Below are 94610 nucleotides of genomic sequence, written 5' to 3'. Positions count from 1 at the left end.
AAAAAAATCATCCTAAAAAAATAATATGGGTAGTTTATAAACAAAAACCGCCTCAAGGAAAATGAGACGGCTTCTTTGTTTTTTTATCAGTGATAAATGATAATTGATCATTGATCATGTGTAGCTCATCATTTATCATTCATCATTTATAATTCTATTACGTCATCATACAATCTCCGTCTCCATCCTGATAATTTGGTTCAAAATGATCAGGAAGTAATTCCAGCAGGTTTTTGTGAAACAGATATTCCCGTTTGAAATCACGTTCGTAGATAGGCGAAAATACTTTTGACTGTTGTATTTCTTTGTTCAATAGGGTTTGATAAGAAGTAAAACCTTTTACTTTATGGCTTACAATGAAGTCCTGTAAAAACCGAACAACCTCATCTAAATTACCATCTGCAAAAAGGTAAGGGATTTTAAGATAGCCATCACGGAGCTGTAACAGAAAACAGGAGGTGAGCTTATTATTTTGATCGAAAATTTTGATCCAGAAATATTTAAAGATCTCAGCAAAACTTGAAAAGAAGTATTTTTCATCTTTTTTTCCTTCCAAAACCCAAGGATGATTGATAAAAGTGTTGATTTCATCTGCATCACGTCTCCCAGAAAATCCATTAATAAAATCTACACTTTCTTTGTCGATCTGATCCAGAACTTCATATTTGAAATCCGGTTTTGATGCTGTAAGATTCTTTATTGAAATCAATCCATTGGCGGCAACATCCAGAATTTGAAAAAGAGGTCTCAACGGTTTTGTTCCCGGTTTCTTTTCAGGAATCATTTTGGCTGCATCGGTTCTGAAGTAATAGCGTTTCCCTTCTTTAGGAAAGACATATTCAAAAACACCCATAATATTGTAGAGTGCTTCGGCTTCTTTAGTAAATTCTGTAATAGCGATTCTGCCCTCGTACTCTTCAAAAACTCTTTTCAGTAATGCTTTTGCCGGTCTTTTTTTTCTGTATTCAGGGTTTACATATAAAGTGCTCAGCCATGCGTAACGGATTCCTTTTCCATCAATGGTAAAATTATCCGGAAAACATCCTACGTAACCTACCAGTTTTTCTTCATAGAAAGCCAGAATAAGAAGAACATCTTTATCTGATGCTTTTGGATTTTGAATATGAGACAGTGCACGGTGCCTTGTAATGGGAAGAAAATCATATTGCTGAAAATCTCCGGAGGATATAAAATCTTCCAGTTCCCTTCTATTGAATGTTTTCAGCGTTATCATTCTCTAATAATCGTATTTTTATGGATGAGTTTTTTCAGTCTGAAGTAAGCGATTTCCTTTTTTAAGGTCTCTACTCCGCTCTCTCCCATTTCCATTGGAATTCGTTGAAAGTTTCTTTGTATACTGTCCAGTTTGACACCAGCACAACCAAAACTGCAGTAGATTTCTTCATTTTTATAGAGTTCATCAAAAAAATCTTTCTTTACTTCAAAATCGGTAAACGGAAAGGCGAAACTTTCATACAGGAAATCATTTTCTTTTAAATAATCAAAAGTCATATCTGTTGTTTCCATTTGTTCTTTCAAAGATAAATCTCCATATTTCGGATGATCCCAGCTGTGCGAAGAAATTCCGAAACCTTTGTTGGTAAGTTCTTTTAATTCTTCTGTTGTTAAATAAGGTTTAAATTCCTTTGAATAAGCCTTAAAATCAATTTCAAATTTTTCTGCAAGCTGATCCAGAATATCTTTTTCCTGATAATTTATGGATAAGATTTTCTTTTGTAAAACACGTCTGTCTACATTTTTCAACGACAGGATAAAATAAATTTCAGGATCTATGGTTTTTATTTTTTCAGCAGCATCGGCAAGAAGGCTTGCTTTACATCTGAACATCATATCTTCATTGTCTATGAAAGCGGGATTGATAAAATTACAGGCATAAATTCCTTTTCGTTCCAGAATGGGAGCTACAACATCATAGAATTCTCTGAAGCCGTCATCAAAAGTGAGCATGGCAATCTTTTTCTGAGGTTTGAAATTCCCGGACGTATATTCTTTAAACTCCTGCCAGTTTACAAACTGAAAATGTTTTGCGATATAATCCAGATCATTTTCAAACTGTTGAGTCGTCTTATAACGGATCACATGTTTTAAATGAGGAAGTTCTTTATCGGAAACACTATGATAAAGCGGCAGACAATAGTCCAGCGGAAATGATTTCCCGATATTCTCAGATTCAAAAGCTGCCAAAACATTGATGATCCTGTCTTTCATCCTATTTTAAATAAAAAAGAATCTATTCAAAATTAAATTCAAATAGATTCTTAAAGGTATAACTTTTAAAATTATTTTATAATTTTCATTTCATCAACAAGCCACCTTGAATCAGCGAACTTATCGATGATGAAAAGGATATATTTTGTATCTACCATGATGTTTCTGCTGAAACGTGGATCATAATTGATATCACTCATTGTTCCTTCCCACTGTCTGTCGAAGTTCAATCCAACAAGGTTTCCGTTGGCATCAAGAGCAGGGCTTCCTGAGTTTCCTCCGGTTGTGTGGTTGGTAGCAGTGAATCCTACAGGAACGTCACCTGTTTTATCTTTATAGATTCCGAAATCCTTTTTGTTGTAAAGATCAATCAGTTTCTTTGGAACATCAAATTCGTAATCTCCAGGAACATATTTTTCCATTACCCCTGCAAGGTGAGTCTGATATCCGTAAGAAACAGCGTCTCTAGGAGTAGAACCTTTTACTTTTCCATACGTTACACGAAGTGTTGAGTTGGCATCCGGGAAGAATTTTCTGTCTTTATCCGTCTGCATCTGCTGTGCCATAAACTTTTTCTGTAAGGCATCAATTTTTGCCTGCATAGAAGTATATTGTGGGTCTGCAGTTTTCATATACGTTTCTTTCATGGAAACATATAATTGATAAATTGGATCTTTCTTTAAAGTCTTGATTAATTTATCCTGATTAGAAAACGCTTTATCAATATCTGTAGTCAATGCTCCTCCGTTTACAGCAGTTCTTCCTGTGATGATAGAGTTTTTAGACATATCTTCTACTACAGGAATATTAGCATTCTCGTCTTTATACTTGTTGAATCCTGCCGGTAAAAACTGTGTTGCCGTTTTATTCACGTATAAAGCCAATAGTTTTGCAGTTACTTTTGCATCAAGTTCAGCACTGTAATCCTTATAAAAAGAAGTTAATTTTGATTTTAATTTTGAAAGTTCCTTTTCATCCATTCTTCCAGCTTCTACAGAAGCTACGAAATCATAATAATCACCAGCAAGCTTCAAAGTCTCTGCATTTCTGATTACTTCTGTATAGTAAGCATTGTTTAATGCATAAGGAGCCTGATCATTGTACAGTTTATTCAACTGATCCAGAGTAGTCTTGATCTCCGGATTTTTAGCAACCAAAGAACCTTCATACATTACTTTCTTTTCTACGGCATTGGATTTTTTCAATCCTTCTACTTCACCGATCCATTTTTTCCAATAGTTCGCTACTGAAGCATATTTGGATGCATATTTGATACGCGTTTCATTGTCAACACGCATTTTTTCGTCCAACGTTTTTAAAGCTACATCACGTACCGCAATTCTTGCAGGATCAATATCTTTCATGATCTTTTCTACCCCAATTGCAGGAAGATATTCTGTAGTTCTTCCCGGGAATCCGAATACAAAAGTAAAATCGTTCTCGTTTTTATCTTTGATAGAAACCGGTAAATAGTGTTTTGGAACGTAAGGTACATTGTCTTTTGAGTATTCTGCAGGTTTGTTGTTCTTGTCTGCATAAATTCTGAACATAGAGAAATCTCCGGTATGTCTAGGCCAAACCCAGTTGTCCGTATCGCTTCCGAATTTCCCGATGCTTTGAGGAGGTGCTCCTACAAGACGGATATCTTTATACGTTTCGATGGTGTAAGCATAGTATTTGTTTCCATAATACATTGGCTTTACCATGATCGACTGGTAAGATTCAATTTTCTGAGAGTTTTTATACACCTCAATATTGTTGTTGATCCTTTTAGTAAGCTCAGGCTCTGTAAGATTGTCTGTACCATCTAATATTGGATCAGTAACTTCTTTTATATCTACAATAAAATCTACTTTTACTCCCGGGTTAGGAAGTTCACCTTCTGTATTTTTTGCCCAGAATCCGTTTGAAAGAAGATCATTCTGAACGGTAGAATGTGCCTGAATCTGACCAAAACCACAGTGATGGTTCGTTAAAAGCAATCCTTTAGGCGAAATAATTTCTGCAGTACATCCGCCATTAAACTGTACTACCGCATCTTTAATGCTTGGTTTCTGAGGATTGAAAATATCTTTTGCAGAAATCTTCATTCCTAAATCCTTCATTTCCTTTTCATTCAGCTCCGTAGGAATCCACATTCCTCCATATTGTTGCGCAAATGCCATTGCAGCTGGCAAAAGAAATACAGATAAAAGTATCTTTTTTGTCATAATCAAAATTTTGCCCAATTTACAAAGAAAAATAGGAACAGGCTTTATAAAACACGTAGAAAAGTTATTAAGAGTTCGTTTTTGAAAATATGGGTAGGCAATGGTCAGTTTTGCTTCATAAGTGAATGGTGAATTTTTATAATTAAAAATAAGTAAATTCATCAAAAATTGACAAGCGAAGTGAATTGACTATTCACTATTCACGACTCATTCAAAAATTGGATCGTCAATGGTCAATTTTGCTTCGCAAGTGAATAGTGAATTTTTATAATTAAAAATAAGTAAATTCATTAAAAATTGAAAAGCGAAGCAAATTCACCATTCACCATTCACTATTCACCATTCACTACTTATTCACTCATCCTATCCCTTCCCTATGGCTCAGTTTTTGTTGATTGGAAGTAACTTTATTATTAAAAACATCCTTAAATTAATTATTATGATGAAAAGTAAAATGCTCATGTTGGGAATGACATCTGTTCTATTCCTTGCTTCATGTTCTAAAAAGGAAACCACTGAAACAACCGCTACTACAGATTCTGCAACGGCAGTACAGCCTGCTGCTACCGACAGTATTACAAAAGCAACTCCTACAGCAGCCGGAGATACTTCTGAAAATGCTTTAGACTGGGCAGGTACTTATGAAGCAACTGTTCCGTGTGCTGATTGTCCGGGAATCAAGACTTCATTGACATTGAATGATGATAAAACATTCAGCATTACAGAAGAATATCTTGACAGAAATTCAAAGAACCAGGATAAAGGATCTTTCATCTGGGATGCTACAGGAAGCATGATTACTTTAAAGGGAAAATCTGCCAGCTATAAATATAAAGTGGGTGAGAATATGCTGATTCAGCTGGATATGGAAGGAAAAGAGATCGATGGTCCGAATAAGGATCATTATGTATTTAAGAAAAAATAAAAATAAAGGCTCAGGCCTTTATTTTTTTGCTTTTATATCGTCTAAAACTGGTAAGCTGTAATCTTCGGATCATCTATGAGCCTTCTGATCACTTCTTCATGATGACTGTTTTTACCTGTCAGCCTCCAGATAACTGTTAAACTCTCCGGTGAATATTGCTGTTTGAGCATCTGATATCTTAAATGATGTTCTTTGAAAAGCGTCTCACAATATTGGATATCTGAAGCATGCGTCAAAGCAATTTTATATTCTCTTACTTTATTATAATTATCAATAAAATTCTGAAGATAGGTTAAAGCACTCAAAACAATCAAAACTAACGCTGTTCCCAGAAGTGCAATATAAATATAGCCGGAACCTACCGCCATTCCTATAGAAGCCGTGGCCCAAATAGTAGTTGCTGTAGTAATTCCTTCAATTTTATTATCTCCTTTGAAAATGACGCCTGCTCCCAGAAATCCGATTCCTGTAATGATATTAGCTGCCAGACGATCCGGATTCGCAACACCTATTTTTATGGAAAGTATGGTAAACAGACAGGCTCCGAAACACACCAGGATAAATGTTCTGAGACCTGCAGACTTATTACGGTATTCTCTTTCCGCACCAATGAACAGTCCTAGAATAACTGAAATAAGAATCAGCAGCAATTCATTTTTAATAGCGTAATGGTCCTGAAGAAAATCCATTTTTTTACATTTAAACTGAGAATAAATTTACAATAAAATACCATTAAGGAACTATCTTTGCTGCAGAGATTTTGTGTTGTTACTCCAAAAAATTTATTTCACGAAAAACTTTTGTAATATTACATTTTAATCGTAACAATTCTCTTGTATAAAAGCAGTACTGAAAGTATTGCTCATCAACAGGAAAGATCTTGCTTATAAAAAATCAAAAAATAATACTTATATACAATTATGGACAAAGAAATTTCACACTTCTGGTTAGGATATTTCAAGAATGAAGAAGACTTTTATAGCTTTATAGAAGAGGATGAAAACTACTATATAGAGGAAGAAACTGATGATCAGTATGTTTCCAAGTTTGCAGAATCACAGAACATTAAGTGGTTTGACGATGACTTTATAGAATATGGTTTTGAGGATGAAAACCTTAGTCTTTATGACAAGTTTGCAGAATATTCCTATGCAGACCAATGGATTCCAATCTTAGAGAAAAAATTGAATGAACTAAGTCTGGATACGCCTGTGAATGCTATCATTTTTGCAACAAGATTTGTGATTCCTAATCCTGTTTCTGTAGAAAATGATGATTTTTCACTGCATTATGTGGGAGAAATAGAATACGATATTTAATACTATCATTAATAACAAGTAACTTCATCAGAAATGCAGTTACTTGTTATGGATAAGATTCTGAAATGGCATAATAAGTGATAATTTAATCCGTAAACTATCATCATGACCAGAAATCTTATTATCATTAATCTTACTATCATCCTGCTGCTGGCAGTAGGCTATATTTCCGGATATTATTTCATTAATTATCCTTTGGAATTCAATTTCTGGTATTCCTTTAAAGAATCCGGTTTTGAATATTTCCCTTTTATATTAGCTGTTACCGCTCTTATCACCTATCTTCTGAGTAATGTATCAATTAAAAATTTAAGCTTCAAGGCTAAGTTTTTAAGGATTTACCCTGTTCTCAATTCTATGATTCTTCTTTTCTTCATCATTTCATCTGGAAGTGAACTGATAAAAAAACAAAAAGAACTTTCAGAAAAAGAGACTGAATATATTCTGCAAGCCCAAAAAGATATACAGAATGATCAGGTTACGCTATCATATGCCGGAGGCTTTTCAATTCCTGCTTATAATGAATCAACACTAAGCAAAATCCGGGACATCCGAAAGAAATATGGTATAACTTATGTGAATACGGGCTGCATTATTGAGCCTATAGATCTAAAAGCACAAAAGAAATACACAGAAACAGTGAATCCTTATCTTGAAAAAAGAAATGGAAAGGACTGGGAAGATAAGATGCAAAAGGAGATTGATGATTTGGAATAAACTTACGACTATCCATCAAAAAAATAGAAGTATTTTTGCAGCTGATGAATTTATATTCTACCCTACAAATCGGAGATTATCATATTAATCATTGTGAAGATGATCTTCTCATCAAAAAAATCAGTTCGGATAAAATTGTATGTGCTGTGATGGATGGCTGTTCTACCGCTATGGACAGTCATTTTGCTTCAACACTTATTGGAAAAATTTTGCGTAAAACCATTGTTGAATCCGGTTACAAACTATTATATGAAAAAGATAGCCAGCACAGTCCGGAAGAAGAGCTCAAAGAAATCATCAAAGGCTTATTCAATGAACTTCAATTTATTAAAAAGCATCTGATGCTGGATGAAAAAGAGCTGTTATCTACTCTTATAATCCTGATTTATGACATCAAAAAGGACAAAGGATTCATCCTAGCCATTGGTGACGGAATTATTTGTATCAATGGAAATATCACAGAATTTGACCGTAATAATAAACCTGATTATTTGGCGTATCATCTTCATGAAGATTTTGAAACATGGTATTCCTGTCTATCTCAGAAAATATCTTTTAATCACTTGGATGATGTTTCCATTGCTACTGATGGTATTTCCAGTTTTTCAAAAATAAAAAAGACCGATCCTGATGAAGTCATCAATTTTATGGAATACTTGATGATTGATCAGAAAAACAACGATACGGAAGATATGCTCAACAAAAAACTTAAACAGCTGGAACATCAATATGGTATAAAACCTACGGATGATTTAGCGATTATAAGGATGATAAAATAATTCAGGTATTAGTTGAATACGGTTTTCCGTAAGTCTATCCTAAAAATCTCTCATAGATTTGAAGAATAAAATAATATCATGAAACATATTTTAAACCTATTTTGCTTTTTCGCAATTTGCATGACAGCATTATCATGTTCAACAAATTATTACACAGTTTTGTTATCTGAGGATGCTAAAATTTATAACTCTACAGATTCTATAAATATAATTACAACTATTCCAAAAAATACTGAGGTATTTTTGTCTTCAAAATCAAAAAAGAGCTATAAAAAAATAAAATGGGGGAATTATTCAGGATGGGCATATAATCCAATTTATACTGCTTACAGTAATTATGTATCATCCACAACACCTTCCTCAAAGACATCCTCATATAATTATAAATCAGGTAATACTTCTTCAGGAGGAAGTGTAAGTGTGAAAGGATATTATAGAAAAAATGGGACTTATGTTAGACCACATACTAGAAGTGCACCTTCAAGACGACGATAATAAAAAAACAAAAACTTCCGCCCAAAAGACGGAAGTTTTTTATTTAAGGTCTGATTTACAGTATTTATTAATGCGCTTCCAGCCAGTTATCTCCTACTCCAATTTCTACCAATAGTGGAACCTGTGTTTTTAAGGCGCTTTCCATTTCAGTTTTGATCAATTTTGAAGCGGTATCAATCTCGTCTACCGGAGATTCAAATACCAATTCGTCATGTACCTGAAGCAGCATTTTTGTTTTAAGTTGCTGCTCTTCAAGTTCTCTGTCTATTTTAATCATAGCAAGCTTTACAACATCTGCTGCACTTCCCTGAACAGGCGCATTCACCGCATTTCTTTCTGCATGTCCTCTTACCACAAAATTATTGGAATTAATATCTTTCAAATGACGTTTTCTTCCTAAAATGGTTTCTACATATCCTACCTGGCGTGCTTTGTTCACCTGTTCTGCCATGTATTCCTTCAATTTCGGATAGGTTTCGAAGTAAGCTTCGATCATTTGTTTAGCTTCTGTACGGGATAATCCGGTCTGTTCTGCCAAAGCGAAAGCTCCCTGTCCATAGATAATTCCGAAGTTTACGGTTTTAGCCTGACTTCTCTGGGTTTTTGAAACCTCAGCCAAAGGAATTTTAAAGAGTTTTGCAGCTGTAGAAGCGTGGATATCTTCTCCATCCTGGAAAGCTTTAATCATATTATCCTCTCCGGAAATTTCAGCAATCAAACGAAGTTCAATCTGTGAATAATCGGCAGAAATAATCTTCTTTCCTTCTCCGGAAACAAATGCTCCACGAATCTGCTGTCCTCTCACCGTTCGGATAGGAATATTCTGCAGGTTCGGGTTTACACTCGCCAAACGGCCTGTAGCGGCTGTAGTCTGTGAAAAGTTGGTATGTACTCTGTTATCTTTTTTCTCAATCTGTGAAGGCAAAGCGTCTACATAGGTTGATTTTAATTTCTGATAGGTTCTGTATTCCAGAATATGCTTGATGATCTCATGTTTTGAACTCAATTTTTGAAGAACATCTTCTGAGGTTGCATATTGTCCTGTCTTTGTTTTTTTAGCTTTTGGATCCAGCTGCATTTTTTCAAACAGAATTTCTCCTAGCTGTTTCGGGGAATTCATATTGAATTCTTCTTCTGAAAGTTCAAAAATCTTCGTTTCCAGCTGTTTCAGATCATTTTCAAGGTCAACACTTTCCTGTGCCAGCCATTTTTCATCCAGGGAAATCCCCGAAAGCTCCATTTTTGCCAATACTTCCATCAGAGGCATTTCGATATTGTAGAAAAGCTCTTCCAGATTTTCCTTTTTCAATTGAGGAGCAAAAAGCTCGTACAACTGGAAAGTTACATCTGCATCTTCTGCCGCATAATCTGTCTGTGTTCTTACATCTGCATCTCTGAAGCTGCCCTGTTTTTTCCCTTTCTTTCCAATAATGGTTTCAATAGATACCGGTTTGTAGTTCAGATACACTTCTGAAAGGTAATCCATCCCGTGCCTTCCATCCGGATTCAGCAGGTAGTGGGCAATCATGGTATCGAACATTGCCCCTTTAACGGTGATGTCGTATTGTTTTAAAACCTTATAATCGTATTTAAGATTGTGAGCAACTTTCAGCAGGTCTTCTTTTTCGAAAAACGGTCTGAAAATCTCCAGGGTCTGCAATACTTCTTCTCTGTTTTCAGAAAGCGGAATATAATAGGCCAATCCTTTCTTGTAAGAGAAGCTCATTCCTACCAGTTCTGCTTCCAGCTCATTCAATGAAGTGGTTTCCGTATCAAAACAAACTACTTTTTGCTGTAATAAGTTGTCAACCAGTTTTTTCTGAGCCTTTGAATTGTCTATATACTGATAAAGGTGATCATTATCCTCAATGGTAGACTTTGTAGAAGTAGCCTGTTCCAGTTCTTCAAAATTGGCAAAAAGATCAAGTTGCATCACCTGCCCTTTTACTTCTGTTCCGGCCGGAGTCTGCTTTACTTCTACTTCGCTTACAACCACTGTTTCTACAGCCGCAGGAGCAAAAGCTCTGTATAGATTTTCGTATAACCTTCTGAATTCTATTTCATCAAAAACCTCTTTTACTTTTTCAAAATCCGGAGTTTCAAGGTCATATTGTTCCTGATGGAATTCTATCGGAGCATCACAGATGATAGTCGCTAATTTTTTAGACAAAATACCACGTTCTGCAGAAGCTTCTACTTTTTCCTTTAGCTTTCCTTTCAGTTTATCCGTGTTGGCAAGCAAAGTTTCGATGTTTCCGAATTCTTTCAGGAATTTCATAGCCGTTTTCTCTCCTACTCCTTCTAATCCAGGAATATTATCTACTGCATCTCCCATCATAGCAAGGAAATCTATCACCTGTTTAGGGTCTTCAATCTCATATTTTGCCTTTACTTCTTCAACTCCGAGAATTTCGATATCGCCACCTTTTAAACCTGGCTTATAAATTTTAATTTTATCGGTAACCAGCTGTGCAAAATCCTTATCCGGCGTCACCATGAAAGTGGTATATCCTTCTTTTTCTGCTTTGCATGCAATAGTTCCAATAACATCATCGGCTTCATATCCTTCTACTCCAAGAATCGGAATATGCATTGCTTCCAGAATTTTGTGGATGTATGGAACCGCAATTTTGATCGCTTCAGGAGTTTCACTTCTATTGGCTTTGTAATCTGAATAGTCATCAGTTCTTACACTGGCCTGTCCTACATCAAAAACAACTGCCAGGTGAGTAGGTTTTTCTCTTCTGATCAATTCGATCAAAGAATTGGTAAACCCAAAGATAGCAGAAGTATCCAGTCCTTTGCTGGTAAGTCTCGGATTCCTGATTAGTGCGTAATATCCTCTGAAAATCATCGCATAAGCATCGATGAGAAACAGCCTTTTATCGTGTGTTGCGTCCATATTTTGAATAATGAACAAATATAAGAAAATAGGAGTAAAAATTGGTAGCCCGTTGAAGGGTTTTGGGAATGGAGATTCGGGGTTCGGGGGTTCGAGATGGGGTTAAAAAAACAAAACAGCATACCCGAAGGCATACTGTTTCTTTTTTATTTAAGTTTATGGGATTATTTACCTGAAGAAGGCCATAGTCCAGCGTACTGAGAAGTACCGTAGTCAATAGTCTCAGCACTGATTACGAAGCTGATCAGCATACTGTTGCTGTCTACTGCGTCGAAATCTACTTCGTGTTGGATCACATATCCGTTCTCCCATTTCAAAGTGATTAATGTTCCTTCTTCGTGAGATTTGTTGAAAGTGATTTCTCCTACTGTTGGCTTGTATTTACCATTTAATAAACTTTCAAGGATGTCTGACTTTTCAGTAGCTTCTACTGTAACCTTGATTAATGCGTTAGAAGGATCTGATGCTACACGTCCTGAAACGTCTGTAGATCTTGATACACTGTAATTCATTTTTAACAGTTTCTGTCCTTCACCGTTGTTGAATTTTAAGATTCCTCTTGAATTTCTTTCTGCCATGATTGTAAATTTTAATCGTTAGTAATAAATTGTAATTCAATAATTATATAACAAAGATAGCCTCCTTGGTTTTGAAAAAAAAGCAATTGAAGGGAAATCTGAAAAAGTGTCGTAATTGTACGATTTCATGTAGTAGTTCTACGATTTCATGTCGTAATTCTACGACATTAGATTTAAAAACAAAACACAACATACTATAAATAAATATCTTAAATACAAATAAAAATTGCTTTCAAATCACAATTTATTACACCATTAAGAGAAATAAAATACATAAAATTCACTTATATACATAAAAAAAGACCTTATTCAGGTCTGGTTATTTTATCTTTTTTGAATCAAAAAATGGGTTGTGTTTAGGCATCATTTGCTATTACATGTATTCCGTTTCCGGCATCTTCTGCCATTGCATTGGCTAATATTCTTCTTGAGTCTTCAGAAAAATACGTAGCAATAAATGGGAAAAAGAAACCTATGAATCCACCACCTTTTACTCCAAGCTTACCAATATTTTTGATATTCTGCATTTTTATGCTGGGAAGTTCTTTGGCTAAATTCGGTAAGTTTCGGGGACGTACTCTTCCTAAGCCGTCTTTTGCTGTGGCAACCAGAGATTCTGAATATTTACCGTTACGGATATTTTCTACAATGGCTTTTCCTTCAGGTGTCTTCCATACTTCACGGGAGTCTACTCCTTCTAAAGCAGTTAAATCTTTTGATAAAGCTGTACCCTGTTTTATTTCAATCAGATTTTTCTGCCAATCCTGAACGTACCATTTTCCGTTAAAGAAAATAGGGGTTTTACCATCTCTGCTTGCCAATCCACCTTTTTCATTAAGTTCAAGAATATCCGGACTGGCAAGGTCTGAAGGAGTTATACCTGTCACATTTTTCGGAAAATCTTTTAAATATCCGGGAATTCGGCTGTTTTCATCTGCTTCATTATTCATATCCTGATAATGGCTATTATCTTCCAATGAGTTGCTTCTGATTATTTCTCTTTCCCAATAACTTCCTTCGTTCATTACTGCCATGGTTCCACCCATCCACAATAGGGTCTTACCGATTCCCATTTCTACTCCTGCAATCACGATCCCAGCTCCTCCGAAGAAAGAGGCAGCGGCATTGAGAACAATTTCTTTTCCATTATTGCTATCGATTTGCTGTGCATATTTTTTGGCCACAGAATAGCTGAAAATCGGGCTTAATAATCCTCCGGTATCACAAACCAAAATAGAATTCTGGGTGATAGCCCTAAACTTATCGAATGTCACTTTTTCATGTTCAATTTTCCAGCTTCCTTTTCCTAAAGATTCGGTACATAAATGGCTAATTTTTGTAGCATGATAGGCTGCTGCTCCTGCACATGCAAGAACTCCTACTCCCACAGCTAATGCCGCCCAGCCAATAGGACCGGATAACACAAGAAGTGCGCCTACAATAAGCCCCGCTCCAAAACAGAGAAATCCCCACATTGCATTTTTAGGGCTTTTACAGGGAAATTCCTTATTGATATTACGATCTTCTATGGTTAATAAAGGACGTGTTTTATCTGATCCGTAGAAAACAGTAATAGGTTCTCTTGTAGGAATTAATTGTCTTGGTTCTGAATCGGTTTGAAATGTACACACTGTGTAAACATCTTTGGGTATATAGGAAGCACTCATAATGTTACATTTTATTGATTAAAACATCCTGTAAATAGTGAATTTGTCTTTTAAATTTTCAGAGTTTATATGCCTTAATTGTATTGTGAATACCAATAAACATTCTGAAGACTTTTCTTTTCTGTTTTGGAAAAATGGAGTTCTTTCTGAGCCGATATCAGAAATTTTTTAAGTTCGTTCCCTTTTTCTTCTTCATATTTGTTTTTGTATTCAACATCATTTAAGTAAATGTCTGTCTTATTTTTCAAGCGGAATCTGAAGTATATTTTTGAGCTTTGTAATGAGGGTGCTTTGGTTTCATAATCATAAGCGTAAAATCCTTCAATATCTGTCTTGGAATATTTCTCAGGAGTCTGGTTTCCCTTCTGGATATAAAAATAGTTTTCATCAAACCAGATCTTCAACTTCACAGAAATAGCTTTCAGGATCAGATAACAGGTTCCAAAATAAAAGAGGAAAAAAAACATAACGAATGAAAGTCTGAATACTCCTTTAAAGAGAAAATAATACAATGCTCCATAGAAAACCAGACACGGTATAATAACCAGAAGTGTCCTGGCAATATGATAAGGCAAAACGTTATTGAATGTAAACACTTTATTTTCGGCCATACTTAAAAATTACTTTTAATATTCAATTTGTTTTAGATCAAACTGGGTGACAAACTGATAATTATTTTTCACTTCTTCTTTCATTAATGCCGAAGCATTCACAATAGTTCCTGTTTTTTTATCGACCATTCTTCTGATTCTGTAATCATAATTATATTCACTGAAACCATATTCGATAATAGGTTTGTAGAACTTGTTGTATTGTTCTTCCAGCACAGAATTATCTATTTTATCTTTTACAAGTGTTCCCACTGTTCTGAATTCTATAAAATAATCATCTTCTTTTATAATGGTATGCTGCAATTCCAGTTCTATGGGGATATTGACAAATATCTGTGAAATAAACTTCAAAACATCATTTTGTTCCTTTTTTTTACGGGCATCATAATCATTGAACAATACATGATACAAAAGAGACTTGTCATAGGTCTTTCTCAGATTGGCTTCACTCTCAAATTCCAATCCGCCTCCTTTAATAATATCTTCCGCTGCTTTTGCATTGATTTTTTCGACTTGTCTGTAAAATTCCGAAGCTTTTAATTTAGGCTTAAAAAGTTCCCATTTTTCTTTTATCTGAGGAAAATTCTCTACTCCTTTTATGGTATGGTCATGATTTAAATCGAAAATTACGTTTTCTTTATCAAACTCCAGTTCTTTAACGGCTTCTATAGCAAGAGCCATATTCTCGGGATTTATTTTATACAGATATTCTTTAAGCTTAACTTTAGCTTTTGTGTTGGCTGCATCTTTTTCAACAATGTATTCCTTTTTTGTATTGCAATGGAATGTGATTCTGTCTTCAACCTTTGTAGTATTGAACTGTTCGCATCTGTATCTTGCTTTTTGGGGAAATTTTCTGTCTTCTATTGCCTTATTGATTTCTTCACCCGTTTTCTTTTCTAAAAAAAGATATTGCAGATGAATAGGCAGTTTTTCTCCAATAATAAAATTTGTTGTTCCACAATACAGGTTATGGAAATTGATAAGTTCTTTAACCGATGTCCCTTGCTTCTCTGCAAGAGATTCTAAGGTATCACCTTTTTTAATCTCGTATTTTATAAAATCCATCCTGTTAATTGATATCTACCTGTGATCCCGTTATTTTTGTCAAACCTTTAAAATTAGCTGTTGCACCGCCTCCGCTGATGTCGATTTCATCACTTTTAATAGATACTTTTGTTCCGGTAATGATAATCTCGCTGTTTCCTACTTTAATGGTAATTTTCTGAGCTCCGGTTAAATCAATCACTCCGGCATTATCCATCGTAAATACACTCTGGTCTTTACCTACTGAGACTTTATGGGTATTGCCTACGTCTGAAATATGATCACAGCCTACTTCCAGTTTTTTATTGTTTCCAATCTTATCGGTTTTATCATTACCAACGGTTTTAGTACTATTGTTATTGGCATTATGTATTACATTTCCAGATCCGTCAAAGAACATATTGGCACCGCCCTGATCTTTAAGATTCATCGATCCGGCTCCGTTATCATACTTTAATTCTGCACCACTTCTACCGCTAAAGCTCATAACATTATTTCCGGCTCCACCTCCGGCTCCGATACTACCATGAAACATTCCTCCCATTACGAAAGGACGGTCAGGATGCTGATGTACAAAATTGACTATAACCTGATCTCCAACTTCGGGAACTGACATAAAGCCTCTATTTTTATTGACTTTATCACTGCTTCCTGCATCCGGAGACATTACACGGATAAATTCTGTACTGTCCGGCCCGTTTTGCCAGTCAAACTGTACCTGAACTCTTCCCTGATTCATAGGATCTGTATTGGAAATAACTTTTGCAAACTGAGCCTCAGCTCTTGGAGTTTCAAATTCAGGACGTGGTATGAAACCTGTGTCTGCCGCAATCGCTTCAAATTTACCATCATAGTAACCTCTTGCATCTACTTCATGGGTAACTTCTACAATCATCAGCTTGGTAAAATAGGACGTTTCATTTGTTGAAGATTTCCGCATTTCAATATCTGCTGTACATCCCGGATATAAAAACGGAACAGTAGTTGTCCCCGAAGTAATAAATACTTCCGAGGCCTTACTTCCTGCAGTTCCTTTCTGTGAGGCATCAATGTCCATAAAAGAAGTTGCTTTTATTGGGGCTACTCTCAAAGAAGGTGTGGTGAAGGTTTTTTCTGATATTTCGTAAGCTCGTCTTGCAATATCTGAGGTATGGCTGATCTTCGAACTTCCGGTGGTCAGTTTTTCATTTTTACTGCTGTTATAGCCATAAAATGTAGGATTCACGTGTTGTGCCTTCATTTTAACAGCAATATCGCTTACGCTGCTTCCATAGGTAAGCTTAACAGGTTTTTCCTGTGGCGGAAGTTTTCCAAAATGTAATACTTCACCATCATAATAAAACTGCTCACCATAGGCCTCAGCCATTCTTGCCAGATAATTATAATGGGTTTCTTCATACTGTGAACTGTAGGCCACATTTCCATGCTGGGCATCAATTCTGAAGTCGAATTTATTTTGTCCCAGTCCTTCACGGATCACCTGATCGGCAATACTGTTCAGACTAACCGGCTGCCCACCTCCAAAACTCTGAATATGCGGAGCGGCATCCAAAAGTACTGTCGGGCTAAAACCTTTAAGAACGATATTTCCAAGGCTTCCCTTTTCCTGACTAAAGCCTACTTCTGTAATGACTCCCACAAAATTACGTTCAGCACCTTTTTCTACATCTTTATATTTAAATACAACAGTAATTCTTTTTCCTAAAAAGCTTTGGGCTTCTTCAAGATTGTGATTTTCTGCATTGCCCAGAGTATCGTGAGCCAGCATCAGATTGAATTCATGATGTTTTGCTGCACTCTGGATAAGTTTGAAATGTTTAAAATGTTTGATAATTTGTCCTTCAATAACAACCTCCAGCTTTACTACACGATTGATTCCTGCAATAACACTTTGAGCAATAGCTTCAGCATTGTGTATTTTTGAAGTTGGCTGTTTCGCCCACACTTTATTATCAACAATAGAAGGATTGTTGGGTACAAAAGTCTGGTTCATAAACATATCTGCACCTTGAACAGCATTTAAACTTTGTTGTCCTGCTTTTGCTACCTTTTTTACTTTTTCATCTGCCTTATTTAATTTTCCTTCTGCTTTTTTGGTAACATTCTCAGGTAATGTATTTTTCAACTGTTGTTTGCCCGTCTTTATCTCGTTTTTCGGGTTTGCTACTTTAATTTTTTTATCATCCTGAAACATAGCGTTTTGTATTTATGTTAAATCGTAAATAAACTGCTGATACTTACAGCATAGAAAATATGAGATTGATGAATCACTTGTGCTTCTATCATTTTCTTTTGAAAAATGATTTTTGAAATTCTTTTAAACGGAAAAACAGAACAGTATACCCGAATGAGCGTACTGTTCTGTACCAATTTTATTTTTACTAAGATGATGAATAGGCTTATTTACCTGCTGAAGGCCATAGCCCAGCGAATTGAGCAGTACCGTAGTCAATGGTTTCAGCGCTGATTACGAAGCTGATCAGCATACTGTTGCTGTCTATTGCGTCGAAATCTACTTCGTGTTGGATTACGTATCCGTTCTCCCATTTCAAAGTAATCAGTGTTCCCTCTTCGTGAGATTTGTTGAAAGTAACTTCCCCTACTGTTGGCTTGTACTTACCGTTTAACAAGCTTTCAAGGATGTCTGATTTTTCAGTAGCTTCTACTGTTACTTTGATCAATGCATTAGAAGGATCTGATGCTACACGTCCTGAAACGTCTGTAGATCTGGAAACGCTGTAATTCATTTTTAACAGCTTCTGTCCTTCTCCGTTGTTGAATTTTAAGATTCCTCTTGAATTTCTTTCGGCCATGATTAGTAAATTTAATCGTTATTAATATTTTGTGATGTGGTGATTGTGTTAGCAAATATAGAGGCTCTTTTTCGCTAAAAAAAACTTTTGAATATAAATCTGAAAATTTGTAGTAGTTCTACGATTTCTTGTAGTAATTCTACGACAATTGATTTAACAACTTCATTCAAAACACCATCAATAAAGGGTTTTAATTGACTGAAAATTAACAACAAAAACAATAATTATCCACATCAGTGAGAAATATTAAGATTTTATTAATAAAACATTGGCATGTTTTTAACAGATTATTCAATAAAAAAAGCAACCGTTTTATGGTTACTTTTTTATTTTTTATTGGATATTATATTTTATTGTTGGGTCTTTCCGCCTTCTTTGATGGAACGAACCAATATTTTATTTTTCCTCAGAAGAAAATCGGGCATCAGATCTACAGGAAGATAGAAAGGGCTTTCTCCTTTTTTCTGGAGTTCTTCCACAATTCCCGGATTCCAGGCAAGGATTTTATCTACTTCTACGTTCAATTCAGCAGCAACAATGTTCAGATTGAATCCGGCATTGATTTCTGTTTCTGAAAGCGCTGCAGCAGTTTCTTTACGATCTCCCTCAAAGAAAATCTTGTTGAGCCTTGCAGAATTATAATTGTTCAATACACTCTGAAGTTCTCCTGTGGCATAGCATGCATTAAGATATTTCTTTACATGATTAATGGTTTCTCCCGGAAGGTATTTATAAAACACATGGTATTGAGTAGAACCAGCAGCTTCCATTGCTTTGGCAATATTTCCTTCACCACAGTTATAGGCTGCTACCACAGTCACCCAATTATTATACTTTTTATAAAGATTACTTAAGGAGATAGTAGCGGTTTTAGTACTTTTATAAATGTCTGTACGTCCCTGTTCTGTAAGGCCGTACTGGTTGGCATGTGCAGTCATAAACTGCCAGATCCCTACTGCTCCGGCGCCTGATGTAATATTTCTGTCAAAATGGGACTCAATCAGGGCGAGATTTCTCAAATGCTTGGGAAGACCTTTCTGAAGGAGTAATTGTTCAATAAATTCTACAAGATCCTTATTGGCATTAATAATACCTTTATACTTTTTCACACTGCTTTCCGAGGTATCGGAAGCGGCAAGAAACTGTCCGTTGATCATGATAACGGATCCTAATAATAGAAAACCTGTAAAGATATTTCTGACAATTGTTTTCATTTTAATTTTATTTATAAGCTAAAAGGCAAAAGTGGATAGCAAATCTGCCTTTTTACTTTATATTTAATCTACTTTCCAGCTTAATTTTTCTTCTTCTTTATTCCAATCTACATGAATCGTCTGGCCGGATTTCACTTCTTCTCTCACAATCATTTTGGAAATTGGTCTTGCAAGCTGAGCGCGGATGACTCCGGAGATCTGTCTTGCACCATATTTACTGCTAAATCCTCCTAATGCAAGGTTTTTCACAGCCTCGTCAGTAATTTTTAAAGCAATTCCCAATCTTGTTAATGAAGTATGAAGTGATTTCAGCTGAATATTAAAGATTCTTTCTGCAATGGATTCTGTGATTGGTGCAAAAGGAATAATCTCTGTAATTCTTGCCAGGAACTCAGGTCTGAATCGTCCGGAGTTTGACATAATCTGCATGAGTGAAGATGATTCAGGAATTTTTCCTTCTTCAAACTGTTTTACAATTTCTTCACTTCCGATATTGGAGGTAAACAGGATCAATGCATTACTGAAATCACCTTCTTTACCTAATTTATCATGAACTTTTCCTTCGTCCATAATCTGAAGGAATACATCAAAAACGGAATGGTGGGCCTTTTCAATCTCGTCAAATAACACAACGGTATAAGGCTGTTGTCTGATTTTATTAACAAGCATCCCTCCTTCTTCATATCCTACGTATCCCGGAGGCGCTCCGTATAGCAATGCTGCGGAATGTTCTTCTTTAAATTCTGACATATCAAACCGTACCATTGCTTTTTCATCGTTGAAAAGTAATTCTGCCATTGACTTAGCCAGCTCTGTTTTACCGGTTCCTGTAGGCCCCAGAAGGAAGAAGGATCCGATTGGCTGTCCTGGTTTATTCAATCCGCTTCGGTTTTCAACAATAGCATCGGAAAGGATTTTTAGTGCATGATCCTGTCCTACGACTCTGTTCAATAGAAGAGATTCCATATTAAGGAGTTTTTCTTTTTCCTGAGCCTGGATTTTACCGATTGGAATATTGGTTTTGGCGGCCATTACGGCAGCCAGTTCGAGCCTGTCTACTTTTTCTCTTTTCTTGGCTGCATGCTGTAAAAGCTCTGCATAAGTATCTTCAATAATCTTCTGAATCTGATCTACAGGCATAGAGTTATCAATTGATGGCTGTTCGCTCAGTGAGCCCCATAAAATCGGGCTTATTTTATCTCTCAAAAGATTATAAGTCCAGATCAGTTCGTCTGCTTTATCTTTGCTGTCTGCATATTCTTCTGTTAAAATCGCATCGTAGCTTTCTTTCCAGCTATCCAGTTCTTTTTCTGATAATTCATCCAGCATTTTGATGGCAGCCATTGTCCTGTCTAATAAATCAATAGCGGCATCCGGTAATTTTTTACCTTTTGCATATCTTTTTGCCAGGCGAACACATTCCGGAAGAGCTGTTTTTTCAACTTCAATTCCGTGATGTTTTTTGTACCCTTCAAGGAGTACATCGATCATTTTAACACAGGTTTTCTCGTCCGGTTCATTCACCGTTAACACTTCAAAACGACGGTTGAAAGCCTGTTCCGGCTCTATAATTTTTCTGTATTCTTCCTGAGTGGTAGCTCCGATTACGGTAATTTCGCCTCTGGCAAGCTCAGGTTTCAGAAGGTTGGCAACGTTGCCGATACTTCCTTTAGGATCTAAAAGGGTATGAATTTCATCAATGAAAAGAATAGCTTTTTCAATTTTCTTACATTCATTGATTACTTTTTTCAGGCGGTCTTCAATTTCTCCTTTATAAGAAGTTCCGGCTAATAATGCTCCGGTGTCCAGTTCCAAAAGAGTACCGTTTTTAAGCATTTCAGGAACATTTCCTTTAATAATTTCTGTAGCGAAACCTTCTACCAATGCTGTTTTCCCTACTCCCGGTTCTCCAATGATGATCACATTCGGTTTGCTTCTTCGGCAAAGAATTTCCACCAACATTCTCAGTTCTTTATCTCTACCAATAATATTTTCGATTTCTCCTTTTCTTGCCTGTGCGGTTCTATCCACACAATAGCTTTTGATGGAAGGAAAGGAAGAGTCTGAATACTCTGCACCATTTGAAAATAATGATGAGAAATTTCCGTCTTCTGCAACGGTAAACGGAGTATCTTTTCTATACAGGTTAAAGATCTCATGTTCTCTCAACGGAAGGGATTTTAATTGCTGAAGGGAGAACACCACCTGTGGTTTTACAATTGCGGTAAGAATACAGATGGGAGTAATCTCATCCAATCCTAATTTTAAACGGATATCATCAGCTTCTTCAATAAGGGTATCTATGGCGTCATCCTGCCCAACCTCATCGGGAAGGTGGTTCGTTTTTGGATATTCTTCAATACGGACATCTGCCCATTCGTAGAAATAACCGGGATCTTTATCTATACTTTTCAGGAATTCATTAAGTCCGATATCTTTATGCATAAGAGCCTGCAGAATATGCGGGCCTCCATAGGTTCCATTATAATTTTCCTTCGCTATCGACTGAGCAATGTGAAATAGCTGCTTTACGGTTTCGTTGGTTACTAGTACTCCCATTTATAATTTTCTTATATTAATATATTTGCGTTCTGTTGTGCTTACGATTTGATGATTTTAAAGTATGTTTTTCATCTCTTTTTTCAAAGAATCAAAACTTATTCTTTTTGTGCAGCTAAAATTAGCTATTTTATTCTAAATGATATAAAGATAGTTAATTCTTCAATTAGAGAAGTAGCTACTGTATTTTTTTTGTTATAAAGCATGATTACGTGACTATCATTTAATACCCAATTGTTGTTCTCTACTCTGTTTTCTTTTAAATATTCAAAAAATATAATAAAATCAAGCTGAACCATTGAAGTCCTATATAGATATAGAATAGCATGGCTGAAGGTTCTGCCAGTTCATATAGTTTTTCAATCAATGTGGTTTTGATAATTTCGGAAAAGTCTGCATTATCCTGACTTAAGTTCAGTTCATCAAATTTGATCTTATTTAAGGCATAACCTAATATTTTTTTCAATATTCTGTTTTCAGAGCTGCTTCTGAATTCATTTAACAGTTTAACTTTGGCAATAGCAAAATCTGCACTGGATCGGATTACTGTAGGCTGTTTTGCTTTAAATGTACTGATGACCTTATCTATAAACGGAACGACAATGGTTTTGGAATGGTCCTGCAGCAATTTACTGATCACTACAGACATTGCATATTTTGTGGCAAAAACTACTGTAAAAACCGGAGCTATGATAATCAGCAGATAGAAAATACTCGCTGAAACAGGTTGGGCAGTAATAGTGGTTATCAAAAATCCTCCAGCACCACTGTGCCCTAAAGACGGCCCTAGCTTTTCAGATAAGATATAGATTCCCAGGACGAGTACAATAATGGTTGAAATGGCTCCAATTGCGTAAATTTTCAACACGTTGAGTATGAATACTGCAGATAGTTTGGACAAATATTTCAGGTGATCTGTGATTTTGTTCATTGACAAATTGTTTAATTGAATAATATGGTCTAGTTTTAGTTAAAAAGGAAAGGTATCATCATTTTCAAGGTAAGGTTTATAGGCTCTTAACCATATTCCAGTTTCCATGTATTTTGCATTACCCGTTTTAGCATCTATCCATATTCCACTTGTTGAAGCTTCTGGAACTTTAGGATGAAAATAAGAGGTAAAAACATAATTATTGTCTATTATAAATAAGTTATAAGATTCAGGTTTCTTATTATTTTTTATAGCAAAAGCTGCTTGAATCTGTTTTGCTTCATCAGGTTTTATGTTTGCAGTATTAATAAAATCTCCTGCTTCCTTAGTCTCATAGAGAATTACTTTATGATTATCCAAAAATTTTTGTTCTTTACTTTTGCATCCTAACAATGAAAATAAACTACATATCGATACGATGTAAATTAATTCTTTCATAATTATTAACACTACATATGAAATATTCTATTTCTGAAACTCTCCTACAATAATGTGGCTATTATCATTCTTATCATAAAATGCTACATCCAAAACAATAAGCTGATCTTTATAGAAGCCTTTAGGAATAGTAGTAGTAAAAAAATCTTTTGCATGATATTCATTCCACGTTCTACCATAATCATAAGAATAATAGAATGTAACATAAGGACGGGTTTCTTTGAAATAGCAAGCGAAGTTTCTGTAGCGGTAATACTCTATTGTTTTTTCATTCTCCACAAATAGCTCGCCTTCATTCTGATTATAAATTGTCATTTCAGTTTTAAATCTGCCAGACTTTCCTAATAAATATTCCTCATTTTCATAATACAGAACATCATAATTACTTTTTAATTTTTTGATGACTTTTTGTTGTTTGGTTCTTAAATTATATTCTTGTATTTCATCTTTTAATAAAGAAGCGACTGTATTATCTTTTTTCAGAATAAAAGGTGTTTTTTTCAAATATTCCGGTAATTCGATTTCTTCTTTTGTCAGAAGATTTAATATTTTTTGATTATCATTTTCTGAATAAACAACATTTTCACCATTAAACTGCGAATACATAATTTTAGATTTAGAAGAATATTCATCTATTTTTTTATATTCTAACGTATGATTATTCATGAGATAAAGCACCACTTTCCCAGATTGGCTATTACCACCGCTACCTGTCTCAATTAGAGTATATTTTTCTGAAGGAGTAATAAATGTTACATTTTCTTCTGGAAAAGTAATTTCTTGGTAACTCTTTCCTTTATCTTTTGAAACAAACAATACTGCTGAGTATCCAGGTTTATTGTAAAAACTATGTAAATCTTTACTTCCGGCTAAAAAAATAGTGTTTTCATTTAAAAACTTTAAAGTTGTTAATTTCAGGCCAGTCTCAGGACCAAAATTTCCATTATTTATATTTTTCTTATATAAATCAAAAAAGTCATATTTTGAGATCCATTTCATTTGCCCTAGCTTTGTGTTTTGTGAACATCCATAATTAATACTGATTAAAAGTATAATACAAATTATCTTTCTTATATTATTTAAATTCATCATTTCCTAATACGTATTTTTTGAAAAATCGTTCTAAAGTCACTTCAGTTATTTCACGATAATCTAAATTTCTTGCCATAATTAATGCTTGTTTCCATGTAGCAGCTCCCAACCATTCTTTTATATCTGGTGTAGACATTACCTTTAATAAATCATCCGCTGGCAAATATCTCATTTTTAGTGGATCATAAGCATCCGGATGGGTAGCAAATGCAAACTCCTGAAAACGTTCATTATCTATTTCTATATCAGTATAATATTTTTCTATATTATTCTTTTTAATTTCTTCTAACTTTCGGGGATCATTCCTATATTGAATTCTTTCAAATAAAGTGGGTTTAAAATGATCGTTGAAATTATCTTCTAATCCTTCAGGCAAAACTGTATCGTATGTTGCGATATAATTTTTGTCAATGACACCTTTTTCCATATATTCCTGCAGCTTATATCTGGCTTCTGTAAGCCATGCTTTACCGCGTGAAGTTAGCTTGGGCATAAGAATTCTAGAAAAACGAGTGCAATATTTAAATCCATAACTGCTTGAAGGAACAGGTTTATACTTATTCCCCTGTTTTTCTACCTCATTTACTGAAATACTTACTTGTTTCATTTCTTCAGTGAGACTTGGGGTCCACCATTCTTTGATATCATCTATTGCACTCCAGAAACTGAGTTCTCTCATCTCTCCAAAATAATATACAGGAGGAGTGTGTCCACAATGTTTATGACGACGCATGAAATCATCATACCTGAAACGATAAAAATCACAACTTCCATATTGTCTATTATTGAAACTTTGCACTACATTTTTATCGCAGATTTCAACATTAAGATAAAAATCAGGTGTTAATGGAAGCTTAACATTTAAATCTTCTTTATAGTTGCATTCAAAATAAAGCTCAATATTATCTCCAAAATCATTTTCAATAAAACTTGCCAAGCCATCACTTAAAGTGAGATTATAGACAATTTTATTATTGATAACCCGTTTCTCAGTAACCAGAGCACCAGAACTTCCATCTTCTTTAACTTCTCTTACATCTATTGGATCAGGTTCTCCTCCAAGCCCTCCATCGTCATCATATAATTGTAAGGTTACTTTTGCATCAGGATCTGTAATATTTTGCATTTTTATATGAAAATATACAACCTGGCCTATAGCTGCCTCGGTTATTAGATTTTTACCTTCAGCATCTGAATACCATTTCCCTTCCACAAAATATTTTTTTTCTTCTGACTTATCTTTTTTAGGTTCACCGATAAATGTACCATTCTTAGCTGTAAAATGGCTATTATTTCCAGCATACGCTTCAAAATGATCAGTAAAAACTGTCCAATTTTTTTCTATTGCTGTTATATTCTCTCCTTCAGTAACTCTTATAATAGACATGATTTAATGCATTTTTGAATTTTCACCACTATTATTATTAAACTGATTCTGTGCATGAATATCATTATTCTCCAGAGAAATAATTTCTCTTCTTTTAGAATTTTCTTTTACTTCTTTTGCTTTGGATTCTCTATTTCCTTTAACAAATTCCATTAAACTACCCACAACATTGGTCATGAAATTAGTACCTACAGAAAGGTTTTTCATCATTCCCACACTTTCCGTATGATTCATTGAAATACTATCAGACTTATTCATTCCCACCGTCGTCGTCATATTCTCCCCAACATTAATATTCATATTCTTACAGTTCAAGGTCATGGATTCCGGTGCCGTGATATTAATATTGCTTCCCGTGGTATCCAGATGAATTTCATTACCGCTTTTATCTGTAATAATAATACTTTCATCTTCTGTAAAAACGATTCTGTGGCCGCTTCTTGTCTGAATAGACTTCACACGGTTGTCTGCACCTCCTCCAAGGCCAATTCCTCCGTGGAACATTCCTCCCATAACAAAAGGTCTGTCGGGATGACTGTGTACGAAATTAACCATCACCTGATCGCCTACCTCGGGAATAGCTACATAACCACGATTTTGAGTAATCTGATCTGTTCCTCCTGCATCCGGGCTCATTACTCTTACAAAGTGAGTATTATCATTCATCTGCCAGTCGAATCTTACCTGAACTCTTCCCTGGCCTTCCGGATCTGTGTTGGAGATAACGGTTGCGATCTGTGGCTGAGCAGCCGGTACAGTAAACTCCGGTTTGGGCAGAAATCCCGTGTCTGCAGCAATAGATTCGAAAGTTCCGGTGTAATGACCAATTGTATCAATTTCATGAACAGCTTCTGTCACCATTACTTTTGTAAAATAGGAAGTTTCATTACTATCCGGTTTTCTCATATGAATATCAACCATACATCCCGGATGCAAAAACGGAACAGTTGTAGATCCGGAAACTGAAAATACATTGACAGCCTCGCTTCCTGATGTACTTCTTTGAGAATGTTCCACATCCAGATGAGTTGTTGCTTTGATAGGTGCCACCTGTAGTGCAGGAGTTTTGTATATTTTATCGTTATGACTGTATGCGGTACGGGCTAAATCACCTAAATGACCAACCGGAGTTTCTCCTGAGGTTAGTTTTTCATTTTTACTACTATTATAGCCATAATACTGAGGTTTTGTATGAACCGCTTTTAGCTCTACTTTAATATGATCAGCATTGCTTCCATATAAAAGTTTTATAGGTTTATTCTGAGGTGGAAGCTTTCCAAAATGTAATACTTCGCCATCGTAATAGAACTGTTCGCCATAAGCTTCGGCCATTCTCGCCAGATAATTGTAATGGGTTTCGTTATACTGGCTGCTGTAAATGATCTGAGAGTAATCATGGGTATCTATTCTGATATCAAAACGTTCTTTATCTATTCCCTGTCTGATCACTTCTTTGGCGATGATCCCCATATTAACGGGCTGTCCACCGCCAAAGCTCTGAATATGCGGAGCGCCATCCAGCAAGATCGTAGGACTGTATCCGGAAAGTACAATATTTCCCAGGCTCATTTTTTCCTGGCTGAATCCGACTTTGGTAATAATCCCAACGAAATTTCTTTCCGGGCTCTTTTCAATATCTTTGTAGGAAATAACAGCAGTAAGACGTTTTCCCAAAAATTTATTGGCTTCTTCAAGGGTATGGCTCTGCCTGCCTCCCAATGCATCGTGAGCAAGAGTAAGATTGAATTCGTGGTGGTGACCCGCTTTTTGTTTAAGAGTGAAATGTTTATAGTACTTAATAATTTTACCTTCTACAACCAGTGATAATTTAACCAGCCGGTTGATCCCTGCGTGATGATTCTCGGATATCCCATCTGCATTCTGTGACGGACGGAAAGAAGATCCTTTGGTCTTTGATTCGGTTTTCATATGCTTTGTGTTTGTGTTGGGTATTAAAGATAACAAATTTATATAACAGACACTATATAAATTTGTTATAGAATGAAATTCCAGGTATAGTTTTTTTTATTCAGGCAAAAAAAGACCGTCTTAAATAGGGACAGTCTTTTTTCTTATGAATGTTGATAATGTGTGTCAGTATTTAGCTGGATGGCCATAGCCCAGCATATTGAGAAGTACCGTAATCAATCGTCTCCGCACTGATTACGAAGCTGATCAGCATACTGTTACTGTCAATAGCATCGAAATCTACCTGATGCTGGATAACATATCCGTTTTGCCAGTTTAGGGTAATCAATGTCCCTTCTTCGTGAGATTTATTGAAAGTAATCTCTCCTACTGTTGGCTTATATTTACCGTTTAGTAAGCTTTCAAGGATATCTGACTTTTCAGTAGCTTCTACTGTAACCTTGATTAATGCGTTAGAAGGATCTGATGCTACACGTCCTGAAACGTCTGTAGATCTGGAAACGCTGTAATTCATTTTTAACAGCTTCTGTCCTTCTCCATTATTGAATTTTAAGATTCCTCTTGAATTTCTTTCGGCCATGATTAGTAAATTTAATCGTTAGTAATATTTTGTGATGTGGTGATTGTGTTAGCAAATATAGAGGCTCTTTTCCGCTAAAAAAAACTTTTGAATATAAATCTGAGAATTTGTAGTAGTTCTACGATTTCTTGTAGTAATTCTACGATAATGGATTTACACACCACAGTATAACACCCATTGAAACAGTGTTTTAAATTATATCTCTATTTTTAGATAAAAAATATTTTTACACCTTAAAGAGAAATAAACAGGCTTTAGGGGTTAGAAGTTCAAAGTTTAAGGTTTAAGGTTTAAGGTTTAAGGTTTAAGGTTTAAAAAGTAATCAATATATTGCTTCGCTCTACAGCAGAAAAAAAGCAGAAGTAGATACTCCTGCTTTTGATATTATAAAAAAATGTTTTTTAATGCTTTGTGTATTCCGGTTGTTCGCTCGGAATTCTTGATGGAGTAAAGTACTCATTAAGCCAGTAGAAAGTCTGTCCGTTCTGCTGAATCTTTACAGCCGGATTGTTTCTGTTGGCAAGCATTCTGTCCGCTAAGTTTTTGTAGTGCTGGAAATAATTTTTTACCGTCTCACTAGGAACGACTTTTGATTTTTTCCAACCTTTCAACTTATATTTAGCCATCAGTTCTTCTTCAGTAAGATCAAATCCTGTACTCATTCCGATTGCGTAAGACATTGGCAGCTCATAAAGTGCTCCTTTATCTAAGAATTTTATTGTAGGATTATATTTCTTCAACAGCTTTACATATTCTTTCACCGCTCTTGCCTGATTAAAGTCTGCACGGTCCGCCTGAGTATTTCTGTAAACTTCGGTATAGAAAGCTTTTAAGTTATCATATTCCGATTCAGAAATAAGGATTCCCTTTTCTATTCCTGGTGTAAAATCTTTCAGTTCTTTTGGAATATATCCTTTCACAAGGAATGGGCTTCCGTAGTTAATCAGCTGTGCTGCAATTCCGGCAGAAACCGGATTGGTAAGCCCCGGATACAGATATTTATATTTCAGGTCTACATCTGTTCTTCCTGCTCCTACAGAAGAATGGAAATATTCATTCAGAGATTTATCAACAGTCTGATTGTCTAAAGTAACCTGTGCAATAAGACTGTCAACAGATTTTTTCAGGAATCCCGGAGTTGTAATGTCTCCTTTTTTAGGGAAAATAACGAATCCCTGAGACATACTCTGCTTAGGATAAGCTAAAGAGAAGAATCCCTCATCACCTTCCACAAGGCTGAAATTATTCTTGGTAAGCACATCATATTGGTTGATGATCTTCTGCTTTTTAAGTTCAGCAATATTTTTAGCTGTATTGGTTACCACGTTTTCTGCCATCAATACAAAGTCATTGTAAGTATCAGATGATCTTGCACTGGTCTGGAACATGATTAACCTTGCCTGAGCCTGCGTCAAAGAGCTGATTACACTGTACATATTTCCACTTTGGTTGGCAGAAGTACCTACAGTCACTACAATATTGGTTTCATCAGGAACATTTGAAAGAAGATTTCCAGCTGCTGTAAGAGCTTCTCCTACCGGCTGATAACCATTATTGCTTGCGCAGTTCATTTCATTTGTTTTCTGATCAATAAACGAGGAAATCTTGCTGTAATCTGTACTTAAATTGGATACAGAAATATTCTCTCCGCAAGGATTATTTTTATATAAAACCACTCCATATTTAACATTACTGAAGTAAGATGGTTTTTCAAATCTAAGCTGAAGATCCTGTAATAATGATTTTACAATAGGAGCATAAGGTGCGTTGGCAGCACTTACGTCTAATGCGAAAACAATATTGATATTTTTATCTCTTTCCGTAATCTCTCTGTAACGGTCAAAATAGATGGGTTCTCCCAGTACATTGGATACAAAGTTTTTGCTGTAATCTAAAATATTGGTGAAATATTTTGTCTTTGAATCCGGGGTTGGAGCTTCTTCTAAAGGAAGATTTACCGGGAAGATATTTTCAAGAGGTGTTCTCTTGTTTACATCAGTAAGAAGAACTGCTGTTTTATTATCCGCATCTGAAGCAGATCCACCAGGATGTCCTTCATGAATTCCCAATGTTGTATCATTAATTCCTGTGGTATTTTTTAGTTTGATAGCAGAACGCTCTCCCCAGCTGGAAATTACATTTGAGCTTACCCATCCGTAAAGTCCTTTATTGATACTGTCCATATCAACAGATGGTTTTTTACCTACTAAAAAACGTTTATTATTTTCAGCCATCTTGTATACGTAAACGATCTGTCCGTTAGGTATTTTCACGTTGGCTGTTTCAATAAGACTTGGTGAATTAAACACCATAATAGAGTCATTTTTGTAGTATCTTTCAGCATTTCTGATAACTTCGCTGTTGTTAGGAACTACTGCAACTCTTACAGGATAACCTGTTTTTTCGCTTTTTAAAGCGTTATTCCAAAGAAGGAGGTCAGATTCCTGAATCCAGCCGTAGGTTTTGACTGATTTCGAGGAAACTTTTTTCATTAAAGCATCCGGAACATATTCCGCTACTTTTACCATTCCGTCTCTATGTTTTAAAACCATTAAAGGTTCAAGGAATTTTACTTCTTTGTAAGACTTCTCATTATCTTTATCCAAATAAGCCGTATTTCTGGATCTGTCTGAAATAACAATCCATGGAACTGACTTTTTTGGATATCCGTTAACGACAGGTGAAGCATCCACCTGCCCATACTGTGAAGGCTCCGGGGTTTTCTTTGACGGCAGTTTTACCTGGCAACTCGTCAATAATACTGATAACCCTATATAATATGCTGCTAGAGGAAATTTATTTTTCATCCTATTTAATCTTTTTATGATTGGCACATCCGTAAGACCGGACGAAATTATTTGCTTTGATTAATATCTACTTTAGTTACACAGTTCTGCGTATCATCCAGGTTTACTTTTACTGTCTGGATTACCGTATTTTTGTCAAACTGAAGGCCTGCACAATACATGTAGAAGTTATTGACTTTGCTGTCGTTTACTTTTACCACTGTATTTTCATTGTTACACAGATACGTTTTCAACAGGTAATTGTAATGCATGTTGAAGCTGTTTCCGTTAGCAATCTGCTGCAGGTGATATTTAAAATCGTTATCTACTTTTGCATAAGAGTCTTCTACTGAAACTTCATCTTCTGCAAGAGCGTCATAAGCCGGAAGAATTTTGATACGGTGATAGATAGGATCCTGGCTTTGTTCTGTGTAAAGAGTCACCAGATACTCTCCAGGTTTTTTATAGGAATAGATGGTAAATTTATCCTTAGCATCTGTATTTCCAGACTCGCCGAATTTCCATGCAAACTGTTTTGCATCAGAAACAGCACGGAAAGTCACATTTTCATTTTGCATCGCCTGAGTAACCGCTTCAATAGTTGTTTTAGACTGTGCAGTATCTTTTGGTTTCTGAACGCTTCTTGCGCCTACCATTACAGGGAAAGATTTCGTGTACTTGTTGTCAACGATCAAACTTACCTGATAGTACCCTGGTTTATTATAGAAGTGAATACCACTGTTTTTATCTGAAGTTGTCCCATCCCCGAAATTCCATCTTTTGGTTTTCGCAAACTGGGTTTTATCTTCGAATAAAAGTGTGTCTCCTACCGCCAATGAAGACGGATAAACCACCCCAACAATATCATCGGCTGAGTGTATTACCTTTTTCTGCAGCCACAGAGCAACCAATGCTGCGATCAGCAAAGTTGCAATAACACCGATAATAATGTTTTTCTTGTTCTTTTGAAAATAATTCATAGTTAGTAATTGTGATGTGTTTTATTTAAAATTCCTAGTATTTATTTGCTTACTGCATTCTTGCTTTCAGATCCTGCTCGCGCTGATAGAGCTTATTCTGCTTATCTTTAAATCCGATTCTGCATTCATCTACCTGTTTCTGGAAAATTTTAATGTCTTCAGAGGTTGTTGAAATGACTTTTTTGTCATCAAAATACATTTTGTAAAATTTTGCGATCTGTGGATAGGCATCTTTGCGGATATCCACAACGTCAGTACTATTGAAATAACTGTTAAGGTCGTTTACTCCCAACTGGATATTGTTTTCGATGAAAGGCTGTGGCCCGTCGTCCGTAAGTTTGGTAATCATGGTATACGTACTGTCCATGATAGGAAGAACAACTTTCTGGTGTTGTTCAAATTCTGCTTTCTGCTCAAGATTCTGAATTCCTCTTACATCTTCATCAGAAAAAGGAGATACAAATCCTTTTAAAAAGATCACTCCCAAAAATAACATTGCAGTCACCAGCATCAGTATTAAATAAAAAAACTGATAATGCCTTTCTTTCTTAGATAATGTGATTTGTCCTTGCATATCTTTTCTTTTTATCTTCTTCTTTTACTTCCTGTGAAATTTCTTGTAGGGTCTTTTCTCAGTTCATTATTGGTTACTTTGATCTTACCCATACATTCATCAAGATCTCTTAAAACTGTTTTCTTCTGATACTCTACTTCAATAATCTTGGCTTTTAAAGTCATCATCGGTACAATCTGTTTCATCAGCACAGCATAATGTTTAAAGCTCTGCACACTGTCTTTACCCATAATGTTTTTAGCATCTCTCACATTATCCATAATACTGGTTCTGAGAAACACTTCATTCTCCACCTTATTAATGCTAAGCTGGTTCATTTTGTCGTAAATATCATCAATGTGATCCTTTAGCACGTCACTTCGAAGCATCAATTCTTTATAGGCTTCAGCTTCACGGCTAATCCCTTCGCGCTGTATATCATAACTCTTAAAGAAGAGAAATAAGCACGTAAAAGATACAACCGACAAAACGACAAATGACAGAATAAACTTCCAAATGCCCGTTCTGACGTCAGATTTGTTTAATTTTTTTTCCCTGTTAGAAGACATAATTTGCGATTTGTTTGGCCTGTGAAAATATAAAAAAAAAATTTTATGCACAATACGTAATTTCCCCAACCCTGTTTCGTGAAAACCCTGATTAAATTAATATTAATTTTCACTTTGATAAGTTTTTCATAAATTAGACCTCTAAATTTTAAATATCATTCGCCAAATCGATATTAAGAATGAGTAAAATATTATCTAATACCGTACGTTTTTCCATTGCAGACAGTGATTTTTATTTTAAAAAAATAATGATCAAAACCCTTATGGAAAATCCTTTCTATATGCTTCTGAATGATTGTAACAATGGGCATGAACTGGTAAACAGAATCTACAGAAGACAGGAAGATGTGTTCATTATTGAACTCTTCATGCCGGTATTAAGTGGAATTGAAGCCATTAAGTACATCAGAAAAAACAATACAGAAACTCCCATCATCACTTATTCCGGCACTTACCAGGAAGATATGGCCGAAATCCTTTCAAAGATTCCCAATATCTATTACTGTCAGAAAAAAAGTACCATCATAAAAGATATTATTAAAGGAAGCATTGCCTCTGAAGACTTTGATTATCAAGCATATTCTAAAGAATGGGAACAGCAACCTCTTGCCGTACAGGAATATATGGACAGGCAGAAGAAAGGACAGGAAGAGCTTTCACCAGCAGAAATACAGCTTATGAGATTCTGTTATGAAGGATTCAGTAATAAAGAAATTGCAGAAAAACTTAATCTGAGTACCAGGACTATAGACACTTACATCAACAGGCTGACAGAAAAACTGGGGTTAAAAACCAAACTTCACCTTATACGCTTCTGTGTAGAAAACGGATATTATAATTCCAGTTTATAAAAAATTTTGATTTCACTAAAAAACAATCAATTCCTCGTGATGTATGAGGACAGAGAAGAGGATCTCAAAATATCATATTCAAGATAAGAAAGTACTGTAAAGCCTGCTATAACCAGCATTTATTAAATTTTGTTCATCAAATTTTGTACCTTTATCCGGCTGTATTATTTTATTGTTAAATAATCTTCACTGCACCTTAATATAGTGTATACATAAAAAGTCCAACTCTTTGAATAAAAATATTTTGCCACTAATTTGCTAGTATTCAATTTTTTTAACTAAATTTGCACACCTAAAATTTAAAATTAAAATAAGGAAATGACAAAGGCAGAATTGGTAAACACCATCTCAAATAAGTTGGGAACAGAAAAGAATGAAACACAGAAAGTTGTAGAAGCTTTTATGCAGGAGATCAGAACTTCTATGTATAATGGGGATAACGTTTATCTAAGAGGTTTTGGATCTTTTATCATTAAAACAAGAGCTGCTAAAACAGGAAGAAATATTTCTAAAAACACTGCAATTGAGATTCCTGCTCATAACATTCCTGCTTTCAAACCTTCAAAATCTTTTGTTGAGAAAGTAAAAACTAAAGTTGCAGTAAAATAAGAACATTAACTGAATATTAACTAGTTACTAAAAAATTAAAATTATGCCAAGCGGAAAGAAAAGAAAAAGACACAAGGTTGCTACTCACAAAAGAAAGAAAAGAAGAAGAGCAAACAGACATAAGAAAAAATAATCTCTTTTTCTCGAGATTTACAATATAATAATATAGTTGGTGGATTTAAATTTCTAAAGTTCACTAACTATATTTTTGTTTGCAACTATAAGATTCCGCGGAAAACGGAGGGTTTCAAATATTATTTTAATAAACATATAATGGTTTTCATTCAAAATCCTTATATTTAATAGATGAATTAATCCATAAAAAACATCTGCGTCTATAATCTTAACAATTTTATCTTATTAAAAAATGAAGAAAGAACTAATAGTTTCGCATGAAGATGATCTTACAAAGATTGCGCTGCTGGAAGACGGAAGACTATGTGAACTTCATGAGCAAGAAGACAAAAGCGATTTTATAGTTGGAGATCTGTTTATAGGAAAAGTAAAAAAACTAGCCCCAAACCTGAATGCTGCATTCGTCAACATCGGATATGACAAGGATGCATTTCTGCATTATCAGGATCTGGGCCCTCAGTATCTTACATACAGAAAGTTTTTAAAAGATACTATTTCCAAAAAACAAAGCACTTCGAGCTTAAAGAATTTCGAGATACAACCCGAAATAGACAAAAACGGAACGGTAGACAAAGTAATTGCCAAGGACGATCTGGTTCTTTTACAAATTACCAAAGAACCTATTTCTACCAAAGGACCAAGAATTTCTACCCAGATTTCATTAACAGGACGCTTTCTGGTTTTAATTCCTTTCGACAATAAAGTTTCTATTTCCAAAAAAATCAGAAGCTTTGAGGAAAAAGAAAGACTAAGAACCCTTATTGACAGCATTAAGCCTGAAGGATTCGGGGTCATTATCAGAACTGTAGCGGAGGGCAAAAAAGTTGCCGACCTGCATAATGATATGAATCAGCTGGTTCAGAAGTGGGAAAGCACTTTCAAAAACATTCAGAGAAATAAAGTTCCGTCTAAAGTTTTAAGCGAAGAAGACAAAGCTTCAGCTATTCTAAGAGACAATTTTAACCAGGACTTCGTAAATATTATCTGCGACGATGAACAGATGGTGAACGAAATGAAAAATTACATTGAAGTAATTGCTCCTGAAAAGAAAAATATTGTCCAGTTTTATGATTCCCATATTCCTCTTCTGGAATATTACAATGTTGAAAAACAACTTAAACAGAGCTTTGGAAAACACGTAAACATTCCAAGTTCTAAAGGGGCCTATCTTGTTATTGAACACACAGAAGCACTTCACGTAGTAGACGTCAACTCCGGAAACAATATTACTACCGGAACTGCTGTCAACAAAGAGCACGCACTGAAAGTGAACAAAATGGCCGCTACAGAAATCGCAAGACAACTTCGCCTCCGCGATATGGGAGGTATCATCGTTATCGATTTCATAGATATGCCGAATTCTGATCACAGAAGAGATCTTTACGAGCATCTGAAAGAGGAAATGAAGCGCGACAAGGCTCGCCACAAAATCCTTCCTCCTAGTAAATTTGGTTTGATTCAGATCACCAGACAAAGAAACCGTCCGGAAAAACAGATCGATACCAAAGAAGAAAACCCGAACAAAGACGGAGAAATTGTAGCTCCTATTGTTATCGTGGAAAGAATGGGTGAAACTTTAAGAAATATCCTGCAGAAAGAAAAAGGAAAAATCTACCTGCATGTACACCCATTTGTGGAAGCCTACCTTACAAAAGGCATTAAAAGTATCCAGATGAAATGGTTTATCAAATACAAAAAGTGGGTAACCATTGTTCCAAGGGATTCTTTTAAATATTTAGAATACAAAATCTACAATGCCAAAAAAGAAGAATTGATAGAATTCTCTAATTAAAAAATTTAAAACCTTCAGTTTTCTGGAGGTTTTTTTGTTATCTTTCCTTACTTTGGTAAGCAAAAAATAAGATTTTTTAAAGTTTTGGCTGAAGCCAATGGATCGACATCTTATTGTTAGGCGGGCTAAAGCCCACCCCTATTGAATTTTAATAACAACATCTTTTATCTTTTATCTTTTATCTTTTATCTTTTATCTTTTATCTTTTATCTTTTATCTTTTATCTTTTATCTTTAAAATATGAAAAACCACCATTACAAAATCACCATTCAGTGGACAGGAAACCAGGGAACGGGAACAAGCAGTTATAGAGATTATGAAAGAAGTCATACTATTTCAGCAGAAAACAAAACTATTATTGAAGGTTCATCTGATCCGGCGTTCCGAGGTGATAAAACAAAACACAATCCGGAAGACATGCTGTTATCTTCACTTTCCTCCTGTCATATGCTATGGTATCTTCATTTCTGTTCTGAAGCTGGGATCATTGTTACAGACTACACTGATGAAGCCACAGGCATCATGACAGAAACAGCCAGTGGAAGCGGTCATTTTACAGAAGTAACTTTACACCCTACCGTAACGGTTGCAGAAGAATCTATGATAGAAAAAGCGGAGCAACTTCATCATAAGGCCAACGAATTCTGCTTCATTGCCAATTCTGTTAATTTTCCGGTAAAGCATATCCCTACCACGTTAGTTAAATAGTACCACACTTCGAAATAACCTTTGAAAATAACGATGAATAATAGATTTTAACAGCAATAACTCCCAAAAACTCCACAAAAAGAGAATTATTTAATGAAAAATCAATAAAAATAACGTTTTACTACTAATAAAAACATAATAATTTTAAAATATTTAACAATTTCATTCAAAATGTGAAGTTTTTTTCCTATTTTTATATAAACAAAACAAACCATGATGAAACCAAGATTGACCATTTTTGATGAGCCCATGCTCTACACAGAGGGATTATCAAGACTGCTTACCCAAAGCAAAATTTTCAGTACCATTGATATTTGTAATTCTTTAGAAAACCTTTCCAAACATTTAAAAGAAGAACCTCCAGAAATGCTTGTAATGAGTTCCAACATGCTCATGCTTTCGGAAATCTGCAAGCTGGTGGAAAGTATTATTTCAGAACATAAAAATACCAAAATCATCATCATTGGGAGTTCATATGATGTGATTGACATCCGAAAACTCTTCAATAAAGGTATTAAAGCTTATCTGGATAAAAACTGTTCCTATGACGAGTTTGTTAAATCCATCAATGTTTTACTTCTTAATGAGATCTACATCTGTGATCATGCCAAGGAAAGAATGATCAATTTTATTAGTAGTGAACAGGGAAAACCCAATCCTCATATCAAAGAACCTCTCACCCGTCGCGAAATGGAAATCCTCAAACTCATATGTGACGGCTGCAGCAGTAAAGATATCTCTGAAAAATTATTTATCAGTATCAATACGGTAGAAACACACAGAAAAAGAATTCTTTTGAAACTCAATGCCAAAAACTCAGTCGGAATTGTAAAATATGCGATAGAGAATCATATCATCGACTGAAAGACTTCCATGAATCACTCAAAAATTCCAGGCTTATACAAAGTCTGGAATTTTTTTTACCCCTGATTTTAATGTTAGCATTTCTTCAGGGAGAATTTTTATTGTCAAATATAATCAAAGTCTATAGCATAAAAAGTGAGGCAGAGAAATCAGAGACTTAACAATGAAAAACTTATTTAATTAATTCTAAATTTATCTCTAATGGGTACAGATATGATCTCATACCTCACTTTAAAACTAAAACCTTGGACTTTAAACATTAAACATTGAACTTTAAACATTAAACATTGAACATTAAACGTTATACCTTACTCATAATCCGGCATTTCTCCATTACTGAACAGAGTTGTTCTTGTCATATCGGTCAGCGTACTACTAAGGTCAATCACCATTACATTCCTTTGAGAAATATTGTCGTTGGAGGTATTCATGAAGATAATCTGAGCATTATTTGGTGAGAACCTAGGATCGAGATCATTCGTTCCCAGTACTTTTTCGCTTTCTGCAGAAATATCACTCACAGCATCTGTAACAAGGTTATAGATAAAGATATGTGAATCCAGCTGACGGTAATTCCCACTTCCATCCAAATATCCGGACATATCACGGGTAAAGAGAAGAAGCTGTCCGTCTACAGAGAAGTTCAAACCTCCGCTGGCACCTGCAGTACCTGACAATACCGTTTTAAGAACAGCACCATTGATGTCTATTACATAAATTTTAGTATTATATCCGTTATAATCATTGGTTTTCAATGCTATTTTACTGCCATCATAGCTCCAGTCACATTCGGAGATCAGGCTTCCGTCCGGAGTTGTATACACTAAGCTCAGCCCGCTTCCATCTTTATTAATCCTGTATAACTTATTAAAGTTGGAATAAATAAGTTCTTTACCATTTGTGCTCCATGCAAAGTCCATTTCATAGTTATTAAAACCTGCAACAGCCACTGTTGTTACTTTAAATGGATTGGAGCCATCCGGATTGGCAGTATAAAGATGGGTACTTCCACCTTCCGTACGAAGGAATGCAATAAGACCTGCATTATTATTTTTGCGCGGTCGCCAGCTGTTGTAGGAAGAACTGGTAAACTGGAAGTTATTTCCCTGGTCATCACTGGAAATAATCACAAAGTTTCCATTCTGTTTCTGAACGTAATGATACCTGTTGGCCGGAACTGTATTGGTGGTAAATTTACTGATAGAACTTAAAACTGGCTGGTGAATGCCGTCCGAAACAGACACCTGCCAGAAGTAACTTACACCAAACTTCAGATTTGAAAGCGTATAGTGGTTTGCTGTCAAATCATTAACCTGAATCACATTAGTGTCAAGATTATTTTTAATGGTCAGACTGTATCTTAATACATCTGCTGTATCGGGATCTGTTGCGCTCCAGGTTAATTCGACGCTCAAAGGTTGATTTACTGCGTTATCTATCGGACTTAGCAACTGTGGTGTAGCGGGAGGAGAATTCAATGAAGTATCATCATCCATCTCAAAAACTACCGTTACCACCTGATTTTGATTTTGTATATTGACTGACTGAAAGCTTGTGATATATCCTGAAAGTTCTGCTTTTACAGAATAATTACCTATCGGCATGGCAGCGATTTCAAATGAACCGTCTGTACCACTGAAAACCGTTTGTGTCGTAGGATTGGTAAATATCTTCACATTAGAAAGCAGCACATTGCTACCTCTTTTTACGACTTTTCCTTTTAACATTCCTGTTTGAGCCTGTTCTACAAGGTCTTCATTGCATGAAAACAGACAAAAAGCAAAGATGAATATGCTGAATATTTTAATTATAGTTTTCATAGTTCGTGTTTTTATTTGTTTCCGAAGTAAAAGTTGATTCCTATTCCAAAGCGCAAAGCCTGATCTTTTCTTTTTCCGTTTACAAGGCCTTCCCAGTCGTCTTTGAAGCCAAGGTCATATTGGGCGGAGGCTCTCAGCGAAAAATTCTTGCTGATCATATATTCCAGCCCGCCACCGAACTGTGCTTTATATTGGGGTTTATATTTTGAATACAACGCTCCTGCTCCACCATAAACAAATGGACTGAATCTGTATTTTGGAAAAAGGATGTATTCCAGATTCACTTCAGGACCATAGTAGTTTCTTTTCACAATATTTGAATTTTCAAGCGTAAAATAGCTTGCGTTCAGTTCCATATTCAGATAAGGAGTAAGGAAATATTTAAGTCCTATTTTTCCACCAACATTCATTTTAGGACCTACATAGTCATCTTTAACTTTCTGTCCTTCAACATTGGCAAATATGGATACTTTCTGTCTGTAATCCTGCGGATATCTGCCTCCAACAGCTCTGTCATTATTTTGCTCCTGCTCTCTGTTGTATTCGTTGATTAAGCTTTGATATCCTCCATTCTCATCTATTGCCTTCCCCCATATTTTATCTCTGATTCCTTCAACAATCAGGGCTTTCACAGCTTTTTCTATTGCTTCTGTTACGGCGAGCTGAACAGGTTCGTTTTGAGTCAGACCTACCTCAGCTTCCAGTAATCTTTCAGTATCAATATATCTGAAAAAGCTTCCGTTAACACTGGTTGAAAGAATGGTTTTAGAAGTATAAACCGTTTTAAGAATTTCTCCGTTAAGTGTAGAGACAGCGCGGAGATAGATGGTAATTCTGTCCTGACGGTACTGTGTGGAAGCTCCGATTCCGAAATATCTTGCTCCAAGTCCTCCGGTCAGAATATTGCTGTCATATGAGATAACGCCGCCTTCGAGAAGAATCCCGGCGTATAAAAGAGGTGGAAGTGATTGATTGTTTTTGTCTGCATCCTTGATGTATTCCTGTCTGGTGGAACGGATGATCTGTCTTTCATTGAGAAGATTGGCTATATTTTCCCTTTCAATAGGGACAAACCAGCGGCTGTCTTCTAATGCTTTGATAAGAATGGTTGTAGTTCCCTGAGGGACTGCCGTACTCCAGTTGTTTCCATTTTCGGAAGGTTTATACTGGCCGGTCTGGTCTCTGAATTTGTAGACTCCTATTACAATCTTCTCTTTGGGAAGCGGAAGATTTTTTAATTCTGCGGTGGAAGATGTAACCTCTCCCATTGTTGGTTTTTCGGGATCCGAAGGTAAACCAAATATTGAACTACAGGCCTGCAAAATGCATAGCAGGAAGGTGCAGAAAAAGATTCTGGTATAAGTGTAGGTTGTCATGGTAAGTTTATTTTTAGTGATTACCTATTTTGGAATTACGATCTCGGACTGATCGCCATTGCTGGTATCCAAAATATTGATTAAAAGTCCCTGATTAGTATTGGTAATTTGTAGATAAAGGGAACCGAAAAGATAATTTCCGGGTTTTATGTTTCCATCACCAAACTGTTCTTCAAACAGTTTTCGTGAAAGCTCACTGAGGATCTGCCTGTTAAGACTTTCAGTAAAACTATCAAGAGAGTTCACTCGATCCAGCAAATCGCTGAAATCATTTTTTTCATCAAATGGGTTTTGTGCATTAGCAGAGCTTAAAAGCCACTGATAATTAAATGTATCTCCTCCAAAGGCTGGATTTACCGGCTTATAGACGAGCTGCTGAGCTTTTCCGTAGAAAATACCCGCAATACATGTCAAAATAATGATAAACGTTTTCATGGCGGACATTTTTAATAGATGAATTCATTTTTTATAAGATTTTTCTTGGCATTAAATTCTTTGATATATTTTAAGCTATAGCCTAGTTGTTCTTTTAAATAATCCTCTGCCGGATTGGTCATAAAACTGTAAATAATTTTATCTTCCATCTGAATATTAATCTGACCACTTGTTCCGCGGAGAGGAAGTTCTGTAATAGTTATTACGCTACTGCTTTTATCAGGAAGCTGACTGTACTGCATGTAAAACATATCATAAAAGTCTTTTCCTACTTTGGTTTTTGTCTCATCGATGGTAAGTCCTCTGAGCTCATAAGCAGCATCTTCTTCTATCTTAGCTGTTTTTTTTTTGAAAAGGTCGCTGTTCAGTTCCAGACTGTCTTTGGCAATCAGCTTCTGGGTTTCTTCATCCCTGATGTAAAGGAAAGCTTTGAGAGCATCTTTTGATTCGAGATTCACACTGATTTCTGATAATACTTTTACTTCATTGGGATTGACGGAAAATTTACCGTTCTGCTGATTGTTGGAGAGATTTCCACTATTTCCTTTTTTAATAGAAATCAAAAGGTAATTCAGTTCTTTATATACAGCGGTGTTATTGATTACCACTGCTTTTAATCTGACCTGGTTTTCAAGAACACTACTCTCTATCCTTGCATTTACTTTCTTATCTTCCTGCCCATAAACCCATACAGACAGGAAGGTAAAAAATGTACCCAAGCTAAGGGAATATAAAAGTTTCATCATTTGTGTTTTAATAGTTTCTCATGAAAACTGTCCTATTATCTCCCTTTACATTAATCTGAATTCCATCCGAAATACTGTTGCTTCCTGTAACATCAATAATATTATTGTTTCCCTGTGCAGTAATGGCAGCTTTTGTTTCTTTATCTGTGAATGAATTGATAAAATACAGGGTATTAAAATCTCCCAGCTGTCTTACTATAATATTGGTTCGGGCGTTAAGGGAAAGTTCGGCATTATTATAGTCTCCTATCTGAATGATATCGGATCCATAAGAACTCTGATCTGTCTGTTGTCTGGCTATAAGATTAAAGATTGTATTGCTGTTGACCTTATCCCAGTCTATTTCCTGTGCATGTAGTGGCAACATTGTGAAAAGAGCCAAAACACTCCATTTCAAGTTAAACATAGCCTTAGTATTAAAATTACATGATAACAAAACGGAGAAAATCGAAGGGGTTAAAAAAGGAGAAACACTGCAGTTTCTCCTTTACAATTTCTAAGATTTACAGTATGTTGTTATAGGGCTTAATTCGACTGATTTACAATCATTGAGTTTCCATTACCCATCTGAGTTCCTACATGAACATGGCCAAGACCGCTCTGAGCTACCCAGGTAAAGTTACCATTACCCATTTGAAGGTCTATAGCTGTGTTGGAATCTCCTATCTGGAACTGATAAAGTTGGTTACCATTACCTACCTGTAATCCTGCAGTGGTGTTGTCATCTCCAATTTGAAGTGAGGCGGCAATATTACCAGACCCTACTTGAGCATGGCTGGCACTGTTATCATCACCATCCTGGTACTGAACAAGAACATTATTAGCTCCTAACTGAAGGGCACTTGCATCATTTCTTCTTCCTAACTGAATTTGATAAGCATCATTACCAAGACCTATCTGAACAGCAGAAGCATCATTTCTTCTTCCATCCTGATATTGGAAAACATAGTTTCCTAATCCAATCTGTACTGAAGAAGCATCATTTCTTCTTCCGATCTGAGTTTGTTCTGTAGAGTTAAGTACTCCTAACTGCCAAGTTGAAGCAGAGTTTCTGTTTCCCATCTGCAACACTTCATTTGAGTTTGCAATTCCCATCTGATCTACATCTACAGAGTTTCTGTTTCCGATACTTTGTGCATTATTGACATTAAAAATTCCTACCTGGTCAATATCTGCAGTATTACGATTCCCTGTCTGTGTAAGAGAATTGATGTTCAAAAGACCAGTCTGGTCTACTGTAGCAACATTTAAGTTTCCTGTTTGAGTAGTCACATCAATATTGAATTGTGCGAATCCGAAACTCATTGCGAATAGTGTAAGTACACCTGTAAGTAAATTTTTCATCTTAGTAAAAATTAATTGGTTAATAGTAAGGCAAAGGTAGCTTCCCCGTCAAAATGAAAAACCACCATCAAAGTGTAAATTTTGAAAATCACGGTTTCCAGTTGGACAAGTCATTATTTACCGTTACGGAAAAACACTATCACAACATGTTGATTTACAAGCAAATCCATCGTCAGTGAATATTAACCTTTCTTCAATCATGATTTACTCTGAATAAACCCGATCTTTTATATTTTTAAAACATCACAATTCAGAGTTTTACGCTTTTTCTTACAAACTCCTGTCAAATTTATTATCTCAACCTAAAATCAATTTTATATTAAAAATTCAAGACTGAAAGTGAAATAGATTGTATTTTATCATTCATGATATCTCATTGGATTTAAGAAGTAAATATTTCCGGCTACAATGCGGTCTTTCTCATAGGTTAATTAATGTTAAGGCACTTATTTCTTCAAGATATATTGCTAAATTTGAGCTATGGAAAATTTTGGAAAAGATTTATTGAGAAAAATAAAAAGCGTGGAACTTCCCGGTGAACACGCCCATGGAGTATTCTCGCCTCCCTACCGTCCCGTTTTTACTTATGATGAAGTATTGTCAAAGAATCCCAAATTTGCGGCTGTCAATATTGTTCTCTATCTAAAGGACAACGAGTGGTATTTTCCATTGATTCAAAGAACGATTAATGAGCACGACAGGCACAGCGGGCAGATCTCACTGCCTGGAGGAAAGCGTGAGGAAATGGACAGAGATTTTGCTGAAACAGCAGTTCGTGAAACTTCTGAAGAAATCGGAATAGATAAACATTATGTAAGGATCATCAGAGAAATGTCTCCTATCTATATTCCGCCAAGCAATTTTTATGTATATCCCTATATCTCTTATACCAAAAAGAATCCGGCCTTTGTTCTTCAGCAGACAGAAGCTGTGGAAACCATAGAATTTCCCATCACTTCCTTTTTAAACCTGTCGGATACCCCGGAAATTATGGCTCTGCCAAGTGCAGCCGGACATGATGTTCCGGTTATTAATTTCAACGGATACATCATCTGGGGTGCTACAGCAATGATATTAAGTGAATTCAGTCAGTTGCTGAAAAAAATGTAACTTTGCACTACCGTGTTTAATTGAGAGATGGCGAAGAAAAATATTTTCACCGATGCATTCGGAACTCCTTATTTTTTGAAAAGGTTTATTATTTTTATTTTAGGTATTGTGTCTTACAGAAGATTCAATGGCTTTAATAAGTTAAAAATAACCGGTACAGAACACCTTGTGGATCTCCCGGATTCTAATGTCCTTTTTGTATCCAATCATCAGACGTATTTTGCAGATGTGGCGGCAATGTACCATGCCTTCTGTGCTGTAAACAACGGATATTTAAATACGATAAAAAACCCGATCTATCTGCTGAACCCAAAGATCGATTTTTATTATGTAGCAGCTGAAGAAACCATGAACAAAGGTATTCTTCCCAAAATTTTCAAAATTGCAGGTGCTGTAACCGTAAAAAGAACATGGAGAGCTGAAGGGAAAAATGTCAACAGAATGGTAGACATGAGTGAGGTGGATAATATTATGAAAGCATTGGACAATGGCTGGGTAGCTACTTTCCCTCAAGGAACTACTTCCGCTTTTGCACAGGGACGAAGAGGAACGGCCAAATTGGTAAAAAACCAGCGTCCTATAGTAATTCCAATCAAAATAAACGGATTCAGAAGAGCTTTTGATAAAAAAGGACTCCGCGTAAAGGTAACCGGTGTAAAACCTACGATGGAATTCAAAGCTCCTTTGGATATTGATTATGATAATGAAAAAGCACCGGAAATTTTATTGAAAATTATGACTGCTATTGAGCAGACAGAAGATTTCAATGTATTACACAGTTATGATGAAGAACTTAAAGCTAAAAAATTAGAACAAAAGGACTCAAATAATTAAAGTAAATTAAAAATTATGAACAAAATACTTGGAATCTTATTCGCAATCATAGTATTAGTTTCATGCAACAGCCAAAAGGTATATTCGGATTTTGACATCAGCTATTCGAAAAGCGGAGGTGTTGCTCCTATTTATGAAAATCTTCTTATCAAAGGAAATAATGTACACTACTCTTTTGAAGGACAGGGAAAAAAATACAAACAGGATTTTAAAATTTCTGATGAAGATTTAAAGAAACTGGATCAGGTTCTTTCTCAGAATAATTTCAGAAGAATACAGGAAGACCGTAAAAAATTGTACGACAATATTTCAACTTCCATCAATGTCAAGAAAGGTCCTAATGAAGGCAGTAAAACGGATGCAAGTATGATTATTCCGAATTACAACACCAACTGGAACAATATTCTTGAAGCTTTCCAGCAGATCATTAATACTAATGTTAAAAAACAGTAAATACAATTGAAAACCCACTTCATTGCCATTGGCGGAAGCGCCATGCATAATCTTGCAATCGCATTAAAAGACAAAGGATATCAGGTGACAGGTTCTGATGACGCTATTTTTGAGCCTTCAAAATCCCGATTGGAAAAGAAAGGAATTCTTCCTCAGGAAATGGGCTGGTTCCCGGAAAAGATCACTTCGGATATTGATGCTGTCATTCTTGGAATGCACGCACATCAGGATAACCCTGAGCTGGCAAGAGCAAAAGAACTGGGCTTGAAAATATATTCTTATCCTGAATTCCTGTACGAACAGTCTAAAAACAAGACAAGAGTTGTTATTGCCGGATCACATGGTAAAACGACTATTACTTCAATGATCCTTCACGTTTTGAATTTCCATCAGAAAGATGTGGATTTCATGGTAGGCGCTCAGCTTGAAGGTTTCGACTGTATGGTAAAGCTGACTCAGGATAATGATTTCATGGTGTTGGAAGGTGATGAATACCTTTCTTCTCCTATTGATCTTCGCTCAAAATTTTTACTGTATCAGCCTAATATTGCTTTGATGAGCGGTATTGCATGGGATCATATCAATGTATTCAAAACATTTGATGATTATATTGAGCAGTTCAGAAAGTTTGTGGCAAGTATTACAGCAGGCGGAGTTCTTGTATATAATGAAGAAGATCCGGAAGTAGTGAAAGTAGTGGAAAATGCAGAGAACTATTTCAGAAAGATTCCTTATAAAACGCCTGAATACGAAATCAATAATGGTAAAGTGTATTTAAAAACCGAAATGGGAGATGTTCCTCTTTCTGTTTTTGGAGCACACAATCTACTGAATCTTGAAGGTGCAAGACATATCTGCCAACAACTTGGGATTATGGATGAAGATTTCTATGAGGCGATCATGAGCTTCAAAGGAGCATCCAAGCGTCTTGAAAAAGTAGAAAGAGAAGATAAAGGGACGCTTTACAAAGATTTTGCCCATGCACCAAGTAAGGTGAAAGCAGCTGTAAAAGCCTTCGCTGAACAATTTAAAAAGGATAAGAAATACGGATTCCTGGAACTTCATACCTATTCAAGCTTAAACCCTGCTTTCCTTGAGCAGTATGACCACGCCATGGATGGTCTGGAGGAAGCCATTGTTTTCTATTCTGAAGACGCATTGAAGATCAAGAGAATGGAACCTATTTCTCCTGAGTTTATTAAAGAAAAATTCAAGAATGAAAAGCTGAAGGTTTTCACGAATGCTGAAGATCTACATGCCTACTGGAATACATTAGATAAAACAGATGGTGTTTATCTCATGATGAGTTCCGGAAATTTTGGCGGATTAGACTTAACAAAATAAATAAAAAGCTTCAGAGTATATTCTGAAGCTTTTTTTATGGTAGTTTATTTTTAATCGATCAACTTTTTATTGTTGGTCAGTTCCATACTTTTTATGGAACCTACCGGTGCTATTTTTATCGTTTTATTTCCTTTAGCCAGATAAATATAATACATACTGTTGGATCCTATCAGATGTACCTGCTCAGAGCTTTCATCACCATAGTTTAATTTATAGTCATATTTAAGCTTGTTTTCCTTTATCTTCCTGGTGAGCCCAAGGCCTTCTCCCCATCCTATTCCTACAAAGAAAGACAGTAACATCATGGCAAGAAATCTCACAAACATATTGGTAAAATGATTCTCAATAGCTTCTTTACTCATGTTTTCATGTTCTTTGAGCGATGCCATTTGTAATGCCCAACGTTTATTTTTATTGGCCTGCTTTGATAAAAAAGAGGGAAAAGCAAATGAAAATACAACAACACCAATCAGGGCAATCAATATAATGGGATGAGCCGTCAAAGTAGCAATCGGACTTATCAGAATATCCATTATTGTTGAGTACTTTAGAATATTAATATTGATCTGATAGTAGAAGACACTCTCTTTTAATATTCCCATTACAACGAGAAAAAGATACCCGAATGGAAGTGATCTCTGAATTCCTTCTGAATATTTCATGGATGTTTTTATTGATTTTAGTTTTTATATTGGGGGCAGATCAATGATATTGATGTACGAAAATATAAAATTATCATCAAATTAGAACATACAGATTCATCTTTCACATTCTTTGATCAGTTTCTTCAAAATTTCTTCTGTAGAAAGTTCGCTATACTGATGGATAGACTGTCCAACCCAGATTCCTACAAATTCTGGATTTTGCAAAGATTTTGCTGCTTTACGTAAAGCATTGGTCAGCTTGTTCTGATAAGGATAAGGTAAAATATATTCTGAATTTTCTACTGTTTCTATAAAATGGTTTTTCACTCCTCTTGCATACCGCCCGGAGAAACTCTTCGTTAAAACAATTTCCTCTTCTCTTACCTTTCTCAACCTTTCTTTTTCAAAAGGTAAAAGAGCACTTTCCTGAGAAGTCAATAGAAGATTCCCAACCTGAAAGCCTTGCGCACCTAAGTCTTTCACAGCCTTTAATGTTCTTACTCCGTAGATTCCTCCTGCATAGATCAAAGGAACATTTACCTGTTCATAGATTTGTGAGAGCAAAGATAAACCTCCGATCTGCGGAATATTGTCTGCTTCAAAACTCCCTCTGTGCCCTCCAGCCTCAATTCCCTGAACACAAATGATATCAATACCGGATTTTTCAAGCAATAAGGCTTCCTTTACAGAAGTGCAGGTTCCGATAAGGGTAACTCCATTTTCTTTTAACTTCTGAATACTCTCATCATCAAGATTTCCGAAAGTAAAGCTTAAAATCTTACATTTTTCTTCAATAATAGCATCCACCTGATCATGATAGCCGTTGACACTAATTTCTTCAAGGTCCGGAAGATGAACTTCTATAGCATTTTCTTTTGCCAGCTGTTCTATAAACTGCCTGGTTTTACTATATTTTTCTTTCAAAGCATCTGTCACTTCAGGAATATGATGAACAAATATATTCGCTGCAAAAGGTTGATCAGTCTGTGTCTTCATTTCTCTGATCAATTCCACAGACTGATCTGCAGAAAGATCAGCCAGCGCCAGTGATCCGAGACAACCTGCTTTTGTAGCTGCTACAGCCATCTGTACCGTGCTCACACCAAACATTGGAGCTTGAATTACAGGATATTCTATCCCTAATTTTTTACTGATTGTATCCGGCCAAAACATAAGAATTATTTTAATTAAAATGTACGAAGAACAAAGCAATACTTTTTATTCCAGAATATGATATTGCTCACGATTTATTCAAAGTTCAAGGTTTAAGGTTCAATGTTTAGAGTTTAAGGCTGTTGATCAACTTCTATTGTATATTGAATAAATGAAGATTTACTTTTTCTTCCTGAGCTCTTTGTAATATAATTTTGATTCCGGATCCAGTTTTTCAGTTGCGTAAGAAAATGTAACAGCAGGCATTGTTTTAACATAAGTATTGAGAAAATGCTGTAATTTCTTTTTGTCTTTTTTTCCGGCTTCCCGAATCCAGCTTCCTACAGCTTTATTCACAAGCTCGTTTGGATCGTGAACGAGGATTTCTGCGATGGCAAAAGTATCCTCAGCATCATTTTGTCTGATAAATGCATGAGTGCTTACTATCGCTGTTCTTCTTTCCCATGGACTTTCGGAATCAGCAAGTTTGTATAAAATGTCTCTTGGTTTATCGATAAGATATTCTCCAATAATACTTCTGGCTGCTCTGTCTACAAAATCCCAGTTATTCAAACGATCATGACGGTTGAGATAGAGATCAAAAAGAGCTTTCTTCCGGTCTTCAGACGTTTTTTTACTTCTCGCCTGAAAATCCATAATACTTACCGCTCCCATTCTTACTTCATAAAAATCACTGTCAAGAAGCTTGTTGATTTCATCCAGAGGCATCATCGAAAATGCCTTCGCCGTAGTAAAAACATCTCCGAATTTCACCCCGAAACTCTTGGTAATACCATCATTTCCTTTGAAAAACTTCTCAGCTTTATTAAGTTCTTTTTCATTTTTAAATAATGCGAGTGTTTCTATGAATTCTTTTGCAGTCATGGTTATATTGATTTAAAAATCCCGCAAATCTCACAATATTTCAGATTCGAAAGTCTGCAAATTCATGAAAACTGCGGGATGTATTTTTATAAAATTCCGGATTAAATATCTGCTACAGAATTTAGCATTTTTTGCTCCCATTCAGGGTCTTTAGGATCAAAGAATAATCTTTTTCCAGTATCTAAAGAACGGACAACATTCATTTCATCTTCTGTCAGTTCAAAATCAAATACATTAAAGTTTTCTTCAATTCTTGAAGGGGTTACAGATTTCGGAATCACTACAAATCCTTCCTGTAGATGCCATCTCAAAATTACCTGTGCTACAGTTTTTCCATATTTCTCTGCAATGGCTTTCAGATCAGGATTGCTTAAAAGATTCGCATTACCGTTTCCTAGCGGACTCCAAGGTTGAGTTACGATGTTATTGTCTCTGTCATACACCTGTAATTCTTTCTGCTGAAATACAGGATGCAGTTCAATTTGATTGATAACGGGTAAAACGGTTGAATTAGCTTTCAATTCCTCCAGTTTCTCAACGGTAAAATTACACACTCCAATCGCTTTGATTTTTCCTTCATGATATAATTCTTCCAAAGCTTTCCATGTACCCAGAAAATCTCCGTATGGCCAGTGGATAAGATACATATCAAGATAATCCATCTGTAATCTGTCTAACGTTCTCTGAAAAGCACTTTTTGCCTTTTCGTATCCATGATCCTGAACCCATACTTTGGATGTGATAAACAGTTCGTCTCTGTTTACACCACTATTTTTCACAGCAGCGCCTACTGCAGTTTCATTCTGATAAATAGCAGCAGTGTCTATCATTCTATATCCTGTCTGAATAGCTTTGATTACTGCATTTTCACATTCTTTCAGATCTTCCATCTGCCATACTCCGAATCCTAAAGCCGGAATATCCACTCCGTTATTTAATGTTACCACAGGTTGTCCTGTATAGGTTTTCTTTTGCATAAATCTTTATTTTAATGATTAATATAAAGTGATAAACAAATTTGCAATAAAAATTTGAAAATCCTGCCTACCAATTTTACTGTTCCTGTTAAAAAATTGTTATTTAATGAGGTTTGTTTAAACTACCCCGTCTTTTTGCTTTGCAAAAATCCACCCCTTCAGAGAAGGGGAATGAGTGGTCGATAAAACCTACTATGTCCACTTCTAACTTCTAACTTCTAACTTCTAACTTCTAACTTCTAACTTCCAGCACCCATCTCCCATCTCCCAGCCTCTAGCCTCTAGCCTCTAGCCTCAAAATTTACCCTTCTCCTAGCTTCTCACATTCATTTTCCCTATTTTTGTTTAAAATTTAAAATCATGTCACAACATATCAGATTGGCTACAGCAGAGGATTATCCGATAATTATGGAAATATGGGAATCAGCAGTAAAAGCAACTCACGATTTTCTTGCCGAAGAGGATTTCAATTATTTCAAAGAAGCTATTCCAAGAGATTATCTTCCTAATCTGGAAGTGTATTTAATTACTGAAGATAATGAATCTAAAGGATTTGCCTCTGTAGCAGAAGGTAATTTGGAAATGCTTTTCATACATAATGATACCCGTGGAAAAGGTTATGGTAAAACACTTTATCAGTTTATGAAAGAGAAAACCGGATTGACGAAAGTAGATGTCAATGAACAAAACCCTCAAGCCATTGGATTTTATGAAAAAATGGGGTTCAAAAAGACAGGAAGATCTGAAAAAGACGGTTCAGGAAAGAATTATCCACTTATTCATATGAGTCTGTAATGGGAAATTTTACTTTCAATCTCTTGCACTCTGATTCAGAGATTCCTTATCATCTGTTGCTATTGGCAGATGAAACCAAAGAGGCAATCAATCAGTACATTTTCAATTCTGACATTTATCTTTTACACGACGGCACTGAAAACATTGCAGTGATGGCATTGTACAGAAAAAGCAATACTGAACTGGAAATTAAAAATGTTGCTGTGATTGAAAGCTACCGAAGTAAAGGTATCGGAAGCATCCTGATGGACAAAGCAAAAGAAATTGCGAAAGAAAATCATTATAAAACACTGACTGTTGGAACATCGGATACCGGTGTCCAACAGATCAGATTTTATGAGAAAAACGGATTCATCAAAAGGGGAATCCTGAAAGATTTTTTTATTGAAAACTATCCCGCTCCTATTTATGAAAACGGTTTACAGATGAGAGATATGGTTTTATTAAGCCATCACCTTGCGGAATAACCCTTTGATATGCTCTATTTCGGTTTGATAATTTGTTTTCTTACGACAACCGAAATACAGGGTATTTTCAAACTTTTTCTTTCCTTCCCAGATCAGCTGAATATCACCGCTTTCAATGTCATTTCTGCATAGAAAATCAGGAACAACGGCTAATCCTGTCCCTCCTTTGAGACAACGGATGATCGAGTTCATGTTGGGAACAATATAATTAGGACGGAAATTCGGTTTATGGCCAAAATTCAATATCCAGTACTGGAAAAGGTGTTCCATATCTCCGGTGGTTCCATACCATTTTTCATTCTTCAGCCACTCTTCAATCTGCTCTGCATCTTTTGTTTTCAATACTTTATTGAAAGCTGCTTTATCCACATCCTTCCCTCCTACCAGAATAATCTGTTCCGAAGAGAATGCTTCATGTTCGATATTGGGTGAAGATCCTTTTTTGGGAGTGATGATAAGATCTAGAATTCCCTTATCCAGTTGATCCAGCATTTCAGGATATTCTCCGAAACTGATAATCAGATTAAAAGGCAATGAAGAAACATATTGCTCCAAAGTGGTCTGAAAAGTCTCAAAACACATCCCGACACTGATGGTAGGAGTATGCTTCTCTGTAGATTTTTGAAAATTTTTCTCTACATCTTCCAGTTTAGTAATAGGTTCGGCAACTGCATTAAACAATACTTTTCCTCTTTCTGTCGGAATCATTTTTCGACCCGTTCTGTCGAATAGTTTGTATCCTACATAAGCTTCCAATGAGCTTAAGTGAAGGCTCACTCCTGGCTGTGATATAAACAGAGCATCGGCAGCACCTGTCAATGTCCCGGTTTTATAGATCGCCTTAAAAGTACGATACCATTCTAAATTAACCATGACTTAATTATTAATATTCTGATACAAAATTACAAAATAATTATAATATTGATACATTTTCATTCTTCAGAAATGACGCATAATAATCCGGAATCCCGCTTTCCCTTATCTGGCGGGCAGTTTCATCAATCTGATAAGACAGCTGTATAATTTCAGGAGTAATTTTTTCTTCATCTAAAGTCACCACCAGATAAGAAGCCAGCCTGTTTTCTTCTTTAGAACGTCCTACAGAACCACAATTGACAGCCCAGGTATTATTATCAAACTGTTTTTTAAATGATAAATGGGTGTGTCCCATGACAATAAGATCAGCATCTGCACTTTCCAGCATAGATGTAAAAATCTCATCATTTTCAGATTCGTATAAATAGGTATCATTGCTTTCAAGACTGGAATGCACTAACTGAATATTCCAATGTTTTTTACCTGTTTTATAATTTAATTTTAAATGAAAAGGAAGTTCGGAGAGAAATCTTTTGTTGAATTCTGTAATATGTTTTTTAGAATGATCTATCGCAATAAATCTGGCGTTTGTTTCTTCTTCTGAATGCTTGGATAAAGGAATCACAGGAATATCAAAGGCAATTCTTTCATCATGATTTCCCATCAGACAAGGAATGTTCAGACTTCTGATTTTTTCTATTACTTCATTTCCCCAGGGTGCAAAGTCTACCAGATCTCCCAAACAGAATTTCTGACTGATTCCTCTTTGCTCTATATCCTTCAACACAACTTCCAATGCAGGAAGATTTCCATGCACATCACTAAAAACAGCTATCTGTATCATTGTCCTTCAATTTGTTAGACAAATTTACATGACGGAAAGGAATTTCAGCTCGGATATACTATGACATTTTACCATGAAAAGGGAAATTGTCAATGGTCAATAGTCAATTTTTGCTGCGCAAAGTCACTTGTGAATGAGTAACTACTGGTTAGCAATACCTGCATACACAAACGAATCGGTTGAACTCAACCTCGAATCACGCAACTCGAAACACATAACAAATTCACAAGCAAAGCGGATTGACCATTGACCATTCACATACATAACCTTAAATTTTGAACCCAAAACCTTGAACCTAATTAACTATCACAAAAATAATAACATCCTATAATTTATATTATTTTTATTATACAAACATCCGTTCTAACTTTGCAGAGTAAAATTCAAACAATCATAAAAAAATGAAAAAAGTACTAATCATCAACGGAGGACAGAATTTCGGACATTCCGGAGGAAAATATAATCAGACTATTGCAGACAATACATTAGCCGTTCTTAAAGAATTTGAGAACGTAGAAGTAAAGATAACCAATGTAAGTGAAACCTATGACAAGAATGAAGAAGTGGAGAAATTTGTATGGGCAGACTATATCATTTACCACACTCCAATCTGGTGGTTCCAATTGCCTAACGGATTGAAAAAATATATTGACGAAGTGTTCACAGCAGGACATGCCAAAGGAATTTATATGAGCGACGGAAGAAATGCTGAGAATCCGGAAATCAACTACGGAACAGGAGGAATGCTTGGAGGAAGAAAATACATGCTGACTACCAGCTGGAATGCTCCTGCAACGGCTTTCACTCTTCCAGGAGAATTTTTTAGTGAAAAAAGTGTAGATGAAGGACCATTATTTGGTTTCCACAGAATGAATGCCTTTGTTTCACTAGAAAAAATGGAAAGCTTCCACTTCCACGATGTAGAGAAAAATGCTAATGTAGAACGTGATATGACATTATACAGAGCGCATGTAAGAAATGTATTTGAAAAAGAATTAAAACCGGAACTGGTATCATGAAAAAAGTACTGATCACAGGTATTACCGGCTATATTGGCGGAACTATCGCAAAAAAACTCCTAGACAAGGATTATGAAGTGACAGGACTGGTTCGTAATGAAACCCATGTACAGGAACTGGAATCATTAGGAATCAAAGCTATTGTGGGGAATATTCATGATGAAGATCTTATCAGAACAGCGGTTTCCGGTGTAGATGCAGTTATTCACAATGCAGATTCAGCAGATGATGCTTATGCAGCAGATAACTTTATCAAAGCTCTGGAAGGAAGTCACAAAACGTTTATTTTCACTTCAGGTTCTGCCATTTTTGGAGGAAAAGAGAATGGTCAAAAAAGTGATTTTATCTTCAGGGAAGATTTCCCTTTGCAACCAAGACTGGAAATGGCATCAAGAGTGCTTATCAACAATTATGTACTGCAATCTGCAAACAAAGATATAAGAAGTATTGTTATTGTTCCTACAATGGTTTACGGAGAAGGTCTGGGAATAAAAAAAGACAGCATCCAGATTCCCGCTCTCATCAATTTTTCTAAGGAAAAAGGACATGGAGTCTATTTTGGTGAAGGAGAAAATATCTGGTCTAACTTACATATTGAAGACCTTGCAGATTTATATGTACTCGCATTGGAAAAAGCAAAAGGAGGTTCTATTTATTATGCAGAAAATGGTTCATCTTCTTTAAAAAACATTGCAGAAAACATCAGTAAAAAATACAGCCTACAACCTGCAGAATCATTAAGTATACAGGAAGCTGTTAATAAATTCGGTCCTGCGGGAGGCTATTTCGGTTTTGCATCCAACAGCAGATGTAGCTCGGATAAAGCTAAAGCAGAATTGGACTGGAAACCTATCTATAACTCAATTGAAAATTTTATTTAATTATGAAAATTCATCTTACAGCTATTATAAAAGCCAAAGAAGAACATCAGGCAGAAGTACTGGAAGTTCTTCAGCATATGGTAGAAGAAACAAGAAAAGAAGAAGCTTGTGAGCTTTACAGCCTGCATCAGGGTATTGAAGACAAAAATGAATTTGTTTTCTACGAAATCTGGAAAAGCGAGGAAGGGTTGGCTCAGCACAATCAGCAGCCTTACATCCAGGCTTTCGGAGCTTTGGTAGATGAGAAGCTTCAGGAAAAACCACAGATTTATCTTACCAACATCATTTAATTATGAAAAAATTAGCGTTGTTAATGTTGGCTGTCTTTACGATAGGATTCGTTCAGGCACAAACCAAAAAATCAAAGAATATGAAAAAGAAAATCTTATTCGTCGTTACCAGCCATGATAAAAAAGGCAGTACCGGTGAGGATACAGGATATTATCTGGGCGAAGTTTCTCATCCGTGGGAAGTTCTTCACCAGGCAGGATATGAAATTGACTTTGTAAGTCCGAAAGGCGGAACTCCTCCGGTAGATGGCTTCGATTTGAAAGATCCTGTCAACAAGGAATTCTGGGAAAACAAGGAGTACAAAAACAAGATTGATCATTCTATGACACCATCACAGGTGAATCCAAAAGAATATTCAGCCATTTTTTATGCAGGAGGACACGGAGCAATGTGGGATTTTGCAGACAATAAAGAACTGGCAGATATTGCTTCTAAAATTTATGAAAACGGAGGAATTGTAGCCGGAGTATGTCATGGTCCTGCAGGTTTGGTGAATATCAAACTCAATAACGGAAAATATCTTGTAGACGGCAAAAAAATCAATGCTTTTACCAATGAAGAGGAAGCTGAAGTAAAATTAACCAACGTTGTTCCTTTCCTATTGGAAGATAAACTGAAAGAAAGAGGTGCAAAATTTGAAAAATCCGGGCTTTGGCAGAATCATGTGGTAACCGATCAGAGAGTGATCACAGGACAAAATCCACAGTCTGCAAAAAGCGTTGGAGAAGCTATCGCAAAAGAATTAAAGAAATAACAGACAATTTTTAACCACACAAGTCACAAAAGTTTTTCAGACGCTTAAATAAAAAAAGATGCTATTCAGAATACAGAAAAGAACATTTTATTTCTTTTTAAATCCGAAAAGTTCTTAAAAGTGTCACTATTGAAACGGCGAGAATTCCCCTCCTCCGGAGGGGTGGCGAAAATTCAAAGAATTTTTGACGGGGTGGTTTAACACAACAACAATTTTAAAACAAGCAAAAATGGAATATAGAAAATTAGGAAACACTGACTTAGAATTATCAACAATTACACACGGAGCTTTTGCCATTGGCGGAAACATGTGGGGCGGTAATGAAAAACAGGATTCTATCAATTCTATTCACGCTTCATTAGATCATGGGGTAACTTCTATTGACACCGCACCATTCTACGGTTTCGGGCTGAGTGAAGAAATGATCGGTGAAGCCATCAAAGGAAAAGACCGTTCAAAAATCCAGCTTTTAACAAAATTCGGATTGGTATGGGACGGAAGCAATAATGGTAAAGGAGAGTTTTTCTTTGATGCAGAAGACGAAGGAAAAACTATTCCCGTGTACAAATTGGCTTCAAAAGAAAACATTATCAAAGAAGTTGAAGAGAGCTTAAAAAGATTAGGAACAGATTATATTGATCTTTTACAGCTTCACTGGCCGGACAGCACAACGCCTATCTCCGAAACTATGGAAGCTATGGAATTATTGATCCAGCAGGGAAAAATCCGTACAGCAGGAGTCAGCAACTACAGCGTTGCTCAAATGAAAGAAGCTAACAGAACCTTACAACTTGCCAGCAATCAGGTTTCTTACAGTATGCTGAACCGTGCCATTGAAAACGATCTTGTCCCTTATTCTTTGGAAAATAATACAGGAATCATCGTGTACAGCCCAATGGAAAGAGGTCTTTTAACCGGTAAATATTTCAAAGAAACCCAATTGAAAGATAATGACCACAGAAACGGATATTTCTCTCAGTTTGATCTGAATAAAGTAAAAACGTTCTTAGAAAAAATAGAACCTATTGCTCAGGAAAAAGGAGCAAGCCTTTCTCAACTGGTATTAAGATGGACAACGCTACAGCCAGCAATCACAGTCGTATTGGCAGGAGCAAGAAATGCACAGCAAGCCATCGAAAACGCAAAAGCAATGTCTATTGACCTTTCACAGGAAGAATTAAGCTTTATCAATTCTGCTTTGAGCGAAATTTAATGTAGATGTTGGAAGCTGGAAGAAGGAGGCTGGAAATAAGATCAGTCTTCTGATCAATGATCATTATCTGATTTAAAGATCTGATTTAACAGAACTTCAGTTGTTATCAGACTTCAATAACCTCCCCCAGCTTCCAGCTTCCCTCCCTTAACCTCAAACCTCATAAAAAATGAAAAATAATCTGATCAAAATGTTCGGGTTCGCTACACTATTGACTTTCAACAGCATTAGTTTAAAAGCTCAGACACTCGTCAATCCGGAAGACAAATCATGGTATCCTTCGGTTTACGGTGCGAAAGATGAGATTGGAGCAGCCAATCTGTTAACACCGGAAGTCGTAAAACAAGCACTAGGATTAGTAAAACAAGGCAAAACCTTAGCACTTGCCGTTCCTATTGATAAAAACCTGCCTGCTTTCAGACACAGAAGTTTCAATTTATATAATATTCAGCCCGGAGAGCAGGGCGGAAAAAGCATAGGACCTAATAAATTCACCTTCAATGACGAGTTAGTAAACGGATGGACCGGAGTGGGAACACAGCTGAACGGTATCGGGCACATCGGTATTGATAATACTTACTACAACGGAAATAAAGCAACAGATTTTGTAACCGTAGAAGGTGTGAAAAAACTGGGAGTTGAAAAAGTACCTCCTTTCGTTACCCGTGGTGTAGTCCTTGATATGACTGCTCATTATGGAAAATCAATCGTACCCGGAGGAACAGAATTTACAGTCGAAGATATTAAATCCGTTTTAAAGAAACAGGGACTTACTCTCCGAAAGGGTGATATCATTCTTTTTAATACCGGATGGCTTGAATTGATCGGTAAAAACAATCAGCAATTCCTGGAAACAGAACCCGGCATCGGAATGGATGCTGCAAAATGGCTTGCCGATCAGGGAATCGTTGCTTTTGGTGGTGATACCTGGGCTTCTGAAGTATATCCCAACCCTAAAAGTAAAGAAGAATTCCCTATCAATCAGTTTATGCTCGCAAAAAAAGGAATTTATAACCTGGAACTGATTGACAGCCGTCCATTGGTGAAGCAAAAAATCTGGGAATTTTTATTTGTACTGGGACAGCCTTTGTATGTAGGTTCTACTCAGGTGAATGTGAATCCGGTAGCTATTTATTAAATTAAATGTTTACAATATGAGGTTGTTTAAACTTTTCTATTCATTATTTTAGGCACAAAAGTTTTAAACACTTAAGTTTTTTCAGAACCACTTCTTATGCATAATAAGTACACTTAAGTTTTGTGAAAATCTTTGATTTTCATCTTGTGTGAACTTTTCTGCGGTATCATTTTAAAGTTACTTAAGTCAATTCAAGTGTTCTAAAATAAAACCTTTTGTGACTTTTGTGGTTGGATAAAATTCAAACTACCTTTATATCCGAGAAACGGAGAGACAATGTAATTCCGGTTTAAAAAATAAAATGAACCAAAGAATTTATTTTTAGAATTAATACCCGAACTGTGTTACACTGTCACTTTACATCTTGCATCAAAACGGCCTTTCAAAAATTTGAAAGGCCGTTTTTTTTAAATAAAGTAAACATCCGTAGATGATGCAGTCTTCATCAACTTCCATCCTCCATCTACTCACTCCCTGATTTCACTATTTTGCAATCGGAAGATGAGTACTTACTGCAATCCTGTTCCAGGCATTGATCGTAATGATCGCCATAATGATCTGAGCGATCTGGTTATCATCAAAGAAAGACTTCGCTTTCTGATACGTTTCTTCGGTTAAACCTTTGTCGCTGATCAGTGTAATTTCTTCTGTCATCGCCAACAGCACCTGTTCTTCTTCAGTGAAAAATTCTTTTGCTTCCGTCCATCCGTTCAGAATAAAAATTCTCTGAGCATTTTCTCCGTATTTGATGGCATCTTTGGTATGCATATCAAGGCAGAAAGCACATTTATTGATTTGTGAAGCTCTGATTTTAATCAGTTCCTTCTGAATATGTGTTAAAGAAATCGTTTGTAAATACCCTTCCAATCCCAGCATGGCTTTATAGGCTGCTGAATCTACTGTTGCAATATTCAATCTTGCGCTCATAATATTATATTTTTTTGGTTAATTGATCTATACTTAAAGAATAATGTTGCTGTACCGCCAGTAAAAGAGCGGCTGCACTTCCCACCCATACAGAATAGTTCAGTGGGGCTTTTGGTCCTGATGCAATGGTCATGGATATCGCAAAAATTAACAGCAGGATACAGCTTCCATAGGCTGCCATTTTTGTTTTAAATCCAAAAATCAGCATCAAAGGAAAAAGAATTTCTAAAAAGGTAGCGGCATACGCTGAAACTGTACTTAAAGCTTCCGGTAGAAAAAAGGTAAGCTGTCTTGTATATTCTTTAAAACTCTCCATGTTTCCCCATGATGAATTTTCTTTGCTCCACCATCCGAATCGGTCTGCCACTGCAGAAAGCATCGTAACGGCAAGAGCCAGTCTTAAAAAAAGTTGCGGAAATTGATTTTTTTGATCTGTCATTGCATTAGCTTTTAATCACATGACAAATTTCCGGCTTCTGATCCGTAAAAAACTTAAACTGGTTTAAGATCGTAATTTTGCTCTGATTTCACTCAGATATTCCGGCGTAAAACCTAAAAAGGAAGCAATTAAATATTGTGGAATTCTCTGGATAAACCAAGGATACAGAGTGCTAAAATGTACATAGTATTCTTCCTTTGTCATCTCGTAAATATAACGGATTCTTTTTTCAGCCGCCGCATAAGCTGTTTGGTACACCATTCTGAAATAGCGTTCCATGATGGGATGCTTTTCCAATAAAAGCTCCTGAGACTGAAAATCAATGGCTAAAATTTTGGAATTTTCTACAGCCTGAATATTAAAATCCGATTTCAACTGTTTCTCAAAAGCAAAAGTATCAGACATCCACCAGGTTTCAATAGCAAATTCAGTGGTTTGTTCTACCCCTTTTTCGTTCACAAAAAATTTCCTCAGACAGCCTTCCAGAACGAAATATTTAAATTTGCATACCTCACCTTCAACCATCAGATTTTCTTTCTTTTTCACTTTCAAAACATGAAAAAAAGAAATAATGGAATCAAATTCCTCGTCATTGATCGTAATGAATTTATTTAAATGTGATTTGAATGAGTCCATCTTGCAAATTAATACTCAAACTTAACTTTATTTTTTTAGTTTTACAATGAGAAAATATTGAATCATGGAAATCGTTGCTAAAATTCTGATCGCCGTCGTTGCACTGGAACACCTTTATATTCTTTGGATGGAAATGTTCGCATGGGAAACCAAAGGAAAAGAAGTTTTTAAAGCTGCTCTGCCTGCAGAAATGTTTAAACCAACGAAAGGACTCGCTGCCAATCAGGGACTTTACAATGGATTTCTGGCTGCCGGACTGATCTGGTCTTTTCTGATTAAAGATCCGCAATGGCAGACCAATGTAGCATTATTCTTTTTAGGATGTGTAGCTGTTGCCGGAATCTATGGAGCAATTTCTGCCACTAAAAAAATATTTTTCGTTCAGGCATTACCCGCCATTCTTGCAGTTATTGCCGTTTTATTGAAATAGTCTTACGGTTTATCTTTTAAAATAATTACCCTATTCATCTTCTCTTACCTTTAATGATAAGAGAAAATTCGTCATGAAACCGCCTCTTTAAAACTACTTTGAAAATCAACAACTTACACATGTAAAAATCCATTTAATATAAAATTCGTAAATTTGCACCGTCATAAAAAATTGATATACAGTTTTTTGATGCTGGCAAGCATTTTGATAAAATGTAGCCATTCAAGTTGTTCAGTACACATATCTGTAATTACCTCATCAGTAATTTAATTGTAGAATCTATGTAAAAGATCAGTTTCTTTTTACATAATACACTCTTTTTCTAGAGTATAATCTATTGAAATATTTAAAATAAACATAAGACCAGCAGGTCTTTATGCTGTTATTTTTTTGTTTAAAGCTTTTATCAATAAAGGCTTAACAAACTATTTTATCCTATTCTCAGCAGCAGAACAACGAAAGCTAAATGTATATAATGAATTGGTGTACAATTTTTTATATCAAATTATTAATTGAAAAATTCTGAATATGGAAAAAAATGAAAACACTCGAAAAGTAAAACTTAAAGTGAAAGACCTGACGATCATCTTTGGTAAAAACAAAGAAAAAGCACAGGAACTTCTGGACAAAGGTTTTTCCAAAAAGGAAATTCTTGAAAAAACAGGCTGTACCATAGGAATCAACAAAGCCAGTTTTGAAATTTATGAAGGAGAATTCTTTGTGATTATGGGATTGTCGGGAAGTGGAAAATCTACTCTACTGCGCTGTCTTAACAGACTGAATGAACCTACTTCAGGAAAAGTATTCATCAATGACGATGATATTACCGGAAAAAACAACAAAGAACTGCTGGAAGTAAGAAGAACAGAAATGAGTATGGTCTTTCAGAAATTCGGATTACTTCCCCACCATACAATTCTCGACAATGCGGGTTTCGGACTGGAGATCAGAGGAGAAGACAAAGTTTCACGCGATAAAAAAGCACAGAAAGCTCTGGATATCGTAGGATTAACCGGCTTTGAAAACCAATATCCTTCCCAGCTTTCAGGAGGAATGCAGCAGAGAGTAGGATTGGCAAGAGCATTAGCGAACGATCCTGAAGTATTGCTTATGGATGAAGCCTTCTCCGCACTGGATCCATTGATCAAATCTGAAATGCAGGATCAGATGCTTGAACTGCAGAATACATTGCAAAAAACCATAGTCTTTATTACCCACGATTTGGACGAAGCCATTAAAATCGGAGATCGTATCGTCATTATGAAAGATGGGGTCATAGAGCAAATAGGAACAGCGGAAGATATTTTAACCAATCCTGCAAGCGACTATGTGAAAGCATTTGTAGAGAAAGTAGACCGTAAGACCATTATCACTGCAAGATCTTTGATGTTCGACAAAGCGACGGTGGTACGTTTCAGAAAAGACGGTCCTGAAGGAGCTTTAAGAAAAATGAGGGCTACAGGTCTGGAAAACTTACCTGTGGTAGATTTTCAAAATAAATTTCTTGGCTTTGTAACGCTTAAAGATGTGGTCCGCATCGCCAAAAAGAAAGAACCTACGGTAGAATCTATTATCAACAGTAATGTTCCTTCGGTTTATCCTGAAGTGACTGTAGAAGAAATGCTGCCGCTGATCTCAGAAAATAAATCGTCCATTGCCGTAATTGATGAAGACAATAAATTTTTAGGTCTAGTAACCCAGTTATCGCTTGTCATAGAAGCTACCAAGTTTAACGAAGAAGAGATCATAGAATTAAAAGAAATCGCAAACAATCAATAAGATGAATAAAACTATAGATATAGGCCAATATGTAGAAACTGCAATCAATTGGCTCACAGAAAACGGAAAGCCTGTATTTGATGTCATAAAACATCTGGGAAATTCCTCCATTATGGGAATTGAATGGATTTTAACAAACACCCCTTTTTATGTAATCATTCTCTTTTTTACCCTGTTGGCATTATGGAAAGCCGGAAAAGGTATCGCTGTGGTAACCGCTGCCGGATTAAGTTTAATATTTTTAATGGGACTATGGAAAGAAACCATGGAAACACTGGCACTTATCTTTGTTTCCACCATTACCGCTCTTATTCTTTCTATCCCTTTGGGAATTTTAGCTGCGAAAAGCAAAATAGCCGACAAAATCATTCGTCCTTTACTGGATTTAATGCAGACCATGCCCGCATTTGTCTACCTGATTCCTGCTGTACTGTTTTTCAGTATCGGTAAAGTACCGGGTGCTTTTGCAACCATTATTTTTGCCATGCCACCAGCAGTACGATTAACGACATTGGGAATTGAAGCCGTTCCGAAAGATATTGTAGAAGCTGCCAGAGCTTTTGGAGCGACCAACCGTCAGATCCTTTTCAAGGTAGAACTTCCGTTAGCGATGAAAACAATTTTAACGGGAATTAATCAAACCATATTGTTATCCTTATCCATGGTTGTTATTGCAGGAATGATTGCTGCAGGCGGTTTGGGAGAGAAAGTACTTGAAGGAATTAATAATCTGGATATCGGATTAGGATTTGAAAGTGGTTTATCCGTTGTGATTTTAGCCATTATCCTGGACCGTATTACTCAGGGATTTGTAAAGAAAAAGCAATAAGATGAAACAATTAAAATATCTGTTTTTACCCGTTTTAGTGTTGATATTTACAATATTAAGTTCGTGTGAAAACATAAAAAACTCTAAATACATCACCATAGGAATGGTAGACGGCTGGGCGGAAGATGTTGCGATGACACATGTTGCAAAAGCCATTCTGGATAAACAGGGTTATCATGCCATTATTCAAAAAGCATCTACGGATATGATTCTGGCTTCGATGAATAATGAAGATACAGATCTTTTCATGGGAGTCTGGCTTCCTTACACCCATGCTAAAAAACTGGCTAAATTCCCGGGATTAGTTCATCTTGGAACCAATTATGACAACGGACGTATAGGATTGGTTATCCCGGAATATGTTCCTGTTAATTCCATTGAAGAGCTCAACCAGCATAAAGATCAGTTCAATCACAGAATCATTGGAATTGAAAAAGGAGCCGGATTAACTACCGGAACAGATAAAGCAATTATAGATTATAAGCTGGATTACCAACAGATCAACTCCTCTACCATTGCCATGATCACCGAATTACAGAATGCCATACAGCGTAAAGAATGGATTGTTGTAACCGGATGGCAGCCTCATTGGATGTTTGGTAAAATGAAGCTGAAGTTTCTTGATGATCCCAAAAAGATATTTGGTGAAGCAGAACAGATTAAAACCTATTCCAGAAAAAGCTTTGCAAAAGATCATCCGGAGCTGGCTAAATTCTTTTCCAAAATTCATTTTGATGATGAAAATATGTCTGATCTTTTAATGAAAATGGAACAGAGTAAAAACAAAGAAGCTACGGCCAAAGAATGGGTGGAAGATCACTCTGAACTCGTACAGTTGTGGTTAGATAAAAATTAATAAACAATTTGGTAGTATTTAAAATCCTCAACTCTATATGAGTCTGAGGATTTTTTCATCAATACAGATTATCTGATCTTTTCTCTATGAAGCAATATTTATTAGTAATCGCTAGGACGTAAAGAAATTTAATAATATACTTCTTTAAAGCGCAAGAACATTTCGACTTCGCTCAATAGGAGATTTTCAGCAAGTTTGTTTCAGTTAAAATTCAACAGAATTAAATTTTATCAAAGATAAAATCCTTGCGCCTTAAGGCCTATTTAAAGGAAAATTCTTGCGTCTTTGCGTTTTCCTATATCTCATGACTATCCCATGGATTCTTTGATTTTCTCCCGATGAATGATTCCCCAATTAACCAAAGTTTCCGTCACAGGAAATACTGATTTTCCATATTCCGTCACTGCATACGTTACCGTAATCGGTTTTGTATCCTGAATAGTCCTTGTGATCAAAAGATTGGTTTCTAACTCTTTTAATTCTTTGCTCAGCATTTTCGCAGAGATTCCTTCAATACTGCGTTCCAGCTTTTTAAAATGAATCATCTGATCCGGTCTGTTCGTCAGATACCGTAAGATCATCAGTTTCCATTTTCCTCCCAAAACATCGAGACTGTCCCGCATTGCGAACAATTCTTCTGTGCAGCTGGCTTCTCTTTCGATGCCGTTTTCAATGATTTTTGCCATAATAGTTTCATGAAGGTAACTAGTTACCATTGGTTAACTAGTAGCAAATATAAACTATTCCCTTTTTACATTTGTGTATCAAATTAACAATTATGAAAGCAGTTATTTTAAATAAAAACGGAAAACTGGAAGACGGATTTGCAGAACAACCCATACCCAAAAGCAACGAAGTTTTAATCCAAATCAAAGCAAGCGGTTTCAATCCCATCGATTATCAGATGCTGGAAAATGAATTGGAGAGGAAACTGATCAGTTCCCCGATATTAGGAAGAGAATTATCCGGAATTGTAGTGAATACAGGTTCTGATGTTACAGAATTCAATATTGGAGATGAAGTCTACTGTGGAAGCGGCTCTATGGGAAGCAACGGTACTTACGCTGAATATATTGTAGTTCCTGAAGCTATTGTTTCCTTTAAGCCAAAAAATATTTCGTTTGAACAGGCGGCTGCTATTCCTTCAGTAGGGATGACTTCTTTACAGATCTTTAACCGTTTGAAACTAAATCCGGAAAATACAGTTCTGGTAACGGGAGCAACCGGAGGCGTGGGTTCATTTCTGATCAAACTTTTATTAGCACATAATATCCAACAAATCACAGCCACAGTGGGCAGCGAAGAAAACAGACAGATTCTTCTCAATCTGGGATTGAAAAACCATCAGATCATCAATTATAAAGAAGAAAATCTTATCAGTAATATTCTAAAAGCCAATAACGATCAGCCTTTCGAATATGGAATTGATCTGGTAGGAAATTACATGTCAGAAGTCACTGCAGACGTTTTAAAAATTAACGGAATGTATGTAGATGTGACGGCTTTGGTTACAAAAGATGCTCACGAAACCCTTTTCAACAAAGGAACTCTGATTATGAATATCTCCAATTATACGTATGGAATGGTTAAAAAATACGAGTACTATAAAAACAGTTTACTTACCATCAAGACACTCATTGAAAACGAAACTATTCTTCCTCCACGATATAAAACCGTTGGAAATATTTCTTTGGAGACTGTTCTGCAGGCACATTCTATTCTAAAAAATAATCAGACCCAAGGTCATAAACTTATCATGAAACATTAATCTATGAACAAAATACCAAGACGAATCGTAACAGGAATAAAAGACGGAAAATCTGTCATTATTGAAGATATGCAGGTAGAAAATGCTGTAGAACACTTCCCGGGACTTATCATTTCCGATGTGTGGAATACCCAGACCATGCCAGCCAGTCTGGACTTTGAAACCAGAATCCCCAATACCGGATTTCCGCAAACACCTAAAAATGGCACTTATCTTCGATATGTTATAGTCCCTCCAGATAAAAATTTAGGAGTAGAATGGAAAAAGAATGAACCTCATCCGATGATGCATCAAACGCCTACACTTGATTATATCATTATTCTTTCCGGTGAGCTCTATATCATCATGGAAGAAGGTGAAACTCTTCTGAAACCTGGCGACATTGTCATTCAAAGAGGAACAAATCATGCATGGAGCAACCGTTCTGATGAACCTTGTATTCAGCTGGCGGTGTTGATTGATGCAAAAATTTAAATTTAGATGACTATAATGACTATATAGTATTTTACACCATTGTCATTCTGACGAAGGAAGAATCTCATGTAAAGCTTAGATTCTTCATTTCACTGCGTTACATTCAGAATGACAGCGTCATAATAAAAATAGCAGGATTGATGTGAAATTGTATATAATTGTCTAAATTCAAATCTCACACCTTACAAAGCAGAAATCTCCAACAGCTTCTGCTTCATTTTCTCAGGTGTCATCTGCCCTTCCTGATAATACACCAGATTCTGATGTTTATCCAGGAATACCCATAAAGGATAAACAGGCTGATTTTTATTCTTTGATAAAGCCAGTGCCAACTCATGAATTCCGGAGTTTCCATTCTGCAGATATTCAAACTCCTGATTCTGAAAATGGATTTTTTCCTTTGTCTTCTCTGCCTCAAAATTGACAAAATAAAAATTGTCATTGATCATATCAACCAGCTCTTTATCTTTACTCATACGGAAAGACTCAATCTTACAGACTGCACACCAGTCCGTATAAAGGTGAATAACCACCGGCTTCGGGTTTTCTTTCTGCTGAACTTCAAGATCAGAAAAAGTGCCTGTCTTCATCTGAGACAGATAAAAACAGGGCACTAACATTAAAAATAAAGCTATTTTTTTCATTTTAAAGTATATTTTACTCCCAGGAAACCTCTGATCCCCTGCATCGGTGCATAACCGTATGCGGTATCAAAAGTATAATGATTAGGATTATTGATAGGATCATCAACATGCTTATCAAACGGGTCAAATGGTCTCATCAAAGGATCTTTAGGTCTGAAATTGAATAAGTTTTTCATCCCGCAATACACTTCAAATCCGGATTTAAAACTCTTGGACACCTGAATATTGGCCAAAGAATAAAAGGGTGAATATTCAGGGCGGAAATCGTTCACAAGAACAGGAAGCCTCATTGGTCCGTAAAACTGTCCTGTAAAATCGATAGTCAGGTTATTCGCGAATTTATAGGTCAGGTTATAAGTACCACTCCATTTCGGAGCGTGCAGCTGCTGTGTTTTTTGATTTTCATTATCAAATTTCTGATAGACATCCAGATAAGTAACTCCCAGATTAACACTCAAAGGAAACTGAAAACTGAAATCCACATTCAGGGAAGCACCTCTTGAAATTCCGTATCCGTGAAGATTATCATAAATAATTTTGTTAGGATCAGAATCAAAATCCCCTACAATTTTATTACTGAAATACGTATAGAAAGCAGACGCATCAAGATTTACCATTCGGCTGCCTACAGGAATTTTCCAGATATAATTAAGGTTTCCGTTGATGGATCTTTCCGGCTTCAGGTCAGATTTTACCACAACTTCTCTTGAACCTGTCAATGCAGCATGATCTTCCGTAAATAAATTAACCACTCTGAAACCTGTTCCAAAGTTGAAACGCAAGGTATGATACGGATTGGGATTAAATTTCCATGCAAACCTCGGTGAATGTACAGAATGATGCACTTTATCATAATCATACCTGTACCCAAGTAACAACGTATTTTTATCATTAATTTCCCACTGATCCTGGATAAAAGCTCCCCAGATAGGAGATTTCATCGGTGCATTCGTGATACCGTCTGAAGCTAATGTTCCCGGAGTGTTATCATCATAAAAAGTTCTTTTGAAGGTAAGTCCGGCCGTGATATCATGTTTCCCGAAACTTCTGTCCCAATACGTCTGTACAAAAGCCACTTTTTGTGTAGCATTGAATGGGTTTGATCCATAAAACGAATTCTGATCATGATAATTATAAGAAAACTGTGTCACGATATGCTCTTTCATCGGCCATTCGTACAATCCGAAAACCTCTGCTCTGTTGGTATAGATACTTTCTCCGTATACTTCGTCACTGCCACGGAAAGATTTATTCCACTGCATTTCACCGCCAAAACGGTCTTCATACAGATACCTCAAAGCAAAACTTGCCTGTCTGTTTTCTTTTCTCTTAAAATTCCACTTGTTAAATACGGAAATTCTGCTTTGTAAAGTGGTATCCGTGAAATTATCTTTATTCTGATCTATTCTTTCCTGAAAACTGAAATAATTTAAACTTAATAATGAAGCTGCATTCTTCCCAACGTTGAATTTGGTGGAAAGATCCAGATTATTTTCAAACCAACTCGATGTCATCAGATCAACACTTAATTTAGGAGCAGTCAGTGCATTTTTGGTGATAATATTAATTACACCTCCCATTGCTTCAGAACCATAGATTGAAGAAGCAGGTCCTTTTACTACTTCAATTCGGTCAACCAAACTATTCGGAATTCCACTTAGTCCATACACGGTAGAAAGTGAACTTACAATGGGCATTCCGTCAATCAGAATCATCGTATACGGTCCTTCCAGTCCATTAATATGAATATCTCCTGTGTTACATACTGAACAATTCAGCTGAGGTTTTACCCCATTTACCATCGCAATGGCTTCAAAAATGCTGGGAGTAGGATTTTTCTGAAAAAATTTCTGACTGTAAATTTCCACGGCAACAGGACTTTTAGACCTGCTCATCGGTTTTATGGTACCGGTAACCACTACATCCTCAATGTTACTTGTCTTGATTTCCCTCTTCGTAACTCTCGCAGAATCCAGATTTTTAGTCTGTGATAAACTCAAACTATCGGTCTCCTGCGCAAAACAATAGGTTGATAAAAAAGTAATAGAAAATAATATTCGCTTCATGAAATTAAAATTGTTAGACAAATCTAACAATTATTTTTCAAATACAAAACTTAATGCAAAAAATATAGGTTGAGCCAATTCATGAAAAATGATTAAATTTGAGAAACTACATATGAAAGTAAAATGAGATATCATCAACTGGGAAATATCCCACCAAAAAGGCATACGATCTTTAAGTCTCCGGAAGATAAATTTTACTATGAGCAGCTTTTCGGTACAGAAGGCTTCCATGGTATTTCTTCTCTGTTATATCATATCCACCGCCCTACACAGATTAAATCTATCGGTGAGCCGAAAGATGTTACTCCAAAAATAGCAGTGGAAAAAAATGTGGCTCCGAGAATGTTTAAGGGAATGAACGTCACTCCTGAAGACGATTTTATGGACAGCCGAAAGATCCTTTTGATGAATAACGACCTGAAAATGGGATTGGCAAAGCCAAGAAAATCGATGGATTATTTCTATAAAAATGCAGAATGTGATGAGCTTTTGTATGTTCATAACGGAACCGGAATTTTGAAAACATTTGTAGGAGATCTTGAATTCGTAACGGGAGATTATCTGATTATTCCGAGAGGAACCATTTATCAGGTAGAACTGAAATCTGATGATACAGTCTTTTTTGTATTAGAAAGCCACTCTCCTATTTATACTCCGAAAAGATACAGAAACGAATTCGGACAGCTTTTGGAACATTCTCCATTCTGCGAAAGAGATATGATCGCTCCTACTTACAGAGAACCTATCGATGAAAAAGGAGAATTCTTAATTAAAGTAAAAAAAGAAAACCAGATTACCGACTTCATCTACGCCACACACCCATTTGATGTGGTAGGCTGGGACGGCTATTTTTATCCTTACAAATTCAATATCAAAAACTTCGAACCGATTACCGGAAGAATTCACCAACCGCCACCGGTTCACCAGAATTTTGAAGGACATAATTTCGTGGTATGTTCATTCTGTGCAAGAATGTATGATTATCATCCACAGGCTATTCCGGCGCCTTACAACCACTCTAATATTGACTCTGATGAGGTACTGTTCTACACAGAAGGTGATTTCATGAGCCGTAACCATATTGACCTTATGGACTTCACGCTTCACCCTGGCGGAATTGTACACGGACCTCACCCTGGTGCTATGGAAAGAAGTATCGGTAAAAAATTCACGGAAGAATATGCTGTAATGGTAGACCCTTTCCGCCCGTTAAAAATTACAGAAGAAGCTTTAAAAGTAGAAGATCCTTCTTATAAAACTTCATGGCTGGAATAGTCAACAGTTATAAACTTTAATATCAACCACAAAAGTCACAAAAGATTTAAACACTTAAGCCTTATAAGCAAATAATGCTTACCAAAAAGAGCACTTAAGCTTTTGAAAATCGAAGATTTTCGTCTAATGTGAACTTTATGCAGCACTCATACTGTTTTTTTTTATTAAAGTAAAGTGTTTAGCCATAAGCCTTTGTGACTTTTATGGTTAAAAATTCAAAATAGATTAATTTAACAATAAAAATCTATTAAGCTCATATAAAAAAAGTATTACTGAATACATACAAAAGACGCTTTAAATCCTTTATTTAAAGCGTCTTTTTTCGTAAATTTGTGAGGTATGGTTAACATATTTACCATCATTATTTTTCATATCGCATCCTAAGTAATGGTGGTTTAAAACAAAATCAATATTACATGTTAGAAAGAATCAGATTAGAAAGTTTACACCAAAAGGTAACCACAGCCGAAAATGCTGTAAAAATCATTAAAGACGGTATGACCATTGGGTCCAGCGGCTTTACAAAAGCAGGTGACAGCAAAGCCATCTTACCGGCATTGGCTGAAAGAGGAAAAACAGAAGACCTGAAAGTCACTTTGATGACCGGAGCTTCACTGGGGCACGGTACCGATGGAAAACTGGCAGAAGCCAACGTTCTGAAAAAAAGAATGCCGTTCCAGGTAGATCCTATTTTAAGAAACAAAATTAATAATGGTGAAATTCTCTTCATCGACCAGCATTTGAGTGAAAGTGCCGAGCTTCTTCACACCAAAAATCTTCAAAGCATTGATGTAGCCATTATCGAAGCTGCTTATATTGAAAGAGACGGAAGTATTGTTCCTACCACATCTGTAGGGAATTCAGTGACCTTTGCGGCTTTGGCTAAAAAGGTTATTATTGAAATCAATACGGAAGTTCCTGAAGAAGTCTACGGAATTCATGATATCTACCAGGCAGAAGATTATCCTTACAGAAATGTTATTCCAATTGTTGCGCCATGGAACAAAATCGGGAGAAAAAGTATTCCTGTAGATCCTGAAAAAATTGAGGCCATCGTATTTACCAACCGTAAAGACAGCCCGGCGGATATTGCAGAACCGGACGAAAAAACAACAGCAATCGCCAAACATCTTCTTGCTTTCTTTGAAAATGAAGTTCTTTTGGGACGTCTTACAGACCGTTTACTTCCTCTGCAGGCAGGCATCGGTAAAGTAGCCAACGCTGTTCTGACGGGATTCAAAGACAGTAATTTTTATGACCTGACAATGTTTTCCGAAGTGCTACAAGACAGTACATTCGATCTGATCGATTCCGGTAAGCTAAGCTTTGCTTCTGCATCATCCATTACCGTTTCTCAGGAATGCTATGAAAGAGTTCTGGGAAACCTGTCAAAATATAAAGACAAATTCGTTTTAAGACCTCAAAATATTTCCAATACACCGGGATTGATCAGAAGACTGGGAGTAATTGCTATCAACACTGCCATTGAATTCGATATCTATGGAAATGTAAACTCTACTCATATCGGAGGAACAAAAATCATGAACGGAATCGGTGGTTCCGGAGACTTTGCAAGAAACGCTTATTTAAGTATTTTTGTGACTCAGGCAGCTTCAAAAGGCAACAATATTTCTCATGTTCTTCCAATGGTTTCTCATACTGACCATACAGAACATGATGTAGATATTCTGGTAACAGATGTCGGATTAGCTGACTTAAGAGGATTGGCACCAAGAGAAAGAGCCCAGAAAATCATTGACAATTGTGTTCACCCGGATTATAAGGAAGAACTACAATCTTACTTCGACAGAGCCTGTGAAAAAGGAGGTCATACTCCACATTTATTACAAGAATCTTTCAGCTGGCATTTACGATTTGCAGAAACCGGAAGTATGAAGCAGAAAACAGCTGTAGAAATAGCTAATTAAGATTTTTATCAAAACAACAGATAAAACGAAAGGACTGAATGCCAACACATTCAGTCCTTCCTGTTTAATTCAAAGCTGGTTTATCCATATGATAAAAGTCTGTTCAATATCCTCAAAATATTTATATGAATATAAAATTATAAAGATTATCTTTGATAGAAGAGAGGTATTTTTATGAGTTATAAAAATATCCTTAACCCCCTTTTTAAAAATACAAAATATGAATAATTACATCAGCGCAGAAGAAGCAATATATACGATAAAAAGTGGAAACCGTGTCTTTTTTCACGGTAGTGCCTGTACTCCCAATTACCTTATTGATGAGCTGGCAAGACAGTCTAATCGTTTGCAAAATGTGGAAATGGTTTCCATTACCCAACAGGGAAATGTGGAAATTGCAAAACCGGAATACAAAGACAGTTTTTTTATCAACTCTTTATTTGTTTCCACTCCTGTGCGTGATGCAGTGAATTCCGACCGTGGAGACTTTGTTCCCGTTTTCTTAAGTGAAATTCCTATTTTATTCAGAAAAAATATCCTGCCTCTTGATGTAGCCATTGTTACAGTTTCTCCACCCGACAAACACGGGTTTTGTACTTTGGGAACTTCAGTGGACATTGCAAGAGCCGCTGTAGATACAGCAAAAATCATTGTTGCCATTGTTAATCCGAGAATGCCAAGAACTCATGGAGACGGGATGATCCACATCAGCAGAATTCATAAACTGGTTTGGCATGAAGAGGAACTTCCGACCGTAGACTATGGTTCTAAAGTAGGCCCTGAAGAAATGCTCGTCGGAAAAAATGTAGCAGAGCTTATTGAAGACAGATCAACGCTGCAGATGGGTATCGGAACGATTCCTGATGCTGTTTTAAAATGCCTTACCAACCATAAAGATCTGGGAATTCACACAGAGATGCTGAGCGACGGTGTTATTGATCTGATTCAGAATGATATAATCAACAACAAATACAAAGGGTATAACGACAATAAGACCATTACAAGCTTCTGTTTCGGAACCAGAAAACTGTATGATTATGTGGACGATAATACAATCTTTGCCTTCAGAGATGTAAGTGAAGTGAATTTCCCGATCAACATCATGAGGAACAAAAAAATGGTAGCCATCAACTCTGCCATCGAAATAGATCTTACAGGACAGGTATGTGCCGACTCTATCGGAACGATGCAGTACAGCGGAATCGGAGGGCAAATGGACTTTATGCGTGGTGCAGCTTTAAGTGATGATGGAAAACCTATCATAGCCATCACCGCAAGAACCAAAAAAGGAATTTCCAGAATTGTTCCTTTTCTTAAACAGGGAGCAGGCGTAGTAACCACAAGAGGACATATTCATTATGTGGTAACTGAATACGGAACAGCTTATCTGTATGGGAAAAACCTTCGCCAGAGAGCACAGGAACTTATCAGTATTGCTCATCCTGATGACAGAGAAATGCTGGAAAGAGCTGCTTTTGAAAGATTTAAACACTGATTATCAAACTATAAAGTCCTTACAACTGCTTTTTAAAATTGAAATATTAAAACAAATTTTGAACTCTTCATCATAAATTGATAAAAAAATATTAAAATTTTGGCAGTATATTTGATAAAACTCTTTCAAAAACAAGGAAATTGAAAACTATATATAATTCGATACGAGACGAAGTGGTAAAACATTCCAAGGTAAGGAATTCTGTTTTGGGGAATGTGAATGAATGGAAGAGAAGCCATTATATTATTCTTTCCGAAATTATTAAAGATGAGCTTTCTGAAGCTGAAGAACTGAAAGGAGGAAAAAAATTTGAAATCGGAAATACCATTTCTCATGTAACCTTACAACGTTTTTTTGAAAACGATTATCAGGATAAAACCCATAGTGATCTCAGATTTCTTAAAACACTTGATAAAATATGCATCTTCTTAGGATATAAAGATCTTAATGATTACATCCTTACCATCAGATATAAGAAACAGGAAGAAGAGGAAACGGATGACCAGTCTTATCTTACGCAGATGGTTTACGAATACTGTGCCACCGCTTTTGAGTTTTGTAAACAGTTTCCCAACCATAATACCAAGCTTTTTAAAGACCTGGTTTTTGATGATTCTCCATTCCTGGAAAGGGTTTCGCTGTTCAGTAAAGAATTGTGTGATAAAGACTTCCAGCTGGTGACCAAGAACAACAGATCCAATTATGAAGTTTTTGATATTCAGGTGGTCACTGATGATCCGGAGAAAAAAATCCTGGAATCTCAGGAATTCTGGAATCTTCTTTTTAAAGTAGGTGAAACCGGAGAAGAACATTTTGTCAATCAACTGAGTACACAAATTTATTTTATCAAAAAAATAAATAACACCTGGAAGATCTGGGATAACTATAATCCCGATGCGGGAATGCTCAACAGAAAAATTGAAACAACCTAAAATAAGAAAGCCGTAGAGAGTATCTGCGGCTTTCATGTTTCGAAATATTTTTTTTCACTTGTCTTTTGTATAACAAATGTAGGCAGATGATTTTAGACTTATGAAACTTAAATATACTTAAGTAAACTCTTCTTTAACGTTATGTTAAATATATTCAATGAATCCGTGGGAATATTTTCGCCATATCTAAGAATTTTGTAATTTGCATACCAATAAAATAAAAGTAAAAGAGAAAATATGTCAACACTTACATTTGCCGAGAAAATAGCTCAAGCAGAAAATTTCTTACCGATTAACGGTACAGATTATATTGAGTTTTATGTAGGAAATGCAAAACAGGCTGCCCATTATTACAAAACCGCTTTCGGTTTTCAGTCTGTAGCTTATGCGGGTCCTGAAACAGGAGTAAGAGACCGTGCATCTTATGTGCTTCAACAGGGAAAAATCAGATTGGTATTAACAACAGGACTTAAGTCTGAATCTCCTATCAGTGAGCACGTAAAAAAACATGGTGACGGAGTAAAAATTTTGGCACTTTGGGTAGATGACGCTTATGCAGCTTTCGAAGAAACAACTAAAAGAGGTGGAAAACCTTATTTAGAGCCTGTAACGTTAACTGATGAGCATGGTGAGGTAAGAATGTCCGGTATCTACACGTATGGAGAAACCGTTCACATGTTTGTGGAAAGAAAAAATTATAACGGAGCTTTCATGCCTGGCTATGAAAAGTGGGAAAGCGATTATAAGCCTGAAGAAGCAGGTTTATTATATGTAGACCACTGTGTAGGAAATGTTGACTGGAACAGAATGATCCCAACTGTAGAATGGTACGAAAAAGTAATGGGATTTGTGAACATCCTTTCTTTTGACGATAAGCAGATCAATACAGAATATTCTGCATTGATGTCTAAAGTAATGTCAAACGGAAACGGATATGCTAAATTCCCTATTAACGAACCTGCAGAAGGTAAAAAGAAATCTCAGGTAGAAGAATATCTTGATTTCTACGAAGGTGAAGGAGTACAGCACATCGCTGTGGCAACAAAGGATATTATCCACACTGTAACTGAATTGAAGAAACGTGGTGTAGAGTTCCTTTCAGCTCCACCGGAAGCCTATTACGACATGGTTCCTGAAAGAGTTGGTCATATTGATGAAGATCTTAAAAAACTTCAGGAGTTAGGTATACTTATTGATCATGATGAAGAAGGATACTTATTACAGATCTTTACGAAGCCTGTAGAAGACCGTCCTACTCTATTCTTCGAAATTATTGAAAGACACGGTGCACAGAGTTTTGGTGCCGGAAATTTCAAAGCATTGTTCGAAGCATTAGAAAGAGAGCAGGAAAGAAGAGGTAATCTTTAATTTTACATTAAAAATATAAGTTTTGTCAGAATACAGTATTCTGGCAAAACTTTTTTATAAAACACAGTATATGAGAAAACTTTTAATCGGGACTTTCCTTCTGGGAACCTTAGGGCTTAAAGCTCAATATGGAACTTTGAATGAAATCCTTAACCGGCTTGAACAAAGAAAAGGCATCAATCAACATCTTGAAAATGTAAATATTGACAACAAAAAGTTTGTTTTCATTAAAGATGAAGCCGACCATACGGAGAGGGACTTTATTATTATCAAAGGGAATAATGCCACTTATGTAGAAGTTTTCGATGATAAAGCAACAGGAGAAAGCAGTTCCAATGTTTTCACCGGTGATATCATCAGGAAAAAAAATATTATTTCTTTAAGAGCAGATATGCTTGAAAACAAAAAAATCCCAATGCCTGTCACCAAAACTTTATTGCTGACACAACAGGATAACATTCTGTACCTTATCGATGTCAATACCAGAGATAGGTGGATTGATGAAGCATCTTACTCAAAAAAGACCAAATAAATGTTTCGGGGGAATTTCTCCGGATCATATTGAATCTAACTAAAATCTAAACTTATGAAATCATTTGTAGACTACTCCTCAAATTCGGATTTTTCTATACACAATATTCCTTTCGGAGTCGCAGTTTTTAACAAAGAATATATCGGATGCTGTACAAGAATCGGAGATCAGGTCATTGATCTTGCTACATTGTACGATCTTGGCTATTTTGAAGATATTGAAGGATTAGACGACAATGTTTTTGAAGCATATACCATCAATGAATTTATCGAACTTGGTAAACCTGTTACCAACGCTGTTCGTACTAAAATCCAAACTTTACTACAGGAAGGATCAACTTTATCAAAAGATCAGAAAACCATTGAAGAAGCTTTCTATGACCTGGATAAAGTAAAAATGATGATGCCTGTTCACATCCCGAATTATACAGACTTCTATAGCAGCATCGAACATGCTACCAACGTAGGAAAAATGTTCCGTGATCCGGCAAATGCTTTATTACCCAACTGGAAACATCTACCGGTAGGTTACCACGGAAGAGCATCTTCTATCGTAGTTTCCGGAACGGAAATCAACCGTCCTAAAGGTCAGACGAAACCCGCAGATGCAGACAAACCGGTTTTCGGAGTATCTAAACAACTGGATTTCGAACTGGAAATGGCTTTCATCATCAATAAAAATACAGAGATGGGAGAAAGTATCTCTACCAAAGATGCAGAAGATGCGATCTTCGGAATGGTCGTTTTCAATGACTGGTCTGCAAGAGATATCCAATCTTGGGAATATGTTCCGCTAGGGCCATTCCTTGCGAAAAACTTCGGTTCTTCAATTTCTCCATGGGTGGTTACGCTTGAAGCTTTGGAACCATTCAGAACAGCTTCTCCAACTCAGGATCCTGAAGTTTTAGAATATTTAAAATTTGAAGGTGATAAAAATTACGATATCAACCTTGAAGTATATATCCAACCTGAAAACGGAGATCAAAACCTGATATGTGAAAGCAATTACAAACACATGTACTGGAATATGACTCAGCAACTGGCACACCACACCGTGAACGGATGTAACGTAGAAGTGGGTGACCTATATGCCAGCGGTACCATTTCAGGAAGTGATCCAAAATCTTTCGGTTCTATGCTTGAGCTTACATGGAGAGGGCAAAATCCTTTATCATTAAGTAACGGTGAAGAAAGAAAATTCATTGAAGATAATGATACCGTTACCATGAAAGCATGGGCAGAAAAAGACGGTGTGAGAGTAGGTTTCGGGGAAGTTTCCGGTAAAATTATTCCAACACTTTAATAATTATTTAAACACTTTAGTTTTTAAAGTTATATGATAATGGTAAAATTAAGTTCACTTTAGTTTTTTGAAAATCTACGATTTTCATTTTCTTACATTATGATGACTCAAAAATTAGTTAATGATTTATCTTACAAAATCGTTGGAGCTTGTATAGAAGTTCATAAACTGGCTGGTCCCGGTTTATATGAGGAAGTCTATCATCAATGTTTAGAAAAAGAATTTAATTTGTTAGGTTTAAAATACAGAAGTGAACTTGAAATACCATTTTTCTATAAAGGAAATAAAATAGATTGTAAGGTAAAATGTGACTTTTTAATTGAAGAATTAATTGTTTTAGAACTGAAGTCAGTTGCTGAGATTCATCAAATTCATAAGGCACAAACCATCAACTATATGAATCTTTTAAAAGTTCCTCGTTCAATATTAGTCAATTTTAATGTCACAAACCTTTATCACGAAGGTTGTGAATCTTTTGTATCTAAGATATTTAAAGAACTTCCTAAAGAATGAAAATCAAAGATTTTCAAACTCTTAAGTGCCCTTTTTTGGAAGCAATCAGAAATAACTAAAAATAACTTAAGTGTTCAGCTCAAAAACATGAAAACAGTAATCCCCTCCGAGATAACCTCCGTACAATTGCAGACCATTATGCAGACAGCCGTTTCACCACGTCCCATTGCATTGGCTTCTACAGTAGATAAAGACGGTAATAATAACTTATCTCCGTTCAGTTTTTTTAATATGTTCAGTACAGTTCCTCCGATTTTGATTTTTTCACCATCGAGAAGGGTACGTGATAACACCACCAAACATACACTGGAAAATGTTATTGAAGTTCCTGAAGTAGTAATCGGAACAGTAAACTTTCCGATTGTACAGCAGATCTCTTTAGCTTCTACAGAATACGAAACCGGAGTCAATGAATTTATCAAATCCGGTCTTACGATGAAAGATGCAGATCTTGTACAACCTAAGCTTATTGAAGAATGTCCTGTTAACTTTGAATGTAAAGTTCTAGAAGTAAAATCATTGGGAGATCAGGGTGGTGCCGGAAATCTGGTGATTTGTGAGGTTCAGAAAATCCATATCAGAGAAGAATATCTGAATGAAGCCGGAAATCTGGATCAGAAAAAACTGGATATGGTAGCCCGTTTAGGCAGTAACTGGTATTCCAGAAGCAATGAAAACAGTCTTTTTGAAGTGCCCAAACCTTTGGTAACAAAAGGAATCGGTTTCGATCTGTTGCCAGATTCTATTAAGTACAGTAAAGTGTTTACAGGAAATGACCTTGGAATGCTTGCCAATACGGAAGTATTACCTGCCGGAGACTTTCATGCCGATGAAAATATCCATCTTGATGCACAGAAATTACTTCTGGAAAGCAAAATTGAAGAAGCCTGGAAGATTTTAATTAAATAGTCTGAATTCATTGATGAAAAAATACATTTTCTTCCTTTTTCTCATAATCACATTACAATCATGCTATTATCCTGTAAAAAAAGATTATGGGATCTATAGCAAGTCATTGGTATTTTCGAAGGACAAAAAGTGGCTGATTAACAACATCAAAACGGATGTAGATTCGCACCACCGGGAAATGATGAGCAAAGAGGCATTTCAACTATTCCAGGATTTAAGCAATGGCAAAGCCTTTGATTTAAAAACGGCAAAAGCAGAAAATATAATTCAGAATAGCATTTCTTTTGATCCGGAAACTGAAGATCTTGAGGTATTGAAAAGGAGCTCTGATTTTAATTTTCTGGTAAACATCTACACCATGAAAGTGCGAAACGGTTTAGATAATTCAATTGGAACGCAATATGAATATAAAAAAAATGAAACTTTTGCAATGATGGATGTCTATGATATCAGTACTATGAAGAAAATATATTCGCTCAAAGCATATTCAGAAGTTTCAGTGGAGAAAGATCAAAAGGTGACTATCTTCGATCCTTCAACAGAAATGATGACTATGAAAAACTTTCGAAGTCTTTTAAAGGCAGTAAAAAAGAATGCTGTTAAAACGAACTAAAGATATCTATTGATCATCAATAAAAAAAGGAGTGAAAGTTTCACTCCTTTTTTTATTATTTGGATTTAAGCGATTCAGAAACAGTAATTTTTCCTTTTTCAGCAAATTCTGTTGCTTTACCGTTTTTATCAATAGAAACATTCAGGTTGTCATTTTTAGCATCGTAGTAAATACTTGTAGCATATCCCGGGCAGTCATGTTGTTTGCATCCTGTCAGTTTGTAGATTCCATTTTCTGATGCAATAGGACTTTCAACATTGAAATTCTTTACCATCTCATCATACTGAGCACCGGTAAGCTTTTTCAGTCTTTCTGAAATACCTTTATCTTCAAAGAATTTAATATCATGAGGATATTTCCCAACGTTTTTGGTAATAACATTATCCGGAGCAGGAGCAGAAGGAGCTGCAGTTGCTGCTGAATCTGTTTTTGGAGTTGTTACGGAATCCTTAGGCATTACGGTTGCCAAAGTATCACTGCTTACAGAAGATTCTGTTTTTGTTTCTTTTTTACATGAAACAACCCATAGTGAAAGCGCAAATGCGCCTGCAATAATTTTTTTCATAATTCTATTTTATGGTGGTTAATGTATAATAACGTAGTTTTAAACGTTTTATTTCAATTTTTCTTTGATAAAATCAATACATTTTTCAGTTACAGTATTGAGATCTTTTGGTAAATCATTTCCTTCCCATGGTTCTTTCGCCCCGAAAGTATGGTTGGCATTTTCAATCAGAAACAATTCAGAATTGGGGTGAAGAATATGAAGATGTTCTGCCTGCTTCACCTCTACCGCTTCATCTTCTGTTCCATGAATAATCAACATATAAGCTTTAGCCATTTCTGTAGCTCGTTCTACATCAAAACGGTGCATATCTTTTTCATAATCTTCATAAAACTGATAATAATGAGGCATTTCCTGTTGGGTACGTCCATTCAAAGCATAATAAACACCATTATTTTTCCAGTTTTCAAAAGCAGTATCTTTTGGGAAACGATCTAAAGTATCCACACTGGCCAATGTAATCAAACCGTTGATTCTTTCGTCTTCAAAGGTTTTAATAATAGAAATTCCTCCTCCTCTGCTATGCCCGATCAGGACAATCTTTTCATCATCCACATGGGGATCTTTACTAAAGTGATCAATTACAACACCAAGATCTGAAAGTTCTTTAGAATAATTATTCTGTCCAAAAGCTTCAAGATCTCCGAAATTAAACGGATCATCTGTTGTGGTTCCGTTATGCGAAAAATTAAACTTGACGAAGAAAAAACCTGCTTCAGCAAACTTTTCAGCCATCATATTCCAGGCTCCCCAATCTTTATACCCTTTATATCCGTGAACAAATATGACCAAGGGAAGTTTTTTTTGAGTGTCTTTATAAAAAACATCAGCAAGAAAACCTTTTGTTTCTTTATTTTCTAAGTATATATTCTTTTCTACAATCAAATTCATAAAACAAATGGGCTTTACTTAATATTATTTATATTTATAGGATTAATTCAAACTGAAATTTATGAAAAAAACTCTACTTTTTTTATTTTTAATTACTTTTTCTTTCATCCTGAGCCAGACAACCAAAAGGGTCTTTTTTATTGGAAATAGTTATACTTACGTTAACAATTTACCTGGCCTTATTCAAAGCATTGCCACATCTAATGGCGACGTATTCGAACATCACAGTCAGACTCCGGGAGGCGCTACCCTGCAGGATCACTCCAACAACCCGAATGTCATTACAGACATCAATCAGGGGAACTGGGATTACGTGGTATTACAGGAACAGAGCCAGCTTCCTTCGTTTCCTGATTCACAGGTACAAAATCAGGTGTATCCTTATGCCCTTCAGCTTTCCAATTTAATTAAAACAGCCAATCCTTGTGGAAATGTTATTTTCTACATGACCTGGGGGCGTAAAAATGGTGATGCAACCAACTGTCCAGGACTTCCTACGGTCTGTACATACCTGGGAATGGACACTCAAATTTATAACCGTTACATGGAAATGGCCATGAACAATGAAGGCATTGTCTCTCCTGTAGGTAAAGTATGGAGAACAATCAGAGAGCAAAATCCAGCAATTGAACTGTATGATCAGGATGAATCTCACCCTAGCTACATTGGTTCTATGGCAGCTGCGTATACATTTTATACTATTATATTCAAAAAAGATCCTACACAGATTCCTTTTAATGGAAATCTTACTGCTGCACAGGCTCAACTGATTAAAGATATTGTGAAAACAGAAGTGTATAACCAGCCTGGTAAATGGTATGTAACCAACAATGATGTTCACAGCAGATTCACCTATCAGCTTAACGGAGCAGGAAGTATTCAGTTTACGAATACAACTCAAAATGCGGCCAATTATTCATGGGATTTTGGTGATGGTACTACTTCTACTCTGGAAAATCCGACGCACACTTATGCTGTGGGAGGAAGTTATAATGTAAAACTTACAACAGATGCCTGCGGAGCAACCACCACTAAAACAAAACTGGTTGTTGTAAGCACATTAAATACTGCGGAAACAACTATAGAAAACGGTATTCAGATCTATCCAAATCCTGTTCAGAACCTTATCAGCATTGCTTCTAAAAATAAAGTTGAGATACTTTCTCTTACAGATGTATCAGGAAAGATCATTCCTTACCATTTGAATAAAACAGAGACTGGCTACAGTATTTCACTTCAGCATCTGACCAGCGGAGTTTATTTCCTGCAATATAAAACAGGAGAAAAGGAATTCACTAAAAAAATTATTAAAAAATAAGCTTATTTTTGCTGCATGCAGAATTTAAGAACTGTAACCGTGATGCGTTACATTCTGCCCCTGAGAGAAGGAGGATCTCTTCCGGCTCTGGCAGAAGCTGATGATGATTTCAAATATGTATTAAAATTCCGTGGTGCAGGCCATGGGGTAAAAATGCTGATCTCCGAACTGTTGGGTGGGAAAATTACCGAAGCTTTAGGACTTAAAATTCCTGAACTTGTTTTCGTTAATCTTGATGCTGATTTCGGAAGAACGGAAGCCGATGAGGAAATCCAGGATCTTCTGAAGTTTTCTGAAGGTCTGAATCTCGGGTTACATTATCTTTCCGGTTCTATTACATATGATCCGGGAGTAAGTGTGGATCCGCTTCTGGCTTCAAAAATAGTATGGCTGGATGCATTCATTACCAACATCGACCGTACTTTTAAAAATACGAATATGCTGATGTGGCATAAAGAACTTTGGATCATCGATAATGGTGCTTCGTTCTACTTCCATCACTCATGGCAGAATTTTGATGCAGCAGCCAAAACACCTTTCAAATATGTGAAAGACCACGTGCTTCTTCCTAAGGCAAAAATGCTTGACGAAGCTGATAAATTTGCCCATGAAATTTTGAATGATACTCTTTTCAGAGAAATTGTCAACATGATTCCTGAGGACTGGTTACACTGGAATGATGCTGATGAAACACCGGATGAAATTCGTGAAATCTATTTTCAGTTTATGAAAACCAGATTAGAAAATTCTCAAATCTTTGTAAACGAAGCGAAAAATGCAAGAGGATAAAATATATGAATATGCGGTAATACGCCTGGTGCCTAAAGTTGAAAGAGAAGAGTTTTTCAATATCGGGCTGGTGATGTTTTCTAAGAAGGAGAAATTCATCAGAGTGGAATTCTATTTGTGTCCGGACAAATTCAAACTGATGCACAGCAAACTGGATTACGATGATATCATCCACAATCTGGAAAGCTTTAAAAAAATTGCCAATGGTGAGAAAGATGGCGGTCCTATTGCTTTTTTTGATATTCCGGAGCGCTTCCGATGGCTGACAGCGGTAAGAAGTTCTGTGATACAGACCTCAAGACCTCATCCGGGAAAATCAAAGGATCTGAATGCCACTTTTGGTAAGCTTTTTGAGGAGTTAGTAAAGTAATACTTCCTTAAAAAATTTATTATGAATTTATCGACAAACAACATATCAATCTACAGGTTTTTCACAAACCTGTTTTTTGTTTTAATAATAGGATTTTCTAATTTATTTTTTTCACAGAACTTCTCACAGGTACAGGTTAAAACTCCTCCTGTAAAAAGTACATTACTTCCGGAAATAGCCAATTTATCTGAGGACATTGTATATAAAACCAACAGGAAAGGAAATCCTATTCAACTTGATGTTTTCACTCCTAAAAATGCTGCCGCAGACCAGCTGCTTCCTGTACTGATTTATGTTCACGGAGGTGGATGGATAGAAGGAGATAAAGTGATTCACTCAGATAATTATGTTGAAACCACCATTGCAAAGCTAATGGCCAAGCAATATGCGGTAATCAGTATTAATTATACCCTTTTGAATGACAACACTCATTTTCCATTGCCTTTGGAAGATACCAAAGATGCGGTAAGATGGGTAAGAAAAAACGCAGAGAAATATCATTTTGACACCAATAATATAGGGTTATTCGGGGCTTCAGCTGGTGCTCACCTTTCTCTGATGGCAGCCTATACACCAGACAATACTTATTTGGGTAATCCGGAGCTTTCGTCTTATTCGGCTAAGGTGAATTATGTGATTGATCATTATGGCCCTGCAGACCTCAACAAACTTTTCCACACAAAATTAGGTACAATTCCCGTAGCACTCATCGGATTAATGTCAAAAAAAATTGTCGGGTTACAGGAAAATCTTGTCAAAGGAATTTCCGGATATGATATCAGAAAAGATCAGGACAGCGCTATTGATTATCTTAAAACAATGTCCCCTGTCTATTTTGTTTCCGGAGGTGTGCCTACTTTGATTGTTCAGGGGAATAATGATAAAATTGTTCCTTTAAATCAGTCTAAAAAGCTTCACAGAAAATTAAACAGAGCAAAAATACAGAACTCACTGATTATCGTAGATGGCGGAGTACACGGATTTGGCACAACTGATAAAGCTTATCTGGATCAACTTACTGATCAGATGGTGGAATTCATTCTTTCACAGAAGAAATAATATACACACCCTTATTTAAAAACAACACAAAATACTATAAATAAACACAATAAATAAAAACAAAATCACAAATTTGCTAGATTGATATACTTATTGATATTTTTTCATTGAGAATTAATTACCTTGGTCTTTGTTTAAATTATTTACAACAAAAACATCAATAACTTAATTATTTATCAATAAAAATAAGCAATATGGAATCTTTAAACAATATCAATGCGCTTACGCTCATCTTTGTATCTGTTCTTCTTTTTGCGATAGCTTACCGTTTTTATGGTATTTTCATTGCCAATAAAGTTCTCCGGCTCAATGATCAAAATACAACACCTGCTGTAGAATTTGCAGATGGTAAAGATTATGTGGCTACCAATAAAAATGTACTTTTCGGGCATCACTTTGCAGCTATTGCCGCTGCAGGACCTTTGGTAGGACCTGTTCTTGCTGCGCAGTTCGGCTATCTTCCGGGTGCTTTATGGATATTGATAGGATGCGTACTGGGAGGCGGAGTACATGATATGATTGTTCTTTTTGCTTCTGTGAGACATAAAGGACAAAGTCTTGCAACGATTGCTTCCAAAGAAATTGGAAAGGCAACGGGTACAGTAGCGGGTTTTGCTATCCTCTTCATTTTGATTCTTACGCTGGCAGGTTTATCATTGGCCTGTATCAATGCGATGCACGAAGCTTCATGGTCTCTTTTTACCGTAGTGATTACTATGCCCATTGCAATCATTATGGGACTGATTATGCGTTACAAAAAGAACAGTGTGCTTTTTGCAAGTATTCTCGGAGGGATTCTTCTGATTGCTGGGATTATCGGAGGACATACCCTGATGCAGAATCCTACGATGAATGGTTTATTTTCCTGGGATATTAAAACAATTTCTATAGCAATTCCTCTCTATGGTTTCATTGCTTCGGTATTACCGGTATGGCTTCTTTTGGTTCCGAGAGATTATCTTTCAACATATTTAAAAATAGGAACTATTATTATGCTGGCTATCGGGGTAATCGTTATTCATCCTACGATACAGATGCCTGCGATTACAGCTTTTGTTAATGGCGGAGGCCCTATTATTGGCGGTCCGGTCCTTCCTTTTATTTTTATTGTGATTGCCTGTGGAGCGATTTCCGGATTCCATGCAGTGATTGCTACGGGAACCACTCCAAAAATGCTTAATAAGGAAAGAGAAATTCTTTTTGTAGGTTACGGAGCTATGCTTGTAGAAGGTTTTGTAGCATTAATGGCACTTATTGCTGCCTGTACGCTGATGCCGGGTGATTATTTTGCCATCAACACTCCCAAAGAAGCCTATGATTCATTTCTGGCAGCGCATCCTTCCCTGCACGGAGTAGATATAGATTATTATTCACAGAAAATAGGTATTGATCTTTACGGAAGAACCGGAGGTGCAGTATCTCTGGCTGTAGGAATGGCTCATATTTTTAATAAAATTCCGTATATGGATCAGCTGACAGCTTATTGGTATAATTTTGCGATTATGTTTGAAGCAGTATTTATTCTTACTGCCATTGATGCAGGAACAAGAGTGGGTAGATTCTTTTTACAGGAAATGCTGGGTTCTGTTGTTCCAAAATTCAATGATAAAAACTGGATTCCGGGGATTATTATCAGCAGTCTTCTTTTCACTTTTGCCTGGGGATATCTGGTGTATACCGGAAATGTAAACAGTATCTGGCCATTATTCGGGATCAGTAATCAGCTGCTGGCAGCCTGCGGACTTATCGTCTGTACAACGATGCTGATCAGAATGAACAGAGGGAAATACGCTCTATGCTCGGCTATTCCGGGTGTTTTTATGGCTGGAATTACCTTCTGGGCAGGTTATATTCAGGTGACTGCTATTTATATTCCTAAAGGACAATATTTACTGGCAACTTTAGCAGTAACAGCCATGGTTCTGATGCTTATTGTATTTGCAGGAGCTTTCAGAAAATGGTATCAACTTCTTCAAATCAAAACAACTGAAATTGACCATTATGGTGAACCAGTGAAAGAACTGGTATTCAAATTTTATAAAGAAAAACCATTAAGGAGGATTGAAGAAACAAAGTATAATTAAGATGAATCTTTCTGACTCTTAAGCTTAAAGCGAAGCTTATCTTAATACTCTTAAACTCTCATTACCTCTTAAGGGTTCAAAAATAAAAGTTTAATTCATATTACATAAAGAAAAAACAGTTCAGGATTTCTGAACTGTTTTTTTTATTGGAGTTATTTAAACGTAGAATATATTAAAACCATTAAGGGGATTTAAGAAATAAAGTATAGTTAAGGTAAATCATTTTGATTTTTAAGCTTAAAGCGAAGCTTATCTTAATAATCTTAAACTCTTATTACCTCTTAAGGGTTCAACATATAAAAGTTTATAAATATGATCTCTTATTTTATTTAAAAATTGAAATTCAATCTTGCAAAAACATATCTTCCGTTCTGTCCAAACTGTGAAGTCGATCTTGAATAGATAAATTGATCATTATTGGTAGAAGCAGTAAGGTTTTTCGTTGGATAGATATCAAACAAATTGTTTACTCCCAAAGTCAATCCTACATTTTTAGTAAACTGATAAGCAGCAGATAAGTCCGTAATGATCTTATCTCCGATCTGCTGGTGTTCATTAAAATCAATAATTCCGTCTCCGTTCACATCAATAATATCAGCGCCTGTTACTTTCCCGAAATAGGTATTTCTCAGATATAAACTTGCATTCTTCCATGAAAGCGTATGAGAAAGACTGGCTTTCACTCTCGGTACGGCTTCTTCCAGATACACTCTTGATTTCTCAGAAAAATACACTTTCTCCAATTGTGGCGACTGTAAAAGACCTGCAGAATGGATATCCCCAACCTGTTTTGTTTTATTAAGGTTAATGGCAAAGTTGTTATCCAACTTAAATCCTGAGAATCTGGCATTGTGTGAAATCACTACATCTAAACCTTTTGTTTCTGTATCAATAGCGTTGGTAAAGAACTGCGCTGCATTAATTCCCAATTGGTCATAAGCTTCCTGTGCTTTCTGAGGAACATTCGCTTTTAAGAACTGGTCTGTAAGAATAATACGGTTATCAATTCTCGTGAAATATCCGTCTGCTGTAAAGGTAAGACTAGCCGAGGGAATTCTATAGGTAAATCCTACACTTGCTGATTTAGAGGTTTCCTGTTTCAGTTTTGGCATATCCAGCAATCCTGCAAGTTGAGAATCATTGCTAAAGGTTCCTACTTCCAAAAGTTGATTATTGGTGAACAATGTAGACGTTACATTATAATAAATCTGGTGGATAGATGGCGCTCTGAATCCTGTAGAACCAGCAAATCTCACATTGAAATTAGGCGCTACTTTGATTCTTGAAGCCAGTTTATAATTGAATGTAGATCCGAAATCTGAATAGTTTTCATATCTCGCTGCAGCATCCACTAACAACCAGTTGGTAAAGTTAAATTCTACATCTGCATAAGCTGCTACCGACTGTCTGTTTTTATCTACCGCATTTTCAGGTTTAAATCCATTGAATACCTGCGATCCTCCCGGAAGCGATGCCCCAAAAAAATCTGTAGGTCTCACAGAATTTCCGTTCCATATATTTCCTGAAACATCATAGGTTGCATAAGAAGCTTGCTCCCCCTGAGTAATTTTAAAATTCTCATAACGGTGCTCAGCTCCAAACGCTACGTTGATTCCTTCCCATACGTCATATTTTTTAGAGAAATCTAAATTGATCGTATTTTGAGAAAATCTTAGTCCTCCTGCATTAAACTCTCTTGGTGAAGCAAAACGCAAAGAGGTATTTCCTGTATTCTGAATATTATAGGTAAATGAATTCTGTCCGTACGTATTACTGAAATCAATATTCCAGCCTTCCCATTTTCCTTTAATTCCTGCAGCTAATGAAATATCCTGAATATCTGTTCCGATCTGTGGAAGGTAACCATTAGGATATAATCCTGTAAAAGTTCTGTTTTCAGTTGGTCTTCTGTAGAATCCTCCGGAAGTTCCATGTCTTATACTATAACCACCAAAAGTATACACCTTCCAGTTGTCACTTACAGGGATCTCAGCATTCACAAAAAGCTGATGATTATTAAGCTTAGACTGTCCAACCTGCATATTAAAATCCTTTCTCGTCTGTCCTCTATAAGCCAGCTCCTGATCGGTGATATAATTAAGCTGATCTCTGGTAAAATTGGCAGATTTCAAAACATTTTGTAGTGCAGAAATGGTATTTGCTCCCTGAATATCATTTTGTAAACCCTGAGAAAAATAGCTCACATTCTGCGCATACTGATGGATGTAATTTACAATCTGTTGCGAATTGGGTGTACTTCCAATATTGGTAAAAAGCGAAGAAAGATTCACACCGTCATTCAATGCACGCTGTTCGATGGCATTGTAAGCATTGTAAATAGGACCACTTTCTGTTCCTGCTCTGTACGTTGGGTTTCTGAATTGTGAAGACCAGGTGATATTAAAGAAACCTCCTTTGGTTCCAATTTTATTCCCATAGTTTAAATCCAGCTGAATATTTTGTCCGTCAAAATCTCCGGTATGGTCATTAGCCGTTGGCGTCAGATTTCCTCCATAACTGATCTGCCCTGCCAGTTTTCCTGTATCTCTTTTCAGATCAAGATTGATTACTCCGGCAATGGCATCAGATCCATATTGTGCGGCAGCTCCATCTCTTAATACTTCAATTCTGTTTAAAGCAAAAGAAGGAATAGCGTTCAAATCAGTTCCTACCGTACCTCTTCCTGGTGTTCCGTTGACGTTTACCAAAGCTGAAGTATGTCTTCTTTTTCCATTCACCAAAACCAACACCTGATCCGGTCCCAAACCTCTCAGCTGTGCAGGATCCAGGTGGTCTGTTCCATCTGAATTCGTTTGAATGGTAGAAGTAAATGAAGGGGCAACAGCATTTAGAATTTGCCCGATATTAGTCTGTGGAAGAATAATTGAAGATTCTTTTACATTGAATACATCTACAGGAACAGGGCTGTCTACTTTTGATCTGGCACCGGCTCTTGAACCCAGTACTACTACTTCTTCTACAGTATTGGTTTTTAAGGTGTCTTTATTTGCTTTTATGCTGTCTTTTTCCTGTCCGTAAGTAAATACGCCGAGGAAAAATAAAACTGAGGCCGAAAGAATAGTTTTCTTATTATTCATAGTTTAGAATTTGATTAACATTTATGTTTTTACAAGGTGCAAATGTAAAATTTATTTATTAGTCTACAAAACAGATAGACTTTGTTTTTGTAAAAAACTATTATCGTTTCTTTCTATTCCTCATTTAAAGTTATGATAAATTAAGGAAACATTTGTAAAAAACATTGTTTTATAGAAGGTTACCGGTAAAATAAATATTGAAAAACGCTATGTACACAAAGAAAACACATTACTTTTTTATTATTACGATCGCAAAGGCACTTCGTTCAGCAGAGGATTTGTCTTAGCTAAGTGGAACGCCCTTGCCAACATAAATATAAAACACATCTTAATAGAAACTTTGCGAACTTCGCGTTTAAATAAAAAAACGGATCCAAAAATTGAATCCGTTTCTTTTATATTTTTATTTTGAAATTAAATCTTAGTCAGTTTAGCATATTTCAGGATCAGATTTTTCTCTCCTTCATGCATGAAAACAACCTTTGCTTTGATGTTCTGAGGATCTGTTCCGTCTAAGAAAGTAACTTCACCTATTCCGAAACGATCGTGTCTCACTTTATCTCCTACTTCAATATCCTGAGAAGAAGCTCCGCTTGGATTGATAATTTTAGCCGTGCTTACTGGTTTCAGTTTTCTGACTTCAGGAGCAGGTTTTGAAGTATCACCTCTGTCAATAGTTTTCTTTTCAACCTTTTTGAAAGATTTCATTTCTGAAGGATGCTCATCAAAGATATTGGATTTCACTCCTGAATTATTGATAAATCTTTTTTCCAAAGCAGGATTAAGGAATTCAATATATTGATCATCAATTTCACTTAAGAATCTTGAAGGCTCAGCATCCGTAATTTTCCCCCATTGAAAACGGGAAACAGCATAAGAGAAGAAAGCTTGCTTTTCTGCTCTTGTCAATGCCACATAGAATAATCTTCTCTCCTCTTCAAGATCTTCTCTGGTTGCCGAACTCATAAAGCTTGGGAAAAGGTTTTCTTCAAGTCCTACTAAGTGTACCACCGGGAATTCTAATCCTTTTGAAAGGTGAATGGTCATCAAAGAAACCATATCATCTCCCAGTTCTTTATCCTGAGTATCTGCAGAAAGTGCAATGTTTTCAAGGAAATTGGAAAGACTCGGATCACCATCTTCAAGCTGCATCTGCTCTTCAATGAATCCCTGCATGGAGTTCATCAATTCCTGTACGTTTTCTACTCTGGAAATCCCTTCAGGAGTCTGATCATCTTTTAAAAATTTGATTAACCCGCTTCGTTTTGCTACTTCCATAGCCACACTGTAAGCCGTTTCTGTTTTCAGCAATACCTGAAAAGCTTTGATCATAGACCAGAAGTCGTTCAATTTGTTTAAAACCCCATTGTTCAAACCTAATTGCGGTGCATACATCGGAAGGTTTTCCAATACTTTTGAAACTGCAATATTGTGGGCATCAGCAAAAACAATCAGTTTATTCTGCGTCGTTTCTCCGATTCCTCTTGCCGGATAATTGATAATCCTCATTAATGCTTCAGAATCATTTTCATTGATCAGAAGACGAAGGTATCCAATAAGATCTTTTACTTCTTTTCTTTGATAGAAAGAAAGACCTCCATATACTTTGTACGGAATATTTTTACGTCTCAGTGCATCTTCAAAAGCACGTGTCTGAGAGTTGGTTCTGTATAAAATAGCAAAATCGCTGTACTTTCTCTGGTCACGGTTACGAAGTTCCCAGATATTTCCTGCCACGAAATTGGCTTCATCAGCATCGGAAAGAGATCGGTATATTTTAATCTTATCTCCTTCTTCATTATCACTGAATACATTTTTCTTAAACTGCTGAAGGTTTTTAGCGATGACCACATTAGCTGCATTTACAATATTCTGTGTGGAACGGTAATTCTGTTCCAACGATACTGTTTTGGCATCTGTATAATCTTTTTTGAAGTTTAAGATATTGTAAATATTAGCTCCACGGAAAGAATAGATAGACTGCGCATCATCTCCTACCACACAGATGTTCTCAAATTTTGAAGCCAAAGCTTTTACAATAAGATACTGAGAGTGGTTGGTATCCTGGTACTCATCTACCATGATATATCGGAATCTGTCCTGATATTTCGCCAACACTTCAGGAAAACGGGTCAATAGTTCATTGGTTTTCAACAACAGATCATCAAAATCCATAGATCCGTTTCTGAAGCACTGATCCACATATTTCTGGTAAATCTGTCCGATGAATTTCATATTTGCTTTTTCATCCGCTTCCATCAGTTCAGGATTGTTGAAATAAGCTTTTACGGTAATCAGGTTATTCTTATAGGTTGAAATTCTTGCCTGAACTTTTTTAGGCTTATAAAGATCTGCATCGATATTCATATCCTTCAGAACTTTTTTAATTACATTCAGAGCGTCCTGCTGATCATAAATGGTAAAATTGGAAGGATATCCCAGATAATGAGCTTCAATTCTCAGAATTCTTGCAAAAACGGAGTGAAATGTACCCATCCAAAGACTTCTTGCATTGCTGTCTCCTACTACTTTGGCGATACGGTCTTTCATCTCACGTGCCGCTTTATTGGTAAAGGTAAGCGCCAGGATATTGAAAGGGTCTATTCCGTTGTGTATTAAATGGGCAATACGCATAGTCAATACACGCGTTTTTCCTGAACCTGCTCCGGCAAGTACCATGAGAGGTCCTTGTAAAGAGGTAACAGCTTCATATTGTGATTCGTTGAGTCCTTTCAAATAGTCCATACAGCAAAAAAATTTTGGGAACACAAAATTAAGGTATTCAGAGCAGAATTCAAACTTTCATAGAGAAGTTAGGAATTTGAGGGATTAGGATTGTATTAATAGTATTTGTCAATAGTCAATTTTGCTTCGCAGGTGAATGGTCAATGGTGAATGATTAACCACAAATTAGAAAATTTGTCTGCAATAATTATTCGTAATCTCAAACCACGCAACCCGAATCCCGTAAAAATTCACAAGCGCAACGGACTAACCATTCAATCTTGGATTTTCAATACTCAATTTTGCTTCGCAGGTGAATGGTCAATGGTGAATGATTAACCACAAATTAGAAAATTTGTCTGCAATAATTATTCGTAATCTCAAACCACG

General features: G+C 36.1%; 88 protein-coding genes. 43 read left to right on the top strand and 45 right to left on the bottom strand.

Features of this window, described 5'->3' with window-relative positions:
* Positions 1-157: 157 nt before the first annotated feature.
* The 3 genes from NK356_RS10135 to NK356_RS10125 form a co-directional block, all read right to left on the bottom strand.
* Entirely contained in the window at positions 158-1234 is a 1077-nt protein-coding gene (locus NK356_RS10135; RefSeq protein WP_253316904.1) for a GNAT family N-acetyltransferase, read from the bottom strand.
* Positions 1231-2229 (bottom strand): polysaccharide deacetylase family protein, encoded by a 999-nt coding sequence (locus NK356_RS10130; protein WP_253316903.1) that lies wholly within the window; start codon positions 2227-2229, stop codon positions 1231-1233. The genes NK356_RS10135 and NK356_RS10130 overlap by 4 nt, the downstream gene beginning before the upstream one ends.
* Before the next feature lie 71 nt (positions 2230-2300).
* A complete protein-coding gene (locus NK356_RS10125) occupies positions 2301-4439 on the bottom strand; it encodes a S46 family peptidase (RefSeq protein WP_253316902.1) in 2139 nt (712 codons plus the stop codon).
* A 439-nt stretch (positions 4440-4878) separates the two neighbouring features.
* On the opposite strand from NK356_RS10125, the gene NK356_RS10120 reads away from it, so the two are divergent.
* A complete protein-coding gene (locus NK356_RS10120) occupies positions 4879-5364 on the top strand; it encodes a copper resistance protein NlpE (protein WP_253316901.1) in 486 nt (161 codons plus the stop codon).
* A 41-nt stretch (positions 5365-5405) separates the two neighbouring features.
* On the opposite strand, the gene NK356_RS10115 is transcribed toward NK356_RS10120, so the two are convergent.
* Positions 5406-6053, bottom strand: a complete 648-nt coding sequence (locus tag NK356_RS10115; RefSeq protein ID WP_081906487.1) for an MgtC/SapB family protein — start codon at positions 6051-6053, stop codon at positions 5406-5408.
* Positions 6054-6284: 231 nt separating this feature from the next.
* Here NK356_RS10115 and NK356_RS10110 point away from each other — a divergent pair, with 231 nt between their 5' ends.
* The 4 genes from NK356_RS10110 (at position 6285) to NK356_RS10095 (ending at position 8674) form a co-directional block, all read left to right on the top strand.
* Positions 6285-6683 (top strand): immunity 22 family protein, encoded by a 399-nt coding sequence (locus NK356_RS10110; protein ID WP_253316900.1) that lies wholly within the window; start codon positions 6285-6287, stop codon positions 6681-6683.
* A gap of 105 nt (positions 6684-6788) precedes the next feature.
* A complete protein-coding gene (locus NK356_RS10105) occupies positions 6789-7400 on the top strand; it encodes a hypothetical protein (protein ID WP_253316899.1) in 612 nt (203 codons plus the stop codon).
* Positions 7401-7444: 44 nt separating this feature from the next.
* Positions 7445-8179 (top strand): protein phosphatase 2C domain-containing protein, encoded by a 735-nt coding sequence (locus tag NK356_RS10100; protein WP_253316905.1) that lies wholly within the window; start codon positions 7445-7447, stop codon positions 8177-8179.
* Positions 8180-8257: 78 nt separating this feature from the next.
* Positions 8258-8674 (top strand): hypothetical protein, encoded by a 417-nt coding sequence (locus NK356_RS10095; protein ID WP_253316898.1) that lies wholly within the window; start codon positions 8258-8260, stop codon positions 8672-8674.
* A 67-nt stretch (positions 8675-8741) separates the two neighbouring features.
* Here the strand turns inward: NK356_RS10095 and polA are convergent, their stop codons facing one another.
* The 19 genes from polA to tssO form a co-directional block, all read right to left on the bottom strand.
* Positions 8742-11576, bottom strand: coding sequence for a DNA polymerase I (gene polA, locus NK356_RS10090; protein WP_253316897.1), 2835 nt, complete (start codon positions 11574-11576; stop codon positions 8742-8744).
* A gap of 164 nt (positions 11577-11740) precedes the next feature.
* Entirely contained in the window at positions 11741-12154 is a 414-nt protein-coding gene (tssD, locus tag NK356_RS10085; RefSeq protein WP_034697132.1) for a type VI secretion system tube protein TssD, read from the bottom strand.
* 356 nt (positions 12155-12510) lie between these two features.
* The gene (locus NK356_RS10080) at positions 12511-13821 is read right to left on the bottom strand and encodes a hypothetical protein (RefSeq protein ID WP_034697133.1); all 1311 of its coding nucleotides are present in this window, start codon (positions 13819-13821) and stop codon (positions 12511-12513) included.
* A gap of 74 nt (positions 13822-13895) precedes the next feature.
* On the bottom strand, positions 13896-14432 hold the full coding sequence (locus NK356_RS10075; protein WP_034697134.1) for a hypothetical protein: 537 nt from the start codon (positions 14430-14432) through the stop codon (positions 13896-13898).
* 15 nt (positions 14433-14447) lie between these two features.
* The gene (locus NK356_RS10070; protein ID WP_034697136.1) at positions 14448-15500 is read right to left on the bottom strand and encodes a LysM peptidoglycan-binding domain-containing protein; all 1053 of its coding nucleotides are present in this window, start codon (positions 15498-15500) and stop codon (positions 14448-14450) included.
* A 4-nt stretch (positions 15501-15504) separates the two neighbouring features.
* Positions 15505-17673: a type VI secretion system Vgr family protein gene (locus NK356_RS10065; protein ID WP_081906488.1), complete on the bottom strand. Its 2169-nt coding sequence runs from the start codon at positions 17671-17673 to the stop codon at positions 15505-15507.
* Between the two features lie 205 nt (positions 17674-17878).
* Positions 17879-18292 carry a type VI secretion system tube protein TssD gene (tssD, locus tag NK356_RS10060; protein WP_034697137.1) on the bottom strand — a complete coding sequence of 138 codons (414 nt, stop codon included), beginning with the start codon at positions 18290-18292 and terminating at the stop codon, positions 17879-17881.
* 350 nt (positions 18293-18642) lie between these two features.
* Positions 18643-19506 carry a lytic transglycosylase domain-containing protein gene (locus NK356_RS10055; protein WP_051934436.1) on the bottom strand — a complete coding sequence of 288 codons (864 nt, stop codon included), beginning with the start codon at positions 19504-19506 and terminating at the stop codon, positions 18643-18645.
* Positions 19507-19569: 63 nt separating this feature from the next.
* Positions 19570-22065, bottom strand: a complete 2496-nt coding sequence (locus tag NK356_RS10050; RefSeq protein WP_253316896.1) for an ATP-dependent Clp protease ATP-binding subunit — start codon at positions 22063-22065, stop codon at positions 19570-19572.
* Positions 22066-22324: 259 nt separating this feature from the next.
* The gene (locus tag NK356_RS10045) at positions 22325-22996 is read right to left on the bottom strand and encodes a hypothetical protein (protein ID WP_253316895.1); all 672 of its coding nucleotides are present in this window, start codon (positions 22994-22996) and stop codon (positions 22325-22327) included.
* A 39-nt stretch (positions 22997-23035) separates the two neighbouring features.
* A complete protein-coding gene (locus NK356_RS10040; RefSeq protein WP_156106483.1) occupies positions 23036-23434 on the bottom strand; it encodes a hypothetical protein in 399 nt (132 codons plus the stop codon).
* A 27-nt stretch (positions 23435-23461) separates the two neighbouring features.
* Positions 23462-24526, bottom strand: coding sequence for a hypothetical protein (locus tag NK356_RS10035; protein WP_253316894.1), 1065 nt, complete (start codon positions 24524-24526; stop codon positions 23462-23464).
* Positions 24510-25913, bottom strand: coding sequence for a hypothetical protein (locus tag NK356_RS10030; RefSeq protein WP_253316893.1), 1404 nt, complete (start codon positions 25911-25913; stop codon positions 24510-24512). The genes NK356_RS10035 and NK356_RS10030 overlap by 17 nt, the downstream gene beginning before the upstream one ends.
* 3 nt (positions 25914-25916) lie before the next feature.
* A complete protein-coding gene (locus NK356_RS10025) occupies positions 25917-27842 on the bottom strand; it encodes a type VI secretion system Vgr family protein (RefSeq protein ID WP_253316892.1) in 1926 nt (641 codons plus the stop codon).
* A gap of 172 nt (positions 27843-28014) precedes the next feature.
* On the bottom strand, positions 28015-28422 hold the full coding sequence (gene tssD / locus NK356_RS10020) for a type VI secretion system tube protein TssD (protein WP_034697144.1): 408 nt from the start codon (positions 28420-28422) through the stop codon (positions 28015-28017).
* Between the two features lie 401 nt (positions 28423-28823).
* Positions 28824-31229, bottom strand: a complete 2406-nt coding sequence (gene tssR, locus NK356_RS10015) for a type VI secretion system protein TssR domain-containing protein (RefSeq protein ID WP_253316891.1) — start codon at positions 31227-31229, stop codon at positions 28824-28826.
* A gap of 47 nt (positions 31230-31276) precedes the next feature.
* Entirely contained in the window at positions 31277-32188 is a 912-nt protein-coding gene (locus NK356_RS10010; RefSeq protein ID WP_034697147.1) for a PKD domain-containing protein, read from the bottom strand.
* A gap of 49 nt (positions 32189-32237) precedes the next feature.
* A complete protein-coding gene (locus NK356_RS10005; protein WP_034697149.1) occupies positions 32238-32762 on the bottom strand; it encodes a type VI secretion system transmembrane protein TssO in 525 nt (174 codons plus the stop codon).
* An 11-nt stretch (positions 32763-32773) separates the two neighbouring features.
* Positions 32774-33310: a type VI secretion system TssO gene (gene tssO / locus NK356_RS10000; RefSeq protein ID WP_034697151.1), complete on the bottom strand. Its 537-nt coding sequence runs from the start codon at positions 33308-33310 to the stop codon at positions 32774-32776.
* Between the two features lie 179 nt (positions 33311-33489).
* Between tssO and NK356_RS09995 the strand changes: the two genes are divergently transcribed.
* The 5 genes from NK356_RS09995 (at position 33490) to NK356_RS09975 (ending at position 38269) form a co-directional block, all read left to right on the top strand.
* Positions 33490-34161: a response regulator transcription factor gene (locus NK356_RS09995; RefSeq protein ID WP_034697153.1), complete on the top strand. Its 672-nt coding sequence runs from the start codon at positions 33490-33492 to the stop codon at positions 34159-34161.
* Positions 34162-34479: 318 nt separating this feature from the next.
* Entirely contained in the window at positions 34480-34770 is a 291-nt protein-coding gene (locus NK356_RS09990; RefSeq protein ID WP_002984212.1) for an HU family DNA-binding protein, read from the top strand.
* Positions 34771-35137: 367 nt separating this feature from the next.
* On the top strand, positions 35138-36697 hold the full coding sequence (locus NK356_RS09985) for a ribonuclease E/G (protein ID WP_253316890.1): 1560 nt from the start codon (positions 35138-35140) through the stop codon (positions 36695-36697).
* A 240-nt stretch (positions 36698-36937) separates the two neighbouring features.
* Positions 36938-37405, top strand: a complete 468-nt coding sequence (locus tag NK356_RS09980; protein ID WP_034697157.1) for an OsmC family protein — start codon at positions 36938-36940, stop codon at positions 37403-37405.
* A 213-nt stretch (positions 37406-37618) separates the two neighbouring features.
* On the top strand, positions 37619-38269 hold the full coding sequence (locus NK356_RS09975; RefSeq protein ID WP_253316889.1) for a response regulator transcription factor: 651 nt from the start codon (positions 37619-37621) through the stop codon (positions 38267-38269).
* Between the two features lie 308 nt (positions 38270-38577).
* Here the strand turns inward: NK356_RS09975 and NK356_RS09970 are convergent, their stop codons facing one another.
* The 6 genes from NK356_RS09970 to NK356_RS09945 all read right to left on the bottom strand — a co-directional run bounded on the left by NK356_RS09970 (position 38578) and on the right by NK356_RS09945 (position 43990).
* Positions 38578-40089 carry a carboxypeptidase-like regulatory domain-containing protein gene (locus NK356_RS09970; protein WP_253316888.1) on the bottom strand — a complete coding sequence of 504 codons (1512 nt, stop codon included), beginning with the start codon at positions 40087-40089 and terminating at the stop codon, positions 38578-38580.
* A gap of 11 nt (positions 40090-40100) precedes the next feature.
* Positions 40101-41465, bottom strand: a complete 1365-nt coding sequence (locus NK356_RS09965; RefSeq protein ID WP_051934438.1) for a CsgG/HfaB family protein — start codon at positions 41463-41465, stop codon at positions 40101-40103.
* 24 nt (positions 41466-41489) lie between these two features.
* Positions 41490-41900 carry a curli production assembly/transport component CsgF gene (locus NK356_RS09960; protein ID WP_034697196.1) on the bottom strand — a complete coding sequence of 137 codons (411 nt, stop codon included), beginning with the start codon at positions 41898-41900 and terminating at the stop codon, positions 41490-41492.
* An 11-nt stretch (positions 41901-41911) separates the two neighbouring features.
* The gene (locus tag NK356_RS09955; protein ID WP_253316887.1) at positions 41912-42646 is read right to left on the bottom strand and encodes a curli production assembly/transport protein CsgE; all 735 of its coding nucleotides are present in this window, start codon (positions 42644-42646) and stop codon (positions 41912-41914) included.
* A 7-nt stretch (positions 42647-42653) separates the two neighbouring features.
* A complete protein-coding gene (locus NK356_RS09950; RefSeq protein ID WP_253316886.1) occupies positions 42654-43052 on the bottom strand; it encodes a hypothetical protein in 399 nt (132 codons plus the stop codon).
* A gap of 119 nt (positions 43053-43171) precedes the next feature.
* Entirely contained in the window at positions 43172-43990 is an 819-nt protein-coding gene (locus NK356_RS09945; protein ID WP_034697163.1) for an RIP homotypic interaction motif-containing protein, read from the bottom strand.
* Positions 43991-44470: 480 nt separating this feature from the next.
* On the opposite strand from NK356_RS09945, the gene NK356_RS09940 reads away from it, so the two are divergent.
* From NK356_RS09940 to murC, 4 genes are read left to right on the top strand one after another with little or no spacing between them, the layout of a single operon-like run.
* Positions 44471-45100, top strand: a complete 630-nt coding sequence (locus NK356_RS09940; RefSeq protein ID WP_253316885.1) for a CoA pyrophosphatase — start codon at positions 44471-44473, stop codon at positions 45098-45100.
* Positions 45101-45127: 27 nt separating this feature from the next.
* Positions 45128-45934, top strand: a complete 807-nt coding sequence (locus tag NK356_RS09935; RefSeq protein WP_034697173.1) for a 1-acyl-sn-glycerol-3-phosphate acyltransferase — start codon at positions 45128-45130, stop codon at positions 45932-45934.
* Positions 45935-45949: 15 nt separating this feature from the next.
* A complete protein-coding gene (locus NK356_RS09930; RefSeq protein ID WP_034697176.1) occupies positions 45950-46387 on the top strand; it encodes a hypothetical protein in 438 nt (145 codons plus the stop codon).
* 6 nt (positions 46388-46393) lie between these two features.
* Positions 46394-47731: a UDP-N-acetylmuramate--L-alanine ligase gene (gene murC / locus NK356_RS09925; protein ID WP_034697178.1), complete on the top strand. Its 1338-nt coding sequence runs from the start codon at positions 46394-46396 to the stop codon at positions 47729-47731.
* A gap of 50 nt (positions 47732-47781) precedes the next feature.
* On the opposite strand, the gene NK356_RS09920 is transcribed toward murC, so the two are convergent.
* The 4 genes from NK356_RS09920 to NK356_RS09905 all read right to left on the bottom strand — a co-directional run bounded on the left by NK356_RS09920 (position 47782) and on the right by NK356_RS09905 (position 51389).
* A complete protein-coding gene (locus tag NK356_RS09920; RefSeq protein WP_034697180.1) occupies positions 47782-48393 on the bottom strand; it encodes a hypothetical protein in 612 nt (203 codons plus the stop codon).
* 96 nt (positions 48394-48489) lie between these two features.
* On the bottom strand, positions 48490-49548 hold the full coding sequence (locus NK356_RS09915; protein ID WP_253316884.1) for a nitronate monooxygenase family protein: 1059 nt from the start codon (positions 49546-49548) through the stop codon (positions 48490-48492).
* A gap of 159 nt (positions 49549-49707) precedes the next feature.
* A complete protein-coding gene (locus tag NK356_RS09910; protein WP_034697185.1) occupies positions 49708-50412 on the bottom strand; it encodes a DNA alkylation repair protein in 705 nt (234 codons plus the stop codon).
* Between the two features lie 101 nt (positions 50413-50513).
* Positions 50514-51389, bottom strand: coding sequence for an aldo/keto reductase (locus NK356_RS09905; protein WP_034697186.1), 876 nt, complete (start codon positions 51387-51389; stop codon positions 50514-50516).
* A 360-nt stretch (positions 51390-51749) separates the two neighbouring features.
* Here NK356_RS09905 and NK356_RS09900 point away from each other — a divergent pair, with 360 nt between their 5' ends.
* Together NK356_RS09900 and NK356_RS09895 are read left to right on the top strand one after the other, a co-directional pair.
* Entirely contained in the window at positions 51750-52184 is a 435-nt protein-coding gene (locus tag NK356_RS09900) for a GNAT family N-acetyltransferase (protein WP_034697539.1), read from the top strand.
* Complete coding sequence (locus NK356_RS09895) at positions 52184-52651, top strand: N-acetyltransferase (RefSeq protein ID WP_034697540.1); 468 nt, start codon at positions 52184-52186, stop codon at positions 52649-52651. The genes NK356_RS09900 and NK356_RS09895 overlap by 1 nt, the downstream gene beginning before the upstream one ends.
* On the opposite strand, the gene NK356_RS09890 is transcribed toward NK356_RS09895, so the two are convergent.
* Positions 52628-53524, bottom strand: coding sequence for a LysR family transcriptional regulator (locus tag NK356_RS09890; RefSeq protein ID WP_034697541.1), 897 nt, complete (start codon positions 53522-53524; stop codon positions 52628-52630). The genes NK356_RS09895 and NK356_RS09890 overlap by 24 nt on opposite strands.
* Before the next feature lie 40 nt (positions 53525-53564).
* A complete protein-coding gene (locus NK356_RS09885) occupies positions 53565-54311 on the bottom strand; it encodes a metallophosphoesterase (protein ID WP_253316883.1) in 747 nt (248 codons plus the stop codon).
* A 401-nt stretch (positions 54312-54712) separates the two neighbouring features.
* On the opposite strand from NK356_RS09885, the gene NK356_RS09880 reads away from it, so the two are divergent.
* The 6 genes from NK356_RS09880 (at position 54713) to NK356_RS09855 (ending at position 59607) form a co-directional block, all read left to right on the top strand.
* On the top strand, positions 54713-55330 hold the full coding sequence (locus NK356_RS09880; protein WP_034697543.1) for an NAD(P)H-dependent oxidoreductase: 618 nt from the start codon (positions 54713-54715) through the stop codon (positions 55328-55330).
* Positions 55327-56211, top strand: a complete 885-nt coding sequence (locus NK356_RS09875; protein ID WP_253316882.1) for an NAD-dependent epimerase/dehydratase family protein — start codon at positions 55327-55329, stop codon at positions 56209-56211. The genes NK356_RS09880 and NK356_RS09875 overlap by 4 nt, the downstream gene beginning before the upstream one ends.
* Before the next feature lie 2 nt (positions 56212-56213).
* A complete protein-coding gene (locus NK356_RS09870; RefSeq protein WP_034697545.1) occupies positions 56214-56501 on the top strand; it encodes a putative quinol monooxygenase in 288 nt (95 codons plus the stop codon).
* Positions 56502-56503: 2 nt separating this feature from the next.
* Positions 56504-57256 carry a type 1 glutamine amidotransferase domain-containing protein gene (locus tag NK356_RS09865; RefSeq protein ID WP_253316881.1) on the top strand — a complete coding sequence of 251 codons (753 nt, stop codon included), beginning with the start codon at positions 56504-56506 and terminating at the stop codon, positions 57254-57256.
* Positions 57257-57485: 229 nt separating this feature from the next.
* A complete protein-coding gene (locus NK356_RS09860) occupies positions 57486-58469 on the top strand; it encodes an aldo/keto reductase (protein WP_034697547.1) in 984 nt (327 codons plus the stop codon).
* Positions 58470-58638: 169 nt separating this feature from the next.
* The gene (locus NK356_RS09855; protein ID WP_253316880.1) at positions 58639-59607 is read left to right on the top strand and encodes a cyclase family protein; all 969 of its coding nucleotides are present in this window, start codon (positions 58639-58641) and stop codon (positions 59605-59607) included.
* A gap of 483 nt (positions 59608-60090) precedes the next feature.
* Here NK356_RS09855 and NK356_RS09850 read toward each other — a convergent pair whose 3' ends face one another.
* The 3 genes from NK356_RS09850 to NK356_RS09840 all read right to left on the bottom strand — a co-directional run bounded on the left by NK356_RS09850 (position 60091) and on the right by NK356_RS09840 (position 61609).
* The gene (locus NK356_RS09850; RefSeq protein WP_034697403.1) at positions 60091-60534 is read right to left on the bottom strand and encodes a carboxymuconolactone decarboxylase family protein; all 444 of its coding nucleotides are present in this window, start codon (positions 60532-60534) and stop codon (positions 60091-60093) included.
* Between the two features lie 4 nt (positions 60535-60538).
* On the bottom strand, positions 60539-60973 hold the full coding sequence (locus tag NK356_RS09845; RefSeq protein WP_034697405.1) for a DoxX family protein: 435 nt from the start codon (positions 60971-60973) through the stop codon (positions 60539-60541).
* A gap of 63 nt (positions 60974-61036) precedes the next feature.
* Positions 61037-61609, bottom strand: a complete 573-nt coding sequence (locus tag NK356_RS09840; RefSeq protein ID WP_034697406.1) for a Crp/Fnr family transcriptional regulator — start codon at positions 61607-61609, stop codon at positions 61037-61039.
* A 64-nt stretch (positions 61610-61673) separates the two neighbouring features.
* Here NK356_RS09840 and NK356_RS09835 point away from each other — a divergent pair, with 64 nt between their 5' ends.
* From NK356_RS09835 to NK356_RS09820, 4 genes are all read left to right on the top strand, one after another.
* Positions 61674-62039 carry a DUF1304 domain-containing protein gene (locus tag NK356_RS09835; protein WP_034697408.1) on the top strand — a complete coding sequence of 122 codons (366 nt, stop codon included), beginning with the start codon at positions 61674-61676 and terminating at the stop codon, positions 62037-62039.
* Between the two features lie 528 nt (positions 62040-62567).
* Positions 62568-63818 (top strand): glycine betaine/L-proline ABC transporter ATP-binding protein, encoded by a 1251-nt coding sequence (locus NK356_RS09830; protein ID WP_253316879.1) that lies wholly within the window; start codon positions 62568-62570, stop codon positions 63816-63818.
* Position 63819: 1 nt separating this feature from the next.
* Positions 63820-64647 carry a proline/glycine betaine ABC transporter permease gene (locus tag NK356_RS09825; RefSeq protein ID WP_079240652.1) on the top strand — a complete coding sequence of 276 codons (828 nt, stop codon included), beginning with the start codon at positions 63820-63822 and terminating at the stop codon, positions 64645-64647.
* 1 nt (position 64648) lies between these two features.
* Entirely contained in the window at positions 64649-65503 is an 855-nt protein-coding gene (locus tag NK356_RS09820) for a glycine betaine ABC transporter substrate-binding protein (protein WP_253316878.1), read from the top strand.
* A 308-nt stretch (positions 65504-65811) separates the two neighbouring features.
* On the opposite strand, the gene NK356_RS09815 is transcribed toward NK356_RS09820, so the two are convergent.
* Positions 65812-66189 carry a helix-turn-helix domain-containing protein gene (locus NK356_RS09815; RefSeq protein WP_034697438.1) on the bottom strand — a complete coding sequence of 126 codons (378 nt, stop codon included), beginning with the start codon at positions 66187-66189 and terminating at the stop codon, positions 65812-65814.
* A gap of 92 nt (positions 66190-66281) precedes the next feature.
* On the opposite strand from NK356_RS09815, the gene NK356_RS09810 reads away from it, so the two are divergent.
* Positions 66282-67271 carry an NADP-dependent oxidoreductase gene (locus tag NK356_RS09810; protein ID WP_253316877.1) on the top strand — a complete coding sequence of 330 codons (990 nt, stop codon included), beginning with the start codon at positions 66282-66284 and terminating at the stop codon, positions 67269-67271.
* A gap of 3 nt (positions 67272-67274) precedes the next feature.
* Positions 67275-67745 (top strand): cupin domain-containing protein, encoded by a 471-nt coding sequence (locus NK356_RS09805; RefSeq protein WP_253316876.1) that lies wholly within the window; start codon positions 67275-67277, stop codon positions 67743-67745.
* Between the two features lie 182 nt (positions 67746-67927).
* Here the strand turns inward: NK356_RS09805 and NK356_RS09800 are convergent, their stop codons facing one another.
* Entirely contained in the window at positions 67928-68389 is a 462-nt protein-coding gene (locus tag NK356_RS09800; RefSeq protein ID WP_034697420.1) for a thioredoxin fold domain-containing protein, read from the bottom strand.
* Entirely contained in the window at positions 68386-70455 is a 2070-nt protein-coding gene (locus NK356_RS09795) for a TonB-dependent siderophore receptor (RefSeq protein WP_034697421.1), read from the bottom strand. The genes NK356_RS09800 and NK356_RS09795 overlap by 4 nt, the downstream gene beginning before the upstream one ends.
* 123 nt (positions 70456-70578) lie before the next feature.
* Between NK356_RS09795 and NK356_RS09790 the strand changes: the two genes are divergently transcribed.
* The 10 genes from NK356_RS09790 (at position 70579) to NK356_RS09745 (ending at position 81322) form a co-directional block, all read left to right on the top strand.
* Positions 70579-71730 (top strand): homogentisate 1,2-dioxygenase, encoded by a 1152-nt coding sequence (locus tag NK356_RS09790; protein WP_034697422.1) that lies wholly within the window; start codon positions 70579-70581, stop codon positions 71728-71730.
* A gap of 416 nt (positions 71731-72146) precedes the next feature.
* On the top strand, positions 72147-73658 hold the full coding sequence (locus NK356_RS09785) for a succinate CoA transferase (protein WP_034697423.1): 1512 nt from the start codon (positions 72147-72149) through the stop codon (positions 73656-73658).
* Positions 73659-73878: 220 nt separating this feature from the next.
* Positions 73879-75153, top strand: a complete 1275-nt coding sequence (locus NK356_RS09780) for an acetyl-CoA hydrolase/transferase family protein (RefSeq protein ID WP_034697424.1) — start codon at positions 73879-73881, stop codon at positions 75151-75153.
* A 140-nt stretch (positions 75154-75293) separates the two neighbouring features.
* On the top strand, positions 75294-76085 hold the full coding sequence (locus NK356_RS09775; protein ID WP_034697425.1) for a hypothetical protein: 792 nt from the start codon (positions 75294-75296) through the stop codon (positions 76083-76085).
* 237 nt (positions 76086-76322) lie between these two features.
* The gene (gene hppD, locus NK356_RS09770; RefSeq protein WP_034697426.1) at positions 76323-77453 is read left to right on the top strand and encodes a 4-hydroxyphenylpyruvate dioxygenase; all 1131 of its coding nucleotides are present in this window, start codon (positions 76323-76325) and stop codon (positions 77451-77453) included.
* A gap of 70 nt (positions 77454-77523) precedes the next feature.
* Complete coding sequence (locus NK356_RS09765) at positions 77524-77985, top strand: hypothetical protein (RefSeq protein ID WP_079243851.1); 462 nt, start codon at positions 77524-77526, stop codon at positions 77983-77985.
* A 54-nt stretch (positions 77986-78039) separates the two neighbouring features.
* Positions 78040-79287 (top strand): fumarylacetoacetase, encoded by a 1248-nt coding sequence (gene fahA / locus NK356_RS09760; RefSeq protein ID WP_079240643.1) that lies wholly within the window; start codon positions 78040-78042, stop codon positions 79285-79287.
* A gap of 99 nt (positions 79288-79386) precedes the next feature.
* Positions 79387-79800: a GxxExxY protein gene (locus NK356_RS09755; protein WP_051934459.1), complete on the top strand. Its 414-nt coding sequence runs from the start codon at positions 79387-79389 to the stop codon at positions 79798-79800.
* An 87-nt stretch (positions 79801-79887) separates the two neighbouring features.
* Positions 79888-80709 (top strand): flavin reductase family protein, encoded by an 822-nt coding sequence (locus NK356_RS09750; protein WP_034697429.1) that lies wholly within the window; start codon positions 79888-79890, stop codon positions 80707-80709.
* A gap of 13 nt (positions 80710-80722) precedes the next feature.
* Entirely contained in the window at positions 80723-81322 is a 600-nt protein-coding gene (locus tag NK356_RS09745; protein WP_034697430.1) for a hypothetical protein, read from the top strand.
* Positions 81323-81377: 55 nt separating this feature from the next.
* On the opposite strand, the gene NK356_RS09740 is transcribed toward NK356_RS09745, so the two are convergent.
* Positions 81378-81887, bottom strand: a complete 510-nt coding sequence (locus NK356_RS09740; RefSeq protein WP_253316875.1) for a hypothetical protein — start codon at positions 81885-81887, stop codon at positions 81378-81380.
* Between the two features lie 48 nt (positions 81888-81935).
* On the bottom strand, positions 81936-82778 hold the full coding sequence (locus NK356_RS09735; protein WP_034697431.1) for a S9 family peptidase: 843 nt from the start codon (positions 82776-82778) through the stop codon (positions 81936-81938).
* 61 nt (positions 82779-82839) lie between these two features.
* Between NK356_RS09735 and NK356_RS09730 the strand changes: the two genes are divergently transcribed.
* The 5 genes from NK356_RS09730 to NK356_RS09710 all read left to right on the top strand — a co-directional run bounded on the left by NK356_RS09730 (position 82840) and on the right by NK356_RS09710 (position 88398).
* Positions 82840-84096 carry a T9SS type A sorting domain-containing protein gene (locus tag NK356_RS09730; protein ID WP_253316874.1) on the top strand — a complete coding sequence of 419 codons (1257 nt, stop codon included), beginning with the start codon at positions 82840-82842 and terminating at the stop codon, positions 84094-84096.
* A gap of 15 nt (positions 84097-84111) precedes the next feature.
* A complete protein-coding gene (locus NK356_RS09725) occupies positions 84112-84885 on the top strand; it encodes a HipA family kinase (RefSeq protein ID WP_034697433.1) in 774 nt (257 codons plus the stop codon).
* Positions 84872-85255 carry a DUF3037 domain-containing protein gene (locus tag NK356_RS09720; protein WP_034697434.1) on the top strand — a complete coding sequence of 128 codons (384 nt, stop codon included), beginning with the start codon at positions 84872-84874 and terminating at the stop codon, positions 85253-85255. The genes NK356_RS09725 and NK356_RS09720 overlap by 14 nt, the downstream gene beginning before the upstream one ends.
* A 21-nt stretch (positions 85256-85276) precedes the next feature.
* A complete protein-coding gene (locus tag NK356_RS09715) occupies positions 85277-86314 on the top strand; it encodes an alpha/beta hydrolase (RefSeq protein ID WP_034697435.1) in 1038 nt (345 codons plus the stop codon).
* A 194-nt stretch (positions 86315-86508) separates the two neighbouring features.
* Complete coding sequence (locus tag NK356_RS09710; protein WP_253316873.1) at positions 86509-88398, top strand: carbon starvation protein A; 1890 nt, start codon at positions 86509-86511, stop codon at positions 88396-88398.
* 329 nt (positions 88399-88727) lie between these two features.
* Here NK356_RS09710 and NK356_RS09705 read toward each other — a convergent pair whose 3' ends face one another.
* Entirely contained in the window at positions 88728-91496 is a 2769-nt protein-coding gene (locus NK356_RS09705) for a TonB-dependent siderophore receptor (RefSeq protein WP_253316872.1), read from the bottom strand.
* Positions 91497-91910: 414 nt separating this feature from the next.
* A complete protein-coding gene (locus tag NK356_RS09700; RefSeq protein ID WP_034697437.1) occupies positions 91911-94241 on the bottom strand; it encodes an ATP-dependent helicase in 2331 nt (776 codons plus the stop codon).
* Positions 94242-94610: the final 369 nt, after the last annotated feature.

Source organism: Chryseobacterium sp. S0630 (assembly GCF_024158915.1).
Lineage (GTDB): Bacteria > Bacteroidota > Bacteroidia > Flavobacteriales > Weeksellaceae > Chryseobacterium.
Note: the sequence above shows the minus strand (reverse complement) of the source record. Positions and strands in the feature narration are given on the sequence as shown.

Coding starts and splice junctions, on each gene's coding strand:
- NK356_RS10105 (WP_253316899.1), top strand. CDS start 6,789: ATGACCAGAAATCTTATTATCATTAATCTTACTATCATCCTGCTGCTG.
- NK356_RS09710 (WP_253316873.1), top strand. CDS start 86,509: ATGGAATCTTTAAACAATATCAATGCGCTTACGCTCATCTTTGTATCT.
- NK356_RS09790 (WP_034697422.1), top strand. CDS start 70,579: ATGAGATATCATCAACTGGGAAATATCCCACCAAAAAGGCATACGATC.
- NK356_RS09950 (WP_253316886.1), bottom strand. CDS start 43,052: ATGTTTAACTTGAAATGGAGTGTTTTGGCTCTTTTCACAATGTTGCCA.
- NK356_RS09880 (WP_034697543.1), top strand. CDS start 54,713: ATGAAAAAAGTACTAATCATCAACGGAGGACAGAATTTCGGACATTCC.
- polA (WP_253316897.1), bottom strand. CDS start 11,576: ATGGACGCAACACACGATAAAAGGCTGTTTCTCATCGATGCTTATGCG.
- NK356_RS09840 (WP_034697406.1), bottom strand. CDS start 61,609: ATGGACTCATTCAAATCACATTTAAATAAATTCATTACGATCAATGAC.
- NK356_RS09825 (WP_079240652.1), top strand. CDS start 63,820: ATGAATAAAACTATAGATATAGGCCAATATGTAGAAACTGCAATCAAT.
- tssR (WP_253316891.1), bottom strand. CDS start 31,229: ATGAAAAATAAATTTCCTCTAGCAGCATATTATATAGGGTTATCAGTA.
- NK356_RS09705 (WP_253316872.1), bottom strand. CDS start 91,496: ATGAATAATAAGAAAACTATTCTTTCGGCCTCAGTTTTATTTTTCCTC.
- tssD (WP_034697144.1), bottom strand. CDS start 28,422: ATGGCCGAAAGAAATTCAAGAGGAATCTTAAAATTCAATAATGGAGAA.
- NK356_RS09700 (WP_034697437.1), bottom strand. CDS start 94,241: ATGGACTATTTGAAAGGACTCAACGAATCACAATATGAAGCTGTTACC.
- NK356_RS10125 (WP_253316902.1), bottom strand. CDS start 4,439: ATGACAAAAAAGATACTTTTATCTGTATTTCTTTTGCCAGCTGCAATG.
- NK356_RS09715 (WP_034697435.1), top strand. CDS start 85,277: ATGAATTTATCGACAAACAACATATCAATCTACAGGTTTTTCACAAAC.
- NK356_RS10055 (WP_051934436.1), bottom strand. CDS start 19,506: ATGAAAACAATTGTCAGAAATATCTTTACAGGTTTTCTATTATTAGGA.
- NK356_RS10030 (WP_253316893.1), bottom strand. CDS start 25,913: ATGTCTATTATAAGAGTTACTGAAGGAGAGAATATAACAGCAATAGAA.
- NK356_RS10135 (WP_253316904.1), bottom strand. CDS start 1,234: ATGATAACGCTGAAAACATTCAATAGAAGGGAACTGGAAGATTTTATA.
- NK356_RS09830 (WP_253316879.1), top strand. CDS start 62,568: ATGGAAAAAAATGAAAACACTCGAAAAGTAAAACTTAAAGTGAAAGAC.
- NK356_RS09730 (WP_253316874.1), top strand. CDS start 82,840: ATGAAAAAAACTCTACTTTTTTTATTTTTAATTACTTTTTCTTTCATC.
- NK356_RS09970 (WP_253316888.1), bottom strand. CDS start 40,089: ATGAAAACTATAATTAAAATATTCAGCATATTCATCTTTGCTTTTTGT.
- NK356_RS09910 (WP_034697185.1), bottom strand. CDS start 50,412: ATGACTGCAAAAGAATTCATAGAAACACTCGCATTATTTAAAAATGAA.
- NK356_RS10120 (WP_253316901.1), top strand. CDS start 4,879: ATGATGAAAAGTAAAATGCTCATGTTGGGAATGACATCTGTTCTATTC.
- NK356_RS09835 (WP_034697408.1), top strand. CDS start 61,674: ATGGAAATCGTTGCTAAAATTCTGATCGCCGTCGTTGCACTGGAACAC.
- NK356_RS09960 (WP_034697196.1), bottom strand. CDS start 41,900: ATGAAAACGTTTATCATTATTTTGACATGTATTGCGGGTATTTTCTAC.
- NK356_RS09805 (WP_253316876.1), top strand. CDS start 67,275: ATGAACAAAATACCAAGACGAATCGTAACAGGAATAAAAGACGGAAAA.
- NK356_RS09885 (WP_253316883.1), bottom strand. CDS start 54,311: ATGATACAGATAGCTGTTTTTAGTGATGTGCATGGAAATCTTCCTGCA.
- NK356_RS10050 (WP_253316896.1), bottom strand. CDS start 22,065: ATGGGAGTACTAGTAACCAACGAAACCGTAAAGCAGCTATTTCACATT.
- NK356_RS10110 (WP_253316900.1), top strand. CDS start 6,285: ATGGACAAAGAAATTTCACACTTCTGGTTAGGATATTTCAAGAATGAA.
- NK356_RS09930 (WP_034697176.1), top strand. CDS start 45,950: ATGAACAAAATACTTGGAATCTTATTCGCAATCATAGTATTAGTTTCA.
- NK356_RS09915 (WP_253316884.1), bottom strand. CDS start 49,548: ATGTTTTGGCCGGATACAATCAGTAAAAAATTAGGGATAGAATATCCT.
- NK356_RS09965 (WP_051934438.1), bottom strand. CDS start 41,465: ATGACAACCTACACTTATACCAGAATCTTTTTCTGCACCTTCCTGCTA.
- NK356_RS09735 (WP_034697431.1), bottom strand. CDS start 82,778: ATGAATTTGATTGTAGAAAAGAATATATACTTAGAAAATAAAGAAACA.
- tssD (WP_034697132.1), bottom strand. CDS start 12,154: ATGGCAGAAAGAAATTCAAGAGGAATCTTAAAATTCAACAACGGTGAA.
- NK356_RS10005 (WP_034697149.1), bottom strand. CDS start 32,762: ATGCAAGGACAAATCACATTATCTAAGAAAGAAAGGCATTATCAGTTT.
- NK356_RS09785 (WP_034697423.1), top strand. CDS start 72,147: ATGTTAGAAAGAATCAGATTAGAAAGTTTACACCAAAAGGTAACCACA.
- NK356_RS09855 (WP_253316880.1), top strand. CDS start 58,639: ATGAAAAATAATCTGATCAAAATGTTCGGGTTCGCTACACTATTGACT.
- NK356_RS10065 (WP_081906488.1), bottom strand. CDS start 17,673: ATGTTTCAGGATGATAAAAAAATTAAAGTAGCAAACCCGAAAAACGAG.
- NK356_RS10080 (WP_034697133.1), bottom strand. CDS start 13,821: ATGAGTGCTTCCTATATACCCAAAGATGTTTACACAGTGTGTACATTT.
- NK356_RS09750 (WP_034697429.1), top strand. CDS start 79,888: ATGAAAACAGTAATCCCCTCCGAGATAACCTCCGTACAATTGCAGACC.
- hppD (WP_034697426.1), top strand. CDS start 76,323: ATGTCAACACTTACATTTGCCGAGAAAATAGCTCAAGCAGAAAATTTC.
- NK356_RS09920 (WP_034697180.1), bottom strand. CDS start 48,393: ATGAAATATTCAGAAGGAATTCAGAGATCACTTCCATTCGGGTATCTT.
- NK356_RS09975 (WP_253316889.1), top strand. CDS start 37,619: ATGATGAAACCAAGATTGACCATTTTTGATGAGCCCATGCTCTACACA.
- NK356_RS09900 (WP_034697539.1), top strand. CDS start 51,750: ATGTCACAACATATCAGATTGGCTACAGCAGAGGATTATCCGATAATT.
- NK356_RS09850 (WP_034697403.1), bottom strand. CDS start 60,534: ATGAGCGCAAGATTGAATATTGCAACAGTAGATTCAGCAGCCTATAAA.
- tssD (WP_034697137.1), bottom strand. CDS start 18,292: ATGGCCGAAAGAAATTCAAGAGGAATCTTAAAATTCAACAACGGAGAA.
- tssO (WP_034697151.1), bottom strand. CDS start 33,310: ATGTCTTCTAACAGGGAAAAAAAATTAAACAAATCTGACGTCAGAACG.
- fahA (WP_079240643.1), top strand. CDS start 78,040: ATGAAATCATTTGTAGACTACTCCTCAAATTCGGATTTTTCTATACAC.
- NK356_RS10010 (WP_034697147.1), bottom strand. CDS start 32,188: ATGAATTATTTTCAAAAGAACAAGAAAAACATTATTATCGGTGTTATT.
- NK356_RS09890 (WP_034697541.1), bottom strand. CDS start 53,524: ATGGTTAATTTAGAATGGTATCGTACTTTTAAGGCGATCTATAAAACC.
- NK356_RS09980 (WP_034697157.1), top strand. CDS start 36,938: ATGAAAAACCACCATTACAAAATCACCATTCAGTGGACAGGAAACCAG.
- NK356_RS09870 (WP_034697545.1), top strand. CDS start 56,214: ATGAAAATTCATCTTACAGCTATTATAAAAGCCAAAGAAGAACATCAG.
- NK356_RS10115 (WP_081906487.1), bottom strand. CDS start 6,053: ATGGATTTTCTTCAGGACCATTACGCTATTAAAAATGAATTGCTGCTG.
- NK356_RS09895 (WP_034697540.1), top strand. CDS start 52,184: ATGGGAAATTTTACTTTCAATCTCTTGCACTCTGATTCAGAGATTCCT.
- NK356_RS09780 (WP_034697424.1), top strand. CDS start 73,879: ATGAATAATTACATCAGCGCAGAAGAAGCAATATATACGATAAAAAGT.
- NK356_RS09905 (WP_034697186.1), bottom strand. CDS start 51,389: ATGCAAAAGAAAACCTATACAGGACAACCTGTGGTAACATTAAATAAC.
- NK356_RS10130 (WP_253316903.1), bottom strand. CDS start 2,229: ATGAAAGACAGGATCATCAATGTTTTGGCAGCTTTTGAATCTGAGAAT.
- NK356_RS09765 (WP_079243851.1), top strand. CDS start 77,524: ATGAGAAAACTTTTAATCGGGACTTTCCTTCTGGGAACCTTAGGGCTT.
- NK356_RS10095 (WP_253316898.1), top strand. CDS start 8,258: ATGAAACATATTTTAAACCTATTTTGCTTTTTCGCAATTTGCATGACA.
- NK356_RS09865 (WP_253316881.1), top strand. CDS start 56,504: ATGAAAAAATTAGCGTTGTTAATGTTGGCTGTCTTTACGATAGGATTC.
- NK356_RS10040 (WP_156106483.1), bottom strand. CDS start 23,434: ATGAAAGAATTAATTTACATCGTATCGATATGTAGTTTATTTTCATTG.
- NK356_RS10025 (WP_253316892.1), bottom strand. CDS start 27,842: ATGAAAACCGAATCAAAGACCAAAGGATCTTCTTTCCGTCCGTCACAG.
- NK356_RS09945 (WP_034697163.1), bottom strand. CDS start 43,990: ATGAAAAATTTACTTACAGGTGTACTTACACTATTCGCAATGAGTTTC.
- NK356_RS09755 (WP_051934459.1), top strand. CDS start 79,387: ATGATGACTCAAAAATTAGTTAATGATTTATCTTACAAAATCGTTGGA.
- NK356_RS10100 (WP_253316905.1), top strand. CDS start 7,445: ATGAATTTATATTCTACCCTACAAATCGGAGATTATCATATTAATCAT.
- NK356_RS09740 (WP_253316875.1), bottom strand. CDS start 81,887: ATGAAAAAAATTATTGCAGGCGCATTTGCGCTTTCACTATGGGTTGTT.
- NK356_RS09985 (WP_253316890.1), top strand. CDS start 35,138: ATGAAGAAAGAACTAATAGTTTCGCATGAAGATGATCTTACAAAGATT.
- NK356_RS09820 (WP_253316878.1), top strand. CDS start 64,649: ATGAAACAATTAAAATATCTGTTTTTACCCGTTTTAGTGTTGATATTT.
- NK356_RS10075 (WP_034697134.1), bottom strand. CDS start 14,432: ATGGCCGAAAATAAAGTGTTTACATTCAATAACGTTTTGCCTTATCAT.
- NK356_RS09935 (WP_034697173.1), top strand. CDS start 45,128: ATGGCGAAGAAAAATATTTTCACCGATGCATTCGGAACTCCTTATTTT.
- NK356_RS09955 (WP_253316887.1), bottom strand. CDS start 42,646: ATGATGAAACTTTTATATTCCCTTAGCTTGGGTACATTTTTTACCTTC.
- NK356_RS09995 (WP_034697153.1), top strand. CDS start 33,490: ATGAGTAAAATATTATCTAATACCGTACGTTTTTCCATTGCAGACAGT.
- NK356_RS09745 (WP_034697430.1), top strand. CDS start 80,723: ATGAAAAAATACATTTTCTTCCTTTTTCTCATAATCACATTACAATCA.
- NK356_RS10070 (WP_034697136.1), bottom strand. CDS start 15,500: ATGGATTTTATAAAATACGAGATTAAAAAAGGTGATACCTTAGAATCT.
- NK356_RS09725 (WP_034697433.1), top strand. CDS start 84,112: ATGCAGAATTTAAGAACTGTAACCGTGATGCGTTACATTCTGCCCCTG.
- NK356_RS09800 (WP_034697420.1), bottom strand. CDS start 68,389: ATGAAAAAAATAGCTTTATTTTTAATGTTAGTGCCCTGTTTTTATCTG.
- NK356_RS10035 (WP_253316894.1), bottom strand. CDS start 24,526: ATGATGAATTTAAATAATATAAGAAAGATAATTTGTATTATACTTTTA.
- NK356_RS09810 (WP_253316877.1), top strand. CDS start 66,282: ATGAAAGCAGTTATTTTAAATAAAAACGGAAAACTGGAAGACGGATTT.
- NK356_RS09875 (WP_253316882.1), top strand. CDS start 55,327: ATGAAAAAAGTACTGATCACAGGTATTACCGGCTATATTGGCGGAACT.
- NK356_RS09815 (WP_034697438.1), bottom strand. CDS start 66,189: ATGGCAAAAATCATTGAAAACGGCATCGAAAGAGAAGCCAGCTGCACA.
- NK356_RS09990 (WP_002984212.1), top strand. CDS start 34,480: ATGACAAAGGCAGAATTGGTAAACACCATCTCAAATAAGTTGGGAACA.
- NK356_RS09860 (WP_034697547.1), top strand. CDS start 57,486: ATGGAATATAGAAAATTAGGAAACACTGACTTAGAATTATCAACAATT.
- NK356_RS10045 (WP_253316895.1), bottom strand. CDS start 22,996: ATGAACAAAATCACAGATCACCTGAAATATTTGTCCAAACTATCTGCA.
- NK356_RS09720 (WP_034697434.1), top strand. CDS start 84,872: ATGCAAGAGGATAAAATATATGAATATGCGGTAATACGCCTGGTGCCT.
- NK356_RS09795 (WP_034697421.1), bottom strand. CDS start 70,455: ATGAAGCGAATATTATTTTCTATTACTTTTTTATCAACCTATTGTTTT.
- NK356_RS09940 (WP_253316885.1), top strand. CDS start 44,471: ATGGAAAATTTTGGAAAAGATTTATTGAGAAAAATAAAAAGCGTGGAA.
- NK356_RS09845 (WP_034697405.1), bottom strand. CDS start 60,973: ATGACAGATCAAAAAAATCAATTTCCGCAACTTTTTTTAAGACTGGCT.